Genomic DNA, 112,959 nt, shown 5'->3' with positions numbered 1-112,959 from the left:
TCGACGAGCATTACGTCGCCGAGATGCACGACCGAGCGCTGGTGCTGAAGGAAGATCCGCTGCGCTACCAGGCCCTCCCGCACATGATGAGCGCGCAGTGGGACACGCTCGAACTTTTGATGGAAGAGCAGGCAGCGGGCTACCCCGACCATTTCACCCTGATCCGCAACGGCGACCAGTGGCGCTGGATCAACCGCCCGCTCGGCATCGACGACAGCTTCACTTTCGGCGACGCCTCGACGCTGCCCTATGAGCCCTTCGAATATATCACCCGCCAGGCCCAGGGCGATTTCTGCATCGTCGATCAGCGCGACGGCAATCTGTGGATGGATGCCGGCATGGTGACGACGCAGGCCGACTGGTCGCTCGATTTCGACATCGGCATGAATTTCATGGAATGGCACGGGCCGGTGCCGCTCGCCCATCAGATCGGCGTCTTCGACCGGGCGCTGAAATTCCTTCTGAACCTGCAGCAGGGCAAGCCGACACGGCGCTTCAACTGGACGATGACGATCAATCCGCGGCTCGACACCAGCCCCGAGAATTATCACAAATGGGGGCCCGACCGCACGACGGTGACGCCGGAGAATGTGGGCGAGAAAGTGCATCTGCGGGTCGAGTTGCAAAGCCTCTGGCGACTGCCGCGCTCCAACGCCATCCTCTTCGCCATACGCTGCTACCTGATGAACATGGAAGAGCTCGTCACCGTCCCGAAATGGGCGCGGCGCTTCCCGCGGGTGCTGAAGACGCTGCCTCCGGAACTCATCGACTACAAGGGACTCACCCGTTACCGCGAGACGACGATTGACTGGCTTTCCAAATATGACGACGGGGCTCCGACCAGCCCCGGTATTTATCCGGACTGAAAGAAATGCCGTAACATTTTGAATTTCTGGGTACATCCTCCTTCGATTTCAATTCGAGGAGTTATCCAGGAGACGATGCCATATAATCAAGAGGGGAATGCTTCATGACAAGAGTAGCCGTCATCGGTGCCGGTCCGTCCGGGCTGGCGCAGCTGCGCGCCTTTCAATCGGCTGCCCAGAAGGGCGCCGAAATCCCGGAGATCGTCTGCTTCGAAAAGCAGTCGGACTGGGGCGGGCTCTGGAACTATACCTGGCGCACCGGCCTCGACGAATATGGCGAGCCTGTCCATGGCAGCATGTATCGCTATCTCTGGTCGAACGGTCCGAAGGAATGCCTCGAATTCGCCGATTATTCCTTCGAGGAACATTTCGGCAAGCCGATCGCCTCCTATCCGCCGCGCGCCGTGCTCTGGGACTATATCAAGGGCCGGGTCGAGAAGGCGAATGTCCGCCACTGGGTGCGCTTCAGCACGCCGGTGCGCATGGTCCGCTTCGATGAGGCCACGAAGAAATTCACGGTGACGGCGCATAACCGCATCGAAGACCGGATGTACGACGAGGAATTCGATTATGTCGTCGTCGCGACCGGTCACTTCTCGACGCCGAATGTGCCCTATTTCGAGGGCGTGAAGACCTTCAACGGCCGCGTCCTGCACGCCCATGATTTCCGCGACGCGCTCGAGTTCAAGGGCAAGGACATCCTGATCGTCGGCCGCAGCTATTCGGCCGAAGACATCGGTTCGCAATGCTGGAAATACGGCGCGAAATCGGTGACGACGAGCTACCGCTCGAAGCCGATGGGCTTCAAATGGCCGGAGAATTTCGAAGAACGGCCGCTGCTGACCAAGCTCGAAAACCGCACGGCGCATTTCCTCGACGGGTCGAGCAAGGAAGTCGACGCCCTGATCCTCTGCACCGGATACCAGCACCATTTCCCCTTCCTGCCCGACGACCTCCGGCTGAAGACGGCCAACCGCCTGTGGGCCGACAGCCTCTACAAGGGCGTGATCTTCGACAAGAACCCGCAGCTCTTCTATATCGGCATGCAGGACCAGTTCTATACCTTCAACATGTTCGACGTTCAGGCCTGGTGGGCGCGCGACGTGATGATGGGCCGCATCACCCTGCCGCCGGAAGAAGAACTGAAGGCGAATTTCGACATGTGGCGCGCCCGCGAGGAGACGCTCGAGGATGCCGAACAGATGATCTGGTATCAGGGCGACTATGTGAAGGAACTGCTCGCAGAGACCGATTATCCCTCCTTCGACATCGAGGGGACCAACCGGACGTTCATGGAGTGGGAACATCACAAGGCCGAGAACATCATGGGCTTCCGCGACCATGCCTACCGATCGCTGATGACCGGCAACATGTCACCGAAGCATCACACGCCCTGGGTCGAAGCGCTCGACGATTCCATGGAGGAATATCTGCGCAACTGATGGCGGATGCCGCATAATTTCTTAGATCCGAATCGATTTCCGGATAGAATCATGCTGCAGATTCAAGGTGCTACGGCGCCGCATGGTAGGAAGAGAGCCGTTCGTTGCGGCTCCCTCCAACGTTTAAAGTGAAGTGAGTAACCAATTTGCAACTCCTCCTTTCGAGCGAGGCCTTCGTGGATTTTCAAACAAGCATTCTCGGGCGCATGAGCGGTTTTCTTTACCGCTGCCGCGCCGACGAAAACTACACGATGCTTGAGATGACCAACGGCATCGAGCGCATCTTCGGTTACCCCGCCGACGAAATCATCGGCAACAGGACACGGACTTTCACCTCAATCATGTACGAGGAAGACGTGCCTTTGATGGACGAGGTAGTGGGGAGGGCGCTCGAGAAGCGGACGGACTGGACGATGGAATACCGTATACGTCATGCCAGGGGTCATCTCGTCTGGGTGACAGAGACCGGTGGCGGAATCTGGGACGAGAAGGGTGAACTTCTCTATCTCGAGGGCAGCATCATCAATATCGAATCGCTCTATCAGCGAATCGACGAACAGACCGCCGACATGCGCGTCACAGCCTCGAAGACCAATGAGATCCTGCAGTCGCTGCGCTATCTCAAGCTACTCGCCGTCAATGCCGGCATCGAGGCGGCCCGTGCCGGCACGGCAGGGTCAGGCTTTGCCGTGCTTGCCGCCGAGATGCGCACGCTCGCCAACTCCTCGGAAGAGGCCGCACGCGCCATTTCCAACGCGCAACGCAAGCCGGAAGGCTGAGCGCTACGAAGCAGCGGCAGAATTGCGGCTCACATCGAAAAATCCGCATCATTAACCGTCCCGCGCGGGACTAATATTATTTCTTTTCAAAAGGTTGCGGAACTCCCTCGGTTGAAAAATCTCGTCGCATTATCGGTATTGTTAGAGCCGCGTTAACTTTTTGTTAACCATACCGGCGGTAGACATGGTCAACGATTTCTTCACATAGATGACCAAAGTGCTAACAGACGCTCGCTCTATCCGCATCAAGGGCCGCTCTTTCCTGGCGGTCATGCTGTCCCCGGACCTGCCGATCGATGATTGGCTGACCAGACTGGACGATCTGGCTGCCCGTTCGGCCGGTTTCTTCCTCGGACGGCCTGTCGTGCTCGATCTGACGGACCTGCAAATCGACCGGCCGCAGTTGAAGGACCTCATCGCCGAACTTGCCAAGCGCAATGTCAGCATTATGGGGATCGAGGGCGCCCGGCCGTCGATTCTCGGCGCGGGCATGCCTCCGGCGCTGAAGGGCGGCCGCTCCGCCTCCGACGTCGAGGTTCAGCCGAATGAGCCTGCCGATCCGGTCACCAAACCAACGGCAACCGAGACCCGCCCCGTAACGACAACGCAATCCATCGTCATCAGGGAACCGGTGCGCTCGGGGCAGTCAGTGATCTTCCCCGAAGGCGACGTCACCATCGTTGGCTCGGTCGCCTCGGGGGCCGAGGTGATCGCCGGCGGCTCCGTTCATATCTACGGCGCGTTGCGCGGCCGGGCCATGGCGGGCTCCATCGGCAACGCATCGGCGCGGATCTTTTGCCGCAAGCTCGAAGCCGAGCTGGTGGCGATCGACGGCATCTACAAAATGGCGGAAGACATGGCCCCCAATCTTCGTGGACAAGCGGTTCAGCTCTGGCTCGAAGAGGACGCGATCATGGCGGAAAAACTGATCTGACCCGGCTGCGGCCACGGCAAAGGAGAGAGAAATGGGGAAAGTGATCGTCGTCACGTCAGGCAAGGGCGGGGTCGGAAAGACGACCTCGACCGCCGCATTGGGAGCGGCGCTGGCGCAACGCAATGAAAAGGTCGTCGTCGTCGATTTCGACGTCGGCTTGCGCAATCTCGACCTCGTGATGGGCGCAGAGCGGAGGGTCGTCTACGACCTGATCAACGTCATCCAGGGCGACGCCAAACTCACCCAGGCGCTGATCCGCGACAAGCGGCTGGAGACGCTGTTCCTGCTGCCGGCCTCGCAAACCCGCGACAAGGACAACCTGACGGCCGAGGGCGTCGAACGCGTCATCAACGATCTGAAGCGCTATTTCGACTGGATCATCTGCGACAGCCCCGCCGGGATCGAGCGCGGCGCGACACTTGCCATGCGCCATGCCGATGTCGCCGTCGTCGTCACCAATCCGGAGGTTTCGTCGGTGCGCGACTCCGATCGCATCATCGGCCTGCTCGACGCCAAGACCGCCAAGGCCGAACGCGGCGAGCGGATGGAAAAGCACCTGCTGCTCACCCGCTATGACGCCAACCGCGCCGAACGCGGCGACATGTTGAAGGTCGACGACGTCCTCGAGATCCTCTCCATCCCGCTCCTCGGCATCGTGCCGGAGAGCATGGATGTGCTGCGGGCGTCCAACATCGGTGCGCCGGTCACGCTGGCGGAAAGCCGCAGCGCGGCTGCGATGGCTTATTTCGATGCCGCGCGCCGGCTCGCCGGCGAAACCTTGCCGATCACGATCCCCGAGGAAAAGCGCAATCTATTCGGCAAGATCTTCGGACGGAGGGCAGCATGAATATCTTCCGTCTTTTCAACAAGCAGAGAACGGCACCCGCCGCCCGCGAACGCTTGCAGGTGCTCCTTGCGCACGAACGCTCATCGGCAGGATCGGACCTTGTTTCGCTGCTGCGCGAGGAAATCCTTGCGGTCATAGCAAAACATGTCGAGCTCGACCACGACAAGGTGCAGGTGACGATCGACCGCAACGAGTTTGTCTCCACTCTTGAGATCGACGTCGAAATCCCGCTGAACGCAGCCGTACAGGCCGCTTGAGGGCAATATCCGGGGGACGACGGACGGAACCGATCGTCGTCTCCCGAACACGAAGTGGGTTACGATCGCGGGCGCGTCTTCTGCGGATCGTAATGCGAAAGCGGCACGATCGTCGCCGGCAAACGCTTCTGGTGGCCGTCGAGCTTGCCGATCTCGACCTCGGTGCCCGGGCTCGCATGCATCACGTCTATGCGGGCGAGCGCGATCGTCTTGCCGAGAACAGGCGAGCGCGTGGCGCTGGTGACGACGCCGATCTGGGCCCGGCCGATATGGACGCAATCGCCATGGCCGACCGCCTCGTTCGCCTGGATATCAAGGCCGACGAGCAGATGGCGCGGATGTTCCTTGCGCCGGATCAGCGCCTCGCGGCCGATGAAATCGTCCTGTTTGGATTTCAGCGGCACGGTAAAGCCGATGCCGGCCTCGAACGGATCCGTCTGGTCGGTGAATTCGTGGTGGGCAAAGATCAGGCCCGCCTCGATGCGGACCATGTCGAGTGCCTCCAGCCCCATCGGCTTCAGCCCGTGCGGTTGGCCTTCCTCCCAGACGGCATCGAACACCCCCAGCGCATCCTTCGGATGACAGAAGATCTCGTAGCCGAGCTCGCCGGTATAGCCCGTGCGCGAGATCACGACCGGCGCCCCCTCGAAGCCGCCGATGCGGCCGACGGTGAAGCGGAACCATTCGAGCTCGCCGATCGCGGGCTGGCGCGGCGCCGTCCAGATAATCTCCTTCAGGATGTCGCGGCTCCGCGGCCCTTGCAGCGCGATATTGTGCAACTGATCGGTCGATGAGCGAACCCAGGCCTTGAAACCCTTCTTCTCGGCCTGCTGACGCAGCCATATGCCGCTGAAATCATCGCCGCCGATCCAGCGGAAGTTCTTGTCGCCGAGTCTGAAGAGGGTGCCGTCGTCGATCATGCCGCCGTTTTCGTAGCACATCGCGGAATAGACGACCTGGCCGGTCGAGAGTTTTCGCACGTCGCGCGTCAGGCAGTATTGCAGCAGTTCCTCGGCGTCCGGACCCGTCACTTCGAACTTCCGCAAGGGCGAGAGATCGATGACGGCGGCGCGCTCGCGGCAGGCCCAGTATTCCTCGACCGGTCCTTCGGACGAGAAGCGGTTCGGCAACCAGTAGCCGCGATATTCCGTATAGTCTCGCGTCAACGCCGAAAGGCGGGGATGGAAGGCGGTTTCGCGCGTCAGTTCGGCTTCGGCATCTGGGGTCATGCGATAGGCTACCGCTCGTGAGAATTTCTCTTTTCCGGAAAAGGTGCGGACGTGGATATCCGTCGGATCCCAGCCGTTCGCCGCATCGATATCGTCAGGGCAGGACGATGAGACGCAGACGAGATCCGTCAGCGCACGCATCAGCACGTAATCGCCGGGACGCGACCAGGGCTCGTCGAGATAGAGCTGGTTGTTGTGGTCGATATTGGTGTTGTAGAAATAGTTCAGCGCTTCCCAGCCCTTGCGCCCGGCAATGCCATAAGGCGCCAGCGCCGCGTTGAAATTGTCCGTGCAGTTGACGTGGCCGGGATAACCCATGTCGTCGTAATAGCGTGAATTGCAGGCAGTCGCGAAAGCGTCGTGGCGGCCGACCGTATCCTGGACGATCTCGACCAGCGGCTCGAAGTCGCGGTCGAAAGCCTTGGACGGCAGGCCGGGCGTGGGATAGCTGCGGCCGAGCAGCGTGCGGGTGACGGTCGAATCGAGCGCGAGATCGAGGCCCTTGTCGACCTTGCGGGCGGCAAAGGCCTGGAAATCGGTGCACTGGCGCCCATAGACGTCGATGATCTGAATGAATTCGCCGGCGCGCACGAAATAGGCGGCTGCGCTCGCCGCCCGGATGCGGATATCCTCGATCGGATCGGCCGCCGGCTCCGGCAGGGCGGAGGCATAGTCGCGGACCAGCAGGCTGCGCTTGATCCGGATCTCGATCGGCGTCGCCGTGTCCTGCGCCTCCGGCGACATGGCGCCGGCGGGTGCCGCAACGATCAGCAGACCCTTCACGGCAATCGTGAACTCCGCCCGGCTGCCCGGCGTCGATCCTGCCCCGAAGACGCGGAGCGCGCCGGCCGCTGCGAGATCGGCGCCGCGCCGCTGAAGTGCCGCGCGCGTGCGGGCAGCACTCTCATCCTCCGCCTGAAGAATGGCCTTCAAGCCCTCGGCTGAATTGCTGAATGCCGTTCCGAGACCGGCTGCCTGGAAGCGCCCTTTTTCGTCAAGGAAGGAGAGCTCACAAATCTGCCCGCCTTCGCTGTCGATGACGCTCACGCGGTCGCCCGGCTCCACGCGCACGACGACCGATCCGCCACCCTTTGCCCGGTAGCGTTCACTGCCCGCCGGCAGGGCGGGAATACCGGGGTAATGGACGAGGCTCGGAACGATCGTTCGGGGGCCCGGCATGACAGGATGAAGTTCTCGCATTCTACCCTCATGGGGGATCGGCATGCCCTTCAGCATACGCCCATACAGGTTACAAAATGCCTATGGAAAGTAAAGTCATATTGACTAAAAAGAAAATATCTTCACTATGCATCAAGAGTTCAGGCTCGGAGAATCCGTCGGGAGCGCGGATCGCCAAAATCATCCGAGCGCGCTCGAGACCGTCAGGGAGACACGTTCAGGGAGACGTACAGAGATACGTCCGGAACAATCGAATGGGGAATTTCGCCGATGACAGATATTGTGGAGGCCGGAATTGCATCCGGCACCGAAGGTAAGCTTATACGCGCGCTCGACTGGAAGGGCGCATTCTGGGTGGCCGCGGGCGTGCCGCCGCTCGTTCTCTTCTCCATCGGCGGCATCGCAGGCACGACGGGCAAGCTCGCCTTCGTCGTCTGGATCATCTCGATGGTGATGGGTTTCCTGCAATCCTTCACCTATGCCGAGATCGCCGGCATGTTCGGCAACAAATCCGGCGGGGCCTCCGTCTACGGCGCCACCGCCTGGCTGCGCTATTCGAAATTCATCGCGCCGCTGTCGGTCTGGTGCAACTGGTTTGCCTGGTCGCCGGTGCTTTCACTCGGCTGTGCCATCGCCGCCGGCTACATTCTCAATGCATTTTTCCCGATTCCGGCAGCCGATTCGCAAATGGTCCTCGACTGGATCGCCGCGCATGCCGCTTCCGTCACGGCCGACAGCCCCCGCGTCGCCGAATATATCGCAGCCCACGCCGGCACGACGCCTGACGATGCCGTCAAGGCGCTGCTCGGCGCCGACGGTGTTGCCGCTCTGACGCCGGCGATCCGCAACTGGTCGCTGGCAAGCTTCAGCATTCCCTACCTCGCCACCGCCAACATCAACGCCACCTTCTTCATCGGCGGCATCCTGATGCTGATCATCTTCGCGATCCAGCATCGCGGCATCTCGGAAACGGCTAGCGTGCAGAAATGGCTGGCGATCATCGTGCTGGTGCCGCTGCTGATCATCGGCCTTTATCCGATCGTCAGCGGCCAGATCGTTTCCGCAAATGTCACCGGCCTCGTCCCGCCGACGGCGGCCTATGCCGCCAGCGACGGCAGCTGGAGCAATGGCGGCTGGACGCTGTTTCTCGGCGGCCTGTATATCGCCGCCTGGTCGACCTACGGCTTCGAGACGGCGGTCTGCTACACCCGCGAACTGAAGAATCCGAAGACAGACACCTTCAAGGCGATCTTCTATTCCGGCCTGGCCTGCTGCCTGTTCTTCTTCCTGGTGCCCTTCGCCTTCCAGGGCGTACTCGGCCACGCCGGCATGCTGGCCCCCGGCATCGTCGATGGCACGGGCGTTGCCGAAGCGCTTGGCGGCCTGATCGGCGCCGGCCGGGTCATCACCCAACTGCTCGTGATATTGATGATCCTGGCGCTCTTCCTCGCCATCATGACGGCAATGGCCGGTTCCTCACGTACGCTCTATCAGGGTTCGAAAGACGGCTGGCTGCCGAAATATCTCGACCACGCCAACGAGCATGGCGCCCCGACACGGGCGATGTGGACCGATTTCGCCTTCAATCTCTTCCTTCTGGCGATCGCATCGGACGTCGGCGGCTACTTCTTCGTACTCGCCGTCTCGAATGTCGGCTACATCATCTTCAACTTCCTGAACCTCAATTCCGGCTGGATCCACCGGGTGGATTCCGGCCATATCGAACGGCCCTGGAAGGCGCCGAGCTGGCTGATCGGCCTCAACACCGTGCTCGCCTTCGTCAACGCGCTCTTCCTCGGCGCCGGCGCCAAGGTCTGGGGTTATTCCAACGCACTCTGGGTCGGATTCATCTTCGCCGCACTGATCCTGCCCGTCTTCGCCTATCGCCACTATGTGCGCGACGGCGGCAAGTTCCCGGCCGGCGCGATGGAGGATCTCGGCCTCATCGGCCAGGATCTCGGCGTCAGGAAAGCCGGCATGCTCCCTTATCTTGCACTTGTCGGCGGCCTCGCGATCGTACTGATCGCCAACTGGTTCTTCCAGCTCCCGGCTTGAATAGCCTCCCAAGCAGAAAAGCCGCAAGCCGCCATGGAAACATGGCGGCTTTTTCATGCCCTGATTCTGGGATTTGATCTGGATGAGGGTTGACCTAGTAGGGGGCAAACCATTCCACCACCGTCAAACAATGGTCTCGCCGCCGTCGACGACGAGAATCTGACCGGTCATGTAGGACGAACGGTCCGAGACCAGGAAGAGAATGGGCTCGGCGATTTCGGAAACATCGGCCCAGCGTCCGAGCGGCACCTTCTCAGCGACATAGGCCTCGATCGCGCCACGGCCGCCCATCTGGGCGATGAAGGGTTCGTTGAACGGCGTATCCACCCAGCCCGGGCAGAGCGCGTTGACGCGGATGCCGAACCTGGCGTAGTCGCCGGCCATCTGCCGGGTCATCGCGATGACCGCATGTTTCGTCGTCGTATAGGCGATCATCTCGCGATCGTAGAGTACGCCCGACGAGGAAGAGGTGTTGAGGATGACGCCGCGGCCCGCCTTCTTCATCAGCGGCATGACGAAGCGGGCCGCCATGAAATGCGCTCGGACATTCAGGCTCCAGGACCTGTCGAAACCCTCGACAGCCACCTGTTCCAGATCGCCCGCCACCTGTGCGCCGGCATGATTGTGGAGGATGTCGATTCGGCCATGACGTTCGGCGACCGCAGCGATGCCCGCTTCGAGCGCCCTGTCGTCGGTGACGTCGAGAACTAGGCACTCAGCCCTGCCGCCGGCGGCCTCAATCCGGTCGACGGTTTCGGCGGCACTGGCGGCATTCAGGTCGGCCACGACGACGAAAGCACCTTCTCCTGCCATGATCAGCGCGCCGGCCTGGCCGATGCCCGAGCCCGCTCCGGTGACGATCGCGACGCGATTTTCAAGAATCATTGGTGTTTCCCGTTCAGTTTGTTGTTTTCTCGCGCATCAGAAAGCGCGCGATGAGGATCAGTCCCAGCGATGCGACAAGCACCATCGTGGCGATGGCGTTGATCTCCGGTGTCACGCCACGACGGATCGAGGCGAAGACATAGATCGGCAGTGTCGTGTTCGAACCTGCGACGAAAAAGGCGATGATGAAATCGTCGAAGGAGAAGGTGAAGGCGAGCAGGAAACCGGCCAGGATTGACGGCAGGATCTGCGGCAGCACAATCTGGCGAAAAGTGGTGAAAGGCGTGGCGTAAAGGTCGCTCGACGCTTCGACGATGTCACGGCCGAGGCTGGCGATGCGTGCTTTGACAATCATTGTCACCAGCGCCATGGTGAAGAGGCCGTGGGCGGCGATGATCGAGCCATAGCCGAGTGATAGCTTCGGCGCCTGTTCGCCTGGCCAGACGGCGGCAATCAGCGGATTGACGAAGCCGAAGACCTCGACCAGCGCCACCAGCGTCGCAATGCCGATGACGACGCCGGGAACGACGATCGCCGCAGCGAACAGCCCGTCGAAGACCGCTCGCGCCCGGACGCCGAGCCGCTCCATGCCGATCGCCGCCATCGTGCCGAAAATGGCCGCCAGCCCGGCACTGGTAAAGGCGATGGTCAGGCTGTTCTGCAGCGCTTCCATCAGGAAAGTGTTCGCAATCGCCCTGCCATACCATTGCGTCGAGAAGCCGGTGAAATCGCTGGCATTACGGCCTGCATTAAAGGAGAACAGCACGACAAGCGCGATCGGCATGTAGAGGAACAGGTAGACTGCGGTGACCAGCGCGCGCATCAGACGAGATCCACTTGGCGGGTACCGGCAACACGCCAGGCGATGCGCATGGCGATCAACAGCACGATGACGACGACAACGACGAGAGTGACAGCGATTGCAGAGCCGAACGGCCAGTTGCGCGACTGCAGGAAGAGATCGACCAGCGCATTGCCGATGAAGAAGACTTTGCCGCCGCCAAGCAACTGCGGGATCAAATATTCGCCGAGCAGCAGGATGGTGACGAGGGCGATGCCGGTCATCACACCCGGAAGCGACAGAGGCAGCGTAATGCCGAAAAAGGTCGAAAGCGGCCGCGCGCCGAGATCGGCGGAGGCCTCCAGAAGGCGGCGGTCGAGCTTTTCGAGGCTGACATAGATCGGCATGATCATAAGCGGCAGGTAGCCGTAGACGATGCCGAGCAGCACGGCGCCCGGTGTGTTCAGCAGCCTGACGTCTTCGATGCCGACCATCTCCAAGAGATGCGGAATGCCGCGCGCGCCCAAGATGTACATCCAGGCGTAGGTGCGCACGAGAAGGCTCGTCCAGAAGGGCACGACGACGAGGGAGACCAGCAGCAGCCGGTATTTGGCGCTCGCCTTGACGGCCAGGTAATAAGCAACCGGATAGGCGACGAGCAGGCAGGCGAAGGCGCCGATCGGCGCAAGAATCAGCGTGTTCTTGAAGGCTGCGGTGCGCGAGCCGAGATTGGCAAACTGCGCAAAGGTAAAAGCCGCCTGATAACCACCTTCTGGCGCCCGCTCTCCGAAGGCAAAGACGATGATGGCGATGAAGGGCAGCACCAAGAACACGAACAGCCAGATGCTGGCCGGACCGACAAGAGCCGCGGTGACAAGGCGCCGATTTGTGGCAGGAGTAAAAGGCATCGAAAGGTTCTTTATCCGCCGATTCTAAGCACGAGACCGGCCCCTCGCGCCAAGGCGGCGGGGCCGGAGTTGGGCACGGCGATCAAGCCGACTTGAAACGCGCCATCAGCTCCGCCCGGCCGGGATCGGTCAACGTCACCGCCGCGCCGAATTCCAGCGGCGTCAATGAGGCCTCGTCCGGATAGACGATCTTGTTCGCGGTGATCTCCTTCGGCAGCAGTGCGATGACCCGGCTGTCGGTCGTCGGTGCGCCGTTGGCGACGTGCTCCTTGACGGCATTGGCCGGATCCATGAGGTAGTTGAGCAGCGCGTAACCCGCCGCCTTATTCGGCGCGTCCTTCGGGATGGCGTAATAGTCGGTCCAGATCTCACCGCCGTCGGTGCCGAGCACATAGGCGATCTCGGGAACGTCACGGTTGAGCTGCGCCCCGTCATTGGTCCAGCACATGGTGAGCCAGGCGTCGGTGGCGCGCATGGCCGGTTGGTAGTCGCTGTTGATGGCGAAAAGATGCGGTTTGACTTTAATCAGCAGTTCCTCGGCTTTTGCGAGTTCGTCTGCCTTGATCGAATTAAAATCGTAGCCGAGCGACACCAGCGCGCTGCCGATCGTCGTTAACTGATAGTCGTGCACCATGGCGCGGCCGTCGGCTTCCGTCTGGGCGATATCAAAGAAATCCTTCCAGCTCGAAAGCTTGGTCTTGATCTTCGCTGTGTTGACCGAGAACCCGGTGGTACCCCAGTTCTTCGGCACCGCGTAGGTCTTGCCGTCGATCATGCCTTCCCTGGTGAAGCGCGGATTTTCCGTCGCCGGGCTGAAATTCGGGATCTTGGAGAGATCGAGTTCGTCGATCAGGCCGAGCTTGTGGTGGGTGGAGATCGTGTAGTTGGTCGGCACGAAGAGCGACCAGCCGGAGGCGCCCGCCTGGAGCTTGGCCAGCATTTCCTCGTTGGAGCCGAAGACGTTGACCTCGACGGCAACGCCGGTCGCCGCCTTGAAATTCTCGAAGGTCGCAGGGTCGTGATAATTCGGCCAGGTGGCGATCGACATCTGGGTACCGAGGTCCTCGGCGTAAGCGGGCGTCGACAGCGCACCGGGGAAACGCGACAGCACGGCGGTCGCAAGTCCGAGGCCGGTGACGCCGAGGAAGTGGCGGCGGCTGACGGAGCCGCGTTTCAGGCGCATGAACTCGTCCATGAAGCCTTCAGGGGTAATAGGCAGATGATCCTTGTAGTCCTTGCTCATGATGCTGTTCCCTTGTTCTGGTTTTTGCATTCGATGCTGAAGAAACTTGGGGCGAAGAAGCCTCGCCTGGAAAAATGTGGGCCATATCAGGATCGAAGCTGAGGAAGACCGCTTCACCTGGCTCGACCAGATCGCTCTCTTTCATGCCGCGCCGGTCGGCGGTGACGAGGAAATCGCCGAGACCTGGAACAGTCACGGCATATTCGGCCGAGGAGCCGAGGAAGATGCGGTGCGTGACCGTCCCGGCAAAGGACGTGCTGCCGACCGCAGCCCGCGTAAGCCGGATTGCCTCGGGACGGATCGCAACGATGACGTCGCCCATCGTAAAGCCAGGGCGGGCGATGGCTGCAAGCGCCGAACCGTCGCCAAGGCGCAGCGTGCCACCGGCTTCCAGCGTCGCATCGATCCGGTTGGTCTTGCCGACGAAATCGGCGACGAAAAGATCGGCCGGGCGGTCATAGACCTCTTGCGGCGTGCCGAGCTGACGAATGCGGCCGGCGCTCATGACGCAGACGACGTCCGCCATCGACAGCGCTTCTTCCTGATCGTGGGTGACGAGCACGAAGGTGATGCCGAGCTCGCGCTGCAGCGTCTGCAATTCGATCTGCATGGCCGAGCGCAGTTTCTTGTCGAGCGCGGCCAGCGGCTCGTCAAGCAGCAGTACCGAAGGCCGGTTGACGATCGCGCGCGCCAGCGCCACCCGCTGCTGTTGGCCGCCGGACATCTCGTGGATGCGCCGCTTGGCGAACCCGCCGAGACGCACCATCTCGAGCGCCTCTGCCGCGCGGCGATTGATCTCGGCCTCCGCAAGCCTTGGTCGCATCTGCCGCAAGCCATAGGCGACGTTCTGTTCGACGTTGAAATGCGGAAACAGAGCATAATGCTGGAAGACCATGTTGACGGGGCGGCGATAGGCCGGAACGCCGTTCATCTGCCGCCCGTTGATCAGCACGGAGCCCTCGCTCGGCTGCTCGAAGCCGCCGATCATGCGCAGACACGTGGTCTTGCCACAGCCGGACGGGCCGAGCAGAGCGAGGAAAGCGCCCTTCGGTACATTCAGGTTTATGTCGGTCACGGCGGTCACCGCGCCATAATTCTTGGTGACCGAACGGAATTCGATATCGTTCGTCGAAGCGGATGCCACGCGTCTGTTCCCTGCGGTTGGTTGGGATGGGCAGTCTAGCGCTGCCTTTTTGCCACCGTCGTTGGACAAAGAGTAAGCCCGGGCCCTCGGCGCGGTATATACCCCGAAAGAGGTATTCTGCCTCACATCTCTTCGTGGAAGGTGTATATGAAACTCAGAGTATTCCTGCAGAGCGGTTTTGGGGAGGCTATCGATGAGCATCGATCTCGAGGCGCTGTTTCAGGCTTTCGACGTCACTGTCGGAAAGGCCGCCATGGCGGATGCGGAGTTTGGAGAGACGTTCCGCCGGATGATGGCGGCGCTGGTGCGCTTCGATTATGTCGTGGTTTTTGCCTATCGCGGCAAGGAGCGACCGATCGATCTCTATAGCACCTTCGATCCAGACGAAAACGTCGTTTTCGTCACCCTCTATCAGGTCGGTCCCTACCTGCTCGATCCATTTTACCATACCGCCCGCGCACGCCGTCCGGGGGTCTTCCGCATGCGCGAACTCGCGCCCGACCGCTTCTTCTCCAGCGAATATTACCGGAGCTACTATGTCCAGACGGGACTTGCCGAGGAGATCGGCTTCTTCGTGACACTCGACGACGACATCACCGTCGTGCTGTCGCTGATGCGCCGGGAAAAGACCGGCCCGTTTCCACCGGCTGAATTCGCGCTTCTGAAAAAGGCCGAACCTTTGGTGGCGAGCCTTGTCCGGCATTTCTGGCCGGGGCTCGGCGTCCGCTTCGACGCGCAACGCGATGCCGGCTTGAGAAAGGGGAGGAAAAGCGGTGCGGCGGCGCAGGCGCTGCAGCCGGCCGACACTGTCTGGCGTGACCTCAAGTTGACGAGCCGCGAAACCGCGATCGTCGATCTGGTATTGCAAGGACATTCCTCGGAATCGATCGGCCTCAGGCTCAACATCTCGACGGGCACGGTGAAGGTCCATCGCCGCAACGTCTATCGCAAGCTGGGCATCTCCTCGCAGACGCAGCTTTTGTCAATCTACCTGAAGACATTCGGCAGCGCCGGCGACCGACCAGCAGCCCAAAGAACGAGTCAATAGGCCTCGGACCGGACAGCCTGTCCGCTTCGGCATGAAGCAGACAGGCTTCGTTCAGTTGCGGCCGGAGGGCTCAGCGGCCGCCTTCGATCTTGCGGTGGCGCTGGTTGATGCCGCCCTTGCCGTAGGGATAGTCCATCGGTTGAGGAGCGCTGACCTCGTTGAGCTTCGTCATTTCCTCCTTGGATAGCTCGACCTTCATGGCGCCGAGATTGTCGGCGAGCTGCTCGGGCGTGCGGGCGCCGAGGATGACCGAGGTTACAGCCGGCTGCGCCGCCGTCCAGGCGAGCGCCACCTGCGCCATGCTGACGCCGCGGGCCTTGGCGATCTCTTCGACCGCACCGATGATCGCCCAGGTGCGTTCCTGCGCGTTGCGCGGCGCATAGGATTCGCTGCCGCGATTGGGGTTCTCGCCGAGGCGGGTGGCGCCGGTCGGCATCTGGTCGCGCTTGTACTTGCCGGTCAGCCAGCCGCCGCCGAGCGGCGACCACGGCAACAGGCCCATGCCGGCATCCTGGCAGGCGGCGACGATTTCGAGCTCGATGTCGCGCGCCAGCAGGCTGTATTGCGGCTGCAGCGTCACCGGACGCGTATAACCACGCGCCTTGGCGATCTCCGAAGCCTTGGCGATGTGCCAGCCGACATAGTTGGAAAAGCCGTAATAGCCGATCTTGCCTGATGAAACCGCGTCGTCGAGGAAACGCAGCGTCTCTTCGATCGGCGTCAGCGCGTCCCAGGCATGCATCTGGTAGAGGTCAATCTGCTCGAGGCCGAGCCGGCGCAGCGAATCGTCGAGTGCCTGACCGAGATGGCGGCGCGACAGGCCAATATCGTTGGGCCCGTTGCCCATCGGAAACCTGCCCTTGGTCGCGACGATCGCCTGGCGGGCCTCGGTCGGGCGCGCCTTCAGCCAGCGACCGATGATCTCTTCCGACTTGCCGGCGCTGTAGACGTCGGCGGTATCGATGAAATTGCCGCCCCAGGCGAAATAATCGTCGAGCAGCTTGTGCGAGGCCGCTTCGTCGGCCTCCGCCCCGAAGGTCATGGTGCCCAGGCAATAGGCGGTAACGACGGTCCCGCTGGGACCGAGCTTGCGATAATCCATTTCTTCCTCCTCATGCGGGCGCCCGCAGCCGACGCGCAAAATCGCCGGGGTAGAAGCCGGGGCTTCCGCAATCCAATGACAATATCGAGCTTGAGGCGGCCGCTTGCCGCCGGATGACGTATGGCGCCCTGGGCTCATCCAGCGCAGGGGCGAGGGCAGCATAACCAATCCCGCCCGTGCCACAAGTGGGAAAACATATTCCCGCGGGCGGGCGCCGGTTACGGATTTTTCGAAAACGAGGCGGCGAGCAGCTCGGCTGCGGCGACGCCGGTCTCGTAGGCGCCGTGCGCCGTCGAATAACGCGCATGCGAACAGGCTTCGCCGGCAAAGAAGATCCGTTCGTCATGCGGTGCGGCGAGGATCGCGCGCAAATCGGAGGCGCCGGGCTCGGCATAGGAATAGGAGCCGCCGATATGGGGTGTAGCGGCCCAGGCCGAGATCGCCGCCAGCGACAACTGCTTGCGGATGTCCGCGCCGAATTGCCCCGCCATCTCATCGGCGGCGAAGGCAAAGGCGGCTTCTTTCCCTGCCCGCTCCAGATCATGCGCGAGATCGCCGGCAAAATAGGCCTCGACGACGGCAGCGCCGAACGGCCGCAGCTGATAGGTGCCGGTCGCACCGCGACTGGTCGATCCGAGCATATGCGTATCTGCCGGCAACGCGTCCGGATCGGCGAGGCTGAGGAAAATCTTGTCGGCGAGCCCCAGCGGCAAACGAGCTGCCGCTTCAATCTTGTCGGGCAGGGGAGGATCGAACGCGATCCTGCCGGCGGCAAGCATATTCGTCGAAACGGTGACGAGCACCGTCCCGGCGGTGATCATCCCCTTGTTCGTGTCGATACTGATACGGCCGGCATGGCGGTGATCCACGCGCCTTGCTTCGACTCCAAGCCTTGTCCGGACCGGCGCGCCATAGAGCGAGATCAATGTTCCATAGCCTTCCCGCACCCGCCAGTCGGGACCGGCGCCGGGATCATATCTGTTGTAGTCGACGATCGACGAACGCTCCAGTTCGGCGCCGGTGATATAGGTGCCGATTGCCCGGATCTGGCCGTTCCAGCGACTACCGGGCTGTAGCTTTGCTGCCATATCGCGATCGTTGCCTTCGTGGCTTTCTAGGCGTTCGAAGTAAGCGCCAATCGCCTGCTGCGCGGCTTGGCTCTCCGCATCGTCCCGCTGAAGCCGCCGCCCCCCGTTCCAGGGCGCCGGCGAGCGGTCGACCGTCAATCCGACCTCACCGGCAATCGCCGTCCAGGCATTGGTCCGCGCCCCATGCAGCCAGCCGCAACCGAGATCGAAACCGAGATCGCCGGTTCCGGGCAGCCCGACCGTCCAGGCCCGGCCACCGAGACGGTCGCCGGCTTCGAGCATGAGGACGGAAAGACCGGGACGGATTGCCAGCAGGCGGCGGGCAGCGGCAATACCGGCAGCACCGGCGCCGATGATGACGACGTCTTCGTCCGCGTCCTTGAAGTCGTCACGAGGCATGGTTTCTCCTTCCGCCGCTGACACTCAGCTAAACTTTCCTGTCCATGAAAGGCAAGGGCTGGGCATAGCGCGCCGCGGGCGATGGATTCGCCCGCGCCTCCGTGACATACAAGTTCGATGAGCGTGCACAGAGATTCGCAACTCGACATGTTTGCCAAGCCATCGCCCGCAATGGCCGAGGCACGCGGCCCGGCGCGCCGGCGGCCGTCACCGCCGGCGGCCCGCTGCGATGAAGACATGGCGCGCGCGCTCGAGGAGAGCGGCAATTATCGCATCCTGAGGAAACTTGCCGCCCGGCCGGTCGCGGCAGCGAGACAGCCGCAGTTTTCGCGGCTCGGCGTCATCCTCGATACCGAGACGACGGGCCTCAACTACCGCAGCGATGAAATCATCGAAATCGGCGCCGTCGCCTTCACCTTCAACGATGACGGCGCGGTCGGCGATGTGGTCGGCATCTATGGCGGTCTGCAGCAGCCGTCCAGGCCGATCCCGCCCGACATCACCAGGCTGACCGGCATTACCGATGCCATGGTCGAAGGACAGATGATCGACATGCCGTCGCTGAGTGCACTGATCGAACCGGCGGACCTCATCATTGCCCATAATGCCGGGTTCGACCGGCCGTTCTGCGAGGCCTTCTCACCCATCTTCACCGGCAAGGCCTGGGCGTGCTCGGTTTCGGAGATCGACTGGAGCGCCCGCGGCTTCGAGGGCACCAAGCTCGGTTACCTCGTCGGCCAGGCCGGCTATTTCCATGAAGGCCACCGCGCGGTGGACGACTGCCACGCACTCCTGGAGATCCTGGATCGACAGCAGGGCGACGGTGAAAGCCCCTTCGCCGAGCTGTACCGCGCCAGCCAACGCTGCCGCGTCCGCATCTTTGCCGAACACAGCCCGTTCGAGATGAAGGACCACCTGAAGGCAAGGGGCTACCGCTGGTCTGATGGAAGCGATGGCCGCCTGAAATCCTGGTGGATCGAAGTCGGCGAGGACGATCTCGGCGACGAGCTTTCCTATCTGCGTTCGGAAATCTATCGGTGGAAGGAGGCCGATCCGCCGCTCGTCCGGCTGACGGCCTTCGATCGCTTCAAAGCCTGAGATCGGCCGCGGCCCATCAGAACCCATGCAGTTATCGCATAGGTGCAGTGATGCATTGGCGCTGCAACAACCGGGGGTCCCGTATTATATAGAACTCATCGAAGCAACCGAAGCGCCAAGGACTGGCAGCTAGGCTTCGAAAGCCCACGGAAAGGGGATCATCATGAACGTAGCACGCTCTTTCAACAACTGGCGCAAGTACCGTCAGACGGTCGCTGAACTGGGCCGTATGTCGACGCGCGAACTGGACGACCTCGGCATCGGCCGCGGCGAAATCCGCACCATCGCCCGTGCGGCCATCGCCCGCTAACGGCCAGACAGACCACCACCTTCGACATTTGGCCAGCGCCTGCTTCCTCCCGAGCGGGCGCTTTGCTTTTTGGGCTTGCCCGTCAGATGGCGAGCCGCCCGCTTTTCGCATAACGCATAGCTGCCCTGCAAAGAAATGCCTATCATCTGAGCAGAAAATAAGTATGATTATTTCATCGAAGCGGTGCACCTCCTCCCGCATCCTTCGACCATGCAGGCGCCCCATCCTCCTCCCAGGGTCGCTTGCGGGAACGGCAGCACTCCTCCTCCCAGCTGTCGTTCGGTTTTTATCGAAAGCCTGCCGCACCTCCTCCCGCGGCAGGCTTTTTTCGTTTTGGCCGAGGAATGTGCGGCCGCGCCGAAAGCGGCCCCTTACGATCCCTTCACGTCTGCTCAGCCAAGTCCCGGACAAACGTGTTGACACCAAACTTGTCGTACAACTATGTAACCAGACGGATACCGCCGCAGCGGAGGACGCCTGATGGATCGGCTTGCGCAATAGCGACGATGCGTGACGACAACGAAGCTGAAGGAAAATTGACATGCAGATCGACGTGAGGCACGCCTCCCATCCCGAGGCCGTGCGCGAATACGACACCGAAGCGCTGCGGCGTCACTTTCTGGTCGAGACCGTTTTCGCAGGCGGCGAGATCCGGCTGACATATTCCCATTACGACCGGATGGTCATCGGCGGCGCCACGCCGCTCGGTGTCGCGCTGACGCTGACGGCGCCGACGGCGATCGGACAGGAAACCTTCCTCGCCGAGCGTGAACTCGGAACCTTGAACATCGGCGGCGCCGGCCGCATCATCGTCGACGGCACGAGCTACGACCTTGCCAAATATGATTGCCTCTATGCCGGCAAGGGCGCCAAGGACATCCGGTTCGAAAGCCTGGATGCCGCCAATCCGGCGAAATTCTATCTGGTCTCGACGCCGGCCCATCAAACGCACCCGACCGTGCTGCTCACCCGCGAAAAGGCTCGTCACCTGACGCCCGGCGAAGCCGCGACGGCCAACAAGCGCTCGATTTACCAGTTCATCCACCCGGAAGTCTGCCAGTCGTGCCAGCTCACCCTGGGCTTCACCATGATCGAGCCGGGCAGCGTCTGGAACACCATGCCGGCCCATACGCATGACCGGCGCATGGAAGCCTATCTCTATTTCGATCTCGAATCCGACCAGCGTGTCTTCCACTTCATGGGCGAGCCGCAACAGACCCGGCATATGCTGGTCGCCAACGAGCAGGCGGTCATCTCGCCGCCCTGGTCGATCCATTCGGGCGCCGGCACCAAGAATTACAGCTTCATCTGGGCGATGGCCGGCGACAACAAGAGCTTTACCGACATGGATCATATCGCCATCGCGGATCTGAGGTGAGCACCGTGGCAAATCCCTTCGACCTCTCCGGCCGGACCGCCGTCGTCACCGGCGCCAATACCGGGATCGGCCAGGCGATCGCTGCGGCGTTGGCCGAGGCCGGTGCGGCGATCGTCGCCGTTGGGCGCTCCTCGATGGAGGAAACCGAGGCGCTGGTGAAGCAGGCCGGAAGCCGCTTCCATGTCATTAAGGCCGATCTTGGCACCATCGAACCGGTCAAGGGGATCGTCGCCGAGACGATCCAGACCTTCGGCGGCCTCGACATCCTCGTCAACAATGCCGGCATCATCCGCCGTGCCGATGCGCTCGACTTCACCGAGGAAGATTGGGACGCGGTGATCGACGTCAATCTGAAGACGGCCTTCTTCCTGTCGCAGGCGGCTGGCCGCCATATGGTCGGGAAGGGCAGGGGCAAGATCATCAACATCGCGTCGCTGCTCTCCTTCCAGGGCGGCATTCGCATCCCGTCCTATACCGCCTCGAAAAGCGGGCTTGCCGGACTGACGAAGCTGCTCGCTTGCGAATGGGCCGGCAAGGGCGTCAACGTCAACGCCATCGCCCCCGGTTACTTCGTCACCAACAACACGACGGCGCTGCGTGAGGATCCCGATCGCAACGCCGCCATCGTGGCCCGTATTCCGGCGGGACGCTGGGGAACGCCGTCCGAACTTGGAGGTGCCGCCGTGTTCCTGGCATCGCCTGCATCCGATTACGTGCACGGGACGGTGCTGCCCGTCGACGGCGGCTGGCTGGCGCGGTAATCGCTTTCGTCGACCGGCGAAACACAGCGTCTCGGCCCGCGTCGTTTTGCCTTTCCGGCCGGCATGCGCTAGCAAAAGCATACCGGCCGGCGCAGCCGCCCCGACAGGCAGGATATGACAAGGAATGACGGACAAGGACAACGCGCTCTTCACCACCATTCGCCAGCCGTCGAACCTGCGCAGCAACCTTGCCGATACGCTGACGGCGCAGATCGAGTCCGGTGACCTCAAGCCGGGCCAGCGCCTGCCGACCGAACAGGCGATCATGGCGGCGACCGGCGTCAGCCGCACGATCGTGCGCGAGGCGCTCGCGACCCTGCGCGCCAAAGGACTGATCACCACGCACCAGGGGCTCGGGGCTTTCGTCTCGGACGATCCGACACCGAGATCCTTCTCTATCATTCCCAATGACCTGCAGTCGATCGATGAGGTTCTGCGGGTGCTGGAGCTGCGCATGGGGGTCGAATATGAGGCGGCCGGTCTTGCCGCGCTGCGGCGCACGCCGGAAGACATAGACCGTATGCAGGACCGGCTCGATGCGCTCGACAGGGCGCTCGAAGAGGGTGGATATGGCGCAGAGGAAGATTACGCCTTCCACCGGTCGATCCTGGTGGCGACGCAGAATTCCTACTACGGCCGCCTCTTCGATACGTTCGGCAACATCATGGTGCCGCGGCAATGGGCACGCTTGGACAAGATGACCGCGGCGGAGCGCAAGCGCCATGCCGCTCGTATGCGTAGGGAACACCACGCCATATTCACGGCGATCCGCGACGGCAACGAAGCGGCCGCGCGCCGTGCCATCCGCAGCCATCTGTCGAAGAGTGCTGCCCGGTTCGAGGAACTGCGCGACGCCACCGGCCTGTCCTGAACGTTCGCATCTTGAGGGCGTTGCGTGATTTCCCGCTGAACAACGCAAATGAAGAAAAGCGTTACATGCCGCCTTCATCAGATAGCCAAATGCGCAATTGGCCGACCGGCTTGAAACCCAGTTTTGTCATTTCGTCCAGTGCTGCACCACGCTCGTATCCGACAAGCGGCAGATCGGGTGAAAAGGCGACAGTGGCCAAGGAGACGGCATCCCGGAAGACCTGCGGCGTGCCAGCCAAGCTAAAGATGTTGGAGATCCCGACAGCCTCGGGTGATCGATTTACGATGCAGCCCGCGTCAAAGCCGTCGTCGGCCCATCGGCCATAGATGTGTATGTCCGGATCGGAAAGCAGACCCAGTGTGAAGACGTCGGCATCTGTGGGGCTACCCGACTCTTTCCACGAATGTTCCCAGCGTTGCAGGGCCGCCGCATCGCGAATGCGTACCCACTCCTGGGGCGCACGCGCTGAAATTTTGTGAGGTTCGGCCCAAATCCACGATGCGGAAAACAACAACTGGAACCCTTTGTCGACGAGATTGAACCGGGAAAACCCGTCTTTGAAACCGGGGCGCCGTCCCAGCCGATCTGTCAGCCAACCGATTTCAACCAGCTGTTCCTCCGTTGCATCCGGGTCAAGTGTTGTCATGTTGGAATAGTATGGCGGTGCAATCGCGTCGCTTGACCAAAATGCGTTGGTTCGTTGATCAGGCAGTCCATGGGCACGGAAAACCGCCTGATACAGATCTGCATTGTTAGCGGCACAAATACGCGCCTTTTCGGCATCGGACCGTGCCCTGTGTTTCAGGATTTTGCTTTGTGAGGAGTTGCCTGTCATAAGAAACCCTGTCGCTCGGATCTGCTGATAGCGGCCCCGGGGGCGGGCTGCGCAAGCTAAGGCGCGGAAACCCTCGTCCTGCCGAGGAACACGGGCCGCATAGGATGCTCTCCAGCCGTTCTCTCTTGCCGTTGTTTAGGGTTCTCTCAACGCCATTTTCATCTTCGGCTTCCTCAACCGCCGCCAGGCGCTATGATCCGTTTGCAGAGCGACGGCGGCGTGCGCCGCCGGCAGAAGCGGTTTGCGGCGGCGCCGGCCGAAGCGTCGTTTGAAACCCAGGATATTTTCGACGAAGCTCCTGGTGTAGAGGCCGGGTCCGCTTGAATAGATGCGCCACCCGCCGTCGACGGCGATCTTGCCCGCCTTGACGCGCGCCCAGTCATCCGCCGCCTGATAGCGGTCGTGGAAAGCCGCGTCGCTGCTGCTGAAATAGGTATTGCGCTGGCGCAGTGAAGCGTGCGGCAAGACCGTCGTGACGGCGATCGGATTGACGATGGCGACCGCCTTCCACAGCTCCTCTGCCGAAGCCTCCAGCGCGAGCGTTTCGCAATAGCGCAGATGCGCGTGCACATACATCAGTCCGATCTCGCGGCCGAAGAAGGACGAGGATTCGGCCCGGCGAAACAGCGTTTCGGGCCCGCCGGCGTAGCTCGCCGGCTTTTCCATCAGCCGCACGCCATCGGGGAAGAGCAGATGCTCCTCGATCAGCCGCATATGATGCCGCCTCTGCGCCGGCGTGAACAGCTTGCCGAGCATGGCCTGCGTCATCGAGATCAGCGAAAAGGAAAGGCCTGTGCGTTTGTCGCTCGGATGCAGCAGCAATTCGACGCCGTCATGGGCGGGATCGAAGATGCCGTAGCCGGCAACGACGCCGTCGCGCACGAGATGACGGTTGAAATCCCGGCGCATCGCGGTTGCAATCTGCCGCAGAGCCTTTGCCTTGCCGCTCTGGCCGCGCCGGCGCAGGATGGCGGAATAACGGACGAACTGCTCATAGAGCAGAGCAACGGTCCAACTGCTGACCATCCAGTCGCGCAGATGCGGATCGGCCGGCTGCAGGGAATCGTTCCAGTCTCCCTCGCCATAGCGGATCAGATGCGTTCCCGGGATGAACTGTGTGCGGACGGTATCGAGCAGCTTCTCGACGTGAGAGGCGATGGCGTCGGCCTCGGGCGCGTTCTGCATGGTCTTTTCATCGCGCCAGGAAACCTTCTCGTCGAGAATGGCGAGATCGCCGGTCGCTTCGATATAGTCGCAGAGCGCTTTCAACGGCCAGACGATGACGTCGCCGTGACTGTCGCCCGCCCGGATGTTGGCATAGGGCTCCAGCATGAACCATTGCGGCCAGTCGCCTCCTTCCAGATATTGTTCGCTGAAGACGGTCTTCACCACCTCCCTGGCTTCGCGGTCGTGCTCGTAAGCGAGCAGGAATTCGATCGGCCCCTGGCAGGCATCGCGCGTCCCCCAGGCCGCACCCGTATATTGTTCCAGGCCGTGTGGTACGCTGAGATGCACGATGGCGTCATGCGCAAGCCAGGGCAGAAGGGTCGTCTGGGCAGCGAGATCGGGCGAAGGATTGTCGATCCTCATGCCGCGCACGACGTTGCGCCAGAATGCCGATGCCGGCGCAAGCATGGCCTCATCGGTGACGCCGGCCTCATAACGGCGCGCCAGCCGTTCGGCTTCTTCGGCATCGGTCATCGAACCGACGACGGCAAAGGAGAGCGCCAGCGTCGGCCGGGACTTGAGCGCGATGAAGGCGCCGTTGCGTGCAGCGCCATCGGCATAGAGCAGCTCGTCGCCGCCGATCTCCTCGATGGCGTCGGGCGTCGAACTCACCAGCCAGTAAACGGCATCGGGATAACGCTCGCCCCAGAGCCAGGCCGGGTCCGGCCGGAAAGAGATGCGTTTGCGGCCGGGATCGAATTCGATCTGCCCGCCGGCGTCATATTCGCGCTCCCCGAGCACGACATGGCCAAACACCAGGAAACGGCACGGCTTGCCCTCCACCGACACGCTCCACTGCATCGCCGCATCCTCGCCGGAAGCGATCGCCGTGACGATGATCCTGCGATCCCGGCACTGATAGATCCAGCGGCAATCGCTCAGTCCCATCTCGAAGGCCGATGGCACCGCCAGAAGCCGCCAGCCTGCGTCGAGATCGGCCATGATGCGCAATCCGCTGGCGTGCATCAGGTTGTAGGGATCACGGGAGACGGAAAAAAGCTTGTGGAAAGATGTATTGCCGATCGTCAGCTGCGCGGCGAAAATCCCTTGCATCCAGCAGGTGGCGGCAAGGGTTGAATCGTCGAGCAGCATGTTTTGACCGCTTCGCACGATGGCGCCATGGCGCCGCGCGACGATGAATTCCTTGTCGCGCAGGACGACGTGGCGGTTGAGAACGCCGTCCGGCACGAAAAATGAAAGAAGCCTTCCGTGCGCGCGCTCCTCCAAGGTCCGCTCCGGATAGAGCCTTCGGATCGCCTTCAGGTCCAGCGCCTCGGCCTCCAGCAGGGGCGCATCCTGGAGCAGGCTGCGAACGGCCGCGGCCGCCTCCGGATCGGCGGCTGCACTCTCCGGCGCCGCGAACCCGTCGAGCCGCGAGAGGTCGGCATCGCTCGAGGCCTCGGGGTGATCGGCGGCGAACAGAGCAAAGAAACTCGCAGTCGCACCGCTTGCCGGTACGGAGAAGGATTTCGACTGAATGGCCGGACAGGCCGTCTCCTGCTGCCGCCGTTCGCTCGGAAGGTTGGTGCCGAAGGAACCAACCAGAAGGTCGCCCTGCCGATGCTTCGCCTGCACCAGCTGGATCGCATCCGTGGCATAGGCGGCCGCGCCATCGAAGCACCCCTGGATGAGCCAGGGATTGCGGGCGCCCGACTGCTTGAGATTTTGCCGGTTCATGACGACGGGGCCATATGTCTCGTGATCGGCGATATGGTGATCGACATATTGCGAAGCATAGGCTTCGCTGTTCATCAGAAAACCGCGATCGCCGAGACCGACGTCCTGGACGAGCACCAGATCCACCGGCAGCGCTCCCTTCTTCGGATGCTTGAACGTGACGCGCCAGAACCAGGCCGTCTCGGAGGGATGCAGCTCGAGGCGGACGGTGTAGCTGATATCGCCGGCCTTGCCGCTCCAGGAAAAGCCAGTCGCATCGTGCCCGAAGCGGCCATCGGCGCGAGGGCCGACGATCTCGACGACATCAGGCTTGGCGCCTCCGATGCGCAGATAAAGGCGGCCGATGCCGCCGTAGAGCGGCGAGCCCTGGATCTGATTGATCTGCACCGCCCCTTTGTCGTCGGCATATTCGATGGCAAACAACGTGCCGTTCGGCAAAGCCGATATCGACAGGCCGGAACCGTTGCTGATCGCAACGAGACCCAGCTCTTCGCGTCGTGGCATTTGCAAACTGCGCTTGAGGTTCGGGGCCATAAAGATCTCGTCGATTGATGTCAGAGGGGAATCAAAGGATGGCGCAAAAAGATTGAGAGAAATCTTACCGATGATGGGAAGGTCGACAAGGTGCCGCAGCTGATGAACGCACATGAGGACGCTGCAAAAACCGGCTCAAAGCGGAACAGAAAGCGAAAGATATCAGGGTGCGCAAATGGCTATCGCCACTTCTCGATGAGAAATCCCGATGGTCCCTGAACGGGATCGGTATCGGGCAGGGGCACTGACGAGATTTTCGCCAGCATTTCACTTGAAGCAGCCGAAGTCTGAATGTCGGCATGCTGCCCCTTGGGATAAGCCCCGATGACCTCGAACTCCGACGTGCAGCCGAGGTTTTGGTGCCCGGTTCCGGCTGGAAGCACCAGACAGTCTCCCGCCGTGACTTCGAGCGCTCGACCGCCGGGACCGCCGATCAGCAGCGTGGCGCTGCCACGTGCAATGCCCAGCACTTCATGAGCACCGGAATGGTAGTGCTGATAATCGAAGACACCGTTCGTCCAGATGCCGGTCCAACCGTTTGCCGCGAAGCGATCTTTGAAATCGCGAGGTCCACCGTCGGCAAAGACATCCCGGTAAAGCAATACAGGAAGGCGTGGGTTGTTCGGAACCCAGTCGCTCTCATCGAAAATAATCGTCTCGGTGTTCATGCTGAATTCCCACGGTAGGCGATGATGGCCTCAACAGGATAATCTGCGAGCCATCGGTGCTGGTGAGCGAGTTCGGTGCGTCTGCCATTGAACTCATCTCCGCCAATGGCTTCAAAAGGCTAAACTTTGGCGGCCGCCGGCGGTTCCCTCACACGCTGGAGCCTCGCTATGCCAAAAAGACACTTTTTGGCTGGCGAATTGGCTTAACGCTCAGTAAGACCGCTCTTTTTGAAAGAGGGCAACATGCGGAAATTATTATCGATTCTATTCAGCACAGTCATCGTGGCGGGAACAGCGCACGCTCAAGCGAGAGTTCAGGCCACCCACAGCAATCGCCTGATCGAAAGCTATCGCGCGTATATCGGCGACGCTGATCTTTACAATTCAAATGGGGCTAGACTTACCCAGCCGTGGCAGATCATCCGACAAGACAGGGCGAATTTCCATCAGTACCATGTGCGCGATCATGACGATCAATCGGACTCATTCTTTGCCGATCCGGCAAATCGCCAAGCTCTGGAGCAGATGCTTCGGAACGGAACGATGACGCGAGGGGCCGCCAATATGATCCTGCGTGGCAATGTATGGATTGACGTTGATATCTACGGTGACCAAGGAACCGGTCGATGGATCGACGTTTCTGTGTCCGATTGATATTTGCCGCAGAAGATAGTCGAGTCGGATCGTTGCCCGGGTCTCATGCCGGCGCCGGCCGCCTGGCGAAAGGGACCGAGAGCAGGGCGCAGCCGGTCAGGACGGCGACGACCATCCAGGCTTCGTTGATCGCCTGAACGCTGGCCGCGGTCTGGACCAGCGGATCGAGCGTCGCCATGGTATCCGCATCGAAGCTGCCGCTATGTCCCGATATGATCTCGGCAGGCGCGCCGACAAACGTGGCCGCCTCGATGTCGCCGGCCTCAAGACGTGCCCAGAGGTCTTGTCCCAGCGGCTCCGAGCGTGTGTAGATGATGGTGTCGATCAGCGCGATGCCGATGGCGCCGCCGAGATTGCGCATCAAATTGAAAAGCCCGCTCGCATCGGGAACGCGATCAGCCGGAAGCGTGCCGAGCGCCAGCCGGGTCGGCGGCAGCAGGCAGAACATGATGGCGACGCCGCGCACCACCTGGGGCCAGAACATCGCGTCGTAATCCGAGCGCGGATCCTGAAACGCGCTCATGCCGACGCCGATCGCAAACAGCGCGAAACCTGCGGCCGACAGCAGCCGCGCATCCATGCGTTTCTCCAGCGCGACAGCGACCGGCGCAGTGACCAGCTGTGCGATGCCCGTGACCAGCATGGTCACGCCGATCTCAAGGGCGTCGTGTCCCCTGATGAAAGCGAGAAAGACCGGCATGAGATAGACCGAGCCGAAAAGGCCGATGCCGAGGATGAAGCTCAGAACCGAGCCGACGAGAAAATTCCGATCGCCGAAATTGCCAAGATCGACGATCGGCCGGCGTCGGCGCAGCGTTCGCGTTATGAACGCGCCGCCCGAGAGAAGGCAGACGGCCAGCAGGCTGAGGACGTAGGCCGAGGTCCAGCCGCTGGTCGGCGCCTCTTTGAGGCTGAGTTCCAGCGCCGTCAGCGCTGCCGCCATCAAGAGGAGCGACAGGCCGTCGAGATGCCTGAGTTCGGACGGATCGGCCGCCTGCCTGGGAAGAAAGCGGGCCGCAAGGATTGCCGAGGCAAGCCCCGGAAGGATGTTGATCAGGAACAGCCAGTGCCAGGAATAGGTTTCGGTCAGCCATCCGCCGACGATCGGGCCGACGGTGGGCGCAAGCACCGCAAGCACGCCGGCAATCGTCGTCGCAAGCGCTTGCCGCTCGTTCGGAAACAGAATGAACACGGCTGAAAACACCGAAGGGATCAGCGTTCCGCCGGAAAAGCCCTGAAGCACCCGCCAGGCGACCAGCGCGCCGAAGCTGCCGCTCGCCGCACAGCCGGCCGACGCCGTCACGAACAGGCTGATGGCGACGACGAACAGCCAACGCATTGTCAAAAGCCGCGTCAGCAGACCGGTCAGCGGGATGGCGACCACTTCGGCGATCAGATAGGCCGTCTGTATCCAGCTCATCTGATCCGGATCGATGCCCAACGCCGACTGGATGGTCGGCAGCGATGTCGCCACCACCTGAACGTCGAGGATTGCCATGAACATGCCGACGCACATGGCCAGGAAGCCGAACCAGACCATGGCGGGCCTTCCATCAGGACGAGCAGCTTCAAGTCGTTCCGACATGCGAGTATCCCGCCAGCGCGGCATCGTCCGATCGGTGAGAAATCTAGGGCTTTCATGTTTGCGATCGAAACGATCGGCATGTCAACCGCCACGCTGCGGCGAAGAATTGATCCAGCGCGCGCAGACCGAGGAGATCGCCACCAGCCGGGCGTTGGTCGCTCACGGTACCTTAATATTAACGCAAATGGGCAAGCCGATATTATTTCCCACATTGCGACACCCCGGCGATGTCATCGGGGGGATTTGCTTAAGTGCCGGGCGGCAGAAATTCCGGGTGGCCGATTGACGGCCCGGCGGGAAACTGGCTATCACTATTAAATCAATTTGATTGACTTCAATCGCCGCTCCGATCCCGGTGGCCGTGCCGGAACGTCCAAAAGCCCCGTTTTCCTCAAAGGAAGAGTGACCAATGTCGACACCGCGACCGAACGCCCTGCGGCTTGAAACCATTTGGAATCCGCCTGCCGAGGGCAAGGAATTCTCCTATGTCCTGCGCCTCAAGAACCTAGGCAGCGAGCCGCTTTCGAGTTTTTCCCTCTGCGTCAGCGGTCCGGGCCGCGTCGACCCCGCCGGACGCGTGGAAGGCGCAACGGTGTCGCAACGGCTTTCTAATTTCACCGAATTCCAGCCGCCGGCCAACTTCGTTCTCGGCGCAGGCGAAACCTGGACGATCTCCGTCTATGCGCTCAGCTGGCAGTTCCGCCACTGGACGGACGGCGCGACGAGTGCCTATCTCGCATTGTCCGATGGCAGCACCATCGTGCTCGGCGTCGGGCCGACACGCTCTTCCGTCAGCAATGCGCCGCTGAAGCGCGGTGCCGAGATCTATCCCGTTCCCGTCAACGCGCCCGTTCCGGTGTCGATCATCCCCTGGCCGAACCGCGTCGCCGTCGCATCGCGCCGCCCGCTGCCGGCGGGTTTTGCGCCGCAGGCGCAGAGCCCTGAAGGGGAGGCGGCGGCAAAAAGCTTCGCGGCGCTGGCGGAGCATCTCTTCGCGGTCGAAGGCATCGTGCGAACCGAGGCCGAAGGCGCGGTTCGTGTCGGCCTGAAGGAGGCTGCCGGCTTCGGGCCGGAGGCCTATCGGCTGAGCTTCGAAGAAGAGGCGATCACGATCGAGGCAAGCAGCCGCACCGGCTTCCTCTACGGCCTCGTCACGCTCGGCCAGATCTGGCGCGGCGCCAGGCTGCACCCCCAAGTTTTCCAGTTTCCCGCATCCGGCGAGATCGTCGACGAGCCGTCGATGGGCTGGCGCGGTCTGCATCTCGATGTCGCACGCCAGTTCTATGGCGCGGCCGAGGTCAAGAAGCTGTTGGCGGTGCTGGCCTGGAACAAGCTCAACCGCTTCCACTGGCACCTATCCGACGACGAGGCCTGGCGCGTGGAGATCGATGCCTACCCGGCCCTGACAGAGATCGGCGCATGGCGCGGCCACGGTCTCGCCGTGCCGCCGCTTCTGGGTTCAAGCCCGGCGCGGACGGGCGGCTACTACACCAAGCCTGTCATCCGCGAGATCGTCGCCCTCGCAAAGAACTTCGGCATCGAAATCGTGCCGGAGATCGATATGCCCGGACATTGTTACGCCATGCAACAGGCGATACCGGAGCTGCGCGACCCGGCCGAAAAAGCCAGCTATTACTCGGTTCAGGGTTTTCCCGACAACTGCATCAATCCGGCGCGCGAACAGACCTACCAGATCGTCGAGACCATTCTCTCCGAACTCATCGAGCTCTTTCCGTTCAAGACGATCCATCTCGGCGCCGACGAGGTTCCCCTCGGCGCATGGTCCGGCTCGCCGGAAGCGCTGGCGCGCCTCAGCGCCATCGCCGGCGACGAGGTTGCCGATGCGCATGCCAAACGGTTGAACGTCGTCACCAACACCCATGGCGCCGACGACATTCACGGCTCGGGCGCCGCCATCCTGCAGGCGGAATTCCTTGAGCGTGTCCAGCGCTTCCTCGCGAGCAAGGGCTGCATCACCGGCGGCTGGGAGGAAGCCGCGCACGGCGACGTCATCGACAAGTCGAAGAGCTATCTCTGCAGCTGGCGCAATGTTGAGGTTTCGGCCGAACTCGCCGAACGCGGCTATCAGATGGTCGTCTGCCCGGGCCAGGTCTATTATCTCGACATGGCGCTGAGGACGGACTGGGATGAGCCCGGCGCCAGCTGGGCAGGAAATTCCGACGCGGAAAAGCTCTACAATTTCGATCCCGTCGGCGGCTGGACAGCGAGCCAGAAACAGCAACTGCTCGGCATCCAGGCCTGCATCTGGTCCGAGCCGATGACGGATCGCGCCGTCTTCGACCGTCTCGTCTTCCCGCGCCTTTCGGCACTTGCCGAAACCGGCTGGACGAAACCCTCGTCCAAGTCATGGGAACGTTTCAAGGCGCTCGCGGGGCTGATGCCGCTGCTCTATGGATTGCAGGAGTCGTAGCGCTCGGAGAAGCCGCGTCACTGCCGCTGCCGGTAGGCAGAGGGTGTGACGCCTGTGGCCGACTTGAAAGCCCGCGTCATGTGGCTCTGGCTGCTGAAGCCGCAGGCCGAAGCGATCTGTGCGATCGGGTCCGGGCCGCGCAGCATCGATTTGGCGCGCTCGACACGCCGGTGAGCCACCCAGCCATGCGGGGACACACCATAGCTTGCCCGGAACATCCGCTGGAAATGAAAGGCGCTGAGCTGGCCGATCGTCGCCAGATCCTGCAAGCGGATGGTCTCGCCGAGATGGGCCTCGATATAGTCCAGGCTGCGGCGGCGCACATGGGGCGCGAGCCCGCCGCTGATCGCGCAAGGGCGCATCCCTCCATAACGCGGATCAACCAAAAAATCACTGATCGTCTGCGTCATCGCTTCTTCAGCCAGCAGATGATCCCCCGCCAACATCGCTTCCGTCAACTGCCGAAGCGTATGCGCCAAGACGGGTGCATCGGCGAAGGTCGCTTCGGCAACAGCCATAAACCGCGCATCGCGGTCAAACGTCTCGGCAAACATCCGGCGCATCTGATCGTCGGGAACATAGAGATGGACGAAGTCGAAGGGATCGGTGATTTCCCATTCGGACGAGTGCCCCTGTGGCATGACACACAAGGCCCCGGGCCGTCCTCGCGCGGCGGGGCTGCCGTCCAGACGGCGCGTTCCGGCGCCTCCGTTGAGATAAAGGCTGAACGTATGTCCGTCCGGCCGCTCATAGCTCATCCTGTCGCTGCCATTGCTCCAGAGGGCCGCAGATCGCCCGAGCCCCAGATCGATCGACTGCGACATCCGCGCCGAGGGCGATGCGGACAAAAACCTGAAAACAGAGAGGCGGCTGTCTTTCACCAATTCTTCCCACACCCGTGACGTCTTGCGAACAATAGCGGTGGACGGCCGACGTGGCGAGCGGGAACTCCGGGGCTAAGAATTTCACAGCAAGAATCTGCAAGAGACCGGCTCACGGTTCGCCTATTCATGGAGAAAACGAGGATCACTCCATGGCAAATGCCGCTCTCTTCATCGCGACCGTCCTCATATGGGGCACGACCTGGATCGCCATTGCGATCCAGGTCGGTCCCGTGCCGGTCCTGGTCTCGGTCTTTTACAGATTTGCGCTCGCAGCCGTGATCCTCGTTGCCATCCTGGCTTTCATGCGGCGGCTGAAGTTGCCGGCCTTGCGTGACCAACCTTTCATCCTGGCGCAAGCGCTCTGCCTGTTCAGCCTCAATTTCATCTGTTTCTACAACGCCGCCGGCTTCATCCCGTCCGGGCTGATCTCCGTCATCTTCTCGCTCGCAACGATCTACAATGCCGTCAATGCGCGCCTGTTCTTCGGCGACCGCATTACAGGCCGCACGCTGCTCGCGGCAGCGCTCGGCGCCACCGGCCTGCTGCTGCTGTTCGCAGAGGAGGTTGTCGTCGATTTCAATGTGGGCACGTTGAAAGGGATCGGGCTCGCGGCGCTCGGCACGCTGTTCTTCTCGCTCGGCAATATGGCCTCGCGTCGAAACAGCGCGGCGGGAATTTCACCGCTGACCGCCAATGGCTGGGGCATGACCTATGGCGCGGTCGTTCTCCTGTTGCTGATTGCCCTAACGCAAACGCCGATCGTGACGCCGCCTGACATCACCTATCTCGCCGCCTTGCTCTATCTCGCGGCAATCGGATCGGTGATCGGTTTCACCGCCTATCTCATGCTGGTCTCCCGCATCGGCTCCTCACGCGCCGCCTATGCCACCGTCCTGTTCCCGATCGTCGCCCTGTCATTGTCGACGATCTTCGAGGGCTACCACTGGACCAGCCTCGGCCTGATCGGCCTGGCGCTGACGCTTCTCGGCAACGTGGTCATCTTTGCACGACCTCTGGCCCGTCGCGCGCTCCAAGCAGATGCGAGGCTGCCGGCAGGCGGGTAAGGGCGTCAGCCGACCGGCTTTTGCAGGACGTCGAAGCGCGGATTGGTTTCGGAAAAGATCGGCAGGGCGGCTGCGCCGAGGATCGCCGTATCCTTGCCGGTCATGCCGATCATGATGCGGAGCAGCGTCCGCTTCCGGCCGGGATCGAGCGGATCATGCAGCGGCTCCAGCCGTTCGGCCAGCCGGCGCATCAGTGACGTCGGGATGCTGCCGCCAAGCACGATGGTCTGCGGATCGAAGGCGAGCTCCAGAAAATCGACGGTCTGGCGCAGCGGCTCGACGGCCTGATCGAGCCACGCATCCAGGCCTTCACGTCCCTCGGCGATCAGCGCATCGAGATCGTCGGGGGAAAGCTCCCCGGCATTGGCGATGCCCATGAATTCGTAGGCGACCGAGGGCGAGAGATAGCGATCCAGGCAGCCGCGCTTGCCGCAGCTGCAGAGCCTGCCATGCGGCTCGACGATGATATGACCGATCTCGCCGGCATTGTTGCGGCTGCCCTTGTAGAGGTGGCCGTCGAGAAACATTCCGGCGCCGATGCCGCCGCCGCCGGCCAGAAACAGATAGACGAAACTGCCGAGGCCGCGGGCGACACCGTGAAGACGCTCGCCGATTGCGGCCGCCGTCGCGTCGTTCTCGACGAGGACCGGCACTCCGACCCGTTGTTCCAGTGCATGCCCGACCGGGAAATCCTGCCAGCCCGGCAGGCTGTGCGGGCTGAGAGACGTGGTGCCGCCATCGGCGTAGCGGCCGGGCAGGGCGATGCCGACGCCGAGCAGCCTGTTTCGATCGAAGACGAAAGCCTCTTGAAGATCCTCGACGATTGTTTGCAGCGCCGGCATGGCCTGTTGCGGATCGGCCTGTTCGACCTGGTGCTCGATACGGGCGCAGACGGCGCCCGAGAGGTCCGTCAGCACACCGCTGGCGCGTCGACGGCCAAGCTCCAGGCCGATCGAATAGGCACCATGCGGATTGATGCTGTAGGGAATGATCGGCTGGCCTCGCGCCAGCTTCTGAGCCTCGGCCGCAACGAGAAGCTGCGAGCTCTCCAGCTCCTCGACGATATTGGAGACGGTCTGCGGCGTCAGCGCCGTCATCCGGGCAATCGCCGCCCGCGACAGCGGACCGTGGGTGCGCACAGCCTCGATCACCACGCGCCGGTTGTGAGACTTGGCCTGCTCGAGATTCGTGCCGGAGATCGCCTTCATGTCGCCTTCGAAGCAAGTGAAGCATCACCCTTGTCACAAGACGGATGGCGATGAAAGCGGGATTCTTCGCCTGATTTATCGAAGCTCGGCGTCGACAGGCGCAACGGCATTTCGTCGCTGCAGCAGGCCGAGGATCGTAATCCCCGACAATCCGGTGACGGCGCTCAGCATGGCGGTCCCGGAGTATCCGGTCACATAGGTGCCGGCGGCAAAGACCAGCGCCCCGATGCCCGCACTCGCAAAGACGTTGACGGAGATTAGTGCACTGCCGAGCCCCGGCCGGTCGGCGATGAGATCCTGCAGATAGGTGATCGGGATGCTGATGATCGCCGCCGCGCCGATACCGGCGAGCAAGGTGAGCGCGTAGAGATGCCACGGCGCGGAGGCAAAGCCGAGAAGGCCGAGGAAGACGGCATAGACGATCGTGCCGGCGGCAAGCGCGGTCATCTGACCGGCCTGCCGCGCTATCCGCGACCAGACGATGATGAAGACGATCTCGAGCAAGGCGACGATCCCGACCAGAATGCCGACATCGCTGAGTGCACCATGCGCCGCGCCGGTAGCGATCAACGGCAGCAGCGCATCGTTGAGATGCAGCGTGCTGGTGATCAGCGCCACCCCGATGATGTGCGCCGAAATCCCCGGCGAAATCACCTGCCGCAGGGCGCCGAGATGGGAAAGATGGTCGATGGTGTCGATCTCCGTTGCCGCGCGCTTCGGCAGGGCGAAGAGGATGATGCCCTGGCATAAGAGACAGGAGAGGGCGGCAAAGAGATAGGCCGGCAGCATGCTCGATGCGCCCGAAAGCAGAAGGCCAGTCATGCCGGGGATCAGCACCCAGGATAGCGAGATCATGGCGCGCACGCCCGAGTTCGCCGTCACCATGTCCTCCCGGTTCATGCCCTGCATCGCCGCCCGCGCATTGGCGAAAAGCAGTGAATTCAGCGCGCCGTAGATCGGAAGTGGCAGCAGCGCGCTGCCGACGAAGACGGCCGCGCTCGGAAAGGCATAGACCACGCCGTAGCCGACGATGCCGAAAATGCAGGCGCCGATCATCGCCGAACGGTACTCGCCCAGCCGGTCGGCGAGATTGCCGAGCAGAACGCTGACGACCACGTTCACCGCCGCCGAAGCAAAGGCCAGGATGGAATAGAGACCGTCGCTCAGCCCCAACTCGCGGATGCCGACGATCGAGCGATAGGGCGCGGTCATCGCCCCCGCCATTCCGAAAGTGAATATGGCGATCATGCTGGCGCGGATTGCCGGATTGCGGAAGACGTCGGGAAAGAGGCGGCGCATCTATCTCGGTCAGTAATGTTCTGATTGCGAGAAGGTTCGCGCCAGCTCGGCCTGGCCGGCCGTCAGGCCGCAATCGACGGGCAGGCAGACGCCCGTAATGGCCGCGGCCAATGGGCTGGCAAGGAAGGCCACGGCATTGGCGACGTCCTTGGGATCGACGACGCGCTGCAGAGGGTACCAGCGGCGCGCCTCCTCGAACACGTTCGGGTTGGCGGCGGCGCGCGCTTCCCAGGCCTGCGTCTTCACCGTGCCGGGCGCCACCGCATTGGAGCGGATGCCGAACTTGCCATATTCGACGGCGACCAGCCGGGTGAAATGCAAGAGGCCTGCCTTGGCGGCGCTATAGGCCGGATGGCCGAAGACATGCAGGCCGTTGACCGAGGCGATGTTGACGACCGAACCCTTGGAGGTCTTCAGCATCGGTTCGAAGGCGCGGAAACATAAGAATGCCGCTTCGAGATTGAGCGCATTGTCGGCCCGCCAGATCTCGGGCGTCGTCTCGTGCAGGCTGGTGGCGCGGGCGGCCCCGGCATTGTTGACGAGGGTTCGGACGACGCCGCTGCCGGCAGCGCGTTCTGCCAATTCGGCAATGCTCGCCTCGCTGGTCACATCGCAGCAGACGGCGACGAAACGCTCCGCCGGCCCGAGTTTCGAAGCCGCGGCGGCGGCAGCAGCCGCATCGATATCGGCAAGCAGAACGACATCATGGTCCTCGGCGAGACGCGCGGCAATCGCCGCGCCGATGTCGCCTGCAGCGCCCGTCACGATGGCGATCGATTGAGTCATTGATTGTCGCTCCCGTTCATATGCTTCAGTCTCCAAGCAATTGCCGGTCGTCGCCGTCCCGGTGAAGGACGAGCTGCTGTTTGATGCGCCGCAGGGTCACCGTCGCTTTCGGCTGAACGGCGTAGGCAACCAAGCTCGCCAGAATATCGACCATGGCGATGTAGGCGATGCGCGTCGAAGTCGGGCGATAGATATTGTTGCCCTCGGGAAGATCGATCGGCACGACGATTTCGGCGGCCTTGGCAACCGGGCTCTCCGTCTGGGTCAAAGCGATCGTCTTCACCTTGGTGTCGCGGGCAAGCTCGAAGGCCCGCACCAGCTCCATATTGCGCCCGGAGAAGGACGAGCCGATCAGCACGTCGCCCGATTTGGCCGCGGCCGCCATCATCAGCTGCATGCTGTGGTCGGAACTGGCGGTGATGCGAAGCCCGAGACGGAAGAGGCGGTTCTGCAGCTCGTCGGCGATCATCGACGAATTGCCGCCCGAGCCGAAGGCATAGATCATATCGGCCTTGGCGATGAACGAAACGGCCGCTTCGATTGCCGCGAGATCGAGCGAGCGGTGCAGGAGGAAGAGCGCGTTCTGCGCCTTGGTGATGATATCCTGGGCGACATCGGCCGGATCGGTGCTTTTCGATTCCGGCTTCAGATAGCGCACGCCGATATGGGCGGTGCGGGCGAGCTGCACCTTGAAATCGGAAAAGCTCTCGCAGCCGAGCCGCCGGCAGAAGCGGGTGACAGTCGGCGGCGAGACCTCCGCGCGTTCGGCGAGCTCGATGATCGAGGCATTCACCGCAAACTCGAAATCGTTGACGATGATCTCCGCGATGCGGTTTTCCGAAGGAGAAAGCCGGCTCTTATCTTCCTGCAATGTCGAAAAGATATCCAAACCGCCTCCCTCCGATTGTTCGCTACGCGCCCTTCTTCTTATAGGCCACGCAATCGATCTCAACCTTGCAATCGACCATCATCGACGATTGCACACAGGCGCGCGCCGGCGGATGCTCGCCGAAATATTCCTGGTAGATCTTGTTGAAGGTCCAGAAGTCGCGGGGATCATCGAGCCAGACGCCGACGCGCACGACATCCTCGACGCCGTAACCGGCTTCCTCGAGGATATCCAGAACATTGGCGATCGTCTTGTGGGTCTGGGCGATGATGTTGCCGTCGATGATCTCGCCATCTTCCATCGCAACCTGCCCGGAAACATAGAGCCATCCGTCAGCTTCGACGGCGCGCGCGAAAGGCAGCGCCTTGCCGCCGGCGCCGGTTTGAACAGTGCCATAGCGCTTGATTGGCATTCAAAGTCCTTGCAAATTATTTTCTTGATAAGTTGACAAGTGACCATAGAAAGCAGAATTTGACCAGTGAAAAACGCGTTTTATGAAAAGAATTTCAATCCGGGGCAGCCATGCGCGATCCATTCCAGAATCCTTTCCCATCCGATAGCGCCCGCCACGCGATCTGGGAGATGCTCGTTCCCCGCGATATCGATGCCTTTCTGGCCGCTGATTGGTCGATGGTGGAGCATGACTTCGTGGAAGATGGCTTCATCGGCATCGATGGCCGCAAGGAGACAAACCCCGACAAATGGCGGCTCGCTTTCCCGACGCTCAAAGCCTATCGCGACGAGTGGCTGAGGCAGGCGGAGGATTTCGCCAAACAGAGCTTCGCTGAAGATGCGCGCACAGCGATCTTCACCACGACGACGCTCGAAGATATCGAGATCGAAGGCGACACGGCGCTGGTTCGCAAGAAATTCGACGGCGGCATTACCAAGGCGGACGGCACCCGCGATGTCCTGCAATGGCAGACACTCTATTATTGCAGGCTGCACGAGGGACGCTGGAAGATCTCAGGTTTCACCGGCTACCTGCCGAACCCGATGGGTTGAAGCGGAGCCGATAAGAAGAAGGCCACTTTCTTGCGCATTTTCACGGCAGCACTGGCGACCGAGACCAACACCTTCTCCCCGATCTGCGTGGATCGCCGCGCCTTCGAAGCCTCACTCTATGCCCCGCCCGGCCAGCATCCCGAAACGCCGACGCTCTGCACCGCGCCGATCACCGTCGGCAGGCGCGTCGCCAAAGAGAAGGGATGGGAGCTGATCGAGGGAACCGCCACCTGGGCCGACCCCGCCGGCCTCGTCAACCGGGCCACCTATGAGGAACTGCGCGACGAAATCCTTGGCCAACTCCGGGCGGCAATGCCTGTCGATGCCGTCGTCATGGGCCTGCATGGCGCCATGGTGGCGGCGGGATATGAGGATTCCGAAGGCGATCTTCTCCAGCGCATGCGCGAGATCGTCGGACCTGACGTGCTCATCTCAGCCGAACTCGACCCACACAGCCATCTCACGGCAAAACGCGTCGCCGCACTTAATTTCGCCGTCTATTTCAAGGAATTTCCGCATACCGACTTCGTCGACCGCGCCGAGGACCTCTGGCGCATCACCGTCGACACATTGGAAGGCCGGGTGAAGCCGGTCATGTCGGTGTTCGACTGCCGGATGATCGATGTCTTCCCGACCTCGCGCGAACCCATGCGCTCCTTCGTCGACAAGATCATGCAGATCGAAAAGGACGACCCCGAGATCCTGTCGATTTCGGTGGTCCACGGCTTCATGGTCGGCGACGTTCCCGAAATGGGAACGAAGCTGCTTGTCGTGACCGACAACAGACCGGAAAAGGGCGCGGCGCTGGCGCGCGAACTCGGCCTCGAACTGTTTTCCAAGCGCGGCACCTTCATGGTGCCGCAAATCGACGAGAGGCAAGCCGTCGCGCGCGCAATCGCCGCAACCGCATGGCCCGTCGTCATCGCCGATGTCTGGGACAATCCGGGTGGCGGCACGGCAGGGGATGCGACTGTTATTCTCGCAGAACTGATGGCCCGCGGCGTCACGAGTGCGGCGGTCGGCACCATCTGGGATCCGATGGCCGTCCAGATTTGCTTTGCGGCAGGCGAGGGCGCGGAAATTCCGCTGCGCTTCGGCGCCAAGTCGGCGCCCGGCACCGGCAACCCGATCGACGGCACCGTCAAGATCGTCAAGCTGGTCAGGAATGCCGAGATGCGGTTCGGCGAGAGCCTGGTGCCCTTCGGCGATGCCGCCCATATCGTGCTTAACGGCATCGACATCATCCTGAATTCGACGCGCGCCCAGAGCTTCGATCCGAGCCTGTTTTCGGTGATGGGCATCGATCCGACGAAGCAGAAGATCCTGGTGATCAAATCCACCAACCACTTCTTCGCGTCCTTCTCGAGGATCGCCGCGGAAATCCTTTACTGCTCCGCCGGAACGCCTTATCCCAATAATCCTGCGACGACGCCGTACCGGCGAGCGCCGAAGACCATCTGGCCGATCGTGGCCGATCCACACGGGCTACAACGCGGAGCCGCCTAGATGCATGACAACAGCTTCGCCGTCGTCGCCAAGGCAGGGGAGAGGATCGCCGATCTCTCGACGCCGCGCCCTATTATCGACGAAGACCGGCTGGCTGCAAACATCGCCCGCGTTCAATCCTATATGGACGAGCACGGCCTGAACTTCCGCCCGCATATCAAGACGCACAAGATTCCGGCGCTCGCCGTCGCGCAGGTTGCCGCCGGCGCCAAGGGCATCAATTGCCAGAAGGTGACGGAAGCCGAGGTCTTTGCCGAAGCCGGCTTCGGCGACATCCTCATCACCTTCAACATCCTCGGCCAGCAGAAGCTCGAGCGCCTGGCCAGGCTGAACGAGCGCATTCCAGCCCTGAAAGTCGTCGCCGACAGCGAAGTGACGGTCGACGGGCTCGCCGCACATTTTTCCGGACATAAGCCGCTGACGGTGCTTGTAGAGTGCGACACCGGCGCCGGCCGCTGCGGCGTGCAGACGCCGGAGGAAGCAGCCTCGCTCGCCAAGCGCATAGCCGCAGCCGACGGCCTCACCTTCGGCGGCATCGTCACCTACCCGAAGCCGCAATCGGCCGCCGCCGTGGAAGCCTTCATCGCCGAAACAGTGAGCCGCCTGCAATCCGAAGGCATAACCTGCCCGATCGTCAGCAATGGCGGAACGCCAAGCCTGTTCGAGGCGCATCTCGTCGCATCGGCCACCGAACACCGCGCCGGCACCTATATCTACAACGACCGCCAGATGGTGCGCATGGGCCATTGCACCGAGGACGATTGCGCCATGCATGTGCTGGCAACGGTCGTGTCACGCCCGAACGCCGACCGCGCCGTCATCGATGCCGGCTCAAAGGCGCTGACATCGGATCTTCAGGGCTTCAGCGATTACGGCCTGATCGTCGGTTATCCCCAGGCACGCATCACCAGCCTCTCGGAAGAACACGGCGTGATCGATCTGTCGAACTGCACCGGCCCCCGGCCGCAGATCGGCGAAAAGCTCTTCATCATCCCGAACCACACCTGCGTGGTGTCCAACCTGTTCGATACGATGGTGTTTCATCGGGCTGGCGTGGTGACCCGCGTCGAAGAGGTCGCGGCTCGCGGTCTTGTCTGGTAGGGGCGTTTCCGGTTGAGGGCGAATTGAGGAAGGCCATGACGAAAAATTCCTGCGGTTACACGCCGCTCGAAGGCGATGCCGGCCTCGTCGAAAGATGGCAATCAGCGGCATTGATGCCGGTCGAAAGAGGTGCGTCGGGGCGGATGCCGACGCTGCCAGGCAGCATGGCGCAGATATTCTCTCCCTCGCCATTGAGCGAGGCGTAAGCGACCCTATTGGCGCCAAGGCGCTCGATGACCCTCGGGGTCACGGTGAACACGATATCGCCGCCGTTGAGCTGGATATGCTCCGGGCGGATGCCGAGCGTCAGGGTCTTGCCGGCCATGCCGTCGCGCAGCGTCACCGGCAGAACGGCCGTCTGCCCCTTGTAATCCACTTCGACGCCGGCGGCGCTGACGCCATGCAGGTCGCGGGGAGGAAATTCATCTTCGGGTTGCCGATGAAGCCGGCGAGGAACTGGTTCGCCGGCTTGTGATAGAGCTCGAGCGGCGCGCCGGTCTGCGAGATATTGCCGGCGTCGAGCACGACGATGCGGTCAGCCATTGTCATGGCTTCGACCTGGTCGTGCGTCAGGTAGATCATCATCACCTTCAAAGCCCTGTGCAGCTTGGCAAGCTCGATGCGCACATCGGCGCAGCAGCGGCCGTTAGATCGAGCGGCTGTCATATGCCCAATGCAGCAGAGCCTGGCGCTGGCGCGGCCGGCACCAACAATCTCCAGGCTCGCAGGCTCGGCGAAGCTGAGCGACATGGCGGCGAATGGCTTTCCAGCGGGCGATCTGTCGCTCGTCCTCGCCGGGCATGCGGCGACCTTGATAATAGCGGCAGTACCACTGGAACCAGCCACGCGGATCGTCGGGATATATCCATCCCTTGGCTCGCCAGACGCTAAGGGGTTGGCTGGCGTCGACACCGAAGCAATTCAGTGACGGATCCTTTCGCAGCGGCGATAGACGGGCCTCTGCAAACCAGCTTGCCGGGAATTCGTTACGACAATCGGTCATGTATTTGCCGCCGAACACGCCGAGCGCAAGCATCTCGGCGGGGGTCAGCTCTGGCCGGAAGTCGGGATGAAAGTTGCGGCCACTTGGTGCAGCGAGAGCGTATCGGTAGCCTTGCTGCATCCCATCATTCACGACGATCCACTGGGGTTTCATCGGGCGCCCTCCGACAGCGGTTTCGGGCGGTTACGCCGCCAGATGGACACGTTGAGTGCCGCCGCGAAACTCACCCACGTGAGGTAAGGAACAAGGAGCAGGGCAGCAGCCGAATTCGCGGGATAGAACAGGATGATCGTCGCCAGGATCGCATTCCAAAGGAGCATGATCTCCACCGCGGCCAGCCCGGGTCGGTGAAGGGCAAAAAAGATCGGCGACCACGCAGCATTGAGCAGAAGCTGGACTGCATAGACACTGAGCGGGAATGCTGCACCGGCAATGCCTGCCTCCAGCCACAGGAGCCAGCCCGACAGTCCGATCGAGGCATAGAGTACCGTCCAGACCGGGGCGAACAGCCAATCGGGCGGGCGCCATCCTGGCTTGTCGAGCTGCTTGTACCAGTCGCCTGGCCGAAAAATCACGCCGGTGGCCGCCGCAGCAAAGCTCACGGCCTGAAAGGCGACCATCACAAGAAGGGAATGCATGTCCATCCGACAAAAGGTGGAGGGAGCCGCCGACGCGGCAAGCGGGTCCCTCCAAAGGCCCTATTGGTTTTGGCGAGCAGCGAACTCGCCGGAACCCATTGCAGAAAACAGCGGGATGACCTGCCAGGCGGCTGACAGCCCCACCAGGACGTAAACGATCCGGGCGATAACCGAGCCGGCCCCGAAAATGGCGGCCACGAGGTCAGAGCCGAATAGCCCGACCAGCCCCCAGTTCAGGCCGCCTACGATGACGAGGATGAGCGTTAGTATGTTGATGAACTTCATGGTTCTTCTCCAGTTGAGGGGACGAGGGTCAGCCTTCCGGCGGCACGATCACCTTGTCGATGACATGGATGACACCATTGGAGGCAGCAATGTCGGCGGCGGTGACGGCGGCGTCGTTGACCTTGACGGTGGAGCCCTCGACGTTGACGTCGATCATTTTGCCATTGACCGACTTCGCCTCATCGATACCCGCCACGTCCTTAGCCATCATCTTGCCCGCGACCACATGGTAGGTGAGGATCGCGGTGAGCTTTTGCTTGTTTTCTGGCTTCAGAAGGTTTTCGACGGTACCGGCCGGCAACTTGGCGAAGGCTTCATCGGTCGGAGCAAAGACCGTGAACGGACCCGTTCCCTTGAGAGTGGCGACCAGGCCTGCCGCTTCGAGCGCGGTCGCCAGCGTCTTGAATTTACCCGCCTCCGCGGCAGTTTCGACGACATCCTTCTCCGCGGCGACCCCGCTGAAACTGCTGCCGAGCGTGATTGCTGCAGCGACTAAAAGGCTTCTCAACTTCATGTCATTCTCCTCTCGATGACAGGTGCGCGTTGCACCTCGCATCTTTCATTTGGAGAACACAGATTTTATTGCCACTCAAATTTTCGTGAGCGGAAACAGAATTATATTGTAATGAAAATTATCGTTATGATAGTTTCCCGTAACGAAAAGGAGTTTACGAGTGCTCTCCGACACGCTGTCCAATGAGCTTCAGCGCTACGCGATCGGCCCGCGTATCAAGACTCTGCGACTGAGAAAGAAGCTGGGGCTGGTGCAGCTGGCGGGGCATACAGGGCTCTCGCCTGCGATGCTTTCGAAGATCGAGCGCGGGCAGATGTTTCCGACGCTGCCCACGCTGCTTCGGATCGCGATGGTTTTCGGGGTCGGCCTCGATCACTTTTTCAAATCCGACAAGGAGGAGCCGCTCATCGCGGTCGTCCGAAAGCACGAGCGTCTCAAACTTCCAAGCCCGCCGGGCGAAAAGAACCCAGCCTTCCTCTTCGAAAGCCTCGATTATCCCGCTTCCGACCGCCGTATGGAGGCGTATTACGCCGAGTTCCCGCTCGATTCGCCGCCCTCGGAGCCGCATCAACATGGCAGCGCCGAGTTCATTTACGTGCTCAGCGGTCGGCTTTTCGTCATTGTGGACGGCAAGGAGACAGCGCTGGATGCGGGCGACGCTATGTATTTTGACTCAAGCGTTCCGCACAGTTACCGCCGGGAAGGCGAGGCAATCTCGACGGCTCTTGTTGTGATTTCTCCCTAGGCGGCCGCTGCCCTGTGTCAACCGATGCAGCTCGCGGAGCGTGTAGGCCATGCGACGCCAGTCGGACCCTGTCTCGGGCGGTCCGCCCTCCATGTATTTCATCACCCCAGACCGCTCGCGAACAGCTGGCCGTCGGTCGTCGGGATTGGCGCTGGAACGTGCATGCTTCACTGTCGAGGTATTGGATCAGCTCAAGCCGCCGTCGGATTAATCACGTTCATATCGATTTCCGTCAATTCCACCCGCCGCTCAAACGCAATCCCCGCCTCGTCGAAGAGATGGCAATCGGCGGCGTTGATGCCGGTCGAAACAGGTGCGTCGGGACGAATGCCGACGCTGCCGGGCAGCATGGCGCAGAAATTTTCCGCCTCGCCGTTGAGCGAGGCGTAAGCGACAGTATTGGCGCCGAGGCGTTCGATGACCGTCGGCGTCACGGTAAAGACGATGTCACCGCCGTTGAGCTGGATGTGCTCCGGCCGGATCCCGAGCGTCAGGGTCTTGCCGACCATGCCGTCGCGCGGCGTCACCGGCAGAACGGCCGTCTGCCCCTTGTAATCCACTTCGACGCCGTTGGCGCTGACACCCTTGCAGGACACCGGCAGGAAATTCATCTTCGGATTGCCGATGAAGCCGGCGACGAACTGGTTGGCGGGCTTGTGATAGAGCTCCAGCGGCGCGCCGGTCTGGGAGATGTTGCCGGCGTCGAGCACGACGATGCGGTCGGCCATGGTCATGGCCTCGACCTGGTCGTGCGTCACATAGATCATCGTCGCCTTCAACGCCCGGTGCAGCTTGGCAAGTTCGATGCGCATGTCGGCGCGCAGCGCCGCGTCGAGGTTGGACAGCGGCTCGTCGAACAGGAAGATCTTCGGTTCGCGCACGATGGCGCGGCCGATCGCCACGCGCTGGCGCTGGCCGCCGGACAGCATGCCGGGCTTTTGCTGCAGCCGCTGGTCGAGGTGCAGGATGCGGGCGGCGTTTTCGACCTTGGCCTTGAGTTTTGCCTCATCCATCTTCTCGACGCGCAGCGGGAAGGCGATGTTCTCGAAGACAGTCATATGCGGATAGAGCGCGTAGGACTGGAAGACCATGGCGATGCCGCGCTTGACCGGCGGCAGGTCGTTGACCCTGACGCCGTTGATGATGATGTCGCCTGCCGTCGTCGCGTCGAGACCGGCGATCATCCGCAGCAGCGTGGACTTGCCGCAGCCGGAGGGGCCGACGAAGACGACGAACTCGCCATTCCTCACCTCGAGCTGCACGCCCTTCAGCACTTCATAATCGCCGTAGAACTTCTGAACTTTGTTGAGAAGAAGCTGTCCCAAAAATCTGTCTCCGCCGGCTGCCTTTGTCGCACGTTCGATCATCATTACTGCACAGGCAAGGTGCTGCAGCGTTACGCATCCGACAAGACGCGTGACGCTGCAGGGAAGGGATCGCGGATTGTTGCCTCCACGATCCCAAGGCGCGAAGCAAGCTTACTTGAAGGCTTCGATTTCGCCAGCCGCCTTCTTCAGCGCGGCCTCCGGTTCGGCCTTGCCTGTGACGACCGACTGGATCATCTCGATCATCGAGTTCTGGAAGCCCTTGTAGTCGGTGAAGAGCGGTTCCGGACCACCATAGTCGATGCCTTCGATCAAGGGCTTCCAATAGGGATCCTTGGCGACGAACTCGTCAACCTTCTTCGAGGGCCGCAGCGGGGTGAGGCCGGCGCCGCCCTGCAGCTCGTACTCCGATTGCACATCCGGCGAGGTGATGAACTTGGCGAATTCCGTCGCCTTGTCTTCGACGCCGGAGCCCTTGAAGATCGCCAGGCTGTCGGTGATCAGCAGCGTGCCGGGGCCCTTGGCGTCGGGACCGAGCGGCAGCGTCGTGATGCCCCAGTTGATCTTGGTTTCCTTCAGGCGGGAGGCAGCGCCGGATCCTGCCTGGATCATCGCAACCTTGCCGTCGAGGAAGATGGCGCGGACTTCGTTCTGCTCATAGGCCGTCGGGCCTTCCTCGGAGTAGGGGACGATATCCTTGTAGGCCTTCAGCGCGGCGAGAATCTGCGGGCTGTCGAGCGTGATCTTGCCTTCAGCATCCGTCACCGTGCCGTTGTTGGTGTAAACCCAATGCATGAACTGGTGCATGGTGTTGTCGAAGGTCTTGGCGGAGAGACCGAAGCCCGGAATGCCGGTCTTTTCCTTGATGGTCTTGGCCATCTCGATTTCTTCGGCCCAAGTCTTCGGCGGCTTCTCGGGATCGAGGCCGGCCTGCTTGAAGAGATCCTTGTTCCAGTAGAGCGCCTTGGTGGAGAAGGCGATCGGAACGCCCCACTGGTTGCCTTCGAAGGTCACCGTGTCGACGATGTGCGGATAATAAGCCTTCTTTTCGTCGTCGGTCATCGGCACCGGAACGATGAGGTCGTTCTGGGCGAATTCCTTCAGCGTACGCGAGCCGACATAGGCCATGGCAACAGGCGTGCCGGCGGCGGCGAGCGTCGTTGCCTTGTCCTGGCACTGCGCCCAGCCGACGACTTCAGGCGTGACCTTCCAGCCCGCGTTCTTTTCTTCCCACTGCTTGATGTATTTGGTGTGGACCGGATCGATCGTGTCGCCGCAATAGATCCAGCTGATTTCCTTGTCGGCCGCATGGGCAGTGACCGCGGTCAATGCCGTCGAACCGAGCAGGGCGAGCGCCATAAGGCCTGTCTTGATTGCTATGCTCACGTTGTGACTCCCAATGTGGTTGTTAGCTGTTCACTGATTATTGCTCTTATTGTTTCACCGCACCGGCGGTCAGACCGCCGACGAGGTAACGCTGAAGGAAGAAGATGACGACCATCGCCGGCGCGATGCCGACGAAGGAAGCCGCCATCAGTTCGTTCCAGATGACCTCCTGCTTGCCGAAGTAAGCAAAGAGCCCCACCGGCAAGGGCATGTATTCGCTCTTCGAGTTGAACGTCAGCGCGAAGATGAATTGCTGGGCGTAGGCGCCGATGAAGGTGGTGATGGCGACGACGATGATCCCCGGCATCGCGATGGGCAGGATGACGCGGCGCAGCGTGTAGAAGTGGCTGGCGCCATCCATGAAGGCAGCTTCGTTGAGCTCCTGGGGAATGCGGATCATATAGGTGCGTAGCAGCCAGATCGCCGAGGGGATCAGGAAGGCGACGCCAGGCACGATCATGGCGAGATAGGTGTTGAGCACGCCCATGCTGCGCATCAGCCGGAAGAGTGGGATGAGCAGCACGGCGCCGGAGAACATGTTCACCGTCAGGAAGGCGCCGAGCAGGATGCCCATGCCCTTGAATTCGAACTTGGCGAAGGCATAGGCCGCCGGAATGACGAGGCAGAGCACGATCAGCGTGACGATGATCGAAATGAAGAAGGAGTTGAAGATATAGCGCCCGAAACCCGGCACGCTGATCCACATCGTCCGGTAGGCTTCGAACGAGCCGTTCTCCGGCCAGAAGCGATAGGGCGAAGAGAAAAGCTGGGCAAGCGGCTTCAGCGATACGAGAAAGCCCTCGACGAAGGGCGCCAGCACGAAGAACAGGAACACCGCGATGCCGCAATAGATCAGGATGATTTCCCACCAGCGGTAACGGTCGATCATGGCGGCACTGCTCATGCGCGCTTCTCCGGGTTGAGGCGGCGGGTGACACGGAAATAGGCAAAGCAGAAGAGCGACAGGAAGATGCAGATCAGGACGGCGCGCGCCGCCCCTTCGCCGTATTTCTTCGAGCCGATCGCGGTCTGATAGGTGTCGATGATCATCGTCGTCGTCTCGCCGCTCGGACCGCCCTGCGTCAGGATCCAGATGATGTCGAACGAGTTGAAGGTGGCGATCAGCGACAGCATCGACATGGTGATGATGGCAGGCACCATCAGCGGCAGGGTAATGCGGCGAAAGCGGTACCAGCGGCCGGCGCCATCGGTCCAGGCGGCTTCATAGAGATCCTTCGGAATGGACTGGATCGCCGCCAGGAAATAGATCGTCACCAGCGGCACGCCGATCCACACGTCGGTAACGATCGTCGCCCAGAAGGCGGTGCTGCCATAGGCGAGGAAGGCGACCGGGCCGTCGACGAGGCCGAAGCGCTGCAACAGGCCCGAGATCATCCCGAACTGGCCATTATACATCCAGCCCCACATGAAGATGCCGATCGCCATCGGCACGATCCATGGCGGCATGGTCAAAAGCCGGAACAGCGAGCGGCCCGGCACGGCGGCATTCAGCATGCAGGCGCCGAATGTGCCAATCACCATTTTCAGCGCGACGGAGAAGAAGGTCCAGACGAAGGTTCGGAGAATGACCTCCGCAAATGTGGCGTTGAAGATCTTCTCATAGTTGACCCAGCCGACCCAATTGGTGGTCTTCTTCAGCGACGCATCGGTGAAGGAGAGAATGAAGGTATCGACGAGGGGATAGGCGACGATGGCGAGGACATAAAGAACGGCCGGAAGAAGAAGGATCCAGGCGAAGATGAAGGCGCTTCTTTGAACACTCATCTTGCCGCCTTCCTCAAGCCGCTCTGGCGTGAAGGGCCTCGTCGAAGCGGTCCCACACGGGACGCAGGTCGACGACCGATTTCTTCATCCTCGCTTCGTCCATGGCAAGGGCCAGGATGCCGGCCTCGAGCGCATTCAGCGTCGAAACCGGAAGCTCGAGGCCGGTGCGCACGCTTTCCAGGAGGTCGCTCGCCATCTGTTCGTCGGCGCCGTAATGCTGGGACAGTTCGGTTGCAGCATAAGTGTTTGCGACCACCTTGTTGCCGGTCAGCTGTTCGTGCACGTTGAGATAGCCGCGAACGAAATCGCCTTCGGCCATGCCGCGCGAGCCCATGATGGCGAAGCGGCGGAACTGGTCGGGTACGTTCAGATTGGTATGGAAGTTCATGCCGACGCCATTGGCATATTCGACGATCGCCACCTGATAGTCGATGATATCGGCATCGCTGTCGAACACCTTGTCCGACCCCATCCAGCCACTCGGCTTGCGATGGAAAAGCTCGAGGTCGTTGATGCCCTCGCGCGTCGGATCGTTGGCCGGAATGAAGCTCTTGCGGCCGCCGAAACTGGCGACGCGCTCCGGCCGCGCACCGACGACACCATTGTAAAGGTCGAGGTCGTGGCAGCATTTCTCCAGCATGAAGCTGCCGGAATAGCGCTCATAGCGGCGCCAGTCGCGCATGAAGAAGGCGCCGTGATAGGGCTCGATATGTTCGGAAGCCTCGATCGACACGATCTGGCCGAGCTTGCCCTCGGCCTGGATGGCGCGCAGATCCTTATAAAGAGGCGAATAACGCAGCACGAGACCGACCATCAGCCGCTCGTGGCCGAACTTCGCCAGGAGATGGGCAAGCTCGATGCTCTCGGCGATGGTCGTGACGATCGGCTTTTCGCAGAACACCTTGAGGCCGGACTGGAGCCCGAGCCGGATGTGGTCGAGATGCAGGTGATTGGGGGAACCGATCATCAGCAGATCGAGCTTTTCCGAGGCGAGCAGCTCTTCCGGCGTACCATAGGCCTTGCCGGCGGAAATACCCTTTTCCGTCAAGCCGGGAAGGCCGGCGGGATCCGGATCCACGTAGCCGACGATGTCGAAGCTGCTATCGATCGCCTTGAAGACGTAGCCGAGGTAGCCGAGCCGGAATCCGAGCCCGATGATGCCCACTTTCATGCCGATCAAGTTCCCAACTAAGTAATTTATTTTCTTTAAGTTGAGACAAAAATTGGAGGGCGTCAATAGAAAACGGGCCTCACGCCACGGCCATGAAATTAATTTTCATAAACCGGCAGGCGGCTTTTGATTTTCATGCGGTCGACGACCGGATGCGGAAGCGCCGAATGGTTGCAACTGACGCCAATTTCGCCGGCAAGCTCACGCAGAACTCGCGAAATGTTGAAAAGTCGAGCACGCTGGCCTGTGTAGGATGGATGGGAACCGGAGGCCAGGAGGAGCCATCATGACCCGCATGACAGCCAAGGATTTCCCACAGGAACTGCTCGAACTCTATGATTACTACGCGCATGGGAGGATCACCAAGCGCGAGTTTCTCGACCGCGCCGGCAAATTCGCCGTCGGCGGCGTGACCGCGGCCGCCATCCTGGCGTCGCTGAGCCCGAATTATGCGTTGGCGACCCAGGTCGAGGCCACCGATCCGGATATCGCCGCCGAATACATCACCTACCCCTCGCCGAAAGGAAATGGCGATGTGCGCGGCTATCTCGTCCGCCCCAAAAACGCCACCGGCAAGGTCGCCGCCGTCGTGGTCGTGCACGAGAACCGGGGCCTCAACCCCTATATCGAGGATGTGGCGCGGCGCGTGGCGAAGGCCGGCTTCATCGCGCTGGCGCCCGACGGCCTCACTTCGGTCGGCGGTTATCCCGGCAATGACGAAAAGGGGCGGGAGCTCCAGCAGAAAGTCGATCCGGAAAAGCTGATGAACGACTTCTTCGCGGCGGTCGAGTTCCTGATGAAGGGTGACCTCACCACCGGCAAGGTCGGCATAACAGGCTTCTGCTACGGCGGCGGCGTGGCCAATGCCGCGGCGGTCGCCTATCCCGAACTGGCCGCAGCAGTGCCGTTCTACGGCCGGCAGCCGCGCGCCGAAGACGTGCCGAAGATCAAGGCGCCGCTGCTGCTCCACTATGCCGGGCTGGACACGGGCGTCAACGAAGGCTGGCCGGCCTATGAAGCGGCGCTGAAAGCCGCGGGAAAAACCTATGAGGCCTATATCTACCCCGACGTCAATCACGGCTTCCACAATGATACCACGCCGCGCTACGACGAGGCGGCGGCCAAGCTGGCCTGGCAGCGGACGGTCGACTGGTTTACCAAATACCTCGCTTGAGAATGCAGCGGCTTGGTGATCCGGCGGCGGGGAGGCGTTCCCGCCGCCGGGGTTATTTCGGAGCGCCGGCCCTGCGCCGTCCCCGACTGACCATCATTCCGCCTATGATGAGAACAATCCCGCCGGCATTCGCCCAGAAGGAGGCCGGCACGGCGCTGAGATAATCAAACGCCACCCCCGTGACCATCTGCCCGCCGATGATCAGCAGAGCCGAGTTGACTGCGCCGATCCGCGCAATCGCCCAACTGCCGGCCGCCACGAAGACAACGCCGAGCGGACCGCCGAGATAGGCATACCAGGGCGCCTCGGCAGCCCCCGCAGGAAGCAGGCCGCCGACGACGACACCGAGGCAGGTGAGGACGGCAAAGCCTATCGCGTGATTCCAGAAGGATGCGATCAGCGGCGTCGTCGAGATGCTCAGCCGCCCATTAAGCTGACGGCTGAGGCCGACGAGCACGCCGCCGAGGCAAGCGAGGAGAATGAAGAGCGTCATGCCGCGCCTCGCCCGAACAGGATGATCAGCGCCGCTCCCGCAACGACCAGGCCGAGCGCAACGATGTCGCGAGTATCGGGATGCCGCTTTTGCAGGCCGAACAGCCCCCAGCTGTCGGCCGCGACGCTGAAGACGACCTGGCCTGCCAGGCCGAGAGCCAAGGTGCCGGAGAGCCCGAGCGGTGAGTTGACCGCGGTCGAGGTCAGCATGACCGTTGCCGCGCCGGAAATGCCGCCGAAATAGGCCCATAAGGGCGCCTTCAAGATCTTTTCCTGCCTTGGCATTCGCCGCCGGTGAACCAGCAGGAGAAGAATGACGGCGGCGATGATGCCGGTGCCGTGAGCGGTCCAGGAAGAAAAAAGCGGATTTCCGTACCGTGCCAGCTCGCCATTGAGATGCACCATGAACGTCAGGAGCCCACCCGTGGCAAAAGCGCCGGCAAAGTAGATCGGATGCGGATTTCGTGCGGCGTCGATGGTCATTGGAGATCCCGTATGCGAATCGATTGCGGCGGATGTTTTTCAAATTGCCACTAAGGCCATTCATCGGCATCCTCAGCAAGACGTGTCGTCATAGCCTGACAGGCATGGAGGACGCGATGCTGCTCAAAGGCGAACGGACATTCCTGGTGCGGGATGCTGGCGGTTTTGTCGCGCACATCAATATGCCGGGATGGTTGAAGCCGAAGCCGACGGACCACGGCCATGGCCCTCTCGCCATGGTCGTCGAATCCATTCTCGACCCTGGCCGGCTGATCGCGATGCACGAGCACAGAAACGACGAGATCGTCTCCTGGGTGCCTGATGGCGTGATGCGTCACCAGAACCGAGCCACAGGCTGGCTGCTGATCGACCGCCATCATCTGATGGTGATGAATGCCGGGAAAGGCTTCTGGCACTCCGAGGAGACGCTGGTGACCGATCCGCCGCTGCGAATGGTGCAGATCCTCATTCGTCCGCGTGCGGTCGATCTGCAGCCCAAAATTCAATACGGCCCGATCCCCACGGTCGCGGCGAATGTCTGGCGACACCTGGTCGGCCCGGAAGGGGAGGGCGCGCCGTTTTATGTCCGCAGCGCTGTCGACATCTTCGACATCCGGCTGGAAGCGGGTGCGCGGTCGGAATTCCCGCGCAAGCAGGGCAGGGATCTCTACTTCTATGTCTTCCATGGCTCGATCACAGTTGATGGTCAGACCTTCATGGACGGCGAGCAGGGACTGCATCTGTCGGATGCCCGCCTCGACCTCGAGGCCAAGGATCCAGCCACGCTGATCGCGTTTCTCCTCTACGCAAACGCACCGGTCGCCAAGCAGGGGACCGTCGGCGACCACGAGAAGATACCGTCGGCCCTCGTCATCAGGGCGCTTCTGAAATGGAGGAAATTTCGGCAGATGTGGCGACGGTCCTCGTTAGGCGCGCTTCTGCGGCAACGGTGATTACCGCAAGTCGCTTCCGCTTTCGGCAATTGTGCGGTAGCCTGTCCGTTCGTTCACATCCAGCGGAGATTTTCGCTGGGAGCCCAGAGATGCCGAGGACGGGCGAAATTGCGATCGCCAGAGCTTCGGAACAGTGTCCGTCAGCCGTGATCCGGCTAAATGCGATTGTGAACGGAACAAGCATGCCTGCAATTGGGTTTCGAACCTTAGCGTTTAAAAGGAGGAGCATCATGCCTACGGTTGCCGCGACGCCCATCACTCCGCCCGATCAGCACGTTGTCACCGCACGCGAAGCCATCGAGCCGCTTTATGAGAAGCTCGAACTTCAAACGGAATCGCTGGTTCTTTCTGCAGCGCTCGAAGCAGGATGGTCTCCGGACGAGGCAACGGAAGCGCTGGCGGCGCTCAGACTGCAGGACGCGCTGTCCATCCTCGACGAACGATCCGGGCAATAAGTTGAAGAAGCGCGACAACCTCTCTCACGAGCCGGGCTACAACGTGCGCGTTCGCCCGAATGACCGCAACAGCAGATTAAGAGAGACGGCAACCTTGTCGATGTCGCGAACGTCCCGCGAATATCGACCGGTGTAGAGTTTTACAATCATGCTGTCGCGAGCAGAGCCGCTGAGTTCAAAATACAAGTGCAGGTAATAGGCTTGCTTGTCGCCGCCGCGACTTACGCTCCTTCGTCGTTGGGTGATCTGTCCGAGCTCCGCTTTGATCGGGGCGAAGCCAGAGAGTTTCAGCATCGCCGATTTGGATTGAAATCGGGCCAAGTCCGGGACTGCAACGACCGCCTTGTCGAGTGCGAGACTGACGACTTGGCCGGGGACATCGTTGACGATGGCGGGTTCATCGAGCTTGAACGCATGAAACAGGCGCCGGGGTTTCTCAAAGCAGATGAGTGACGCAATCAGCAGGACGACAATATTGATCCCTGACCACCATACCGCGACCGGCGAAAACTGGCCTTGTACATGCGACGTTTCCGGTACGATGTTGACCAGCAGACCAACCACGGTGATCGTGATCATGCTTGCGATCCAGGCGAAGCTGTAGCGGTCGAACTGGTTCGCCTCGTTGCCACTGCCCTTTGGCGTCACCCTGAAAGGCTTGCCAAATGGTCTCACCAGGCTGGAGACCACGGTCGGCAACATGCGGAATGTCGCAAAGGTACCGACGGCGCTGGAAACCACAGGCAGATAGCGCGTCGGCGTGATCCACAGCATGAGCAGAAAATACGCCGCCAGCAGCGGCACCTGATGAGATACATAATCGGCCATATCCGTGAAATAGAGCGGAAGCAGGCCGAACCAGAGATAGACGATGGGGACAAGCAATATAGTGAAGCGGACCAGATACTGCACCAGCCATGATGCCGGCAGGAACATGATCCGTTGAAAGAGCGTCAATCCCGGGCCGCGCAGCGGGCCATTATACAAGTACAGGGTTTGAATACCCCCCTGGCACCATCGTTCGCGCTGCACGAAATAACCGGTCAGGTTTTCGGCGGCCAGTCCCATCGATAGCCGCTCGTTCAGGTAGCGCGTCTTGTAGCCTTTGTTGAGCATCGAAAGAGTTGTCAGCAGGTCTTCTGTGATCGACTCCGTCGGAAAACCGCCGATTGCATCGACGGCCTGGCGGCGGGCAATCGAGCATGACCCGCAGCAGAAACTGACGTTCCAGGCATCTCGGCTGGGCGCGATCTCGTCAAAGAACAAACGCTGCTCGTCCGGCCAGATATTCTCCAGGCCCAGGTTTGATTGCACCGGATCGACATTGAAGAAATGTTGAGGTGTCTGGACGATACCGATGCTTTCGTCGGAAAAGAAGGGCAGGGTCCGGCGAAGGAAGTGTCGATAGGGAACAAAATCGGCATCGAAAATCGCGATAAACTCGCCCGAGCTGACCTTCAGCCCATTGTTCATATTGCCGGCTTTGGCATGGCTGTTGTCGCCGCGCGTGACGTGGATGACGTTCTTTTCTTCGCAATAGGTCTTCAGCCAATCCCGGCGTTGATCGTCAAGCACATACACATTCAATTTGTCCGCAGGATAATCCAGCGAGCGGGCGCCGATGATGGTTCGCTCGAGAACATCGAGCGGCTCGTTATAGGTGGGAATGAAAACATCGACTGTCGGCAGCTCACGCTTGTCGCGCGCAAAGAAAACACGACCCAATCTGTCGGTCTCCGCGCTCCGGTCGACATAGCGGCTCATCAATACCAGAAAAAGGATGACTTCGACGCAGGCGAGAACCTCGACGACAAAGAGGATCCAGACCCAGTAGAAACTCGCACCGTCGTTCGGATAGGGAAGCACCGTCTCGGTCAAGCGCCAGTACATGTATCGCAAGGCGAATGCTGCGACGAACGCGCAGGTCACCGCCCGTGTCCAGGTGTGATGCCGCGACCAATTGAACGGCCCCAGAAAGAAGAAGGCCATAACGAGAAAGGTCGGAACCAGCGCTAGAAGATACTGAACCACAGGCTTTTGACCCAGTTGGATACGTCGATGCCGTGCTTGGAAAACCGTACCTGCACTGTGCGCCCCACCTGGCAGGAGTTCGCAAAATCGTCGTTCATGAAAGATGGATCAAGGCGAACGCGAATGCGGGCATTACGCTCGGTCGACGGCGGTAAACTGGCGGCAAAGGAATCGGCCTCGACCGAAGCCGAACTGCCTCTGGCAGAAATGACGGTGCCTTGGAAGACATCGCTGCGGCCGAACAAGCGCACCTGCGCAACAAGCCCCGGATAGATCTCGTCATAATTGACCTCGGGAACAAGGATATCAACAAACAGCTCTCGACAGTCGAGGAGGCGCATCAACTCGTCGTTCAGCACCACGTTGGAACCGTCGACGATGCTCCTGGTCCAAATAACGCCGTCGAACGGCGCTATTGCGGTCGCGGATTCAAGGCTGCTGACGCGATCTGCCTCTTTGACCAGCTGCTTTTGAACTTCGGTGGCTCGTGTCTCATTTTCCGCGATGCGTGAGTTCAAGTCGTTGATGCGAACGACAACCTCGTCTTCACGCTGTCGCGAATAAGGCACGTCATTCTGTCCGTCGCCGAAGACAAAGATACCCTGGCGGACCGCATTGAGCCTTTGTTCCAATTGATCGACAGTCAAATTGCTGATTTCGACCTCGCCGCCAGTCGCAGCTCCGGCGGCCCGCGCGACCTCAACCAGCTTCTGCGTCAGAATGCCTTTTGACTCGAGCTCCATCCGGCGATTCAGGTCGACCTGCGCGACCAGATCCTGAGCTTGCGACACTTCGACTTTTTTCCGCAGGATTTCGACTTCGCGCTCGAGATTGGCAATGGTGGTCTGCCTGTAGATTTCCAATCTGGCAGACAATTCCTCGCGAAGTGCGGAGAGCTCCTCCCGCTCCTTTTTAAGTGCCGCGACGCGGTCGAGTGCCGTGTTGCGATCTGCCTCGAGCGAAGCGAGGATTGCACGATTGACGCGTGTATTTCGGATTTCTGCGAGGGGTTGCCCCGCCTTGACCGGGCTGCCGACCTTGAGGGGTTCTTCCGCAATCGTGCCGTCGATTGGGGCATTAACGACAGCAAACCGGGCATTGACTGTGCCATCAAGGCTCGTAAAGCCGGTAATCGTCGGCAATGACAGGACGGTCACGAGTGCCAGCAGCAACAGGCCGACGACGATGCGTGTGATGCGATGGTTCCAGATCATATTGTCATCCGAAGGTATCGCTCTGCAGCCATCCGTCGCTAGGGGACCCGGCGCAAACGGATGCAACTCATTATTGCATAAATTAGCGCATTGAGAATTAGTAGACAAGTGATGGTCGTAACCTGCGACAGAAACAATTCGGCTTTGGAGCAAATGCCGCCGACGGAGGCGTGGGCATATCGATGCGGTGGTCAACCATCCCGGCGCGGCGAACTGACGTGGTGGGGTATGGGGTGATGAAAATCGCCGCGCCGCGCCTGTAATGCCGACATCTCATTAAGACAGAGACGGCCTAATTCCACGCGATCAAAGAGCGGTTCAGCTTTTCACGGAAGCACAGAACCGCTCTACTCTTTTGTGTTTACGCAATTCCGGACCCTGTCATTTCCTGGAACTGCTTTAATTCGGTCGAAGCTTTTTGGTCGCGATCAGCATGACAAGATCTTCCGAGGCGTCTGCGAGCGTCAATGCCAACTCCGCAGCCGACCATCCACGTTTCTGCAAACTGACGAGCATTTCCACCATTGCGACTTCGACTTCTCGTCTGCAGCTCGAAATCGGCTTCAATTGGATTACGTTCTCATCGCATGCGGTAGTCATCTTAGCCTCCTCTGCCACATGAAGGGCAGCGTCAAAGAAATTCGACAATGGGTGGATATGATAGGGGTTGCGTGCAAGCCTCGAGCCTTTACGCATCGACACAGATGGCCTCGGTTGCGCGCAACCCCTCGCGCGCCATTATTTGCCGATGTCCGGCCTCAGGAGCGTCTCGCATGAATCGGCACGATGGGCGGTAGAATCTCTCCTGGCGCACCCTCAGGATGATTCCTGTTGCAAGCCAAGGCTTGCGCAAATCGCACACGACTATTTCCCCGATAGTTCACGACCTATCCTCCCATGTTCGCATCTTTTGTTTTGAATAAGTGTCTTTTTACGTTGACGGCGCTTCGACACTACATTGCACCGGCAGTTGAGTATTTTGGAAATTTCCGAACGTCCTTCGGAATTAACCATTGCTTATTTAGATATATGAACGGGACGCAATTGTCGTTATCGCCGCATCCAGAAAATTATCGGTCCGTCCATTTCTGCTCGCGGATGAATATGATAAGTAGCTTATGCACGTAGAGCTTTAGTCAATTCGTTTTTGTCGGATGGCTGCGCGGTTCAGCCGCGAAAACGATTGTTTGCTTCAGTTTGAACAGCCCGGATTGGCTCTTGCGCTGGAGGAATTGGATGGTTACGGAATCGGGAGATGACCCGGCTGCGGGACAGGAATGGCCGGCGCACCTGGAGCGGCGGCGCTGGCCGCGCGAACCGTCTTCCCAGAAAGAACATCGGGCGGACGTTCCACCGGCGCTGGCGCCCCTGCGATTTTCAACGCACGAACTGCCACCGAAAGAACAGTTCCAGGCTTGGCGATCACATGTGGCGCCCCTTATGAATGTTCATCTGCCGGACGAAAAATCGGAGGGCGACGGTTTCCTTGCGGAACAGACCGGCTGGCATCTCGGCGACATCCTCATCGTTCAGCAGCGCGCGCAGGCGTGCAGCTATATTCGCGATCAGGCGATGCTGCGATCGAGCCCAATCGATCACTGGAACCTCGGCGTGCTGCGCAGCGGCCGGGCCTGGACCGAGGCCGATCGGCATGTAACCGAGACCGGCCCGGGTGAGATATTTTTCAGGTCTCTTGGTTATCCGTACCGCGGGCGGATGACCGATTCAGTCGCTGTGCTCGTCTTCCTGCCCTATGAACTGTTGACCCGTGATGCCAGCCTTCTGCAGAACGCCAACAACACCGCCTTCTCCGGTAGCCTGGCTGAATTGCTGGTCAGCTATATCAACGGCCTGGAAGCCAATCTGAGCAGCTTGACGGTGGAGGAGGTGCCGCGGATCGTACGGACGATCGGCGATATGGTCGTTGCATGCGCCGCATCCTCCACCAGTTCGGACCGCGGTCACGAACAGACCAACATGGGGCTGATGGAGCGGGCGCATCGCTATATTCACCTCAATCTTCATTCAGATAGCTTGACGCCTGAGGTCATGTGCCGTGCGCTGGGGATCTCGCGGACGCGGCTCTACCAATTGTTCGAAACGAGCGGGGGCGTCTTCAACTACATTCGCAAACGTCGGTTGCTGCAGGCCTATGCGGAGCTTACCAACCCGACCGACACCAGGCCAATCTCGGAGATTGCCGAGACCGCCGGCTTCGACGTTGCAGCCAATTTCACCCGCGCGTTCAGCCATGAATTCGGGCTCAGCCCGCGTGAAGTCCGAAAGACCATAGCAACCGAGCACCCGGCCGTTCCAACAACACGCTCCATGCGACGTGTCGGGACAACGATCGGCGACTGGCTGACGCTCTGATGTGGGAAGGCACAAGAAGTAATTTTCTGGGTATTTCAACGAATTATGTGGCAGCGGTTGCCACACGTCTTCAAGTTCCATAACACAGATTACGCCGGATTCACCTGTAGCCGGGGTGGACTCAAGGATGAAGTGCGACTTGCGAGACGCACCTACTCCCAAATCGACATGGATGAACGTCGCAGGATCGTTCGCTGGCGAGCGGCCGGCGTGAGCGCCACCGTCATTGCCGAGAAGCTCGGCCGGCATCGCTCGACGATCTTCCGCGAGCTCAAGCGGAATACTTTTGAAGACCGCAGATGCCGGATCTGAGCGGCAACTAAAAGCTCGATGCGGCAGCGTGAGGCGTCGATCGCATAGTCTCAAAGCTAAAGCCAATGGTGCCACAACCCCGCCCCGATTCTGACCTTGCAACCCGGACCAGCCGCTCAGATCGGGGCTGGTCGTCGTGCCGCGTGGCAGCCGCGAGTGACATTTCTGCTTTGCGGCTCAGCGGACATTTCAACCTGAGCGCCACAGATTCTCCACCACCACCCCCACCATTCAGTGAGTGTCGCCAGATACTTTTGGACTTCGGTCACGCACTCTTGGACACCCACAATTTTGGATTTACGCACTCTCCTGCCCGAATGGCTGACCTCTCCGCCTGTGGCGATGCCGGAACGAACCGGCAGCGGATCGAACATCCGCTGCCGAAGATCGTTCGACGAGTGGTTTCCTTATTTTGCCGGGGCCTTGTAGGCAGATGCGATTTTGCCCGCCTTTTCTTGGGCGGCCTTGAATTCCGCACCCGTGTATGCTCGCACGGTTTTGATATTCGATACTGCTCCCGATGCGCCGACGACAAGAAGCGCGGGGATCAGGTCAACACCGTCGGGGAATTCTGCGATTACCATCCAGTCGGTTTCGCCGGTCGTGACGTAGAAAGAATGCTGTTTCCCGCCTGCTGCTTCCATGATGGTACGGGCCGCCGCTTCCCGGTCCGATGGATCGGCGATCATTCCCTTCGCTGCCGCGGCTGAATAGCACCCTGTGATTATGAACAGTGGCATAGGACATCCTCCTCAACAATCGGGCAGATCGGGCGATCTGCCGCATATTCAGTATCTCACATCCAGGCGTTCGCCGCGATTAGGTAAACCGGAGTAAGCCCCGGCGTAGGGCGCCCGGTCGTGCAAGAAGCTCAATGCCGCCTCTCATTCAAGGTAGGCAGCAGAGATTCTCCCGCCTAATGAGGGTTAAAGGCGACAGAGCTGCGCTCAACCAGCTTGCAAGAGACAACCCGACTGCCCGGATAAATCTTCTCGCCCGCTATCAAATCGTTCAGCCACTTCGCACCCTCTCTGCCGAGATCGTAGTATGGTAACGCTGCTGTGGTCAGCTCTGGCTTCAGCGCCGTCGTGACTGTCCGAAAATCGTCAAAGCCGACGATGCTGACGTCTTGTGGAATCCGCAATCCCAGCGCCATGGCGGCAATGTAGATCTGAATTGTCATTTCGTCGTTGCCGCTCATGATCGCGGTCGGACGGTCGTCTTGTTTGAGCATTTCGGTCGCTGCCGCAAAGACGTAGTTGTTTTCTGCCCCGACAGGCCCATCCATGCCGAGGCTGATAGAGAGGTCGTTCTCTGTGAGACCGAATTCGCTTGTCGTTCGGCGAAATGCCTCCAGGCGCAGTTCGGCTCCCAATAGGATCGGATTGAGCCGGATGTAACCGATTCTGCGATGACCCCGTTCAAGGAGATACCGGGTAAGATCTCGGGCCCCCTGATAATCATCGGGCTCGATAGACGGCAGGAGCTCCCTTGTTTGCGGCCGACAATTGATCATCACCGTCGGAATGCTGACATCGCCGGTCTCCGGATCCACAATGCGGCGGTACATGGTTACATACAGGACTCCATCAATGCGATGGGACTGGAACATTTTCCAGATTTCCACCTCTCTCTCGGAAGAACCACCGGTGTTGGCTATCAGGATGGTTTTCCCGTTCGCATTGGCCCAATCTTGAATTCCGCGGACAATATCGACCGAATAAGGCGTCGTGGAAACATAATCGGTGATAATCCCAAAGGTGTTGGAACGGCTGGATCGTATGAGGCGCGCCGCCATATTCGGGATGTAGCCGAGGTCGCGAATAGCCTTTTCCACCCTCTCCCGGGTTTCCTCAGTCACGTAGGGCTCGCCATTGATGACGCGAGAGACTGTTTTATTCGAAACCCCGGCCGCTTTCGCGACGCTGACGATGCTAACCATGTCCGCCAATTCTCCTGATGCGGGTCTGTTGTAAACTACACGCATGACAACGTCGACATATTTTTCTGACAACGTCGACAATTCCAATTGACAACGTCGTCATAGCGCGCCTATGGTCCAACAATGGAACAGCCTGAGGCAAGTGCTTCCGGCGGAACAAGGGAGGAATTCATGAAAAAACTGCTTGGCGCCAGCGCGCTCGCGCTCGTTTGCATAGCGGCCTCCGCCAAGGCCGAAACCATCAATATCCTCGTGGAAGGCGGCGGCGAAATGCTGCAGAAGGCAGCCGCAGAGAAGTTTACCGCCGAGACCGGTATCAAGGTGGACTTCACCGTCGTTCCCTATCAGGGCGTCTTCGACAAGTTTTCGGCCGAAATCGCCTCCGGCTCATCGGCGTTCGATGTGGTAACGATCGACGTCGTGTGGAACGCGAAATTTGCAAGCCATGTCGAAGACCTCGCGCCGCTCTTCACCGACGCGGTTCGCAAGGACCTGCCGCCTGCCTTGCTTGCCGACGCGAAGATCGGCGACAAACTGATCGGCATGCCTGCTTGGGCCAATGCCGAAATTGTTTTTTATCGCAAGGACCTTTTCGACAAGCCGGAAGAACAGAAAGCGTTCCAGGCAAAATATGGTTATCCCCTCGCCCCGCCGAAGACTTGGCAGCAATGGCGCGACATCGCAACATTCTTCACCCGAGACACCGATGGTGACGGCAAGACTGACTTTTGGGGCACCGACACCATCGGCAGCTTCTCCGAAGAGTGGATGGCGCATGTGCTTCAGGCGGGCTCGCCAGGTGTGATCCTCGACAAGGATGGGAAGGTGATCATCGACAACGAAGCGCATAGGAAGGCGCTCGAATTCTACATCGCGCCTCACTGCATCGATCATTCCGTGCCCGAAAACGTCAACGAGACTGGCTGGGGCGAAGCTCAGAACCTGTTCTATCAAGGCAAGACGGCGATGATGAAATTCTGGGCGCACGCCTACAAGATGACGCCCGCCGATTCCAAGGTCAGCGGAAAGGTCGGCGTCGCCCCAATGCTGGCCGGCGATGCAGGAATCGCGGCAATTCCGGGTCCTTGGTACAATGTCGTTCCGTCGACCTCCCAGCACAAGGACGCGGCCAAGAAGTTCATAGCCTTCGCCATCGCCAACAATGCGCTCGGTATCGAAGCGCCGCTTGGATTGGCTGCGACGAATTCGGCCTATAACGGCTATGCCAGCAAGCCCGGTTATGAGCATTTCACGCCGCTGCTTGAGACGTTGGGCGCTCCTGCGACGCAAGGCCGTCCGATGAATGAAAAATATCAGGAATTTGTCGACGAAGCGGTTCTGCCAGCCGTGCAGCAGGCCCTGACATGCAAAGCGGACGTCGGCAAGGTCCTGACGGACGCCAAGGAAACGATCGAAGACATCCTCGACTAGTCCCTCGGCGGCGAGGAGGACGGGTGGTCCTCCTCGCATCATCAGCTTTCGGAGAGCGCCATGTCGGGTGAAGACCGATTCGTGCTGTGCATGCTTGCGCCAGCCCTCGCCATCCTTGGCTTGCTGGTCGCATACCCGGTAGGGCTTTTGGTGTTCGATTCCTTTTTTAAGGTCGACACCATTACTCCCCACATACGAGAATGGATCGGGCTCAAGAACTATATCGACGCGCTAACCTCGAAGCGTGTCGCGGAAAGCGCATTCAGAACAATCCAGTATTCGATCTTTGCGCTGTTCTTCGAATTTACCTTCGGTTTCTGCGCCGCGCTGCTGTTCACGGCGCTCCCCGGTAAATCGCGCTGGCACCGCACGATCTTCACGCTGCCATTGATGGTGCCGCCAATCGTCGCCGGCCTCTTGTGGCGCTTTCTCCTGGTCGGGAACATCGGCATCTTGAACTACGGGCTCGTCCATCTGGGCGTCATCAGCGATCCCGATGCGATTGCCTGGTTGTCCGACGAAGATATCGTCATCTATTCCGTCTCTTTCGCCGATATCTGGCTGACGACATCCTTTGTCGCCCTCGTCTCCTATGCCGGATTGACAAACATTCCCAAAGACCTGCTCGAGGCGGCGCGGATCGACGGCGCGAACGCGTTCCAGCGCTTCTGGCATGTCACGCTGCCACTGATGCGCCCGGTGATCGCCGTCGTCGTCATCGTGCGTGGGGTGGATGCGGCCAAGACCTTCGACCTCATCTGGATTCAGACGCAGGGTGGCCCCAACCACGCTTCTGAAGTGTTTTCGATGAACATCTATCAGCGCATGATGCGCTTCGGCGATCTCGGCGAGGCCTCGGCCTCCGGCACGCTGTTTCTAATCGTCATGATGGTTCTGGCTGCTGCTGCCTATTGGAAGATATGGAGGCCGGTCCATGCGTAGTGCGCGCCGCTTCAATCTCAACGGCATGGTGATCAATGCCGCCGCGCTCGTCCTCGTCCTGTCCTATGCGCTGCCTTACGTATATCTGCTCATGACGTCGATCAAGCCGGCAGCGGATGTCCAGCAGATTCCGCCGAGCTTCTTTCCCGTGGTGATCTCTTTCGAGAATTTTCGCGATGTCCTGCAATCGTCGATCCTGCCGCGGGCCTTCGCAAGCTCGCTGATGGTGGCGGTGCTGACGACCATCCTTTCCCTCGCTGTGGCGGTTCCGGCCGCTTATGTCGCGACCCACTACCGGCGCCGGATCACCACCCTGTTCCTGCTTTTCGCGCTGGTCACGCGCATGGTGCCATCGGTGTCGCTCGGCGTGCCACTGTTCCAGCTTCTTAAGTCGCTCGGTCTGCTGGATACCGTTCCCGGTCTGGTGCTCGCCCACACATCAGCCGCGGTACCTCTTGCGCTTCTTCTCATGGCAGCCTTCTTCGAAGGCGTTCCGAAGGATCTGGAAGAAGCGGCGCGCATGGACGGCTGCACCCGTTTCCAGGCCTTTCTGAAGGTCATTCTTCCGATCATGACGGGCGGAATCGCCGTCACCGCGCTGTTTACCTTCATCACGAGTTGGAATGAGTTCCTCTACGCACTGCTGCTGACGTCAGAGGCGACCAAAACGGCACCGATCGTCATTGCTGAATACAACTCCGTCTATGGCCTTGCCTGGGGAGCGATGACGGCGGCGGCCGTGCTCTATTCACTGCCCGTCATCATCGTAACGCTCGCACTTCAAAAGCAGATCGTCGGCGGCCTGACTTTCGGCGCTGTAAAAGGATGAGGGAGGCTAAGACATGGCCGATATAGAACTGCGCAACGTCAACAAGATCTACGGCAACAGCTTTCATGCGCTACACGACCTGAGTTTCAACATCAGGGATGGTGAGTTCATGGTGTTTGTCGGTCCCTCGGGTTGTGGGAAATCGACGGCGCTTCGGATGATCGCCGGCCTTGAGAGCATTTCGAGCGGCGAACTCAGGATCGGGGACAGGGTCGTCAACGATGTCGATCCCAAAGATCGCGACATCGCCATGGTCTTTCAATCTTACGCGCTGTACCCGCACAAGACCGTGCGCGAAAACATCGCCTTTCCCTTGCTAATGGCGGGGTTGCCGAAATCCGACATTGCCAGCCGCGTGGATGAGGCCGCGCGCATCCTCGAGCTGACGGCTCTGCTCGACCGCAAACCGGCGCTGCTCTCGGGCGGCCAGCGGCAGCGCGTCGCCATGGGTCGGGCGATCGTCCGCCAGCCGTCCGCCTTCCTGATGGATGAACCGTTGTCCAATCTCGATGCAAAACTGCGTGTGCAGATGCGCGCCGAGATTGCCAGCCTCCAGAGAAAACTCAACGTCACCACGATCTACGTCACTCACGATCAGGTCGAGGCAATGACGATGGGGGACCGTGTCGCTGACACTCCCCAGAACCTGTACAGTCGCCCCGACAACGTCTTTGTTGCGGCCTTTATCGGATCGCCCTCGATGAACTTGTACGAGGCCGTTCTGAATGGAAGGACGGTGATCCTGGGCAGCAACAGTTTCGAAATTCCTGACCGGGTTTTCGAATGCCGTCCCTCGCTCAACGGTGCGTCTCACCGTCAAATCCTCCTCGGCATCCGGCCGGAGCACATGAATGACGCTTCAATCCGGCCTTCTTCGGCCGAGATCTCGGCCCCGGTCACTCTTGTTGAGGCGCTGGGTTCTGAATCCATGGTGCATCTGAATATCGATGCACCATGGGTGGACGCTGGCGACCCGGACGCCATCGTCGACATCGGCGACGAAAAAGCTGCGGTAGCCCGCTTTTCTCCAAAGAGCACAGTGCGAGCAGGTGACATCGCGCGCATCGCTGTCGATGCCGAAGAACTTCACTTCTTTGACCCGGGCACCCGCACCAGCATCTGGTGAAGGCACAGCCAAAAGAAAACAAGATTAACCCTCGCTGTCCGAGGAGACATGACAATGGTTAGCGAAAACTGTTACGACGTCACGAAGTATCCAACAGGCAATCCTCGGGAGGATATTGGCGCCGTCATCAATAACATCATTGCAGATATCAAGAACAGGCAAGCGGTTGTCGATGTAAATGACGGCGGAAAACCTGGATCGGTTATCTACATACCACCAGGCGATTATCGTCTCGTCACTCAAGTCGTTATAGACGTGAGCTATCTGAAAATCGTTGGCTCTGGTCATGGTTTTACGTCGTCAAGCATCCGCTTCAACACACCCGCAGGCGAGTTGGCCCACTGGCACGAGGTGTGGCCGGGCGGAAGTCGAATCCTTGTGGACATTTCTCCAGAGGCCGCAGACGGTGAGGCTGCTGGTGCCGCGTTTTATGTCAAGCGCAACGGAAATCCTCGTATAAGCTCTGTGGAGTTTGCCGACTTTTGCATCGATGGCTTGCACTTCATCGATGATGGTTTGGGGCAAGACGACGCAGAAAACACATACAGAAATGGCAAAACGGGAATCTATGTGGGCAGCGCCAATGACTCATTCCGAATAACCGGGATGGGCCTTATCTACCTGGAACATGGAGTTACTGTTCATGATGCAGATGCGCTCGCGATAGACAACAATTTCATCGCAGAGTGCGGCAACTGTATCGAACTGAAAGGTATGGGGCAGGCCTCGAGAATAGCAAATAATTTCGTCGGCGCGGGATATAGGGGGCACTCGATTTACGCCGAGAATTACGCCGGCATTCTGGTGTCCTCAAACAACGTATTTCCTCGAGGAGCAAGCAGTGTCCATTTCTCCGGAGTGGTGCGTTCCTCGGTCACGGGAAACAGGTTCCATTCCTTTTATCCCGGAATGTTGGTTCTTGCTGCTAACTGCTGCGAGAATTTGGTCTCGTCAAATCATTTTCTGCGAGATCGCGAGCCATGGGCGCCGATGCAGAAGTACGACAATGGCTTGGATGATCTGTTTGGACTTCTGCAGATTGACGGCAGCAACAATTCGCTGATCGCGAACCATATTTCGCACACCGTTGACACTCAATATATCAAGCCTCCCGCAGCAAAACCTGTCATAATCAATGTAGTTTCCGGCAGTGGAAACTACATAGCCAACAACCACATTGTGGCCACCACCGAAATAGCTCAAAAAGACGGGAGCGACACGCCAAACAGCGCCTGTTTTTCAACACAAGTGAGCGCATTGCTTTCAATCGGGAATTCGACTTTGCTCGACGTAACGACTGTGCTGGTGCAAAAGGCCTCCGTGGGGAATACGGTCCTGGACTCCGGAAATGTCGAACAAGTGGTGATGGACCGAGCGGTCAATGCATTCAGGGGCACTCCGGTTCCTGGGCAATAGACCGCAGCCGCCAGGCCTCTCCCGCCGGTCGTGGGACCACAAGTCCTCTTCCCGAGAAAACTTGGGCCAGTCTTCGGACCGGCCGTTCTTCACTCAGATTGCGTCTCCAAATGGCTAAAGCGACTGTCTCTTTTGCTTCGGGCGAGCGTTTGGAATTCTGGGCAGTTGGTCCCGGGGCCGTCACCATTTCACAATATGGTGAGACCCTCTGGAGTGTGCCCGCTTTCGAAGCTCATCCATCATACTATTCCTATCACCACCGCGAGGCCGGCAGCGTTGTCGTTGAATGGGATCGGCCGGAAGCATTCCTTTGGGCCTACTCCTACGATCCGGCAACCGTTGCGGAGGCCGGCATAAAGCTATGGGAATTCAGCACGGATGAGATTCTAATTCGCGCAGGAAAGGAAATTGGCACATGGCTGCGAAGCGATCCTCAGCGGCCTCGAATTCATTTTTCTCCTTGTCGCAACTGGATGAACGATCCCGTGGGTCTCTGCAGGATGGGCGACTGCTGGCACCTGTTTTATCAATTTCATCCATGCGGCGGCGACTGGGGGCCAATGCACTGGGGACATGCTACCAGCCCTGACCTGTTCAACTGGACACACATGCCGGTTTTCCTCCATCCGGAGCAGAACCTCTGGCGTCTCGGTGCAACCGGAGGCGCATTCTCCGGCAATGCATTTGAGGATAGGGATGGCAGGCTGATGTTCTTCTATACGGAGCGCCTGCCCGCCTATGACCTTTTCAAAGGTTATCGAGAAATACAGAAGATCGCCCGGCCGGACCGGCGGATGATCAAGGCGGCGAGCATCTCGACCGTGCTCGAGCAGCGCCCCGAAGGAGTCGAGCACGACTTCCGCGATCCAAAGGTGTGGTGGGATGAAGCCGCCGGCGCTTATCGCATGGTGCTCGGCGCTTCTATTCATGGCGACCCGGCAGTTTTGCTTTACGGTTCGGAGGATCTGCGTGAGTGGAAATACCTGGGACCGCTGTTCCGTGCACCGCCCTTCTTCCGTGAGCAGGGCGCCAGAGCAGTTGAATGCCCCGACTTTTTCCCCATCGACGGCAAATGGGTGCTGATCATGGGACTTGTCGGACACTGTGATCCAGGCAGCGGCCGACACAACCTGCTTTATGGGCTCGTCGGAGATTTCGTCGATGACCGCTTCATTCCGGACTCCGATGCGCTGCAACTCCTCGACTTCGGTAGCGACTATTATGCGATGCAGAGCTTCGCGACGGATGGCAGGCAGATTGCCTTTGCGTGGTTGTTCAATTGGGAGTTCCGCAAGCCTGCCGGGTCGCCGTATTCCGGCGAGTTGTCCTTACCTCGCCAGCTGTCGCTGGATGCGCGCAACAGGATATGCATGAGACCCGCTGACGAAGTGGAGGAGGCCCTCACTCATGCGCCTCTGTCTTCCGCAGAGCCCGGCAGATACGTTCTGGACGACGCGTCGATCGATATCCGATTGAACGGGACGCTCGACGGAACAAGGATCACCGCAACCGAAGCCGGACAATTGTCATTTTCCATCGTCGTGGAAGATCAAAGTATCTCCGTGCAGCTGCCACAAGACGACGGATCGATCCGTTACGCCGCGGCGATTGCCGGTGCGACGGATCTGAGAGTCATCCACGACAAGGGCATCGTAGAGATTTTTGCTGACGGAGGAGCCGTCTGCGGCACGCGGCGCAACTATCTCAACGTCAGACCGGACGATCTTGTTATCCTGTCAAAGGCACATGTGAGCGTTTTCAGCGGGGGGTAATCGCATCGTGCTGAAGGCGCTCCAAGCGGCCGATTCTGTACGTCGATGCCGCAGCCGCGAAGTTATTCGGGTCGTTTCCTACCGCACCTCGAATTCCGGATCTGTGGGAACCTGCATGGCGAGAGCGAGATGATTTGTCTGCGCGGCAAGCCCGATGATCGTCAGGAGTTCGCCATGTTGGGCATCGGTCATGCCGCGCGCCCGGGCGGCCGCGGTGTGGGATTGAATGCAGTATTGGCAGGCATTGGCCGTCGACACGGCGATATAGATCATCTCCCGCGTCAACGGATCGATCGCGCCTTCGACCGTCATGACCGACTTAAGCGTCTCCCACACCCGGTTGAGATTTGCGGGATCATTTGCGAGAGCACGCCAGAAATTGTTGATGAAATCGGTCTTGCGTGTCGCCCTGATGTCATCGAACACGGCTTGCACGGTCGGAATGGCTGCGGCCTCTTCATCCGACAGGAGTTTGACTGTTGCCATCGCAAGTTCCTTTCCGGGCGCGGATCCAGGGCCTCAAGCATGATTTGCTCGGCGATCCCACGCTGACCGGCGGAACATACGAAGAAATGGCAACGGCCGCCAGCCTCCCCGCCGGTGAGGAAATCGAACATCGCATTTCAGGAAAACAGGCAAAATTAGAAATTATTGTCTATATATTTTATAGATTATGCCGTTCCATAGCCCTGTCGACATCCAGCGATGAGATTTCGAACGCCCGATGAATCCTTCATCGGGCGCAGTGACCTGCCGACTTCTTCCAATTTCAACAGGAGATTTCCATGAGCAATCCGGTTCTCGTCAATCAGATCATCCCCGAGTCCGATGTCGTCCCGCTGACCGGCCGCGTCGGTGCCGAAATCAAGGGTATCCGCCTCGGCGGTGATCTTTCGGATGCAAAGGTGGCGGCCATCAACCAGCTTCTCTTGAAACACAAGGTCATCTTCTTCCGCGATCAAGGACATCTTGACGATTCCGAACAGGAAGCCTTCGCACGCCGCCTCGGCGACCTTGTGCCGCATCCAACCCAGGGACCGGTCGCCGGCACGGCTTCCATCCTCAATCTCGATTCCAGCCGCGGCGGCGGCAGGGCGGACCAGTGGCACACCGACGTCACCTTCGTCGATGCCTATCCCAAATTCTCCGTTCTTCGCGGCGTAGTCATTCCGGCGGCCGGCGGCGACACGATCTGGGCCAATACCCATGCCGCATATGAAAGCCTGCCGGCGCCGCTCAAATTGCTGGCGGATCACCTGTGGGCCATTCACAGCAATGCCTATGACTATGCTGCCGTTCGCCCTCGCGCCACCGCTGAAGAGAAGAAGCATTTCGAGGAGGTCTTCACCTCGACCATCTATGAGACCGAGCATCCGGTCGTGCGTGTCCATCCGGAAACCGGCGAAAGATCGCTACTGCTCGGCAACTTCGTTCAGCGCCTTGTCGGCCTGTCGAAGAGCGACTCCGTAAAACTCTACGAGGTGTTCCAGTCCTACGTCACCGCCCCGGAAAATACCGTGCGCTGGCGCTGGAGAGCGGGGGATGTGGCGATCTGGGACAATCGCGCCACCCAGCACTATGCCGTCAACGATTATGGCGACCAGCACCGCGTCGTGCGCCGCGCCACGGTTGACGGCGATATTCCCGTCGGCATCGACGGCCGCCGCAGCATAACCCATGTCAAGGCCGCCAAGCCGCAAGCAAAGGCGGCGTGATCACGCACAGATGAGTGTTGCCGGGCACATGAAGCGACCAGAGCTTCATGTGCCGCTGACATCCTTTTGGAGAGATTGCGGAAGCGGCCGGGCGCCCTTCGCAACAGCAAAAAGAGCCACATGCCTTACGAGAAGGATAGCTTCTCGCTCGGCCGGGTCAGGGTTTCCGGGCGCAGCACCGCATCGAGATGCTCCTTCTGCATCAGGCCGCGTTCGAGAAGGATTTCGTAAACCCCCCGTCCCGAATGATGCGCTTCCAGCGCAACCTCCGTGGCGTTGCGATAGCCGATATAGGGGTTCAGCGCCGTCACGATGCCGATCGACTGCTCGACCGTCTGCCGCAGCCGGTCACGATTGGCGGTAATGCCTCGAATGCAGTTCGCTTCGAGCGTCAGGCAGGCATTGGTCAAGTGGCTCAGGCTGCGGTAGAGGCTGTAGAAGATCACCGGCTCGAAAGCATTCAACTGAAGCTGGCCCGCCTCGGCGGCCATGGTGATCGTCACGTCATTGCCGATCACTTCGAAAGCGACCTGGTTGACGACCTCGGGGATGACCGGGTTGACCTTGCCCGGCATGATCGAGGAGCCGGCCTGCCGCGCCGGCAGGTTGATCTCGTTCAGTCCCGCTCGCGGTCCCGAGGACAGCAGTCGCAAGTCGTTGCAGGTTTTGGACAGCTTGACCGCCACGCGCTTGAGGACGCCCGAAAGCTGCACGAAGGATCCGCAATCCTGCGTCGCCTCGACCAGATCCGGCGACGTCACCAGATCGACGCCGACGATCTCGCACAGGCGCTCGCGCACCAGCGCTGCATAGTGGGGATGGGCGGTGATGCCGGTACCGATGGCGGTGGCGCCGAGATTGATCTCGCGGATCAGCGAGACGGCTTCGGCAAGGCGCGCCTCATCCTCCGCGAGCATCAGTGCATAGGTTCCGAATTCCTGTCCCAGCGTCATCGGGACGGCGTCCTGCAACTGGGTGCGACCCATCTTGAGGACGTCGGCAAATTCGACCGCCTTGGCCTCGAACGACCGGCGCAGGATTGCCATGGCGTCGACGAGACGGTGAACGCCGATCCAGGCGGCGAGCTTCAGCGCCGTCGGATAGACATCGTTGGTGGATTGCGAGAGATTGACGTGCTCGTTCGGATGCAGGTGCTGGTACTCGCCCCGCGAATATCCCATGATTTCAAGCGCCCGGTTCGCAATCACCTCATTGGCATTCATGTTGGTCGAGGTGCCGGCGCCGCCCTGAATGAGATCGACGACGAAGTGGTCGTGCAGCGCGCCGTCGCGGATCTCGACACAGGCTGCGATGATGGCGTCGGCGCGCGCCCGATCGAGAAGGCCGAGGCTTGCATTGGCCTGAGCCGCCGCCTGCTTGATCGCGGCGAGCGAGGCAATCAGATCCGCCGATTCACGCAGGGTCTGACCGGTGATCGGAAAATTCTCGACCGCGCGCAGCGTATGCACGCCGTAATAGGCCGAGGCCGGAACGTCGCGGTCGCCGATCAGGTCATGCTCGACGCGGATTTTCGCAATATCGGAGATAGTCATGGCTGAACTTTCGAGAGGCGGCGCTGCGGCTGCGGCGGCAGGCCGGAAGAATGATGAATGGGGACGCGGCAGAAATTGCCGGATCCGGAAGTGTCATCCGGTCAAGCCGCGGGACGGGAATTCTCTCCGTCCGGCTTGGATCCGCGCAGCTTGAATGGAAAGGACACGCCGCCGGTCGTGATACCCATCGTGTTCACGCGCCTGGGGCGATGAAACTCCGCAAGCTGCCTGCGACGTTCCGACGAGCCGACGCCAAGCTGCTCGAGGATTTCCGTCACGACGGCGTAGAGGATTTCGATGTTGCCGTCCTCGATCTTGACCGAGATGCCGAGCGCCCCATCCGCTCCCAGTCGCCTGGTATCGTCCGAGGCGCGAACACCGATTGCATAGCTGGCATCGGCGCCGAGCTTGCCGATCATTGCGCCGTCGAATGCGCGCATCAAAACCGTGCAGTAACGCCCGTCGCCCGCGACCAGTTCAGGGTAGCACGCCATCGCCCGGAAAATGCGAGCCAGCGCTGCGTCTCGCGTCGACGAGCCCTCCCGCCCCTCGCCCCGGTCCGCGGCCGAAGCAAGCTTGGCATAGAGGCGCGCCAGGCGATCCAGGGGAAAAGCGGGCGTCGGCAGATTGCATCCGTCGATCCCCCATTCGACGTCCTGCGGGTCCAGGTCGCAGAGTTCGGCGACCGTCCGCTTCACGACCAGCTGCATCGGATGATCCGGCAGGTGATAGTCGTCGGCGCCCGCTCCGATGGCCCGGGCGCCGGCAATCATTCCGACGTGTTTTCCCGAACAATTGCTGCAGACAGCCGTCGGTGTATAGTCCTGCTTGATCCAGGCCCGGTTCACGTTTTCGGACAAGGAAGGATGGCCGCCGCAGCGAAGATCCGCCTCCTCGGCCTGGATCTTTGATAGCATGGTCCGCGTCCGCACGATATGGCGCTCTTCGCTGCTGTGGGAAGCGCAAATCAGCGCGAGATCGGCATCATCGAAGCCGTAGCGCTCGAACCCATCCGTCTCGAGGATGGCAAGCGCCTGAGCCGGCTTGGCGGCAGACCGGGCAAGCGTCAGGCGCGTCGGGTTTCCCAGCGCGTAAAGCAGCCTCCCCGTTGCATCGACGACCGCCGCATGGACGCGGTGACGGTTCTCGACGATGCCGCCACGATCGGTGACGACGAAATCCTCACTCGGGATCATTTCTCTCTCCATTGATGCGGTGCCCGACGGCCTTCGGCGCGCCGGGGATAGCTATCGCGGGTCAGGCCAGATCGAAACCGCCGCGATCGTCGCCGTGTTCGGCTGCAATCAGGTGGATGCGCTCCCGCATCAGAAGCCAGCCGACCACCAGCGCCGGAATGATCAGCAGCAGAGACGCGACCGTGTAGGTGCCGACTGGATAATCGAGGGCCATCAGGATCACGACGATCGCCAGGAAGCCCAGCGTCAGCACGCCGGTGTAAGGCGCGCCGAACATCCGGAATTCCGGCCGCGCCAGCTTGCCCTGACGTGACAGGTACCACAGCTTGAGCTGGCAGAGGACGATGACGCCCCAGGCCGCGATGATGCCGAGGGCCGCGACATTCAAGCCGATCTCGAAAGCTGCTGCCGGAACGACGGCGTTCAGCACGACGCCGAAGGCGGTCACGACTGCGGTCACCGCAATCCCGCCATAGGGTACGCCGGATCTGTTCATTTTCGCCAGGGCGGCCGGCGCCGAGCCTGAGATCGCCATGGAATGCAAGATGCGGCCGGTCGAATAGAGGCCTGCATTGAGGGACGACAGGACCGCGGTCAGCACGACGAGGTTCATGACGACGTCGGCGCCCTGGACGCCGATCTTGCCGAAGAAGGTGACAAAGGGGCTCTCGCCGCCCTTATAGGCGGTATAGGGCAGCAGCAGCGACAGCAGCAGAACCGAGCCGACATAGAAGACCACCAGGCGCAGCACGACCGTCCGGATCGCCCGGGGCATGACCTTGCGCGCATTTTCGGTTTCGCCTGCGGCGGTGCCGATCAGCTCGATCGAGGCATAGGCAAAAACCACCCCCTGTATCACGACCAGCGCCGGCAGGATCCCGCTCGGAAACATGCCGCCGAAATCGGTGATCGTATTCAGCCCCGGAACGTGGCCGTCGATCGGCGTGCCGGAGATGACGAAGTAAACCCCGACGATCAGGAAGACAACCAGAGCGAGAACCTTGACGAGGCTAAACCAGAATTCCAGTTCGCCGAAGACCTTCACCGACAGAAGGTTCATGGCGAGAACAAGGACCAGTGCCGTCAGCGCAAATACCCACTGATCGATCATGGCGATCCATGGGACATAGGCCTTGAAGAAATTCATGTAGAGCGCCACCGCGGTGACATCGGCGACCGCCGTCATCGCCCAGGTCAGCCAGTACAGCCAACCGACCGCGAAGGCGAGCTTTTCGCCGTAAAATTCACGGGCATAGGAGACGAACGAGCCCGAGGTCGGGCGATGGACGATCAGTTCGCCGAGAGCCCTGAGAACGAGGAATGCGAAAAAGCCGCACAAGGCATAGACGAGTACGAGCGCCGGACCGGCAGCGGCAAGCCGCCCGCCCGCGCCGAGAAACAGGCCGGTGCCGATGGCGCCGCCGATGGCGATCATCTGGATCTGACGCGGCTTCAGCGCCTTTTTGTAACCGAGATCCTCCTCGGCGAAGATCTGGCCATCGGCCTCGGTTCTGGTGGATTCCATGACTGTCATTACTCCTCCCTATCCTGGATTCGGCAGCCTCCCCGGCCGCCCTTCCGCGCAGTCGCCCCATAGATGTTAATCTGCTATGCGGTCTGACAGGTTTGTGGAATAGCTGAGGATCCGCGCCACGGTCAAGGTCTTTCGTTCGAGAGGGTGCATATATGAACGCCGGTTCGCCCATCTGGCAGCTGCCGATGCCCGAGCGCACGGTGTTGGAGGAAGCGTTCGCGGCTGCTTAACGCAGTGCGGCGCCGAGGATGCGATTGACCGCCGTCTCGACCTTTTGGAGATGAACCTCCATCGCGGCCCGGGCTTCGATCTCCGAGCCTGCACGGATCGCGTCGACAATCGCGCGATGCTCGTCGTTCGACTCCTGGCGCCGCGGCCCTAAGACCGTCAGCAGCCCGGATTGCTGCGCCATCGCCTCCCGGACCTCGTCGACGATGTCGCGGAAGACGGCGTTCTTCGATGCAGCCGCGATCAGTCCATGAAATTCCGAATCCAACCGCACCCAGGCCTCGGTATTTTTCTCTTGCTCCATCTCGTCGCAAAGTCCGAGCAAGCGGGACAGCTCGTCATCGCTCCGACGCAGCGCCGCCCAGCCGGCGGCCGATACTTCGACGTGAGGCCGCGCCTCCATCAGATCACGCGCCGAATAATCGCCGTAACTGATATTTCCGTCGCCGGCAGCCGCGAGCACATAGGTGCCGCTGCCCGTTCGCGTCTCCGTCAGCCCCAAAATCTGCAGCGAGCGCAGCGCTTCCCGGACGATCGGGCGGCTGACGCCGTATTTTCCCGCCAGCTTAGCTTCCGACGGCAGCTTCGAACCGGCAGCAAAACGGCCGGAAAGGATGAGGCTGCGCAATTCATCGAACACAAGTTCCGAGGCGCTTTTGCGACTGAGGGTCGCGGGATCGGACAGCCAGTTTTCTAGATCGTTCATCGCTTGCATTCGATTGGCCGGGCGGAATGTCCGGGCGCAAAATTGAAATCAGGCCTTCCAGGCAGTTCGTCTGTTATCGGCAATCCCGATGATGGACCGCTCGACCTCCAGCAGGTGCTCCGCCATTGCCGCGCGCGCATCCTGCTCGCTGCCCGCGGCAACTGCCTCCAGAATTCGGCGATGTTCGGCGTTGGACGCTTTGCGCCGGCCGCGAACATGCTCGACGAGTTCGGATTGCGTCGAAAGCGCGCCGCGAACATCGGCGACGACTTTCCGGAAGATCGCATTGCCGGAAGCCTCCGCGATTTCTCCGTGAAAGACCGCATCCATCCGCACCCATTCCCGGACATCCTCTTCCTCGTCCATCCGGTCGCACAAGGATGCGAGCCGGGTCAGCTGCTCGTCCGAGCGCCGCAATGCCGCCCAACCGGCAGCCGGAATCTCGATGCAGGGGCGCGCCTCCATCAGATCCCGGGCGGAATAGGCGCCGCCGCCGAGTTGGCGCGCGGGGCTTTCCGAAACGACGAAGGTGCCCCGGCCGGTCCTGGTCTGCGTGAACCCCAGTGTCTGCAGCGAACGCAGCGCTTCACGCACGATCGCCCGGCTGATGCCGTAACGTTCGGCAAGTTGCACCTCCGAGGGCAGACGGATCCCGAGCGCCAGTTTCCGATCGACAATGGCCGTGCGGATATCTTCGAAGACCGCCTCGGCAGCGTTTCTTCGGCCTATTTCTTTCTTCTCCGAGAGCCATGAATCCATATTCCGCATCGAAGAACGATGCGGGCAATCCACAGAGCTGTCAAGCAACCGAACAGGCTGATCGGGAGCGTGCGGGCGTGCGGCACGCGTCGCGGAAAGCGATTACCAGAGCTTCATATGGCGGTTGACGTCCTTGTAGAGCAGGTAGCGGAACCGGCCGGGGCCGCCGGCGTAGCAGGCCTGCGGGCAGAAGGCGCGCAGCCACATGAAATCGCCAGCCTCGACCTCGACCCAATCCTGGTTCAGGCGATAGACCGCCTTGCCCTCCAGCACATAGAGACCATGCTCCATGACATGCGTTTCCATGAACGGGATCACCGCACCCGGCTCCAGCGTCACGATGTTGACGTGCATGTCGTAGCGCACATCGGCCGGATCGATGAAGCGGGTCGTGCCCCAGCGCCCGTCGGTGTCGGGCATGGCCCGGATCGGATGGTCGTCCTCATGGGTGACGATCCCCGGCGGCGGTTCCAGCCCCTCGACCTCCTGAAAGGCCTTTCTGACCCAGTGGAAGATTGCTGCGGCTGAGCCGTCATTCTTCAGACGCCAGGCCGAACCCGCTGGAATGTAAACAAAGGAACCGGCGCGCAGCGCATGGCTGACGCCCTCGAGCTCAACCGTCATGTCGCCTTCGACGACGAACAGCACCGCTTCAGCCCGCTTGTCGGGCTCCGGGCGGTCGCTACCGCCGCCCGGCTGAACTTCCATCACATATTGCGAGAAGGTCTCGGAGAAGCCCGACAGCGGCCGGGAGAGAACCCATGCGCGCGTCCCCGTCCAATGCGGGAGCAGGCTCGTGACAATATCGCTCATGACGCCGCGGGGGATGACCGCGTAAGCCGTGGTAAAAACGGCCCGGCCCGAGAGCAGCTGGCTCTGCGGCGGCAATCCGCCGAGCGTCGAAAAATAATCCGTCTTGTTCATCGGTGCGGCTTTCCAAGCATTTGTCTCTGCACCTGCTTTATGCGCCGCCGATCCGTTAGGCAACTCACAAGCCGGACGAGCGATCCGCCATCACCAGGTGGCCGGGCCCGACCTCGCGATAGAAAGCTTTCGGGGGGGCATAGTCGACCGGTCGCATCGGGCTTTTGATCTCGTCATTCGCCACCAGGCGCTTTTCGTGGCGACGGTCGGGATCGGGCACCGGCACGGCGGCGATGAGCTTCTTCGTATAGGGGTGCTGCGGATTTTCGAATATGGCGGCGCGCGGGCCGACCTCGACGATCTCGCCGAGATACATCACCGCCACGCGGTGGCTGACGCGCTCGACCACCGCCATATCATGCGATATGAACAGAAAGGCGAGGTTGAGGCTCTGCTGCAGGTCGAGCATCAGGTTGATGACCTGCGCCTTGATCGAGACGTCGAGCGCCGAAACGCTTTCGTCGGCAATGATGACCTTCGGCTGCAGGGCAAGCGCCCGGGCAATGCAGATGCGCTGGCGCTGTCCGCCGGAAAATTCATGCGGATAACGCCCGGCCATCTCCGCGGAAAGGCCGACCTTGACCAGCAGATCGGCAACGACGTCCTTGGACTGTTTCGCCGTGCCCATGCCGTGCTCGAGATAGGGCTCGGCGATCGCAGCACCCACCGTCATGCGCGGATTGAGGCTGGCGAAGGGATCCTGGAAGATCATCTGCACGGATTTGCGCATTTCGCGCAGTGCCCTCCTGTCGAGGCCGAGCACCTCCCTCCCCTCGACGAGCACCGAACCGGCCTGCGGCTCGATCAGGCGCATGATGGCCCGCCCTGTCGTCGATTTGCCGCAGCCGGATTCGCCGACGAGCGACAGCGTCTCGCCGGCATGGAGATCGAAAGAGACGTTTTCGACCGCGTGCACGCGGCTCGTCAGCCGGCCGAAGAGGCCGGAGTGGATATCGAAGCGCTTGGTGAGGTTCTTCACCTGCAGGACGGGCGTCACTGCCACCGTATCGGCTGCCTCGGCGGGAACGTCGGATTCGCCCGTTGCGGTATTGACCACGGGAAAACGCAGCGGCCTCTGCCGACCCTGCATCGAGCCGAGCACCGGCACGGCGGACAGCAGCGCCTTCGTATAAGGATGTCTGCCGCGGTGGAAGATATCGGCGGTGACGCCGCTTTCGACCTGCTCGCCGCGATACATCACCACCGTTCTGTCGGCGATCTCGGCGACAACGCCCATGTCATGCGTGATGAAGAGAACGGAGGTCCCCTCCTCCGCCTGCAGCATCTTGATGAGATCGAGGATCTGCCCCTGGATCGTCACGTCGAGCGCTGTCGTCGGCTCGTCGGCGATCAGCAGTTTCGGCCGGCTGGCGAGCGCCATGGCGATCATCACCCGCTGGCGCATGCCGCCGGAAAAACGGTGCGGATATTCGTCGAAGCGCGAGGCGGCCGAGGGGATGCGGACCTTCTCCAAGAGCCTGATCGTTTCGGCCCTGGCATCGGCCCGGCTCAAATCGGAATGGCAAAGCAGCGCTTCGGAGATCTGATCGCCGATGGTGAAAAGCGGATTGAGCGAGGTCATCGGCTCCTGGAAGATCATCGCCACCTCATTGCCGCGCACCTGCCGCATCGCGTGTTCCGGCAGCGCCAGCAGGTCGCGGCCGCCGAGCACGACGCAGCCTTCGGTGCGGCTCGTTTCCGGCTGCAACAGCCGCATGATCGACAGCGACGTCACGCTCTTGCCCGAGCCGGATTCGCCGACGATCGCCACGGTTTCACCGGGCGCGACGGTGAAGGAGACATCGCGCACGACCGGTTTCCAGGCGCCGTCCACGAGGAAGGAGGTGGTCAGCCTGTCGACGGAAAGAACGGGGCTCAATGTCTCGATCGGCTGGGCTTGGGCGTTGGCCATTTCGGCTCCTCTTGCGGCGGATGAGAACGGCGGGTCAATCCGGCCAGCGCAGCAATCCGTCGAAGCGGTGCCGGCTGCGGTTTTCGATCGGGGTTGCGATGATCTCGTTGGAGGCGCGTGCCTTGTCGAGCTCCTCAGCAAGACGGTTTGCGACGATCACCTCCTGGCCCGGATGCAGGTTGCAGGGGTCGAGATAGAAATAGCGGTGCTCCACCTCGTGGTCGCGCACGATGATCGGCGGGTTGCCTCTCGCCAGCGCATCGGCCAGATCCCAGGCGGTGATATGGGCCTGTTCGGGATCGACGATGAGACGCAGACGGTCGAGCGGATTGTTGGTGGGGTCGGGCTCGATCAGCGCGGTGACGCCGGGACGACCCTGGAGGGTCTTCTTCCAGAGATTGAGATAGCCGGTCTCGCGTTCGCGGATGCCGGCATGGTCGCGCCTTTCCCAGGCTTCCAGCGCCGCCATGACGCCGAAAATGCTCTCCTTGCCTACCTTCATGCCGCGGCCGATGCCCATATTCTGCAGGAAGGCATGGCGCACCAAATCCTTCCTGCCGGCAACGATGCCGGAGGTCGGGCCGCCGAGAAACTTGTGGCCGGAATAAAGCGCGATATCAGCCCCCTGCTCCAGGAAAATCTTGAGGTCATATTCCGATGCCGCATCGACGATAACGGGCACCCCCTTGGCATGGGCGATCTCGACGAATTCCTTGAGGTTCAAGAGGCCGTAATCGACGACGTGGTGGGAAACGACATAGACGGCGGCTGCGGTTTTGTCGGTGATGGCGTTTTCCATATGGAAGCGATGGGTCGAAGTCGCCTGTCCCACAAGCACGACCTTGCCGCCGGCAAGCCGGATTGCCTGGTCGACGGGCGCACCGTAGCTGACCACATGGCCCATCTGCACCAGCACTTCGTTCTTCTCAGACACGGCATCCGGCAGCCTCTCGATAGCCAGCAGATTGTTGCCGGTGATCGCACCGGCGACGGTAAGCGAAATACCGGCCGAGCAGGAGGCGGTGACGAAGCCCGCCTCGCCGCCGGTCAGCCGGGCGATGACGCCGCTTGCCTTGCGCTGCAGGTCGTTGATCTCGGCGAAGTGCGGCAGGATGGACGCCATCGCCGCGATCGCCTCGGGAACGACGATCGAAGCGCCAAGGCTGGTCATCGTGCCGGACACATTGATGACGGGACGAAGGCCGAGCGAAGGTCTGATATCATCGGGCATGAAGATCTCCGGAAGTCTGGGGCGAAGGGCGAAACATGGGGCGGTCGTCCGGCAGTGTCGAACAGCCGGAGAACGGACGCGGGTTAAGATAGGAAAAGGTCATCCGAAGACCACTCCAAACATGAAAACACACCTCGTCATCCATGCAAAGCGACGATCGCCTCGATCTCGACGGTGATATTGCCGGGCAGCGAGCCGAAGCCGACGGCCGAGCGGGCATGTTCGCCTGCCGCTCCGAAGACCGCGATCAACAGGTCGGAACAGCCGTTGATGACGCTCGGATGGTCCTCGAACTCGGGTACGGCGTTGACCATGCCGAGCAGCTTGACCACCCGCCTGACGCGCGAGAGATCGCCGAGCGCCTCATGCATGACGGCAAGCAGGTTGATGCCGGTCAGCCGCGCATGCCGGTACGCCTCGTCGACACCGACGCCGCCGCCGACCTTGCCGGCATGCAGGAAGCCATCGGCTTCGCGCGGCCCCTGGCCGGATAGATAGAGCATACTGCCTTCCACCACATGCGTCACGAAATTGGCAATCGGCGGTGGCGGCGGCGGCAGCGTTATGCCAAGAGCGGCTAACCGTTGGTAAGGCGAATTCTCGACCTTGCCGGCTGCGGCGGGGAACTGATTCACGCGAACTCCTGTCATGCGAATTTCGATTGGCGAATTTGGATTGGCCGACCGCTGGTCGACGGATCAAAGGTCCTTGCGAAGTCTCGGGTCGAGCATGTCCCTCAGGCCGTCGCCGACCATCTGCAGCGACAGCACCGAGAGAACGATCGCGACGCCGGGGAAAAGCGTCATCCAGTCGGCCTGGCCGATATATTGCCGGCCGGCGGCGATCATCGTTCCCCAGGTTGGGATCTCGGGGCTGACGCCGAGGCCGAGAAAGGACAGGCCGGCCTCGGCAAGCATGGCGCTGGCGAAGAGGAATGTGCCCTGCACCAGGATCGGCGACAGCAGATTGCGCAGCACATGCCGCGTCATGATGTGGAAGGTCGAAATCCCGAGCGCCCTCGCCGCCTCGACATAGGGCAGCTCGCGAATAACGAGCGTCGAGGCTCGCACGATGCGGGCAAGGCGCGGCGCATAGACGATCGACAACGCGATGATGACGGTCGTCAATGACGGGCCGAGGGCGGCGACCAGCGCGATCGCCAGCAGAATATCGGGGAAAGCCATCATCGCGTCGATCAGCCGGGCTATCGGCGTATCGAGCTTCTGGAAGAAGCCGGCGAGCAGGCCGAGCGTGACGCCAATTGCGGCCGAAAGCGCGACGACCGCAGCCCCGACGAACAGCGACAGGCGGCCCGCGAAGATCGTGCGCGAGAAGACGTCGCGACCGAACTCGTCAGTGCCGAAGAAGAAGGTGCCGCTCGGCGGCTTCAGTCGGTTGACGATGGAAAGCTTCGACGGCGAATAGGGCGCGACTACAGGCGCGAAGGCCGCCAGCAGCACGAAGATCGCCAGGATCAGCAGGCCGAAGGCCACCGTCCTACGCTTCATCAGGCGGCGGACGAATTTGCCGCCTTCGCTTTCGGCTGGTTTGATTGCGATATCGGCCATCAGTAGCGCACCCTCGGATCGACCAGCAGGTAGAGCATGTCGATCGCAAAATTGATCAGCACATAGAGCGCGGCGATGACGAGCAGCGCCCCTTGGATGACGGGATAATCGCGGCGCAACACCGCCGAAACGACGAGATTGCCGACACCCGGCAGGCCGAAGACTGTTTCGGTGACAACAGCGCCCGAAATCAGCACCGCCGCCGTCAGGCCGAGCACCGTCAGGATCGGGATCAGCGCATTCCTCAACGCGTGCTTGAGGATGACCTTGCGCTCGATCAAGCCCTTGGCGCGGGCCGTGCGGATATAATCGTCGCCGAGCACATCGAGCATCGAGGCGCGGGTGAAGCGCAGGATCAACGCCGAGGAGACGATGCCAAGCGCAAAGGCCGGCAGGGTCAGGTGATACATCCGGTCGATGAAGGTCGAGCCCGGGCCGCCATATCCCGAGACCGGGAAGAGATTGAACCGCACGGCGAAGAACTGCATGAGAATGAGCCCGAGCCAGAAGCTCGGAATGCTGGCGGCGAACATGGCGAGCGTCGTTGCCGCCTGGTCAATGAAGGAACCGCGCCGATAGGCGGCATAGATGCCGATCGGCAGGGCGATGGCGCTGGCAATGGCAAGCGAAAACAGCGTCAGGAAGAAGGTCGGCTCGGCCCGGTCGATGAGGGCCGATGTGACGGGCATGTTCAGGAAGATCGACTGGCCGAGATCACCCTTCAGCAACTGGCCGATATAATAGACATATTGCAACCCGAGCGATTGATCGAGGCCGAGCCGGGTTCGGAGATCGGCAATATCCTGCGGCGTCGCATCCGGCCCGAGCATAACGGCGGCCGGATCTCCCGGCGTCACACGCACGATGACGAAGACGACCGTGACGACGAGAAACATCACGACGATCATGCCGAACAGGCGCTGGAGGATGTAGCGGATCATGAATGCCGGCCTTCAAGCCCTTGCAGATGCGGCAGAAAAGATGACCGGTACCGGTCCCGAAGGACCGGTGCCGGCGGTGATGCTCACTTCTTGATCGAAGCGTTCCAGAAATACGGCCAGGGAGCCGGATCGACTCCTTCGAGCTTGACCGACTTCGCCGAGACGGCGTTGAAATCGCCGATCTTCATGAAGGGCGCGTCGGTATAAACCGCCTTCTGAACATCGGCCCAGAGCGCCACGCGCTTCTTCGGGTCGACCTCGGAGGTGAAGGCATCGACGGCGGCCTTGCGGGCTGGCGTGTCCCACCAGCCCGGCGAACTGGTCGAGAGCGAGCCGATGAGGGCCGGCTCCGGCAGGAAGGGGCTGTGGGTGATATAGATATCCCAGAGCTTCGGATCGGTGCGGCGCTGCGTCAGCGTCGCCCAGTCCACCACCTGCATATCGACGGTGAAGCCGGCAAGCTTCAGATATTCGGCGGCGACCTGCGCCATCTTGTAATGGAACTCGTATTGACGGCTGGTCAGGATGCGGATCGGCTCGCCGTTGTAACCCGCTTTCTTGGCGGCAGCCGCCGCCCCTTCCGGATCGGCGACATTATAGGCGCCCTCGACGCCGGCATCCGTCGACCAGGCAAAGGTCTTGGGGTAGATGGCGCCGTCGAGCGCATAAAAATCCTTGCTGCCGAAGGCTGCCGCCAGCATGTCTTCCATGCTGAGCGCTTGGCGGATCGCCTTGCGGACCTCGACATTGGCAGCCACACCTTCCTTCGTATTGAAGACGAAGACCGGATAACCGAAGGGCTTCAGCATGACCGGCTGCGAGGCAGTCGACGCCTTCAGCTTGTCGTAGGATTCGACCGCGATCGAGTCGACATAATCATATTGGCCCGAAATGGCGGCCTCGACGCGGGTGTTCGGATCCGGCACCGGCACGAAGCGGATTTCATCGAGATATTGATGGCGGGCGCCGCCGTAACCATTGCCGTCGCCCTCGCGTGACTTATAGCCGTCGAAGCGGACGAGCTGGATATATTGGTCGGCCTTGCGCTCCTTCAGCATATAGGGGCCGGTGCCAATGAATTCCTTCATCGGTTCGTCCTGCTTTTCGGAAGGGATGATGATCGCCGCCGAATTGTTGAAGGCGAGCAACGAGGTCAGCGGCGCATAGGGCTGCTTCAGGGTGATGGTGACGGTCGAAGGATCGGTCGCGGCGATCTTGCCGATGAAGCCCGCCACCTGCTTGCCGCGCGAGGCGATCTTCGTCCAGCGGCCAAGCGAGGCGACAACATCCTCGGACGTCATGTCTGTATTGTCGTGGAACTTGATGCCGGTCCTCAGCTTGATCGTATAGGTTTTGCCGTCGGCGCTGATCTCCGGCAGGCTTTCGGCCAGCAGCGGCGTGACGTTCCAACTCTTGTCGAAGGTGTAGAGCGTTTCGAAAATATGCTGGGTGACGATGCCGACAAGATCAGCCGTCGACGACATCGGATCGAGCGTCGGCGGCTCGCCGATCGTCGCGACATTGATGACGCCGCCCTTTTCCTGGGCAAGCAGGGCGGACGGCAGGGCGACGAGCGCGGTGCCGAGCAGGAATGCGACCAGTGTTTTCATGTGATGGCTCCCGTTTAGTTCCATTATTATGCAATTCATCTTTTTGTAACAGAATAAGAACTGGATCGATCCTGTCAAGCGCGGGCGACGGATTATGCAGCCGCGGATAGCGCGACGCCGAAAAAGCACCATCTTCATCTGCGGCTGTCTGCGCTGCATGAAAGCGGCATGATATGCCAAAGTCAGGCGGTCGCCTTCGGTCAGGCTTCAACAGAACGGGAGAACGGGATGAGCATCGATTTCAACAAAGGAAAGTGGCTGAACGAGCCGGCCAGCTGGCGCGCAGACGAAACCAGCCTCACCCTGACGACCGACGAGAAAACCGATTTTTGGTGCGAAACCTATTACGGCTTCACCCGCGACAACGGCCATTTCCTCGCTTTTCCCACCGGTGACAGCTTCACCGCCGAGATCCGCATCCAGGGCGAATTCCGCACCCTCTACGATCAGGCCGGCCTGATGGTGCGCCTCGACGAAACACGCTGGGTGAAGTCAGGCGTCGAATTCACCGACGGCGAAGCCTTCCTCAGCGCCGTCGTCACCGACGGCAGATCCGACTGGTCGGTGTCCCAGCCCTTCAAGGAACTCGAAGATTTCCACATCCGCGTCACCGTTGCAGGCGGCGCCATGCGCATCCAGGCCTCCCGCGACGGCAGCCGCTGGCCGCTGCTGCGGCTAGCGCCCTTCCCGGCTGCCGACCGCTATGAAGTCGGGCCGGCGGCCTGCACGCCGGAGCGCAGCGGGTTGAGGGTGCGGTTTTCGGAGTTTTCGATCGGGCCGGCGATTACGACGGATCTTCACGATTTGAGTTAGCCGGATAGGATGCGATCGGGATTGCATTCCTGAGCAGCAACGTTCACGCCTAAAGCGCAGCCGCAAGGAGAGTACCGAACCCTCATTTTCGAGATGACATCCGCCCCGTTCTCTGCGAAAAAGAGCGCGATGAGAGACAGGGGCGCCCGTCGACAGACGGGCTGAGAAGCACCCTTCGAACCTGAACCGGATAATGCCGGCGGAGGGAGTCGCTCGGGGTCGCGGTTTCGCCCGCACGAATTGCCCCGTGCCCGCCCCCGCCTGAAAGGGGCGCCATGCAAAACAAGATCACGTCGGGAGCCATGCTGAAGGCGATGCGCGAAAAGCCGCCGCTCGTCCAGTGCATCACCAATTATGTCGCCATGAACATCGCGGCCAATGTTCTGCTTGCGTCGGGCGCCTCGCCCGCCATGGTGCACGCCGCTGAAGAAGCCGGCGAATTCGCCGGCATCGCGAATGCATTGACCATCAACATCGGCACGCTTTCGACGCAATGGATCGAAGGCATGCAGACGGCGGCGAGGGCCGCCAACGCAGCCGGCAAACCATGGGTCCTCGATCCGGTCGCGCATTACGCGACGGCCTTCCGCCGCGGAGCGGTCGCCGATCTCCTGGCGCTGAAGCCGACGATCATCCGCGGCAATGCTTCCGAGATCATCGCCCTTGCCGGCGGAGAGAGCCGCGGCCAGGGCGTCGACAGCCGCGACCCGGTCGAGCAGGCGGAAGGCTCGGCGCGGCGGCTCGCCGAGCGACAGCGGGCGGTGGTCGCCGTCACCGGTGCGGCCGATTTCGTCACCGATGGTGAAAGAGCCGTGCGCATCAAAGGCGGATCGGTCCTGATGCCGCAGGTCACCGCACTCGGCTGCTCGCTCACCTGCCTGATCGGCGCCTTTGCCGCGACCGCCCCTGAGGATACGTTCGGGGCGACAGTTGCGGCCCTTGCGACCTTCTCCGTCGCGGGCGAGGATGCCGCCCTCGGGGCGGCCGGCCCCGGCTCCTTCGCTTGGCGTTTCCTCGATGCGCTGTCAGCCCTGGACGCCGAAACGCTCGATGCCCGGGCAAGGATTTCGGCCGTATGAAGGTTTTCGACCTTTCGCTCTATCTCGTCCTCGACCCCGAACTCTGCGCCGGGATCGGCATGGTCGAGACCGCGCGCCTTGCCGTTGCCGGCGGCGCCACGATGGTGCAACTGCGCGACAAACATGCGGGCACGACCAGAATGATCGAGACCGGCCGAGCCTTGAAACAAGCGCTTGCGGGAACCGGCGCCCTGCTCATCGTCAACGACGATGTCGAGGCGGCGATCGCCATAAGTGCCGACGGCCTGCATATCGGCCAGGAAGACATGGACGCGCGCACGGCACGGACGATGATCGGCCCCGGGATGATCCTCGGCCTCTCGGTCGAGACCGCGCCGCTTGCTAGCGCCGTCGATCCCGGTCTCGTCGATTATGCCGGCGTCGGACCGGTCTTTGCGACGCCGACCAAGGCCGACCACAAGCAGCCGATCGGCTTTGACGGTCTGGCAAGGCTGGTGAAGGCTTCGCCGGTGCCGTCAGTCGCCATCGGCGGCCTCAAGGCGAACCACGTGGCCGAGGTATTTGCCGCAGGCGCCAATGGGCTTGCCGTCGTCTCAGCCATCGCCGGCACGCCGGACCCCGAGGCGGCCACGCGCCGCATCGCCGCAGAAATCCGAAAGGTCCGCCCATGATCCGCAACGTTCTCTCCATCGCCGGCTCCGATCCCTCGGGCGGCGCCGGCATCCAGGCCGATCTCAAGGCCTTTTCCGCCCGCGGCGTCTACGGCATGGCGGTGCTGACCGCGCTGACGGCGCAGAACACGCAAGGGGTGAGCGGCGTGCATCTGGTGCCGCCGCAATTCGTCGCCGACCAGGTCGATGCCGTCTTTGCCGATGTGCGCGTCGACGCCGTCAAGATCGGCATGATCGCCAATGCCGGCATCGCCGAGGCCGTTGCCGCAGCCCTCGCGCACCGGCGTGGCATCCCCGTCGTTCTCGACCCGGTGATGATCGCCAAGGGGGGCGCCGCCCTGCTCGCACCTGAAGCGGTCGACGTGCTGACCAGGCGGCTGCTGCCACTTGCCACGCTTCTCACCCCGAACCTGCCGGAAGCCGCCGCACTTCTGCACCAGCCGGTCGCGACAAACCGGGCCGAGATGGCCGCCCAGGCCGAGCGGCTGCGCGCCCTTGGTCCGGCCGCCGTGCTGGTCAAGGGCGGACACCTCGACGGTGACGAAAGCCCCGACGTGCTTGCCACTGCCGACGGCCTGCACTGGTTCGAGGCGCGACGCGTGCCGACCAAGAATACCCACGGCACCGGCTGCACGCTGTCCAGCGCGCTGGCCGCCGAACTCGCCAAAGGCGACTCGACGCCAGGGGCTGTTGCCATTGCCAAGGACTATCTCGCCGGCGCGGTCGCAGCCGCCGGAAAGCTCAGCGTCGGCTCCGGCCACGGTCCGGTGCAGCATTTCCACGCGCTCTGGCAAGAGGGCGAATAGGCGCTGGCATCGGCAAACAGATGCAAATGTAAAACGGCCCGGCTTGTTCCGGGCCGTTTTGCATTGGACCCATACCGCACGTCGAGGCCGCAACGAGAACAGTCGCGTCCAAGAAAATCCCTGTTGACAAGCCTTCTGAGATGGCCAAGTCTATGACATTAAAAGGGGATATATTCCGCAATAACGGAACATCCAGAGGAGAGACGGGTGCCGGACCTGCTTGTGAGCTTATATTCCACTAGGCTCGCCGAACTGAAAGAGCGGGCTGACGTCGTCGGCGCCTCCATCCGTCCGGCTCTTCCTGCGGAACTGCACCTCGTGGTCAACTGGGTTCGCGAACAATTCAGCGAGAATTGGGCGAGCGAGGTTTCGGTCGCTTTTTCCCGCCAGCCCGTCGCCTGCCTGATATCAGTCGAAGGCGGCAAGTTGCTTGGCTTTGCCTGCTACGACACCACGGCGCGTGGCTTCTTCGGCCCGACCGGCGTCGATTCCGGAGCACGCGGCAGGGGCATCGGCCTCGCGCTGTTTTCCGCCTGCCTTGAGACAATGAAGACGCTCGGCCATGCCTACGCCTTCATCGGCGATGCCGGCCCCGTCGACTTCTACGCCAGGACCGCAGGCGCCATCGTTATCCCCGCCCCCGACAAGGGCATTTACGAAGGCATGCTCAGAAGCGCGCCGAAATGACCATCTGATACCGGAGTTCCAGAATTGTCCTCGACCCCTCTTGCCCTTTTCGTCGGGCTTCCGAATCCCATCATATCGGATTATGAATTCGCGCTCTTTCGCGACACCAACCCGCTCGGCCTTTTCGTCGGGCGGCGCAATCAGCGCGAGCCGGAGCAGACGAGGCGCCTGATCGAGCGCTTTCGCGAAGCCGTCGGCCGCGACGATGCGCCTGTCTTCACCGACCAGGAAGGCGGGCGCGTCCAACACCTCGACGCCGGTCCCTGGCCGCTCTTCCGCAGCTTCGGCCAGTTCGCCGACCTGGCGCGGCGCGATCTCGATCTCGGCAAAAAGGCACTGCGCCTTTCCTCCCAGGCCATGGGCGCGATGATGACGGAACTCGGCCTTTCCAGCGGCTGCTCGCCCGTTCTCGACCTCGTCTTCGAGACGACGAGCGCGGTCATCGGCGCCCGCTCCTTCGGCCCCGATCCGGACTTCATCGCCGCCCTCGGCCGCGAGGTGGTCGACGGCCTGCTAGAGACCGGCAACATGCCCGTCATGAAGCACATTCCCGGCCATGGCCGCGCCACGCTCGACTCCCACAAGGAGCGTCCGGTGGTCGATGCCAGCCGCGAAACGCTCATCGCCACCGATTTCAAGCCGTTCGTCACGCTGAAGGATACGCCCTGGGCCATGGTCGCCCATGTCGTCTATTCGGCCTACGACGCGGAGCTGCCGGCTTCGATCTCGCCTGTTATGCACGACCTGATCCGCAAGGAGATGGGCTATGAGGGCGTGCTGATATCCGACTGCATCTTCATGCAGTCGCTCTCCGGCACCCTGCCGGAACGCGTCGCCCAAGTGCTCGACGCGGGCTTCGATATCGCCCTCCACAGCCACGGTGACGTCAGGGAAAGCGAAGCCGCAGCCAAGGCCGCCCGCCCGCTGACCGACGCCGCTCTCAAGCGCATCGCCGCCGGCAAGGCCCGCCTCGGCAATCTCAAGATCGATTATCGCGCCGCTCACCGGCAAGTCGAAGACATGTTTGCCAGCGTGCCGGCCGCCTGACCGGCACATCATTTTTCACGTATAAGAAGAAGGGGAATGGAACATGAAAAAATATCTTCTTGGGGCCGCAGCACTCACGCTGATTTCGGGATCCGCCATGGCGCAGACGGTGCTGACGGCGAATATCGAGCCGGCGACCACCTGGGTTCGCAACTTCAACCCGTTCAACCAGACCTCGGCGCGCCAGTCGACGCTCGACTTCATCTACGAGCCGCTGGTGATTTTCAATCGCTTCGACAGCAACAAGCCGGTCTACCGCCTGGCCGAAAGCTTCAAGCTCTCCGACGACCTGAAGAGCATAGAGTTCAAGCTGCGCCGGAACCTGAAATGGTCGGATGGCGAGCCGCTGACCGCAGCCGACGTCAAGTTCACCTATGACTATCTGAAGAAATTCCCGGCGCTCGATTTCGTCAGCATCTGGACGTTCGTCACCGACGTCCAAGCCGTCGACGGCCAGACGGTGCGCTTCACCCTCGCCAATCCGAGCTCGCTTGCCGCCGAGCAGATCTCGCAGCTGCCAATCGTTCCCGAACATGTCTGGAAGGACGTCGCCGATCCCGTCACCTTCGCCAACGAAACCCCGGTCGGCAGCGGCCCGCTGACCGAGGTGCCGCGCTTCACCGGCCAGACCTACGACCAGTGCCGCAACCCGAACTATTGGGACAACGCGCACCTGAAGGTCGACTGCATTCGCTTTCCGCAGCTTGCCGACAACAATCAGATCCTGACGGCAACGGCCGACGGCACGCTCGACTGGGGCGTCTCCTTCATTCCCGACATCGACAATGTCTATGTCTCGAAGGACCCGGCGCATTTCCACTATTGGTATTCGCCGAGCAGCATGGTCGCCTTCCTGTTCAACTTGGAAACCGCAAACGAGAACAACAAGAAGGCCTTCAACGATGTGAAGTTCCGCCGCGCCGTCGGCATGGCGCTCGACCGCAAGACGATGATCGACGTCGCCGGCTACGGCTACCCGACGCTGAACGAAGACCCCGGCCTGATGGGTGAACTCTACAAGAGCTGGGCAGACCCTTCCATCAAGGCCGACTTCGGCAAATACGCGACCTATGACGCCGACGCGGCCAAGGCGCTGCTCGACGAGGCCGGCTACAAGGACAAGGATGGCGACGGCTTCCGCGACAATTCCGACGGCAGCAAGATCGCCTTCTCGATCATCGTCCCGAACTCCTGGACGGACTGGGTCGACACCGTCAACATCGCCGTCGAAGGCATGCAGGCGGTCGGCATCGATGCCAAGATCGAAACGCCTGAAGAAGCAGTCTGGACCGGCAACCTCATCAACGGCACCTTCGATGCGGCGATCAACAGCCTGCCGGCTTCGGCTTCGCCCTACTATCCCTACAAGCGCGCCTTCAGCGCTTCGGACAAAGGCAAGACCCGCTTCACCGCGCAGCGCTGGTTCAACCCGGATGTGGAGAAGCTCGTCACCGAGTTCACCCAGACCGCCGACCTCGCCAAACAGAAGGAAGCGATGAACAAGGCGCAGCGCATCGTCGCCGAAAACATGCCTGTCATTCCGGTCTTCAACAATCCGAACTGGTACCAGTACAACACCAAGCGTTTCACCGGCTGGTCGACCAAGGAAAATCCCTTCGTCAATCCGTCGATCTCGCGCACCAATCCGGCGCGCCTCTTGAACCTGCTCGCCTTGGAGCCGGTCAAGTAAGGCATTGATCTCGGGAGCGGCGCGTCAACGCCGCTCCGCTCACGACGGAGTCCCCATGGCTTTCCTGCTTCGCCGCCTCGTCTTCTACATGGCAGCCTTCATCGCGGCAGCGACGATCAATTTCTTCCTGCCCCGTCTGATGCCGGGCGATCCCGTGCAGATCATGTTTTCGAGCGCCGGCGCCGAATTGCCGCCGGAAAGCCTGCAGGCGCTGAAGCTGACCTTCGGCTTCGTCGACGGTCCGCTCTGGCAGCAATATCTCACCTATCTCGGCAGCATCTTCACCGGCGATCTCGGCCGCTCGATCAAGTATTTCCCGTTGCCGGTCACCTCGGTTCTCGGCCATGCCCTCGTCTGGACCGTCGGCCTGATGGGAACGGCGACGATCGTCAGCTTCGCGCTCGGCACCTTCCTCGGCATCCTCGCCGCCTGGCGGCGCGGCAGCAGGTTCGACGTCATCGTCTCCGTCGGCGCGATCTTCGCGACCTCGGTACCAGCCGTCGTCACCTCGCTGATCGTGCTCTTCATCTTCGGCTTCACGCTCGGCTGGTTCCCGAACGGCTATGCCGCCGACCCGTCGCTCGATCCGGCCTTCAGCCTGCACTATATCGGCAGCGTCGCCTATCACGGCATCCTGCCAATGGTGACCCTCTGCACCGTGCTGATCGGCGGCTTCACCGTCACCATGCGCAACAACATGATCAACCTGCTCGGCGAGGATTATATCGTCATGGCCCGCGCCAAGGGCCTTTCCGACCGGCATGTGATGCTCTGGTATGCGGCGCGCAACGCCCTGCTGCCGACCGTCTCCAGCCTTGCCATCGCGATCGGCACCATCCTCGGCGGCTCGCTGGTGACGGAGGTCGTCTACAACTATCCCGGCCTCGGCAACATTCTCTACCAGGCAATCCTCGCCCGCGATTATCCCGTCATCCAGGGCCAGCTCCTGATCATGACAGCAACCATGCTGATCGCCAATTTCATCGTCGACGTCAGCTATATCTCGCTCGACCCGCGGCTGAAGGGAGCGTGAGATGAAGAGCCTGCTGCGAAACCGCAAGGCGCTGATCGGCCTCGTCATCATCGCTCTCATCATCGCCGTCGCGATCGCGGCACCGCTGCTGACGCACTACGATCCGGCCGCCCGCACCGGCAGGCCGCACCAGCCGCCATCGCTCGACCATCTGCTCGGCACGACTCGCATCGGCCAGGACGTCTTCGCCCGCCTGCTCTACGGCGCCCGCACCTCGCTTGCCGTTGGCTTCGGCGCCGGGCTGCTGATCACGCTCGTTGGCACAGCGCTCGGCATCATCTCCGGTTATCGCGGCGGCAAGACGGACGAAATCATCAGCTTCTTCACCAACATGGTGCTCGTCGTTCCCAATCTGCCGCTGCTACTGGTGCTCGCAGCCTTCATCGGCCAAGCAAGCCCGCTCGTCATCGCCCTCATCCTCGGCGCCACTTCCTGGGCCTGGGGCGCACGCGTCACCCGCGCCGAAACGCTCTCGGTCAAACACAAGGATTTCGTCAAATCGGCCGAGATGATGGGCGAGCCGCAGTGGCGCATCATGACATTCGAGATCTTCCCCAACGTCATATCCATCGTCGGCATCAATTTCATCGGCAGCGTCATCTTCGCTATTATCACCGAAGCGACACTGGAATTCCTGGGGCTCGGCGATCCCAAAGCGATCTCCTGGGGCACGATGCTCTATAATGCGCAGAAGGCCTCCGCACTTTCGGTCGGCGCCTGGTGGGATATCCTCACCCCCTGCTTCGCGCTCGCCTTCCTCGGCATCGGCATGTCGCTCCTCAACTTCGCCGTCGACGAGATCGCCAATCCGCGTCTGCGCACTGGCAATCACCTGAAGCGCTGGTCGCTGCTCGTCCACTCCGGGGAGGGCCGCCTGTGACGCAGCCGCTGCTCTCGGTGAGGAACCTCACCATCGATTATATCGGCGAGGAGAAGGATTTCCGCGCCGTCGACGACGTCAGCTTCGACGTCACGCCGGGCCAAGTTTTCGGCCTCGCCGGCGAATCCGGCTGCGGCAAGAGCACCATCGCCTTCGCCATCAGCCGCCTGCACAGGCCGCCGGCGCTGATCCGCAAGGAGAGCCGCATCCTGCTCGACGGCCGCGACGTGCTCGGCCTCGACCGGCAGGCGCTTGCCGCCTTCCGCTGGCGCGAAGTCGCCATGGTCTTCCAGAGCGCCATGAATTCGCTGAACCCGGTGCTGCGCGTCGAGACGCAATTCTATGACGTGCTGCGCACGCATAAGAACATGAGCCGCGCGCAGGCCCGCGAGCGCACCGCCGAGATGCTGAAACTGGTCGACATCGCGCCGGACCGCATGCGCGACTACCCGCACCAGTTTTCCGGCGGCATGCGCCAGCGCATCGTCATTGCCATCTGCATGGCGCTCGATCCGAAACTGGTCGTCATGGACGAGCCGACGACGGCGCTCGACGTCGTCGTCCAGCGCGAGATCCTGCAGCGCATCAACGAACTGCGCCGCAGCTTCGGCTTCTCGGTGCTTTTCATCACCCATGATCTCGGGTTGATGGTGCAGTTCTGCGATCGCATCGGCATCATGCTCGGCGGCAGGCTCGTCGAGCAGAACGATGCCGGCGCGATCTACAAGACACCGCAGCACGCCTATACGAAAAAGCTCTGGGCTTCCTTCCCCTCGCTTCATGGAGGCGTGCTGCTATGAGCGAAACCATCCTCGTCCTGGACCAAGTGAGCAAAACCTTCGGCCACGGCGCATCCGCCGTCCATGCCGCCCGCTCGATCTCCTTTTCGCTGCATGCTGGCCGGGCACTGGCGCTCGTCGGCGAATCCGGCAGCGGCAAGACCACTTGCGCCCGCATGGCGATGCGCGAATATCAGCCGACAGCAGGACAGATCCTCTATAAGGGCCGCCCGGTCGAAGGCGCCGGGGCGGACGAGATCGCGCGCTACCGCAGATCCGTGCAGATGATTTTCCAGGACCCGTTCGCCTCGCTGAACCCGGCGCATACGATCGCCCACCATCTACAGCGGCCGCTGAAGCTGCACAGGCCGGATATCCGCCGCAGCGAGATCGATGCGACGGTGCGGGAACTCTTGCAGCGCGTCAGGCTCGACCCGGATCTTGTCGCGCCGAAATATCCGCATGAACTCTCCGGCGGTCAACGCCAGCGCGTCAACATTGCACGCGCCCTCGCCGTCAAGCCGGAGGTGATCGTGGCGGACGAGCCGACTTCGATGCTCGACGTCTCGGTGCGCCTGGGCGTGTTGAACCTTCTGAACGAGATGAAGCAGGAGATGAATCTCGGTCTGCTCTACATCACCCATGACATCGCCACTGCCCGTTACGTCGCCGAGGACATCGCGGTGATGTATGCCGGCCAGGTCGTCGAATGGGGCAGCACCGCTCGGGTGATCGACAACCCGCTGCATCCCTATACAAGGCTGCTGCTTTCGGCAGTGCCCGATCCCGATGTCCGCTTCGACGATCCGAAGGCGCGCTTGATGCCCGAGGAGGTGGAACATATCCGCCGTCGTTCGGCCGCACCGCAGGACGAGATCGTCGAAGCGGAGCAGAACCATTTCATGCGGATGATCTGAGGCCGGCTTGCTGGCCTCGCTCTTCGCCCTGTGCTAGGGGACGGTTCCTTTCATGTGAGGCGAAACCGTCATGCTGCCCTGGATTCAGCTCGATTCCGCGACCATTCCCGGCGAAGACGGCGAACTCAGGCTGAAGCAGCGCGGCAGCGAATTCTCGATCATGCTCGGTGCCAACGAGTTGATGAACAGCCGCCTCAGCGGCTCGGAGGAAGCGCTGGCAACGCTGTCCTGGGAACGGATCACGGCGCATCCGAAGCCCCGAATCTTGATCGGCGGGCTCGGCATGGGCTTTACCCTGCGTGCCGCCCTCGCCGTCCTTCCCGAAGATGCCAGCGTCACCGTCGCCGAACTCGTGCCCGCCGTCGTCGCCTGGGCGCGCGGGCCGATGGCCGAGGTCTTCAAGGGCTGTCTCGACGATCCCCGCGTCGGCATCCATCAAGGCGACGTCGGCGAGGCGATCCGTGCCGGCAAGGCAGGCTATGACGCGATCCTGCTCGATGTCGACAACGGCCCGGACGGGCTGACCCGCGAATCCAATGATCGGCTCTACGATTTTAACGGCCTTCGCGCCACCCGCGACGCACTTCGCCCCGGCGGCGTGCTCGCCGTCTGGTCGTCCGGCCCCGATCCCGATTTCACACGGCGTCTCAAGGACAGCGGCTTTTCTGTCGACGTCGTCAACACCCGCGCCAACCGCAAGCGCGGCGCCCGCCACGTCATCTGGCTGGCGGTCAAACCGGTCCGCTGAGACGAGCTCAGCCGCCGGAAGCGATCCTGCGCGCTGCGTTGATCGCACGGCGGGCGCCGGCGCGCAGTTGCACGGTCTCCGCACCGGCAATGACCAGGTCGAAGCCGAACTTCAGCAGTTCGCCAGCCCGCTCGCCATCGCCGGCATAGGCGCAGGCGAATTTGCCGTGGGCGCGGCAGCGAGCAACGGCATGCTGCATGGCGCTGTCGATTTCGGCGGCGTTCGGCGCCACCTGGTCGCCGTTCGACAGCGCAATCGAAAGATCGGCAGGACCGACGAAAATGCCGTCGATGCCGGTGACGCCGAGAATGCCGTCGATCGCGTCGAGAGCGGCGCGGGTTTCGATCATGGCGATGGCGACAGTGAGTTCGTTGGCGCTCTTGAGATACACGTCAGCCGACAGACCGGTATGGTTCAGCGCCAATGACGGCCCCCAGCTGCGCTCGCCGAGTGGCGGATATTTCGTGGACCTGACCAGGGCTCGCGCGTCCTCGGCCGAATTGATCATCGGCGCGATGATACCGGAGGCGCCGGCATCGAGCAGCCGCGAAGCGGAGGCAAAATCGCCGACGGGAATGCGCGCGATGGCCGGCTTGCCGGCAAGACGCGTCTGAGCGACGGCGTTTGCCGCCGACTGCATGTCCCACATGCCATGCTGCATATCCAGCACGACGGCATCGAAAGCTTCCTGCGCCAGGTGGTTGACGAGCATGGCGTCGGGGATGCCGACCCAGGCGGAGATCATGCCGCCCTGGTGCTTCCTGATCCGGTCCGCAAAGCCATCGATTTCAGCTGCGCTCATGCCATTCTCCTCATTCGACAGGCCGTCTCCGGCCGGATTGCCGCCAAGCGGCGGCAGCAGTTTATCCTCTGCGCCGCCGCGAGATGATGACCATCACGACGATGCCCGCCGCCGCCAGAATTGCTCCCCAGAGCATCCAGATCGTTTGGGCGATCATGAAACTGGAGGCCGGATAGGGAAAATAGCCGCTTCCCTGCCCAATCCAGATCAGGCCGAGCAGGACCATAAGCAGTCCGATGACATATCCGATCGTTCGCATGCTTCAGCCACCTTCTTCATGAATTCGATCCCACAATGTCGATCGGCATCGCCGATGACAAGGCTTCTCCCGTGGAGAAATGCAACCGCTACTCAGCATTTCTCTCTACCTCATCCGACAGCCAGGTGCAGAGCTTCTCGCTGAGGACATTTGGAGACCGCGGCGGCACCAGCCAATAACCGCGGTCGGCCGCCTCCAACTGCGGGCCGGCTTGCAGCAGCATGTGCGCCGAAAGAAGCGTATCGACGAGGCCGATCCAGCCGAGCGCCACGCCCTGCTCGCTTAGTGCGGCCTGGATAACGAGCGAATAGGTATTGAAACTGATGTCGCCGCGGCCGGCATTGATGTCACGCTGGACGGAAAGTTCGGCAAAATAACCGCGCCAGTCGAACCAGGGCGATGGCAGCGGCGCGTCGAGATGGATCAGCCTCGCCTTGGCAAGCTGCCTCGGATCGTCGAAAGGACCATTGCGATCGAGAAACCCGCGTGTGCAGACAGGCACGACCCTTTCCGGCAGCAGAAGCGTACCGACGGCGCCGAATTCCGCCCGCGTACCGAAAACCACCGCAACATCCGCCTCGTCGCGAAATCCGGCCGCAAGCCGCTGCGTCGCGACGATCTGCATATCCGTTTCCGGGTGCAGAAGGCGAAAGCCATCCATGCGCGGGATCAGCCAAAGTGCCGAGAAAGCATAATCGGTTCTCAGCCTGACCACCGGTCTTTGCGCCTCGACCCGGAAACTGCGGGCGAGCGCGTCGATGTCGCCGACCGCCTTGGCGGCCACTTCGAGAAGCCGCTCGCCTTCCGCGGTCAGTTCGACGCCACGATGCTGGCGGCGCAGCAGGCTGACGCCGAACTGCTCTTCCAGCCGGCGGATCTGATAGCTCACGGCCGGCTGGCTCAAACCGAGAAGCGCTGCCGCCGCGGAAAAGCTCCCGAGCCGCGCCACCTCGATGAAGAGGCGCATCCATCCGAGCTCAGGCGTCCGTTCTGACATAAAGATCCTTTTGGGCAGATATCGAAAAAAGCCGCCTTTACAGGCGCGATATTAGACGCTTCAATAAAATCTTCAAATAGCAAAAGGCAATTCAAATGGCGCGCCCGAATATCCTCATCCTGATGGTGGATCAGCTGAATGGAACCTTCTTTCCCGATGGCCCCGCCGATTTTCTTCACGCGCCGCATCTGAAATCGCTGGCAGAGCGCTCGGTACGCTTTGCCAATACCTATACGGCAAGCCCGCTCTGCGCGCCGGCGCGCGCCTCCTTCATGTCCGGGCAATTGCCGAGCCGGACGCGCGTCTACGACAATGCGGCCGAATTTGCTTCCGACATCCCGACCTATGCCCACCATCTGCGCGCGGCCGGATACCAGACGGCGCTATCAGGCAAGATGCATTTCGTCGGCCCCGACCAGTTGCATGGCTTCGAAGAGCGCCTGACGACGGATATTTATCCGGCCGATTTCGGCTGGACGCCCGACTACACCAAGCCCGGCGAACGCATCGACTGGTGGTACCATAATCTCGGCTCGGTCACCGGCGCCGGCGTGGCCGAAATCACCAACCAGATGGAGTATGACGACGAGGTCGCCTATCACGCCACCCGCAAGCTCTTCGATCTCTCGCGCGGCCAGGATGAACGCCCCTGGTGCCTGACCGTCAGCTTTACCCATCCGCACGATCCCTATGTCGCACGCCGCAAATTCTGGGATCTCTATGAGGATTGCCCGGCCCTCGACCCGGCGGTCGCGCCGATCGCATATGGACAGCAGGACCCACATTCGCAGCGCCTGATGAGAGCCTGCGACCACGATGCTTTCGACATCAGTCAGGAGCAGATCAGGCGGGCAAGACGCGGCTATTTTGCCAACATTTCCTATGTCGACGAGAAGATCGGCGAGATTCTCGACGTGCTGGAACGCAGCCGCATGGCCGACAATACGATCATCCTGTTCGTGTCAGACCATGGCGACATGCTCGGCGATCGCGGTCTCTGGTTCAAGATGAACTTCTTCGAAGGTTCGGCTCGCGTTCCGCTGATGATTGCGGCACCGGGCTGGAAGCCGAAGCGCATCGACCAGCCCGTCTCCACCCTCGACGTGACGCCGACACTCGCCGGCCTCGTCGGGATCGATATCGCCTCACTGAGACCGTGGACCGAGGGTTGGGATCTCGCAGCGCTTGCCCAGGGCGGCGGCAGCCGAGGCCCCGTGCCGATGGAATATGCCGCGGAAGGTTCCGAAGCGCCGCTCGTCTGCCTTAGGGACGGGCGATACAAGCTCTCGCTCTGCGAAAAGGACCCGCCGATGCTGTTCGACCTTGAGGCCGACCCCCACGAGCTCGAGAACCTCGTGGAAAATCCGGCGCATGCCGACGCCTTGGCAAGCCTTGTCGAACAGGCCGGCCGGCGCTGGAACCTTTCCGATTTCGACGCAGCCGTGCGCGAAAGCCAGGCGCGCCGCTGGGTGGTCTACGCCGCGCTGCGCAATGGTGCCTATTATCCCTGGGATTATCAGCCGCTGCAGAAAGCCTCGGAGCGCTACATGCGCAACCACATGGACCTGAACGTTCTGGAGGAGAACCAGAGGTTCCCGCGCCAGGAATAAGCTTATTAAGCCAACCTGCGCGCCGGCGCCTCATGCAGGAAATCCTCGATGAACGCCTTTTGCAGCAGAATGCCGTCCCATTCGTTGGAGAAGAACGGCGAGTCGTAAATCACAGTGAAAGGACCGGCGTAACCGGCCGTCTCGCACATCTCCAGGCACTTGCGGTAATCCTCGGCATCGAGACCCGCAGCGTTATAGTCCGCCTTGGCGTGGCAGATTTCCGCCCGGCGCATGATATCGGCGAGGCCCTGATATTTGGCCGGCGCCGTCCAGTTGCCCAGATCGCCGTTGAGCCCGACCGTGCCGTCCAGCCGGTCAAGCAGCCAGTTCATCTCGACCGGTGACGGCAGCAGGTCGAACCAGTTCTCGACGACGACACGCACGCCGCTGCCTTCCGCCTGCTCTGCCAGCCAATCAAGATGGCGGGCGGCGCGGGCAAGGTTTTCCGGCGTCGGCTTCTGCTTGCCGGCGATGACGCGCATCCTTTGCGCCCCGAGCGCAGCCGCGATATCGATCCACTCTGCCATCCATCTGACATCGCGTTCGGCCGTTTCGGGATGGCTTGGATCGCCGTCCTCGACCAGTAGCGTCTGGAACAGCACGTTCGACGACGCCACCGCGTCGCTGAGTTCAGTTAGATAGACGGCATCAAGGCTCGGCAGATGGAAGGAACAGACCTCCAGCCGGTGGATATCGCGCGCCGCGAGCGCCGCCGGCATGTCGATCAGCGCCGCGCCGCCGGGGCCGTAGGGCTCTTTCGGCGCCGCACTCTTATCGGGATCGGGGCTATAGGCATAAACAGCGCCAAGCAGCCGATGCAGCGACCAGGTCGAAACCGCGAAGCGTCCGTTCTGCAAAACTTGCACGTGCCTTCCTCCAGAATCTCCTCACCCATCAATGGCAATAAACACCGGGCGGTTCAATTGCCAATTTCAGACGAAATCGCCCCGGACCACCGCCTCGGCCACAAGTGCCGCCCCCAGCAGCGCCTCGTCGCGATTTGCGGTCGCCGAAAGCAGCAGACCGACCGGCATGCCTGCTACGCCCGTGCCGCAGGGGATGGAAACGCCGCACCAGTCGAGGAAATTGCCGAGCGCGGTATTGCGCAGCGTCTTGTTATTCGTGGCGAAGAACAGTTCGTCATCCTTTTCCAGCGGCGAGATCGGCGGAGCGACATGGGCGACCGTGGGAAAAGCGATCAGGCGATTGCCAATGAGGCGGTTCGTATCGGCGATCAGGCGGCTGCGCGCCTGCAGCATCGCGATGTAATCGGGCGCCGTTGTCCTGCTTCCCAAGCGGGTACGCATGACGACGCGATGGTCCATACGGTCTGCATCCGGTCCCGCCAAACGTTCCTGGTGAAGGGCGAAAGCCTCCGCCGTCACCAGTGGACCATATCTCGTCATCAGATCGAAGAATTCGCTGAAGGCGGGAATGACGGTGCGGGAAACAGAGGCACCGGCGCTTTGAAGACGTTCCAAAGCCATCTCGAAAGCAGCGACAACGCCCGGTTCCGCCGCATCGAAAACGATATTTTCGGGCACGAGCAATTCCAGCCCCCGCAACGGACGCTCGATGACATCAGGCGCGGTCAGGCCGCGCATCGCCGCATCGATCCACACGCCATCCCTGACGCTGCGGCAGAGCGGCCCCAGCGAATCGAGGCTCTTTGCCAGCGGATAGACGCCGTCCATCGCATGACGGCCTGATGTCGCCTTGTAGCCGACGATCCCATTGAAGGCGGCGGGAATGCGCACCGACCCGCCGGTATCCGTGCCCATCGCGACCGGCACCAGCCCGGCTGCGACGGCGACACCGGCGCCGGAGGAGGAGCCGCCGGGGATGCGCGGGAGATCGGTGCCGCGCGGATTGACCGGCGTGCCGTAATGCGGATTGATGCCAAGGCCGGAAAAGGCGAACTCGCTCATATTGGTGCGGCCGATGGCAATCATGCCCGCCTGCCTGAGGAGACCGACGACCGCCGCATCGCGAGTGGCGGGCGGATCGGCGGCCAGGACGACGGACCCTGCCGTCGTTGGCAGGCCCTCAATGTCGAAAAGATCCTTCCAGGCGATCGGAACGCCGTCCAGCAAACCGAGCGAGCGCCCTTCCCGCAAACGTTTGGAGGAGGCGCGCGCCTCCTCCATCGCCCGGCCTTCGAGCAATGTGGTGAAGACCGCCTTGTCGGCAAAACCCGAGATGGATTCGAATACCGTCTCGGCCACATCGACCGGATCGGCGACACCGCCCTGGATGAGAACGGAAAGCTGGGCGACAGACATCGCACCGAAGGATTTGCTCATGGGACGGTCCTGATGAGAGATGCCGCCTAGGACTAACCCGGATCATTCGAGCGGGCCAGAGCCTCACGATCTTTTGCATTTATTGGTACGAATTTTTGAACACTGAGTTTGAATATCGCCCCTTCAATTGCCACGATTGAAGACACACATGCATGCACGCATGGCGAGCCGGTTCGGCACGAGGGTGAGAGTTTACTCTTCGACCGGCTCGCATGTGTTCCAGGAGTAATTAAAATGACAGATTGTGAAAATTTAAGCCGTCGCCAGGACATGGTGACCCTCCACGTGAAAGAGGACGAAACTGCCGGCCCAGGCGAGCGCGACTATGTGGAACATGTCAGCGCCCAGAAACTTTCCGGTTTCGAGCGCATCGTCGTGGTCGCAGCGCTGGTTGTCTTGAGCTTTGTCGGTTTTGCCGCATATTCTTCCAGCGAGACGGATCCGGTGACGACATCGGCCATTGCCGCCACCCCTGACGATACGCCGCACCATCAGCCTTACGGCCATTGCCGTGACAGTAGCCCTTATGCTGAAAGGGTCTGCTGATAGCAAAGTCGACTACCCCCGGGCGACATTGTTCGCCGGGGAGACGTTCCTTCGCCGGGCATGGAGACCTCTGGCTCAAGGCTGCGTTGACAGCAAAAAGGGGAAAGAACCATGGCCGGCAAGATCGATTACAATCTCGAACGTTTCGTCGATGCCCAAAACGGCATCTACGAGCAGGCGCTTTCCGAGCTGAGGGCCGGACGGAAAACCTCCCATTGGATGTGGTTCATCTTCCCGCAGATAACTGGTCTCGGCACCTCGGCAATGGCGGAAAAATACGCCATACGCTCGGCCGGGGAAGCCGCTGCCTATCTCGCCGATCCCACGCTCTCAAGCCGGCTGCTGCGCTGCGTCGAGGCGATTTTATCGATCGACGGCCGATCGGCTCATGACATCCTCGGCTCGCCTGATGATAGCAAGCTGCGCTCTTCGATGACCTTGTTTGCTGCGATCAGCGATCACGACTCACCCTTCCACCGGGTGATCGATCGTTTTTATCAAGGAAAATTCGACGAGCGGACGATCGAGATCCTCAGCGCCAGGGACTAAGGCCAGTGCTGGCCCCAGTCGCATCAGCGAAAAAATGGCGATCCGCATGCGGCGTTCCATCCTTTGACCTGGCAAGCAGGGTAGGCGACGTTGATTGATTTTCTACTCTGAGAATCACTGGGCACATGATACCTACCCTGGATAGCTGGGGTTTATCACCCATGGCGCAATCCCGGCGAAGGCCGCCTCCGTCGCTTTTTTGTGAGTAATTGCTTAAATTCTTGAGTTGTTAGCTTTTTTTCATGATGATGCCGGTGAACGCATCCGAGTCTTGGGTAAGAATGTCTGGTGGGGATCAAATTTCCAATGTTGCAGATCAGAGCTGGGACGAAATGCATTGCCTTTTTGATAGCGACCGGAGTGATTTTGGCTGGTTGCCAGTCATCCGGCGTTGATGGTCTGGCTGCTTACGGCGACAGTGCCAAAACCCTCCAGGACGACTCGGCGGTCGCCTTCTACAAGAACGACGAGCTGATAACCAACGGCAAACTGCAGTTTCAGGAAAAAAACTACGGAAAATCCTACGCCATCTACAAGCGCGCCGTCGACGTTTTTCCGGAAGACCCGGCCGCCTGGCTAGGCCTGGCAGCCTCCGCCGACATGGTTGCCCGCTTTGACACGTCCGACCGCGCCTACCAGCAACTCTCGCGGATGATCGGCAACACCCCGGTCTACTACAACAATATCGGATATTCTCACCTGTTACGTGGCGACCTGCGGACTGCCAGACGCTATTTCCTGAAAGCCTATGAGCTCGATCCCGGAAACGAAGTCACTGCCCGTAATCTCGAACTGATGAAGAACAGTGTGAAGTATGCTCAGAGGTAATCGATCCTTCAGCGATCTGCAATCTGCGTCGAGATGAGAACGCCCTAGATATGAGCAGCGGCACGGCGCCCCTGGCGGCGTCCACCGATTGCTTTGGGGATTTCGGCGAAGTCGGTATTTACCGTGCCTTCCGAAGGATGAGCTTGCCTTCCGGCGAGAGCGTGCGTTCGTAACGCGGCAGGTTATTGATTGGAATGCCGCCGGCTTCGATGGACGCAAGAGTGCTATCCGGCGTTAGAGTTTCCGCCGACAGGGCGCGGACCGAAGGTGCGAAAAATTGTGCTGGTTCCTTGCCGGGCGCGCTGAGGACCAAGGCTGAACCCATGCGTGCACCGCTTCTGTCGTTGCGCATCCCTTCGTTCATCGACAAAATGGACTTTTGCAAGCTATCAATCTCCTGGCGGATCAGTGCGACTTCGTCGGCCTTGGCAGTATCCGCGATGTTGCCCGACTGCTTTTCCATTTGTCCTCTCAGGCCATCAATGGACCTTTTGAGCGCGGCGATGGTTTCGCGGCTCTCGCGAACATCGGCTGAGTTCTTGGCCGTATAAATGAGAACGCCGGCATTCACCGGCAGGAGCATGAGGATCAAACCGACGAGCAGCGGGTTTCTTGAGCCTCTCGGCTCTGGTGTTCGCATGTGGCTTGGTTTTGCGCGGTCGGCTTCGATGTCGATATTCGGGATGCCGGTCATTTGTGTTACTCCCCCGTAAGTCATAAAGTTGGACACATTGTCCGGGAACAGGCGATCAGCACCAGGCCCGCAATCATTCCGACGTAAATACACCTTCCCACGCCCGTTCGAGCATATCGAGCGACGCGATTCCTGTTATGCCGTTGAATTCGCAGTAAGAACCGACGAAATCGATAAGATATTTCGGATGATAACACGACGCTAGCACTTCGCCATTGTACTTGCGATCGTAGAACAGGTTCAGGTCTGGATCGCAGACAACCACTCCGGCGCCGCTGGCATAGGATTTGAAAATTCTGATATATTCGTCTCGCGACGGCGTGTTGACATAGATCTTGTATTTGAGGCGCCGCAAGCCCGCCTCGTCGGAGAGGTCCTTCGGTGCGATATTGGTCGAAAACACGACCAACTCGTCAAAGGGAACCTTGAACTTCTTGCCGGTGTGCAGCGTCAGGAAGTCATATCCGCGCTCGAGCGGCACAATCCAGCGATTGATGAGCGCCTGCGGCGCCACTTGCTGACGCCCGAAGTCGTCGATAATGAAGACGCCGCCGGAGGCCTTCAAGTGTATGGGCGCTTCATAGACATTTGGCCCGGCGTTGAAGGTGAGATCGAGCTGATCGAGGGTCAATTCCCCGCCCGTCTTGATCACCGGGCGGCGGCATTCGATCCATCGGCGATCCGCTTTCGGATGAGAATCCGTATCAGCCTCGGATACAGGGTGGTGCACGGCTTCGTCATAGAAACTGATGACATGGCCGCCGACCTCGATGGCATAGGGCACCCAGATCGTTTGGCGAAACAGCTGCGACGTCCGCTCGGCGATGCTGGTCTTTCCGTTGCCGGGCGGTCCGTAAAGCAGAATAGAGCGGCCGGAGTTAATGGCCGGGCCGAGCTTTTCGACCAGGGTGTGCGAGAGCACCAGCCCCTCAAGGCTGTCGGTCAGCCGCTCGGGGGTCACGCGCTCGTCATGGATGGACTGCAAACCGAGTTGCCGGCAGAACGCGTCGAGCGATACCGGCGCCGGTCCGACATATTGGCATTGACGCGACGCCGTGTGGGCATATTCGAACCCCTTCATTGACAGCGCATATCGGACATCGGATTTGACATCCTCACCCGCCAAGCCACGGGCCTCGAGATAGGCGAGTTTTACCAGTTCCTTGATCAGGATGTTGACGATCACTTTCGGCAATTTCATGCGCTCAGCGAGATGAGATGCCGTGGTCGTATCCTGTTCGACCGCACATTTTGCGGCCAGCCGGAGCAGGAACGACTGATCCAATCCCGCTTGTTCTAGGCTTGCCGGTGCCATTGGCATCCGCGGGTCGAGGGAAATGATCGCATCATTACGATTTTGTTCGAGCGAATACTGCATACGACCTCGCTTGGCTCAACCGCCGGGTTTCATGCTGACGAGAAGCATGACGACACGGATAACAATGGGGACGAGAACGATGATGAGGCTCACCGGAAAAAGGAAGGCGCCGAGCGGCAGCAGCATCTTGACCGGCAGGGCGTTGGCCTTTTCCTCCGCGCGGACAATACGCAGGTCGCGCATTTCCTTGCTGTAGACCCGCAGCGTCTGCGTAACGCTGGTCCCGAGTTCCTCCGATTGGCGGAACAGAACGGAAAGGGCCCGGGCCTCATCGATCCTCAGGCGGGTGGCAAGGTTGGCGAGCGCCTCGCGCAATCGCCGGCCGCCACGCACTTCCAGCATCATGATCGAGAGATGCAGGCCGAAGTCCTGCTTCTTGTCGACGAATTCACGAGCAACCCGGTTTGCCGCCGCCTCGATGCTCATGCCCGCATCGAGGCAGACGATCAGCATATCCATGAAATCGGGAAAGAGTCGGCGGTACTCCCTCTCCTTGGCGGCGCCGCGCCGGTCGATATAGATGTTGACCAGGATGAAGGTTACGCCCGCAGCAAACATCGCAATGATCAGGGCCGCCATCTGCGACATATTGGGTGCGATCCGGTTTACGGCCCAGACCGCCGCAACGAGCACGCTGATACAGACCACCGCGCGAACCACCTGGAAGGTGGTCACGGCGCCGGCAGCGAAATACCCCGCACGAATCAGCCGGTTCTGGGTGGAGTTCACATTCGTGTCGCGTCGCGTAATCTCGAAATAGCGACGGATCAGGCGGTTTTCAGCCTCGCCGAGATCGGCGATTGTCGTATCGCCGAGGTGGAACTCCTCGCGGGCTGCCGCCGAGCTCTTCGAAACCCGAACCGCGACCTCGCGCTGTCGAAAAAACAGTTCCGAGGCTGCTGCTGTAAAGATCAGGACTGCAAAGAAGACGATGAGGTAAATTCCATACTCACTCGACATGACCGCCTCAGTACTCGAAGTTGACCATCTTGTAGAGAATGACATTCCCGATCGCCATGGCGGTGAGCAGCACGCTCACAATGGCGGTTCCGTAGCCGCTATCCCAGACGGGATCGAAGTAGGTCGGCGACAATGCCTTGATCATCGCGTAGAGCAGAAAGGGATAAATCGACATGAAGATCGCCGTGATACGCCCTTCCGAGGAAATCGCTCTGACCTTCGCCTTCAGCATCGTCCGGTCTCGCAGCGTCTTCGAAAGGTTTTGCAAGATCTCCACGAGATTTCCGCCGGTTCCCGCCTGTACGCTCAACGATATCGCGAGCAGATTCAGATCCTCGACGCCGACCCGGCCCGCCAAGTTGAGAAGGGCATCATCCAGTGTAACGCCGTAGGTGAGTTCATCCGAGAGGAGGCCGAACTCGGTGCCGATCGGATCAGGCATCTCGCGGGCCACCAGAGCGATCGCCGCCGGCAGCGGGTGGCCAGCCGCGAGGCTGCGATTGGCGACATCCAGCGCTTCAGGAAGTTTCAGTTCGAATTTCTTCATGCGGCTGGCCCGGGCGCGCCAGACGACGAGTGCCGGGACGAGGAGGCAGATCAGGAGAAAGACGGGTATTCTGAACAGAGTGCTCGGCACGAGGAACTGGACGACCAGCCATGTCACAAGTGCGCCGGCGATCGCGAAGAGAGCAAAACGCCTGATATCGAACTTGATTCCCGACTGGGCGTAGAACCGCAGCAGTCGCTGCATTATGGGGGTTTGCCGCCAACTGTCGCCGGCACCGCGCTCCTTGAGCATATCGCTATAGGTTTTACGATGATCATCGCTGACCTCGAGCAAGCGCAACCGATGGTTCACCGCGCGGTGGCGTTCGGATGTCTTGAAATAGCCGCGCATGATCGCTTCGACAGCGACTAGGGCCGCGGTGAAAACGGCGGCGTAAAGCAGCGTGAGGGTCGTCATTGAACAGGCCCCGTTTGCAGCGGTTTACCGGGATCGAAAATCGCCACAGGGATCTCGATCCCGAGTTCGGCAAATTCCTCGACGAACCGCGGCCGGATGCCGGTGGCGCGGAATTCTCCATGGATCCGCCCACCTTCATCGGTGTTGATTTTCTTGAATTTCATAATCTCCTGCATCTGCACGACTTCGCCCTCCATGCCGGTGATCTCGGAGATCGAGACAACTTTGCGGCTGCCGTCGCTCAGGCGCTGTACCTGCACGATGACGGTGATGGCGGACGAGATCTGCGAGCGAATACTCAACTGCGACATCGGCATCCCGGCCATGCCGACCATCTGCTCAAGCCGGCCGACGGCGTCGCGGGGCGTGTTGGCGTGAATCGTCGTCATCGACCCCTCGTGCCCGGTATTCATCGCCTGCAGCATGTCGAATGCCTCGTCGCCGCGGACTTCGCCGACGATGATGCGGTCGGGGCGCATGCGCAGGGCGTTTTTCAGAAGTTCGCGTTGGCGGATCTCGTTGCGTCCGTCGAGCGTCGGCGGTCGGGTTTCCAAGCGCCCGACATGGGGCTGCTGCAGTTGCAGTTCGGCCGCATCCTCGATGGTGATCAGGCGCTCCTTTGGAGAAATCTGGGACGAGAGAGCGTTGAGCAAGGTGGTCTTGCCGGAACCGGTGCCGCCTGAAATCACCATCGACACCTTGCCCTTGACCGCAGCGCTGAGAAGGATGCGCATCGCATCGGCCATGGCGCCATATTGCACCAGGCGCTCCAATGTCAGCGGCTTGCGGGTGAATTTGCGAATGGAAACGAGCGGTCCATCGACCGAGATCGGCCTGATGGCAACGTTGACACGCGAGCCATCCTTGAGGCGGGCGTCGACCATCGGCGTCGACTCGTCGACGCGGCGACCGACGGCCGAGACGATCTTGTTGATCACCCGAAGCAGATGGTCCTCGTCCTTGAACCGCACGGCGGTGCTCTCGAGCTTGCCGCTCCGCTCGACATAGACGCTGTTGTAGCCGTTGATGAGAATATCCGCGATCGTGTCGTCGGCCAGCAGCGGCTCGATCGGCCCCAGCCCGAGCATCTCGTCGGTGATATCGCGAATCAGATCATTGATTTCCTTGGCATTCAGCGGAAAGTTGTTATTGCGGATGTAATCCTTGACCAGCGGTCGGATCTCGGTGGCGATCTCCTCGTTGTCGAGCGTGTCGAGAATCCCGAGGTTGATGCGATCGAGCAGGTAGCGGTGCAGATTGACCCGCTCGGAAACCAGGTCCGGCCCAAGCGAAGCTTCTTCGCCACTCACCGTGCTGCTGACAGAGACCGGTTGGGCAGGCATGTTCTGCGCTGCGACGAGTGACAGTTCGGCCGCCTCCGGATGTTCGCGGATTTCAGGCTCCTGCTGATGCTTGTAGAAACGCCCCATGATGCCGTTCGCCATGTTTCCCACCCCTGAACTATTTTACAATGACCGTGGAACCGACTTTCACCCTCTCATAGAGATCGATGACGTCGGCATTGCTCATGCGAAAACAGCCCGATGACGCGAAATCGCCGACCGTCGACTGCTCGTTCGTTCCATGAATGCGGTAGAGCGTGTCGGTCCCGCCCTTGAAGAGATAGATCCCGCGAGCGCCCAAGGGATTGAGCGGCCCGGCGGGCACCAAGTCCGGAAGCCCGGCTGCGCGCGCCTTCATCTCGGCAGGCGGGCGCCAGTCGGGCCACTCCGCCTTGCGTCCAACCTTGACAGTCCCGCTCCAGCGAAATCCATCTCGTCCGACGCCGATCTTGTAACGGATCGCCCGTCCATCGGAGATGACGAGATCCAGCGTTCGGTTCGCGCTGACGATGACGATCGTTCCAGCCGCGTAGCCTTTTTCGATCGTCACCACCGTGCTTGTCGTCGGCCCAAGGCTTCGCGGCACTAGCCCGGCTGCCGCCGCATCCCCGGCGACGGCCAGAACGGCCAGAAACACAAGGCCGACGCAGGACCTTATGCACCCACTGTCAATCGCCTTCATCGCACCAATGCTCCAAGTTTACCGACCGCGCCGCAGAAGCGCGCACGGGAATTCACCTGAACCGGCAGCACTCCGCGGTTGACCGCCTCGCTCAAAGTCTCCCAGTCATCCGCAATGACGTGCGTCGGGATGTCCTTGAATATCTTCTCCGTTTGTTGTCGGCGCAGGCCGAGGCCAAAAAACTTGGCGCGGTATTTGTTGATGACGATGAATATCTGATCCGCACTTCCTCGCAGCCGCACCAGGTTTGAAAACAAATCCTTCGCATGAGAAAGCGCGGGGACCGTCATTTCTGTGACGATATAGATGCTGTTGACCGAAGTGAGCACCTCGTATTTCCACGGCGTGTCATAATAGGGGATGTCGACGATCGTGTGGTCGCTCTCAAAGGCGGCCACGTCGAGCATACGCAGCACGAGTTCACCGCCCTTCGGCGCCAGAAGGACTGACGGCTGCTTGAAGGACAGCAGTGAAAAGCCGCCCGGATGCCGCTTTCGGACAAGATCGATGAATTCGAGATCGACCCGGGAAGGATTGGCGATGACCGGTTTCAAGTCGTAGTCGTTGACAAGATTGAGATAATAGCCGAGCGCCCCAGAACAAAAATCCGTGTCGAACAAGTCGATCCTCGGCGTGGAATTCTTGGTCGGCTGGGCCAGCACATGCGCGAGCGACGAAGCGATCATGCTGGCGCCCGCGCCACCGACGGCTGAGACCACGGCATGCACCCGGCTGTCGCTGGCGCCCGTGCCTGGCGCATGGGTCGAAATCATGTCGATCAGGGCGCGGCGCTCGAGCGGCTTCTTCAGCCAGTCATTGCCGTTCAGGCGGAAGAGCAGCCGCAGCATGTCGTCCGGCAAGTCTTCGGAGACGACGACGAGCGGAACGTCCCGATAGCGGGTGCGAAACGCGAAGAGCTCCGGCTGCTGCAGCAATTCCCCGTTGTCGACGTCGAGAACGATCAGTCCGAACTGCGTCGGATCGAGTCGGCCCTTTTCTCCGAGCGCCTTCAGCGAGAGATGGCGGACATCGTAACGCGAAAGCGACCCGAATGTATCGAGCATGAAGCTCGCTGCGGCCGCGTCGTCGGAGAGAACCAGGATCTTGGTGGATGCGGCAATGTTCATGTGCGCTGTCATTTTCGCTTTCCTACGCGTAACAAGAAGTCAGCAGGTTGAGCAGGTCTTCAGGTCTTCCGTCGTGATCGTCACCGGATGGGCCGGGATGGTGACGTCGTTCAGTCCCAGCAACCCGCCGAGGATCGGCAGATCGAAGGTGATGTCGCGCACCTCCAGCCGCATCGTCAGCACCGGCCCGTCCGGGCGGCCCCAATAGCCGAGCCCCGATCGCTGATAGGTGACCATCAGCTTATCCGGCGTGATGCGCCAGTTTAGGTCGCAAATGCCCGGGTGGGGATCGGTTCCCGCGTTGCAAACGCCGTCGCTTCCGAGGACAATCCGGTTCAATGCCGCCGTGCTGCAGTTCGCAAGAGCCGGTCCGCAGGTCGAGGATATCGTGGCATCGTTCGGCGTCGCTTTGCCGTTGTTGAGCGGATCGGCAGCTTCGACCGGGAAAACGGCAGCGAAATTGGTTGTCAGCGGATCTGATACGGCCGCCAGTCGGGCACCATATTGCAGTGCCTTGACCGTCTGATTCCACTGCGACATGGCATAGCCGAACTCGATGAAGGCGGCGAAGACCAGCATGACGATCGGAAAGGTCAGCAATGCTTCGACAAGGCTGGCGCCACTGCTATCCTGCCAGAATGCCTTGATTGCCCTGGAGGTCACCATCCGATGTATCTCTCTTCATGGAAGGAACTGATCGTGATGGCGTCGAGTCCGAGAAAGGCGAATACCGGTGAACTCTGATAGAGATGCGCAGTGGAAATGGTGATGTTGCCGTCCGCATCGGGTGCACTGATTGTGATGTCGGAAGGGTCGTTCCAGCCGGGGACACGGGGCTCAGCATCTGCCGCGGGTGTTTGCGTTCCGTAAAAAGCAATGGTCTTGGCCGTCGCCTGATTGCATGTCGGCACATAGGTTCCCGAGGCCGGTCGGCAGCGCGAAAGGTAACGCCCCGCATCGCGCAAGCCTGCGTCGATCTGCATGCGCTGCCAGAAGATGCTGCCAAACTCCAGTATTCCAGCCGCAAAGAGCGTCACAAAGGGGATTGCGAGCAGCGCTTCGGCGAGCACTGCGCCTTCCTCCCGCCGCCAGAAACCGAGGCAAAGCCGATGCAGAATAAAATTGCGGAACGCAATCATCTGACCAGCTCCGATTCTTCCCGCAGGAATTCGTCC

Annotated in this window: 111 protein-coding genes, 3 pseudogenes and 1 riboswitch (2 of these 115 running past the window's edge); of the genes and pseudogenes, 50 read left to right on the top strand and 64 right to left on the bottom strand. The window is 61.1% G+C overall.

The window, feature by feature from the left end; all coding sequences use genetic code 11:
• The 6 genes from HJC00_RS06135 to minE all read left to right on the top strand — a co-directional run.
• Positions 1–866, top strand: the 3' portion of a protein-coding gene (locus tag HJC00_RS06135; RefSeq protein ID WP_221163758.1) for a DUF3445 domain-containing protein. Its footprint begins 175 nt before the window's first position; 866 of the gene's 1,041 nt are visible here — the last part of the coding sequence; its start codon lies beyond the left edge, outside the window; the stop codon is at positions 864–866.
• 104 nt (positions 867–970) lie between these two features.
• Positions 971–2,308: an NAD(P)-binding domain-containing protein gene (locus HJC00_RS06130; protein ID WP_210632425.1), complete on the top strand. Its 1,338-nt coding sequence runs from the start codon at positions 971–973 to the stop codon at positions 2,306–2,308.
• A 176-nt stretch (positions 2,309–2,484) separates the two neighbouring features.
• Positions 2,485–3,087, top strand: a complete 603-nt coding sequence (locus HJC00_RS32970) for a PAS domain-containing protein (RefSeq protein WP_210632424.1) — start codon at positions 2,485–2,487, stop codon at positions 3,085–3,087.
• Positions 3,088–3,295: 208 nt separating this feature from the next.
• On the top strand, positions 3,296–4,021 hold the full coding sequence (gene minC, locus HJC00_RS06120; protein ID WP_210632423.1) for a septum site-determining protein MinC: 726 nt from the start codon (positions 3,296–3,298) through the stop codon (positions 4,019–4,021).
• A 31-nt stretch (positions 4,022–4,052) separates the two neighbouring features.
• A complete protein-coding gene (gene minD, locus HJC00_RS06115; RefSeq protein ID WP_064684611.1) occupies positions 4,053–4,868 on the top strand; it encodes a septum site-determining protein MinD in 816 nt (271 codons plus the stop codon).
• Positions 4,865–5,125, top strand: coding sequence for a cell division topological specificity factor MinE (gene minE / locus HJC00_RS06110; RefSeq protein WP_011428260.1), 261 nt, complete (start codon positions 4,865–4,867; stop codon positions 5,123–5,125). Before minD ends, minE begins: the two co-directional genes overlap by 4 nt.
• 59 nt (positions 5,126–5,184) lie before the next feature.
• On the opposite strand, the gene HJC00_RS06105 is transcribed toward minE, so the two are convergent.
• The gene (locus HJC00_RS06105; protein WP_221163757.1) at positions 5,185–7,554 is read right to left on the bottom strand and encodes a DUF1989 domain-containing protein; all 2,370 of its coding nucleotides are present in this window, start codon (positions 7,552–7,554) and stop codon (positions 5,185–5,187) included.
• 249 nt (positions 7,555–7,803) lie between these two features.
• On the opposite strand from HJC00_RS06105, the gene HJC00_RS06100 reads away from it, so the two are divergent.
• A complete protein-coding gene (locus tag HJC00_RS06100; protein ID WP_210632422.1) occupies positions 7,804–9,588 on the top strand; it encodes an APC family permease in 1,785 nt (594 codons plus the stop codon).
• Positions 9,589–9,711: 123 nt separating this feature from the next.
• On the opposite strand, the gene HJC00_RS06095 is transcribed toward HJC00_RS06100, so the two are convergent.
• The 5 genes from HJC00_RS06095 to HJC00_RS06075 all read right to left on the bottom strand — a co-directional run bounded on the left by HJC00_RS06095 (position 9,712) and on the right by HJC00_RS06075 (position 14,549).
• Positions 9,712–10,473: an SDR family NAD(P)-dependent oxidoreductase gene (locus HJC00_RS06095; RefSeq protein ID WP_221163756.1), complete on the bottom strand. Its 762-nt coding sequence runs from the start codon at positions 10,471–10,473 to the stop codon at positions 9,712–9,714.
• Positions 10,474–10,486: 13 nt separating this feature from the next.
• Complete coding sequence (locus HJC00_RS06090) at positions 10,487–11,296, bottom strand: ABC transporter permease (protein ID WP_221145185.1); 810 nt, start codon at positions 11,294–11,296, stop codon at positions 10,487–10,489.
• Positions 11,296–12,162 carry an ABC transporter permease gene (locus HJC00_RS06085; RefSeq protein WP_210632420.1) on the bottom strand — a complete coding sequence of 289 codons (867 nt, stop codon included), beginning with the start codon at positions 12,160–12,162 and terminating at the stop codon, positions 11,296–11,298. Before HJC00_RS06085 ends, HJC00_RS06090 begins: the two co-directional genes overlap by 1 nt.
• A gap of 82 nt (positions 12,163–12,244) precedes the next feature.
• A complete protein-coding gene (locus HJC00_RS06080) occupies positions 12,245–13,405 on the bottom strand; it encodes a PotD/PotF family extracellular solute-binding protein (protein WP_207245849.1) in 1,161 nt (386 codons plus the stop codon).
• Positions 13,365–14,549: an ABC transporter ATP-binding protein gene (locus HJC00_RS06075; protein WP_221163755.1), complete on the bottom strand. Its 1,185-nt coding sequence runs from the start codon at positions 14,547–14,549 to the stop codon at positions 13,365–13,367. The genes HJC00_RS06080 and HJC00_RS06075 overlap by 41 nt, the downstream gene beginning before the upstream one ends.
• 193 nt (positions 14,550–14,742) lie before the next feature.
• On the opposite strand from HJC00_RS06075, the gene HJC00_RS06070 reads away from it, so the two are divergent.
• Complete coding sequence (locus tag HJC00_RS06070; RefSeq protein WP_210632417.1) at positions 14,743–15,597, top strand: helix-turn-helix transcriptional regulator; 855 nt, start codon at positions 14,743–14,745, stop codon at positions 15,595–15,597.
• 70 nt (positions 15,598–15,667) lie between these two features.
• On the opposite strand, the gene HJC00_RS06065 is transcribed toward HJC00_RS06070, so the two are convergent.
• A complete protein-coding gene (locus HJC00_RS06065) occupies positions 15,668–16,699 on the bottom strand; it encodes an aldo/keto reductase (RefSeq protein WP_210632416.1) in 1,032 nt (343 codons plus the stop codon).
• Positions 16,700–16,917: 218 nt separating this feature from the next.
• Positions 16,918–18,186: an NAD(P)/FAD-dependent oxidoreductase gene (locus HJC00_RS06060; protein WP_221163754.1), complete on the bottom strand. Its 1,269-nt coding sequence runs from the start codon at positions 18,184–18,186 to the stop codon at positions 16,918–16,920.
• 117 nt (positions 18,187–18,303) lie between these two features.
• Here HJC00_RS06060 and HJC00_RS06055 point away from each other — a divergent pair, with 117 nt between their 5' ends.
• The 5 genes from HJC00_RS06055 (at position 18,304) to HJC00_RS06035 (ending at position 22,604) form a co-directional block, all read left to right on the top strand.
• Complete coding sequence (locus HJC00_RS06055) at positions 18,304–19,284, top strand: 3'-5' exonuclease (protein ID WP_210632414.1); 981 nt, start codon at positions 18,304–18,306, stop codon at positions 19,282–19,284.
• Positions 19,285–19,447: 163 nt separating this feature from the next.
• A complete protein-coding gene (locus HJC00_RS06050) occupies positions 19,448–19,594 on the top strand; it encodes a DUF1127 domain-containing protein (RefSeq protein ID WP_064695679.1) in 147 nt (48 codons plus the stop codon).
• Between the two features lie 541 nt (positions 19,595–20,135).
• A complete protein-coding gene (kduI, locus tag HJC00_RS06045; protein ID WP_210632413.1) occupies positions 20,136–20,972 on the top strand; it encodes a 5-dehydro-4-deoxy-D-glucuronate isomerase in 837 nt (278 codons plus the stop codon).
• Positions 20,969–21,733 carry a 2-dehydro-3-deoxy-D-gluconate 5-dehydrogenase KduD gene (kduD, locus tag HJC00_RS06040; protein WP_282615087.1) on the top strand — a complete coding sequence of 255 codons (765 nt, stop codon included), beginning with the start codon at positions 20,969–20,971 and terminating at the stop codon, positions 21,731–21,733. Before kduI ends, kduD begins: the two co-directional genes overlap by 4 nt.
• 124 nt (positions 21,734–21,857) lie before the next feature.
• Positions 21,858–22,604, top strand: coding sequence for a FadR/GntR family transcriptional regulator (locus tag HJC00_RS06035; protein WP_210632411.1), 747 nt, complete (start codon positions 21,858–21,860; stop codon positions 22,602–22,604).
• A 61-nt stretch (positions 22,605–22,665) separates the two neighbouring features.
• Here the strand turns inward: HJC00_RS06035 and HJC00_RS06030 are convergent, their stop codons facing one another.
• From HJC00_RS06030 to HJC00_RS06020, 3 genes are all read right to left on the bottom strand, one after another.
• Positions 22,666–23,439: a hypothetical protein gene (locus HJC00_RS06030; protein WP_221145180.1), complete on the bottom strand. Its 774-nt coding sequence runs from the start codon at positions 23,437–23,439 to the stop codon at positions 22,666–22,668.
• Between the two features lie 135 nt (positions 23,440–23,574).
• Positions 23,575–26,877, bottom strand: a complete 3,303-nt coding sequence (locus HJC00_RS06025; RefSeq protein WP_221163753.1) for a GH36-type glycosyl hydrolase domain-containing protein — start codon at positions 26,875–26,877, stop codon at positions 23,575–23,577.
• 179 nt (positions 26,878–27,056) lie between these two features.
• The gene (locus tag HJC00_RS06020) at positions 27,057–27,545 is read right to left on the bottom strand and encodes a cupin (protein ID WP_210632409.1); all 489 of its coding nucleotides are present in this window, start codon (positions 27,543–27,545) and stop codon (positions 27,057–27,059) included.
• Between the two features lie 243 nt (positions 27,546–27,788).
• Between HJC00_RS06020 and HJC00_RS06015 the strand changes: the two genes are divergently transcribed.
• Complete coding sequence (locus HJC00_RS06015) at positions 27,789–28,199, top strand: hypothetical protein (RefSeq protein WP_210632408.1); 411 nt, start codon at positions 27,789–27,791, stop codon at positions 28,197–28,199.
• Between the two features lie 43 nt (positions 28,200–28,242).
• Here HJC00_RS06015 and HJC00_RS06010 read toward each other — a convergent pair whose 3' ends face one another.
• Entirely contained in the window at positions 28,243–29,784 is a 1,542-nt protein-coding gene (locus tag HJC00_RS06010; protein ID WP_221163752.1) for a DHA2 family efflux MFS transporter permease subunit, read from the bottom strand.
• 409 nt (positions 29,785–30,193) lie between these two features.
• Between HJC00_RS06010 and HJC00_RS06005 the strand changes: the two genes are divergently transcribed.
• On the top strand, positions 30,194–32,215 hold the full coding sequence (locus HJC00_RS06005) for a beta-N-acetylhexosaminidase (RefSeq protein ID WP_221145174.1): 2,022 nt from the start codon (positions 30,194–30,196) through the stop codon (positions 32,213–32,215).
• Between the two features lie 17 nt (positions 32,216–32,232).
• Here HJC00_RS06005 and HJC00_RS06000 read toward each other — a convergent pair whose 3' ends face one another.
• Positions 32,233–32,973 (bottom strand): helix-turn-helix domain-containing protein, encoded by a 741-nt coding sequence (locus HJC00_RS06000; protein WP_221102534.1) that lies wholly within the window; start codon positions 32,971–32,973, stop codon positions 32,233–32,235.
• A 275-nt stretch (positions 32,974–33,248) separates the two neighbouring features.
• Between HJC00_RS06000 and HJC00_RS05995 the strand changes: the two genes are divergently transcribed.
• Positions 33,249–34,163 carry a DMT family transporter gene (locus HJC00_RS05995; RefSeq protein ID WP_210632404.1) on the top strand — a complete coding sequence of 305 codons (915 nt, stop codon included), beginning with the start codon at positions 33,249–33,251 and terminating at the stop codon, positions 34,161–34,163.
• Positions 34,164–34,168: 5 nt separating this feature from the next.
• Here HJC00_RS05995 and HJC00_RS05990 read toward each other — a convergent pair whose 3' ends face one another.
• The 5 genes from HJC00_RS05990 to HJC00_RS05970 all read right to left on the bottom strand — a co-directional run bounded on the left by HJC00_RS05990 (position 34,169) and on the right by HJC00_RS05970 (position 38,757).
• Positions 34,169–35,371, bottom strand: coding sequence for an ROK family transcriptional regulator (locus HJC00_RS05990; RefSeq protein WP_210632403.1), 1,203 nt, complete (start codon positions 35,369–35,371; stop codon positions 34,169–34,171).
• A gap of 75 nt (positions 35,372–35,446) precedes the next feature.
• Positions 35,447–36,670, bottom strand: a complete 1,224-nt coding sequence (locus HJC00_RS05985; protein WP_221145170.1) for an MFS transporter — start codon at positions 36,668–36,670, stop codon at positions 35,447–35,449.
• A gap of 9 nt (positions 36,671–36,679) precedes the next feature.
• Positions 36,680–37,456, bottom strand: coding sequence for an SDR family oxidoreductase (locus HJC00_RS05980; protein WP_210632401.1), 777 nt, complete (start codon positions 37,454–37,456; stop codon positions 36,680–36,682).
• A 25-nt stretch (positions 37,457–37,481) separates the two neighbouring features.
• A complete protein-coding gene (locus tag HJC00_RS05975) occupies positions 37,482–38,345 on the bottom strand; it encodes a MurR/RpiR family transcriptional regulator (protein WP_210632400.1) in 864 nt (287 codons plus the stop codon).
• A 22-nt stretch (positions 38,346–38,367) separates the two neighbouring features.
• Positions 38,368–38,757, bottom strand: coding sequence for a RidA family protein (locus tag HJC00_RS05970; protein ID WP_071091593.1), 390 nt, complete (start codon positions 38,755–38,757; stop codon positions 38,368–38,370).
• A 110-nt stretch (positions 38,758–38,867) separates the two neighbouring features.
• On the opposite strand from HJC00_RS05970, the gene HJC00_RS05965 reads away from it, so the two are divergent.
• The 3 genes from HJC00_RS05965 to HJC00_RS05955 are packed head-to-tail and all read left to right on the top strand — an operon-like array spanning position 38,868 to position 41,957.
• Positions 38,868–39,350, top strand: a complete 483-nt coding sequence (locus HJC00_RS05965; protein WP_210632399.1) for a hypothetical protein — start codon at positions 38,868–38,870, stop codon at positions 39,348–39,350.
• A gap of 30 nt (positions 39,351–39,380) precedes the next feature.
• A complete protein-coding gene (locus tag HJC00_RS05960; RefSeq protein ID WP_221163751.1) occupies positions 39,381–40,856 on the top strand; it encodes a M81 family metallopeptidase in 1,476 nt (491 codons plus the stop codon).
• Entirely contained in the window at positions 40,857–41,957 is a 1,101-nt protein-coding gene (locus tag HJC00_RS05955; protein ID WP_210632397.1) for a D-TA family PLP-dependent enzyme, read from the top strand.
• A gap of 56 nt (positions 41,958–42,013) precedes the next feature.
• On the opposite strand, the pseudogene HJC00_RS05950 reads toward HJC00_RS05955, so the two are convergent.
• The 5 genes and pseudogenes from HJC00_RS05950 to HJC00_RS05930 all read right to left on the bottom strand — a co-directional run.
• Positions 42,014–42,590 (bottom strand): annotated as a pseudogene (locus HJC00_RS05950) (TOBE domain-containing protein); the annotation flags it as partial.
• Positions 42,591–42,603: 13 nt separating this feature from the next.
• Complete coding sequence (locus tag HJC00_RS05945) at positions 42,604–43,113, bottom strand: hypothetical protein (protein ID WP_210632396.1); 510 nt, start codon at positions 43,111–43,113, stop codon at positions 42,604–42,606.
• Positions 43,110–43,598: a TspO/MBR family protein gene (locus tag HJC00_RS05940; protein WP_210632395.1), complete on the bottom strand. Its 489-nt coding sequence runs from the start codon at positions 43,596–43,598 to the stop codon at positions 43,110–43,112. Before HJC00_RS05940 ends, HJC00_RS05945 begins: the two co-directional genes overlap by 4 nt.
• A 60-nt stretch (positions 43,599–43,658) precedes the next feature.
• The gene (locus HJC00_RS05935) at positions 43,659–43,883 is read right to left on the bottom strand and encodes a DUF378 domain-containing protein (protein WP_221145157.1); all 225 of its coding nucleotides are present in this window, start codon (positions 43,881–43,883) and stop codon (positions 43,659–43,661) included.
• A 28-nt stretch (positions 43,884–43,911) separates the two neighbouring features.
• Entirely contained in the window at positions 43,912–44,397 is a 486-nt protein-coding gene (locus tag HJC00_RS05930) for a fasciclin domain-containing protein (protein ID WP_210632393.1), read from the bottom strand.
• Between the two features lie 160 nt (positions 44,398–44,557).
• Between HJC00_RS05930 and HJC00_RS05925 the strand changes: the two genes are divergently transcribed.
• Positions 44,558–45,142 (top strand): helix-turn-helix domain-containing protein, encoded by a 585-nt coding sequence (locus tag HJC00_RS05925; RefSeq protein WP_221153387.1) that lies wholly within the window; start codon positions 44,558–44,560, stop codon positions 45,140–45,142.
• Positions 45,143–45,151: 9 nt separating this feature from the next.
• Here HJC00_RS05925 and HJC00_RS05920 read toward each other — a convergent pair.
• From HJC00_RS05920 to HJC00_RS05895, 6 genes and pseudogenes are all read right to left on the bottom strand, one after another.
• Positions 45,152–45,335, bottom strand: a pseudogene (locus HJC00_RS05920) (aminoglycoside phosphotransferase); the annotation flags it as partial.
• Complete coding sequence (locus HJC00_RS05915) at positions 45,334–46,467, bottom strand: ABC transporter ATP-binding protein (protein WP_221163750.1); 1,134 nt, start codon at positions 46,465–46,467, stop codon at positions 45,334–45,336. The gene HJC00_RS05915 and the pseudogene HJC00_RS05920, both read right to left, overlap by 2 nt.
• A gap of 153 nt (positions 46,468–46,620) precedes the next feature.
• Positions 46,621–47,826, bottom strand: a complete 1,206-nt coding sequence (locus tag HJC00_RS05910) for an ABC transporter substrate-binding protein (protein WP_210632663.1) — start codon at positions 47,824–47,826, stop codon at positions 46,621–46,623.
• A 73-nt stretch (positions 47,827–47,899) separates the two neighbouring features.
• Positions 47,900–48,757, bottom strand: a complete 858-nt coding sequence (locus HJC00_RS05905; protein ID WP_004672438.1) for a carbohydrate ABC transporter permease — start codon at positions 48,755–48,757, stop codon at positions 47,900–47,902.
• Complete coding sequence (locus tag HJC00_RS05900) at positions 48,754–49,638, bottom strand: carbohydrate ABC transporter permease (RefSeq protein ID WP_097601388.1); 885 nt, start codon at positions 49,636–49,638, stop codon at positions 48,754–48,756. The genes HJC00_RS05905 and HJC00_RS05900 overlap by 4 nt, the downstream gene beginning before the upstream one ends.
• Positions 49,639–49,651: 13 nt before the next feature.
• Positions 49,652–50,809: a Gfo/Idh/MocA family protein gene (locus HJC00_RS05895; protein WP_210632390.1), complete on the bottom strand. Its 1,158-nt coding sequence runs from the start codon at positions 50,807–50,809 to the stop codon at positions 49,652–49,654.
• Between the two features lie 92 nt (positions 50,810–50,901).
• Here HJC00_RS05895 and HJC00_RS05890 point away from each other — a divergent pair, with 92 nt between their 5' ends.
• Both HJC00_RS05890 and yghX read left to right on the top strand, forming a co-directional pair.
• A complete protein-coding gene (locus HJC00_RS05890) occupies positions 50,902–51,099 on the top strand; it encodes a hypothetical protein (protein ID WP_221163749.1) in 198 nt (65 codons plus the stop codon).
• Positions 51,096–51,983: a YghX family hydrolase gene (gene yghX, locus HJC00_RS05885; protein ID WP_210632389.1), complete on the top strand. Its 888-nt coding sequence runs from the start codon at positions 51,096–51,098 to the stop codon at positions 51,981–51,983. The genes HJC00_RS05890 and yghX overlap by 4 nt, the downstream gene beginning before the upstream one ends.
• Before the next feature lie 52 nt (positions 51,984–52,035).
• On the opposite strand, the gene HJC00_RS05880 is transcribed toward yghX, so the two are convergent.
• Both HJC00_RS05880 and HJC00_RS05875 read right to left on the bottom strand, forming a co-directional pair.
• The gene (locus tag HJC00_RS05880) at positions 52,036–52,476 is read right to left on the bottom strand and encodes a DMT family transporter (protein ID WP_210632388.1); all 441 of its coding nucleotides are present in this window, start codon (positions 52,474–52,476) and stop codon (positions 52,036–52,038) included.
• Positions 52,473–52,958 carry a DMT family transporter gene (locus HJC00_RS05875; RefSeq protein WP_210632387.1) on the bottom strand — a complete coding sequence of 162 codons (486 nt, stop codon included), beginning with the start codon at positions 52,956–52,958 and terminating at the stop codon, positions 52,473–52,475. Before HJC00_RS05875 ends, HJC00_RS05880 begins: the two co-directional genes overlap by 4 nt.
• A 116-nt stretch (positions 52,959–53,074) precedes the next feature.
• Here HJC00_RS05875 and HJC00_RS05870 point away from each other — a divergent pair, with 116 nt between their 5' ends.
• Positions 53,075–53,911: a pirin family protein gene (locus tag HJC00_RS05870; protein ID WP_210632386.1), complete on the top strand. Its 837-nt coding sequence runs from the start codon at positions 53,075–53,077 to the stop codon at positions 53,909–53,911.
• A 230-nt stretch (positions 53,912–54,141) separates the two neighbouring features.
• A complete protein-coding gene (locus HJC00_RS05865) occupies positions 54,142–54,366 on the top strand; it encodes a hypothetical protein (RefSeq protein WP_064695708.1) in 225 nt (74 codons plus the stop codon).
• Between the two features lie 36 nt (positions 54,367–54,402).
• Here the strand turns inward: HJC00_RS05865 and HJC00_RS05860 are convergent, their stop codons facing one another.
• From HJC00_RS05860 to HJC00_RS32965, 3 genes are all read right to left on the bottom strand, one after another.
• Positions 54,403–56,397: a glycosyltransferase gene (locus tag HJC00_RS05860; protein ID WP_221163748.1), complete on the bottom strand. Its 1,995-nt coding sequence runs from the start codon at positions 56,395–56,397 to the stop codon at positions 54,403–54,405.
• A complete protein-coding gene (locus HJC00_RS05855) occupies positions 56,379–57,611 on the bottom strand; it encodes an HlyD family secretion protein (RefSeq protein ID WP_210632384.1) in 1,233 nt (410 codons plus the stop codon). The genes HJC00_RS05860 and HJC00_RS05855 overlap by 19 nt, the downstream gene beginning before the upstream one ends.
• Positions 57,612–58,010: 399 nt before the next feature.
• Entirely contained in the window at positions 58,011–58,211 is a 201-nt protein-coding gene (locus HJC00_RS32965; protein WP_184458619.1) for a hypothetical protein, read from the bottom strand.
• Between the two features lie 636 nt (positions 58,212–58,847).
• Between HJC00_RS32965 and HJC00_RS05850 the strand changes: the two genes are divergently transcribed.
• Entirely contained in the window at positions 58,848–59,984 is a 1,137-nt protein-coding gene (locus tag HJC00_RS05850) for an AraC family transcriptional regulator (RefSeq protein WP_221153384.1), read from the top strand.
• Between the two features lie 168 nt (positions 59,985–60,152).
• Positions 60,153–60,301, top strand: a pseudogene (locus HJC00_RS05845) (helix-turn-helix domain-containing protein); the annotation flags it as partial.
• Positions 60,302–60,703: 402 nt separating this feature from the next.
• On the opposite strand, the gene HJC00_RS05840 reads toward HJC00_RS05845, so the two are convergent.
• Positions 60,704–61,036 (bottom strand): GYD domain-containing protein, encoded by a 333-nt coding sequence (locus tag HJC00_RS05840; RefSeq protein ID WP_210632382.1) that lies wholly within the window; start codon positions 61,034–61,036, stop codon positions 60,704–60,706.
• Positions 61,037–61,212: 176 nt separating this feature from the next.
• On the bottom strand, positions 61,213–62,238 hold the full coding sequence (locus HJC00_RS05835; RefSeq protein WP_221163747.1) for a LacI family DNA-binding transcriptional regulator: 1,026 nt from the start codon (positions 62,236–62,238) through the stop codon (positions 61,213–61,215).
• Between the two features lie 171 nt (positions 62,239–62,409).
• On the opposite strand from HJC00_RS05835, the gene HJC00_RS05830 reads away from it, so the two are divergent.
• From HJC00_RS05830 to HJC00_RS05805, 6 genes are all read left to right on the top strand, one after another.
• On the top strand, positions 62,410–63,669 hold the full coding sequence (locus HJC00_RS05830; protein ID WP_221153383.1) for a sugar ABC transporter substrate-binding protein: 1,260 nt from the start codon (positions 62,410–62,412) through the stop codon (positions 63,667–63,669).
• A gap of 60 nt (positions 63,670–63,729) precedes the next feature.
• Positions 63,730–64,611 (top strand): carbohydrate ABC transporter permease, encoded by an 882-nt coding sequence (locus HJC00_RS05825; RefSeq protein ID WP_210632379.1) that lies wholly within the window; start codon positions 63,730–63,732, stop codon positions 64,609–64,611.
• A complete protein-coding gene (locus tag HJC00_RS05820; protein ID WP_210632378.1) occupies positions 64,604–65,440 on the top strand; it encodes a carbohydrate ABC transporter permease in 837 nt (278 codons plus the stop codon). The genes HJC00_RS05825 and HJC00_RS05820 overlap by 8 nt, the downstream gene beginning before the upstream one ends.
• A 13-nt stretch (positions 65,441–65,453) precedes the next feature.
• Complete coding sequence (locus HJC00_RS05815; protein ID WP_221163746.1) at positions 65,454–66,566, top strand: ABC transporter ATP-binding protein; 1,113 nt, start codon at positions 65,454–65,456, stop codon at positions 66,564–66,566.
• A gap of 54 nt (positions 66,567–66,620) precedes the next feature.
• On the top strand, positions 66,621–67,982 hold the full coding sequence (locus HJC00_RS05810) for a NosD domain-containing protein (RefSeq protein WP_210632376.1): 1,362 nt from the start codon (positions 66,621–66,623) through the stop codon (positions 67,980–67,982).
• Positions 67,983–68,092: 110 nt separating this feature from the next.
• Complete coding sequence (locus HJC00_RS05805; RefSeq protein ID WP_221145139.1) at positions 68,093–69,754, top strand: GH32 C-terminal domain-containing protein; 1,662 nt, start codon at positions 68,093–68,095, stop codon at positions 69,752–69,754.
• 78 nt (positions 69,755–69,832) lie between these two features.
• Here the strand turns inward: HJC00_RS05805 and HJC00_RS05800 are convergent, their stop codons facing one another.
• On the bottom strand, positions 69,833–70,240 hold the full coding sequence (locus tag HJC00_RS05800; RefSeq protein ID WP_210632374.1) for a carboxymuconolactone decarboxylase family protein: 408 nt from the start codon (positions 70,238–70,240) through the stop codon (positions 69,833–69,835).
• Here HJC00_RS05800 and HJC00_RS05795 point away from each other — a divergent pair.
• Complete coding sequence (locus HJC00_RS05795; protein WP_221145137.1) at positions 70,234–70,482, top strand: hypothetical protein; 249 nt, start codon at positions 70,234–70,236, stop codon at positions 70,480–70,482. The genes HJC00_RS05800 and HJC00_RS05795 overlap by 7 nt on opposite strands.
• Positions 70,483–70,539: 57 nt before the next feature.
• A complete protein-coding gene (locus HJC00_RS05790; RefSeq protein WP_210632372.1) occupies positions 70,540–71,469 on the top strand; it encodes a TauD/TfdA family dioxygenase in 930 nt (309 codons plus the stop codon).
• A 125-nt stretch (positions 71,470–71,594) separates the two neighbouring features.
• Here the strand turns inward: HJC00_RS05790 and aspA are convergent, their stop codons facing one another.
• From aspA to HJC00_RS05730, 12 genes are all read right to left on the bottom strand, one after another.
• Positions 71,595–73,022, bottom strand: coding sequence for an aspartate ammonia-lyase (gene aspA, locus HJC00_RS05785; RefSeq protein ID WP_221145133.1), 1,428 nt, complete (start codon positions 73,020–73,022; stop codon positions 71,595–71,597).
• 101 nt (positions 73,023–73,123) lie between these two features.
• Positions 73,124–74,218: an asparaginase gene (locus HJC00_RS05780; RefSeq protein ID WP_221145130.1), complete on the bottom strand. Its 1,095-nt coding sequence runs from the start codon at positions 74,216–74,218 to the stop codon at positions 73,124–73,126.
• Between the two features lie 61 nt (positions 74,219–74,279).
• Positions 74,280–75,752: an amino acid permease gene (locus HJC00_RS05775; RefSeq protein WP_210632369.1), complete on the bottom strand. Its 1,473-nt coding sequence runs from the start codon at positions 75,750–75,752 to the stop codon at positions 74,280–74,282.
• A gap of 226 nt (positions 75,753–75,978) precedes the next feature.
• Entirely contained in the window at positions 75,979–76,686 is a 708-nt protein-coding gene (locus HJC00_RS05770) for a FadR/GntR family transcriptional regulator (RefSeq protein WP_210632368.1), read from the bottom strand.
• A gap of 48 nt (positions 76,687–76,734) precedes the next feature.
• Positions 76,735–77,454, bottom strand: coding sequence for a FadR/GntR family transcriptional regulator (locus tag HJC00_RS05765; RefSeq protein ID WP_210632367.1), 720 nt, complete (start codon positions 77,452–77,454; stop codon positions 76,735–76,737).
• A gap of 93 nt (positions 77,455–77,547) precedes the next feature.
• Positions 77,548–78,369, bottom strand: a complete 822-nt coding sequence (locus HJC00_RS05760) for a bifunctional allantoicase/(S)-ureidoglycine aminohydrolase (RefSeq protein WP_221163745.1) — start codon at positions 78,367–78,369, stop codon at positions 77,548–77,550.
• A 64-nt stretch (positions 78,370–78,433) separates the two neighbouring features.
• Positions 78,434–80,281 (bottom strand): ABC transporter ATP-binding protein, encoded by a 1,848-nt coding sequence (locus tag HJC00_RS05755; RefSeq protein ID WP_210632365.1) that lies wholly within the window; start codon positions 80,279–80,281, stop codon positions 78,434–78,436.
• A 34-nt stretch (positions 80,282–80,315) separates the two neighbouring features.
• Positions 80,316–81,512: an aminotransferase class V-fold PLP-dependent enzyme gene (locus HJC00_RS05750; RefSeq protein ID WP_221145126.1), complete on the bottom strand. Its 1,197-nt coding sequence runs from the start codon at positions 81,510–81,512 to the stop codon at positions 80,316–80,318.
• 137 nt (positions 81,513–81,649) lie between these two features.
• Positions 81,650–82,162 carry a RidA family protein gene (locus tag HJC00_RS05745; RefSeq protein WP_210632363.1) on the bottom strand — a complete coding sequence of 171 codons (513 nt, stop codon included), beginning with the start codon at positions 82,160–82,162 and terminating at the stop codon, positions 81,650–81,652.
• Positions 82,163–82,210: 48 nt separating this feature from the next.
• Complete coding sequence (locus HJC00_RS05740; protein WP_221145124.1) at positions 82,211–83,080, bottom strand: ABC transporter permease; 870 nt, start codon at positions 83,078–83,080, stop codon at positions 82,211–82,213.
• The gene (locus tag HJC00_RS05735; RefSeq protein ID WP_221163744.1) at positions 83,080–84,021 is read right to left on the bottom strand and encodes an ABC transporter permease; all 942 of its coding nucleotides are present in this window, start codon (positions 84,019–84,021) and stop codon (positions 83,080–83,082) included. Before HJC00_RS05735 ends, HJC00_RS05740 begins: the two co-directional genes overlap by 1 nt.
• A gap of 83 nt (positions 84,022–84,104) precedes the next feature.
• The gene (locus HJC00_RS05730) at positions 84,105–85,631 is read right to left on the bottom strand and encodes an ABC transporter substrate-binding protein (protein ID WP_221145122.1); all 1,527 of its coding nucleotides are present in this window, start codon (positions 85,629–85,631) and stop codon (positions 84,105–84,107) included.
• 228 nt (positions 85,632–85,859) lie between these two features.
• Here HJC00_RS05730 and HJC00_RS05725 point away from each other — a divergent pair, with 228 nt between their 5' ends.
• From HJC00_RS05725 to HJC00_RS05670, 12 genes are all read left to right on the top strand, one after another.
• A complete protein-coding gene (locus HJC00_RS05725; protein WP_210632359.1) occupies positions 85,860–86,444 on the top strand; it encodes a DUF1349 domain-containing protein in 585 nt (194 codons plus the stop codon).
• Between the two features lie 128 nt (positions 86,445–86,572).
• A riboswitch (TPP riboswitch) is annotated at positions 86,573–86,669 on the top strand.
• Between the two features lie 50 nt (positions 86,670–86,719).
• The gene (gene thiM / locus HJC00_RS05720; RefSeq protein WP_210632358.1) at positions 86,720–87,523 is read left to right on the top strand and encodes a hydroxyethylthiazole kinase; all 804 of its coding nucleotides are present in this window, start codon (positions 86,720–86,722) and stop codon (positions 87,521–87,523) included.
• On the top strand, positions 87,520–88,155 hold the full coding sequence (gene thiE, locus HJC00_RS05715; RefSeq protein ID WP_221145109.1) for a thiamine phosphate synthase: 636 nt from the start codon (positions 87,520–87,522) through the stop codon (positions 88,153–88,155). The genes thiM and thiE overlap by 4 nt, the downstream gene beginning before the upstream one ends.
• Positions 88,152–88,961 (top strand): bifunctional hydroxymethylpyrimidine kinase/phosphomethylpyrimidine kinase, encoded by an 810-nt coding sequence (gene thiD / locus HJC00_RS05710; protein WP_221145099.1) that lies wholly within the window; start codon positions 88,152–88,154, stop codon positions 88,959–88,961. Before thiE ends, thiD begins: the two co-directional genes overlap by 4 nt.
• Before the next feature lie 207 nt (positions 88,962–89,168).
• The gene (locus tag HJC00_RS05705) at positions 89,169–89,648 is read left to right on the top strand and encodes a GNAT family N-acetyltransferase (protein WP_221145097.1); all 480 of its coding nucleotides are present in this window, start codon (positions 89,169–89,171) and stop codon (positions 89,646–89,648) included.
• Positions 89,649–89,672: 24 nt separating this feature from the next.
• The gene (locus HJC00_RS05700) at positions 89,673–90,695 is read left to right on the top strand and encodes a glycoside hydrolase family 3 N-terminal domain-containing protein (RefSeq protein WP_210632354.1); all 1,023 of its coding nucleotides are present in this window, start codon (positions 89,673–89,675) and stop codon (positions 90,693–90,695) included.
• A 43-nt stretch (positions 90,696–90,738) separates the two neighbouring features.
• Positions 90,739–92,385 (top strand): ABC transporter substrate-binding protein, encoded by a 1,647-nt coding sequence (locus tag HJC00_RS05695; RefSeq protein ID WP_221163743.1) that lies wholly within the window; start codon positions 90,739–90,741, stop codon positions 92,383–92,385.
• A 55-nt stretch (positions 92,386–92,440) separates the two neighbouring features.
• Positions 92,441–93,418 (top strand): ABC transporter permease, encoded by a 978-nt coding sequence (locus tag HJC00_RS05690; protein ID WP_221163742.1) that lies wholly within the window; start codon positions 92,441–92,443, stop codon positions 93,416–93,418.
• 1 nt (position 93,419) lies between these two features.
• Positions 93,420–94,298, top strand: a complete 879-nt coding sequence (locus HJC00_RS05685) for an ABC transporter permease (protein ID WP_210632351.1) — start codon at positions 93,420–93,422, stop codon at positions 94,296–94,298.
• Entirely contained in the window at positions 94,295–95,098 is an 804-nt protein-coding gene (locus HJC00_RS05680; RefSeq protein ID WP_210632350.1) for an ABC transporter ATP-binding protein, read from the top strand. Before HJC00_RS05685 ends, HJC00_RS05680 begins: the two co-directional genes overlap by 4 nt.
• The gene (locus tag HJC00_RS05675) at positions 95,095–95,994 is read left to right on the top strand and encodes an ABC transporter ATP-binding protein (RefSeq protein WP_210632349.1); all 900 of its coding nucleotides are present in this window, start codon (positions 95,095–95,097) and stop codon (positions 95,992–95,994) included. The genes HJC00_RS05680 and HJC00_RS05675 overlap by 4 nt, the downstream gene beginning before the upstream one ends.
• 70 nt (positions 95,995–96,064) lie before the next feature.
• On the top strand, positions 96,065–96,742 hold the full coding sequence (locus HJC00_RS05670) for a spermidine synthase (protein ID WP_221145092.1): 678 nt from the start codon (positions 96,065–96,067) through the stop codon (positions 96,740–96,742).
• Between the two features lie 7 nt (positions 96,743–96,749).
• Here HJC00_RS05670 and HJC00_RS05665 read toward each other — a convergent pair whose 3' ends face one another.
• From HJC00_RS05665 to HJC00_RS05655, 3 genes are all read right to left on the bottom strand, one after another.
• Positions 96,750–97,544, bottom strand: a complete 795-nt coding sequence (locus HJC00_RS05665; protein ID WP_221153373.1) for an HpcH/HpaI aldolase/citrate lyase family protein — start codon at positions 97,542–97,544, stop codon at positions 96,750–96,752.
• A gap of 61 nt (positions 97,545–97,605) precedes the next feature.
• A complete protein-coding gene (locus HJC00_RS05660; RefSeq protein WP_221163741.1) occupies positions 97,606–97,803 on the bottom strand; it encodes a hypothetical protein in 198 nt (65 codons plus the stop codon).
• Between the two features lie 88 nt (positions 97,804–97,891).
• A complete protein-coding gene (locus HJC00_RS05655; protein ID WP_221163740.1) occupies positions 97,892–98,800 on the bottom strand; it encodes a choline sulfate utilization transcriptional regulator in 909 nt (302 codons plus the stop codon).
• Between the two features lie 95 nt (positions 98,801–98,895).
• On the opposite strand from HJC00_RS05655, the gene betC reads away from it, so the two are divergent.
• The gene (betC, locus tag HJC00_RS05650; RefSeq protein WP_221163739.1) at positions 98,896–100,410 is read left to right on the top strand and encodes a choline-sulfatase; all 1,515 of its coding nucleotides are present in this window, start codon (positions 98,896–98,898) and stop codon (positions 100,408–100,410) included.
• Positions 100,411–100,415: 5 nt separating this feature from the next.
• On the opposite strand, the gene HJC00_RS05645 is transcribed toward betC, so the two are convergent.
• On the bottom strand, positions 100,416–101,276 hold the full coding sequence (locus tag HJC00_RS05645) for a TIM barrel protein (RefSeq protein WP_221163738.1): 861 nt from the start codon (positions 101,274–101,276) through the stop codon (positions 100,416–100,418).
• 66 nt (positions 101,277–101,342) lie between these two features.
• Positions 101,343–102,713 (bottom strand): amidase, encoded by a 1,371-nt coding sequence (locus tag HJC00_RS05640; protein WP_221163737.1) that lies wholly within the window; start codon positions 102,711–102,713, stop codon positions 101,343–101,345.
• A 270-nt stretch (positions 102,714–102,983) separates the two neighbouring features.
• Here HJC00_RS05640 and HJC00_RS05635 point away from each other — a divergent pair, with 270 nt between their 5' ends.
• The 3 genes from HJC00_RS05635 (at position 102,984) to HJC00_RS05625 (ending at position 104,636) form a co-directional block, all read left to right on the top strand.
• Positions 102,984–103,259, top strand: coding sequence for a hypothetical protein (locus HJC00_RS05635; RefSeq protein ID WP_210632662.1), 276 nt, complete (start codon positions 102,984–102,986; stop codon positions 103,257–103,259).
• 111 nt (positions 103,260–103,370) lie between these two features.
• Entirely contained in the window at positions 103,371–103,808 is a 438-nt protein-coding gene (locus HJC00_RS05630) for a DUF1810 domain-containing protein (protein WP_221153370.1), read from the top strand.
• A gap of 306 nt (positions 103,809–104,114) precedes the next feature.
• A complete protein-coding gene (locus HJC00_RS05625; protein ID WP_221153369.1) occupies positions 104,115–104,636 on the top strand; it encodes a tetratricopeptide repeat protein in 522 nt (173 codons plus the stop codon).
• 118 nt (positions 104,637–104,754) lie between these two features.
• Here HJC00_RS05625 and HJC00_RS05620 read toward each other — a convergent pair whose 3' ends face one another.
• The 10 genes from HJC00_RS05620 to HJC00_RS05575 form a co-directional block, all read right to left on the bottom strand.
• On the bottom strand, positions 104,755–105,330 hold the full coding sequence (locus HJC00_RS05620) for a hypothetical protein (protein ID WP_221163736.1): 576 nt from the start codon (positions 105,328–105,330) through the stop codon (positions 104,755–104,757).
• A gap of 73 nt (positions 105,331–105,403) precedes the next feature.
• A complete protein-coding gene (locus HJC00_RS05615) occupies positions 105,404–106,708 on the bottom strand; it encodes an AAA family ATPase (protein WP_221163735.1) in 1,305 nt (434 codons plus the stop codon).
• Between the two features lie 15 nt (positions 106,709–106,723).
• Positions 106,724–107,668, bottom strand: a complete 945-nt coding sequence (locus tag HJC00_RS05610) for a type II secretion system F family protein (protein WP_210632338.1) — start codon at positions 107,666–107,668, stop codon at positions 106,724–106,726.
• Positions 107,669–107,675: 7 nt separating this feature from the next.
• Positions 107,676–108,632: a type II secretion system F family protein gene (locus HJC00_RS05605; protein ID WP_221163734.1), complete on the bottom strand. Its 957-nt coding sequence runs from the start codon at positions 108,630–108,632 to the stop codon at positions 107,676–107,678.
• Positions 108,629–110,077, bottom strand: a complete 1,449-nt coding sequence (locus HJC00_RS05600) for a CpaF family protein (RefSeq protein ID WP_210632336.1) — start codon at positions 110,075–110,077, stop codon at positions 108,629–108,631. Before HJC00_RS05600 ends, HJC00_RS05605 begins: the two co-directional genes overlap by 4 nt.
• A gap of 16 nt (positions 110,078–110,093) precedes the next feature.
• A complete protein-coding gene (locus HJC00_RS05595; RefSeq protein WP_210632335.1) occupies positions 110,094–110,657 on the bottom strand; it encodes a L,D-transpeptidase in 564 nt (187 codons plus the stop codon).
• On the bottom strand, positions 110,654–111,796 hold the full coding sequence (locus HJC00_RS05590; RefSeq protein ID WP_221145064.1) for a pilus assembly protein: 1,143 nt from the start codon (positions 111,794–111,796) through the stop codon (positions 110,654–110,656). The genes HJC00_RS05595 and HJC00_RS05590 overlap by 4 nt, the downstream gene beginning before the upstream one ends.
• A 27-nt stretch (positions 111,797–111,823) precedes the next feature.
• A complete protein-coding gene (locus tag HJC00_RS05585; RefSeq protein WP_210632333.1) occupies positions 111,824–112,450 on the bottom strand; it encodes a TadE/TadG family type IV pilus assembly protein in 627 nt (208 codons plus the stop codon).
• Positions 112,444–112,923: a TadE/TadG family type IV pilus assembly protein gene (locus HJC00_RS05580; RefSeq protein ID WP_210632332.1), complete on the bottom strand. Its 480-nt coding sequence runs from the start codon at positions 112,921–112,923 to the stop codon at positions 112,444–112,446. Before HJC00_RS05580 ends, HJC00_RS05585 begins: the two co-directional genes overlap by 7 nt.
• Positions 112,920–112,959, bottom strand: the 3' portion of a protein-coding gene (locus tag HJC00_RS05575) for a TadE/TadG family type IV pilus assembly protein (RefSeq protein WP_221153368.1). Its footprint extends 1,565 nt past the window's final position; 40 of the gene's 1,605 nt are visible here — the last part of the coding sequence; the start codon falls outside the window, past its right edge; its stop codon occupies positions 112,920–112,922. Before HJC00_RS05575 ends, HJC00_RS05580 begins: the two co-directional genes overlap by 4 nt.

This window comes from Rhizobium sp. NLR22b (assembly GCF_019685295.1).
Taxonomy (GTDB): Bacteria; Pseudomonadota; Alphaproteobacteria; order Rhizobiales; family Rhizobiaceae; genus Rhizobium.
Note: the sequence above shows the minus strand (reverse complement) of the source record. Positions and strands in the feature narration are given on the sequence as shown.

Excerpts from the sequence above, each read along its gene's own strand:
- HJC00_RS06130 (WP_210632425.1), top strand. The coding sequence starts at position 971 with ATGACAAGAGTAGCCGTCATCGGTGCCGGTCCGTCCGGGCTGGCGCAG.
- minC (WP_210632423.1), top strand. The coding sequence starts at position 3,296 with ATGACCAAAGTGCTAACAGACGCTCGCTCTATCCGCATCAAGGGCCGC.
- minD (WP_064684611.1), top strand. The coding sequence starts at position 4,053 with ATGGGGAAAGTGATCGTCGTCACGTCAGGCAAGGGCGGGGTCGGAAAG.
- minE (WP_011428260.1), top strand. The coding sequence starts at position 4,865 with ATGAATATCTTCCGTCTTTTCAACAAGCAGAGAACGGCACCCGCCGCC.
- HJC00_RS06105 (WP_221163757.1), bottom strand. The coding sequence starts at position 7,554 with ATGCGAGAACTTCATCCTGTCATGCCGGGCCCCCGAACGATCGTTCCG.
- HJC00_RS06100 (WP_210632422.1), top strand. The coding sequence starts at position 7,804 with ATGACAGATATTGTGGAGGCCGGAATTGCATCCGGCACCGAAGGTAAG.
- HJC00_RS06095 (WP_221163756.1), bottom strand. The coding sequence starts at position 10,473 with ATGATTCTTGAAAATCGCGTCGCGATCGTCACCGGAGCGGGCTCGGGC.
- HJC00_RS06090 (WP_221145185.1), bottom strand. The coding sequence starts at position 11,296 with ATGCGCGCGCTGGTCACCGCAGTCTACCTGTTCCTCTACATGCCGATC.
- HJC00_RS06085 (WP_210632420.1), bottom strand. The coding sequence starts at position 12,162 with ATGCCTTTTACTCCTGCCACAAATCGGCGCCTTGTCACCGCGGCTCTT.
- HJC00_RS06080 (WP_207245849.1), bottom strand. The coding sequence starts at position 13,405 with ATGAGCAAGGACTACAAGGATCATCTGCCTATTACCCCTGAAGGCTTC.
- HJC00_RS06070 (WP_210632417.1), top strand. The coding sequence starts at position 14,743 with ATGAGCATCGATCTCGAGGCGCTGTTTCAGGCTTTCGACGTCACTGTC.
- HJC00_RS06065 (WP_210632416.1), bottom strand. The coding sequence starts at position 16,699 with ATGGATTATCGCAAGCTCGGTCCCAGCGGGACCGTCGTTACCGCCTAT.
- HJC00_RS06060 (WP_221163754.1), bottom strand. The coding sequence starts at position 18,186 with ATGCCTCGTGACGACTTCAAGGACGCGGACGAAGACGTCGTCATCATC.
- HJC00_RS06055 (WP_210632414.1), top strand. The coding sequence starts at position 18,304 with ATGAGCGTGCACAGAGATTCGCAACTCGACATGTTTGCCAAGCCATCG.
- HJC00_RS06050 (WP_064695679.1), top strand. The coding sequence starts at position 19,448 with ATGAACGTAGCACGCTCTTTCAACAACTGGCGCAAGTACCGTCAGACG.
- kduI (WP_210632413.1), top strand. The coding sequence starts at position 20,136 with ATGCAGATCGACGTGAGGCACGCCTCCCATCCCGAGGCCGTGCGCGAA.
- HJC00_RS06035 (WP_210632411.1), top strand. The coding sequence starts at position 21,858 with ATGACGGACAAGGACAACGCGCTCTTCACCACCATTCGCCAGCCGTCG.
- HJC00_RS06030 (WP_221145180.1), bottom strand. The coding sequence starts at position 23,439 with ATGACAGGCAACTCCTCACAAAGCAAAATCCTGAAACACAGGGCACGG.
- HJC00_RS06025 (WP_221163753.1), bottom strand. The coding sequence starts at position 26,877 with ATGGCCCCGAACCTCAAGCGCAGTTTGCAAATGCCACGACGCGAAGAG.
- HJC00_RS06020 (WP_210632409.1), bottom strand. The coding sequence starts at position 27,545 with ATGAACACCGAGACGATTATTTTCGATGAGAGCGACTGGGTTCCGAAC.
- HJC00_RS06015 (WP_210632408.1), top strand. The coding sequence starts at position 27,789 with ATGCGGAAATTATTATCGATTCTATTCAGCACAGTCATCGTGGCGGGA.
- HJC00_RS06010 (WP_221163752.1), bottom strand. The coding sequence starts at position 29,784 with ATGTCGGAACGACTTGAAGCTGCTCGTCCTGATGGAAGGCCCGCCATG.
- HJC00_RS06005 (WP_221145174.1), top strand. The coding sequence starts at position 30,194 with ATGTCGACACCGCGACCGAACGCCCTGCGGCTTGAAACCATTTGGAAT.
- HJC00_RS06000 (WP_221102534.1), bottom strand. The coding sequence starts at position 32,973 with ATGAGCTATGAGCGGCCGGACGGACATACGTTCAGCCTTTATCTCAAC.
- HJC00_RS05995 (WP_210632404.1), top strand. The coding sequence starts at position 33,249 with ATGGCAAATGCCGCTCTCTTCATCGCGACCGTCCTCATATGGGGCACG.
- HJC00_RS05990 (WP_210632403.1), bottom strand. The coding sequence starts at position 35,371 with ATGAAGGCGATCTCCGGCACGAATCTCGAGCAGGCCAAGTCTCACAAC.
- HJC00_RS05985 (WP_221145170.1), bottom strand. The coding sequence starts at position 36,670 with ATGCGCCGCCTCTTTCCCGACGTCTTCCGCAATCCGGCAATCCGCGCC.
- HJC00_RS05980 (WP_210632401.1), bottom strand. The coding sequence starts at position 37,456 with ATGACTCAATCGATCGCCATCGTGACGGGCGCTGCAGGCGACATCGGC.
- HJC00_RS05970 (WP_071091593.1), bottom strand. The coding sequence starts at position 38,757 with ATGCCAATCAAGCGCTATGGCACTGTTCAAACCGGCGCCGGCGGCAAG.
- HJC00_RS05965 (WP_210632399.1), top strand. The coding sequence starts at position 38,868 with ATGCGCGATCCATTCCAGAATCCTTTCCCATCCGATAGCGCCCGCCAC.
- HJC00_RS05955 (WP_210632397.1), top strand. The coding sequence starts at position 40,857 with ATGCATGACAACAGCTTCGCCGTCGTCGCCAAGGCAGGGGAGAGGATC.
- HJC00_RS05945 (WP_210632396.1), bottom strand. The coding sequence starts at position 43,113 with ATGAAACCCCAGTGGATCGTCGTGAATGATGGGATGCAGCAAGGCTAC.
- HJC00_RS05940 (WP_210632395.1), bottom strand. The coding sequence starts at position 43,598 with ATGCATTCCCTTCTTGTGATGGTCGCCTTTCAGGCCGTGAGCTTTGCT.
- HJC00_RS05935 (WP_221145157.1), bottom strand. The coding sequence starts at position 43,883 with ATGAAGTTCATCAACATACTAACGCTCATCCTCGTCATCGTAGGCGGC.
- HJC00_RS05930 (WP_210632393.1), bottom strand. The coding sequence starts at position 44,397 with ATGAAGTTGAGAAGCCTTTTAGTCGCTGCAGCAATCACGCTCGGCAGC.
- HJC00_RS05910 (WP_210632663.1), bottom strand. The coding sequence starts at position 47,826 with ATGGCGCTCGCCCTGCTCGGTTCGACGGCATTGACCGCGGTCACTGCC.
- HJC00_RS05905 (WP_004672438.1), bottom strand. The coding sequence starts at position 48,757 with ATGAGCAGTGCCGCCATGATCGACCGTTACCGCTGGTGGGAAATCATC.
- HJC00_RS05900 (WP_097601388.1), bottom strand. The coding sequence starts at position 49,638 with ATGAGTGTTCAAAGAAGCGCCTTCATCTTCGCCTGGATCCTTCTTCTT.
- HJC00_RS05895 (WP_210632390.1), bottom strand. The coding sequence starts at position 50,809 with ATGAAAGTGGGCATCATCGGGCTCGGATTCCGGCTCGGCTACCTCGGC.
- HJC00_RS05890 (WP_221163749.1), top strand. The coding sequence starts at position 50,902 with ATGAAATTAATTTTCATAAACCGGCAGGCGGCTTTTGATTTTCATGCG.
- yghX (WP_210632389.1), top strand. The coding sequence starts at position 51,096 with ATGACCCGCATGACAGCCAAGGATTTCCCACAGGAACTGCTCGAACTC.
- HJC00_RS05880 (WP_210632388.1), bottom strand. The coding sequence starts at position 52,476 with ATGACGCTCTTCATTCTCCTCGCTTGCCTCGGCGGCGTGCTCGTCGGC.
- HJC00_RS05875 (WP_210632387.1), bottom strand. The coding sequence starts at position 52,958 with ATGACCATCGACGCCGCACGAAATCCGCATCCGATCTACTTTGCCGGC.
- HJC00_RS05870 (WP_210632386.1), top strand. The coding sequence starts at position 53,075 with ATGCTGCTCAAAGGCGAACGGACATTCCTGGTGCGGGATGCTGGCGGT.
- HJC00_RS05865 (WP_064695708.1), top strand. The coding sequence starts at position 54,142 with ATGCCTACGGTTGCCGCGACGCCCATCACTCCGCCCGATCAGCACGTT.
- HJC00_RS05855 (WP_210632384.1), bottom strand. The coding sequence starts at position 57,611 with ATGATCTGGAACCATCGCATCACACGCATCGTCGTCGGCCTGTTGCTG.
- HJC00_RS32965 (WP_184458619.1), bottom strand. The coding sequence starts at position 58,211 with ATGACTACCGCATGCGATGAGAACGTAATCCAATTGAAGCCGATTTCG.
- HJC00_RS05850 (WP_221153384.1), top strand. The coding sequence starts at position 58,848 with ATGGTTACGGAATCGGGAGATGACCCGGCTGCGGGACAGGAATGGCCG.
- HJC00_RS05840 (WP_210632382.1), bottom strand. The coding sequence starts at position 61,036 with ATGCCACTGTTCATAATCACAGGGTGCTATTCAGCCGCGGCAGCGAAG.
- HJC00_RS05835 (WP_221163747.1), bottom strand. The coding sequence starts at position 62,238 with ATGGTTAGCATCGTCAGCGTCGCGAAAGCGGCCGGGGTTTCGAATAAA.
- HJC00_RS05830 (WP_221153383.1), top strand. The coding sequence starts at position 62,410 with ATGAAAAAACTGCTTGGCGCCAGCGCGCTCGCGCTCGTTTGCATAGCG.
- HJC00_RS05825 (WP_210632379.1), top strand. The coding sequence starts at position 63,730 with ATGTCGGGTGAAGACCGATTCGTGCTGTGCATGCTTGCGCCAGCCCTC.
- HJC00_RS05820 (WP_210632378.1), top strand. The coding sequence starts at position 64,604 with ATGCGTAGTGCGCGCCGCTTCAATCTCAACGGCATGGTGATCAATGCC.
- HJC00_RS05815 (WP_221163746.1), top strand. The coding sequence starts at position 65,454 with ATGGCCGATATAGAACTGCGCAACGTCAACAAGATCTACGGCAACAGC.
- HJC00_RS05810 (WP_210632376.1), top strand. The coding sequence starts at position 66,621 with ATGGTTAGCGAAAACTGTTACGACGTCACGAAGTATCCAACAGGCAAT.
- HJC00_RS05805 (WP_221145139.1), top strand. The coding sequence starts at position 68,093 with ATGGCTAAAGCGACTGTCTCTTTTGCTTCGGGCGAGCGTTTGGAATTC.
- HJC00_RS05800 (WP_210632374.1), bottom strand. The coding sequence starts at position 70,240 with ATGGCAACAGTCAAACTCCTGTCGGATGAAGAGGCCGCAGCCATTCCG.
- HJC00_RS05790 (WP_210632372.1), top strand. The coding sequence starts at position 70,540 with ATGAGCAATCCGGTTCTCGTCAATCAGATCATCCCCGAGTCCGATGTC.
- aspA (WP_221145133.1), bottom strand. The coding sequence starts at position 73,022 with ATGACTATCTCCGATATTGCGAAAATCCGCGTCGAGCATGACCTGATC.
- HJC00_RS05780 (WP_221145130.1), bottom strand. The coding sequence starts at position 74,218 with ATGATCCCGAGTGAGGATTTCGTCGTCACCGATCGTGGCGGCATCGTC.
- HJC00_RS05775 (WP_210632369.1), bottom strand. The coding sequence starts at position 75,752 with ATGACAGTCATGGAATCCACCAGAACCGAGGCCGATGGCCAGATCTTC.
- HJC00_RS05770 (WP_210632368.1), bottom strand. The coding sequence starts at position 76,686 with ATGAACGATCTAGAAAACTGGCTGTCCGATCCCGCGACCCTCAGTCGC.
- HJC00_RS05765 (WP_210632367.1), bottom strand. The coding sequence starts at position 77,454 with ATGCGGAATATGGATTCATGGCTCTCGGAGAAGAAAGAAATAGGCCGA.
- HJC00_RS05760 (WP_221163745.1), bottom strand. The coding sequence starts at position 78,369 with ATGAACAAGACGGATTATTTTTCGACGCTCGGCGGATTGCCGCCGCAG.
- HJC00_RS05755 (WP_210632365.1), bottom strand. The coding sequence starts at position 80,281 with ATGGCCAACGCCCAAGCCCAGCCGATCGAGACATTGAGCCCCGTTCTT.
- HJC00_RS05750 (WP_221145126.1), bottom strand. The coding sequence starts at position 81,512 with ATGCCCGATGATATCAGACCTTCGCTCGGCCTTCGTCCCGTCATCAAT.
- HJC00_RS05745 (WP_210632363.1), bottom strand. The coding sequence starts at position 82,162 with ATGACAGGAGTTCGCGTGAATCAGTTCCCCGCCGCAGCCGGCAAGGTC.
- HJC00_RS05740 (WP_221145124.1), bottom strand. The coding sequence starts at position 83,080 with ATGGCCGATATCGCAATCAAACCAGCCGAAAGCGAAGGCGGCAAATTC.
- HJC00_RS05735 (WP_221163744.1), bottom strand. The coding sequence starts at position 84,021 with ATGATCCGCTACATCCTCCAGCGCCTGTTCGGCATGATCGTCGTGATG.
- HJC00_RS05730 (WP_221145122.1), bottom strand. The coding sequence starts at position 85,631 with ATGAAAACACTGGTCGCATTCCTGCTCGGCACCGCGCTCGTCGCCCTG.
- HJC00_RS05725 (WP_210632359.1), top strand. The coding sequence starts at position 85,860 with ATGAGCATCGATTTCAACAAAGGAAAGTGGCTGAACGAGCCGGCCAGC.
- thiM (WP_210632358.1), top strand. The coding sequence starts at position 86,720 with ATGCAAAACAAGATCACGTCGGGAGCCATGCTGAAGGCGATGCGCGAA.
- thiE (WP_221145109.1), top strand. The coding sequence starts at position 87,520 with ATGAAGGTTTTCGACCTTTCGCTCTATCTCGTCCTCGACCCCGAACTC.
- thiD (WP_221145099.1), top strand. The coding sequence starts at position 88,152 with ATGATCCGCAACGTTCTCTCCATCGCCGGCTCCGATCCCTCGGGCGGC.
- HJC00_RS05695 (WP_221163743.1), top strand. The coding sequence starts at position 90,739 with ATGAAAAAATATCTTCTTGGGGCCGCAGCACTCACGCTGATTTCGGGA.
- HJC00_RS05690 (WP_221163742.1), top strand. The coding sequence starts at position 92,441 with ATGGCTTTCCTGCTTCGCCGCCTCGTCTTCTACATGGCAGCCTTCATC.
- HJC00_RS05685 (WP_210632351.1), top strand. The coding sequence starts at position 93,420 with ATGAAGAGCCTGCTGCGAAACCGCAAGGCGCTGATCGGCCTCGTCATC.
- HJC00_RS05675 (WP_210632349.1), top strand. The coding sequence starts at position 95,095 with ATGAGCGAAACCATCCTCGTCCTGGACCAAGTGAGCAAAACCTTCGGC.
- HJC00_RS05670 (WP_221145092.1), top strand. The coding sequence starts at position 96,065 with ATGCTGCCCTGGATTCAGCTCGATTCCGCGACCATTCCCGGCGAAGAC.
- HJC00_RS05665 (WP_221153373.1), bottom strand. The coding sequence starts at position 97,544 with ATGAGCGCAGCTGAAATCGATGGCTTTGCGGACCGGATCAGGAAGCAC.
- HJC00_RS05660 (WP_221163741.1), bottom strand. The coding sequence starts at position 97,803 with ATGCGAACGATCGGATATGTCATCGGACTGCTTATGGTCCTGCTCGGC.
- HJC00_RS05655 (WP_221163740.1), bottom strand. The coding sequence starts at position 98,800 with ATGTCAGAACGGACGCCTGAGCTCGGATGGATGCGCCTCTTCATCGAG.
- betC (WP_221163739.1), top strand. The coding sequence starts at position 98,896 with ATGGCGCGCCCGAATATCCTCATCCTGATGGTGGATCAGCTGAATGGA.
- HJC00_RS05640 (WP_221163737.1), bottom strand. The coding sequence starts at position 102,713 with ATGAGCAAATCCTTCGGTGCGATGTCTGTCGCCCAGCTTTCCGTTCTC.
- HJC00_RS05635 (WP_210632662.1), top strand. The coding sequence starts at position 102,984 with ATGGTGACCCTCCACGTGAAAGAGGACGAAACTGCCGGCCCAGGCGAG.
- HJC00_RS05630 (WP_221153370.1), top strand. The coding sequence starts at position 103,371 with ATGGCCGGCAAGATCGATTACAATCTCGAACGTTTCGTCGATGCCCAA.
- HJC00_RS05625 (WP_221153369.1), top strand. The coding sequence starts at position 104,115 with ATGTTGCAGATCAGAGCTGGGACGAAATGCATTGCCTTTTTGATAGCG.
- HJC00_RS05620 (WP_221163736.1), bottom strand. The coding sequence starts at position 105,330 with ATGACCGGCATCCCGAATATCGACATCGAAGCCGACCGCGCAAAACCA.
- HJC00_RS05615 (WP_221163735.1), bottom strand. The coding sequence starts at position 106,708 with ATGCAGTATTCGCTCGAACAAAATCGTAATGATGCGATCATTTCCCTC.
- HJC00_RS05610 (WP_210632338.1), bottom strand. The coding sequence starts at position 107,668 with ATGTCGAGTGAGTATGGAATTTACCTCATCGTCTTCTTTGCAGTCCTG.
- HJC00_RS05605 (WP_221163734.1), bottom strand. The coding sequence starts at position 108,632 with ATGACGACCCTCACGCTGCTTTACGCCGCCGTTTTCACCGCGGCCCTA.
- HJC00_RS05600 (WP_210632336.1), bottom strand. The coding sequence starts at position 110,077 with ATGGCGAACGGCATCATGGGGCGTTTCTACAAGCATCAGCAGGAGCCT.
- HJC00_RS05595 (WP_210632335.1), bottom strand. The coding sequence starts at position 110,657 with ATGAAGGCGATTGACAGTGGGTGCATAAGGTCCTGCGTCGGCCTTGTG.
- HJC00_RS05590 (WP_221145064.1), bottom strand. The coding sequence starts at position 111,796 with ATGACAGCGCACATGAACATTGCCGCATCCACCAAGATCCTGGTTCTC.
- HJC00_RS05585 (WP_210632333.1), bottom strand. The coding sequence starts at position 112,450 with ATGGTGACCTCCAGGGCAATCAAGGCATTCTGGCAGGATAGCAGTGGC.
- HJC00_RS05580 (WP_210632332.1), bottom strand. The coding sequence starts at position 112,923 with ATGATTGCGTTCCGCAATTTTATTCTGCATCGGCTTTGCCTCGGTTTC.